The 115,343-nt window shown below is 58.1% G+C and carries 86 protein-coding genes and 2 pseudogenes (1 of these 88 running past the window's edge); 35 read left to right on the forward strand and 53 right to left on the reverse strand.

The features are described 5' to 3' along the window. Nucleotides 1-51 precede the first annotated feature (51 nt). Nucleotides 52-1,323, reverse strand: coding sequence for an MFS transporter (locus QN399_RS03470; protein WP_322177461.1), 1,272 nt, complete (start codon nucleotides 1,321-1,323; stop codon nucleotides 52-54). Between the two features lie 118 nt (nucleotides 1,324-1,441). Here QN399_RS03470 and QN399_RS03475 point away from each other — a divergent pair, with 118 nt between their 5' ends. Beyond that, entirely contained in the window at nucleotides 1,442-2,338 is an 897-nt protein-coding gene (locus tag QN399_RS03475; RefSeq protein ID WP_322177462.1) for a LysR substrate-binding domain-containing protein, read from the forward strand. Between the two features lie 195 nt (nucleotides 2,339-2,533). Here QN399_RS03475 and QN399_RS03480 read toward each other — a convergent pair whose 3' ends face one another. The 20 genes from QN399_RS03480 to QN399_RS03575 are packed head-to-tail and all read right to left on the reverse strand — an operon-like array spanning nucleotide 2,534 to nucleotide 20,526. Next, nucleotides 2,534-3,757: a beta-ketoacyl-ACP synthase gene (locus QN399_RS03480; RefSeq protein ID WP_322177463.1), complete on the reverse strand. Its 1,224-nt coding sequence runs from the start codon at nucleotides 3,755-3,757 to the stop codon at nucleotides 2,534-2,536. Beyond that, a complete protein-coding gene (fabG, locus tag QN399_RS03485) occupies nucleotides 3,757-4,485 on the reverse strand; it encodes a 3-oxoacyl-ACP reductase FabG (RefSeq protein WP_322177464.1) in 729 nt (242 codons plus the stop codon). The genes QN399_RS03480 and fabG overlap by 1 nt, the downstream gene beginning before the upstream one ends. Next, nucleotides 4,482-4,937: a hotdog family protein gene (locus QN399_RS03490; protein ID WP_322177465.1), complete on the reverse strand. Its 456-nt coding sequence runs from the start codon at nucleotides 4,935-4,937 to the stop codon at nucleotides 4,482-4,484. The genes fabG and QN399_RS03490 overlap by 4 nt, the downstream gene beginning before the upstream one ends. After that, a complete protein-coding gene (locus tag QN399_RS03495; protein ID WP_330200562.1) occupies nucleotides 4,934-6,130 on the reverse strand; it encodes a beta-ketoacyl-[acyl-carrier-protein] synthase family protein in 1,197 nt (398 codons plus the stop codon). Before QN399_RS03495 ends, QN399_RS03490 begins: the two co-directional genes overlap by 4 nt. Then, complete coding sequence (locus tag QN399_RS03500; RefSeq protein WP_322177467.1) at nucleotides 6,127-6,615, reverse strand: DUF3261 domain-containing protein; 489 nt, start codon at nucleotides 6,613-6,615, stop codon at nucleotides 6,127-6,129. Before QN399_RS03500 ends, QN399_RS03495 begins: the two co-directional genes overlap by 4 nt. Continuing rightward, nucleotides 6,612-7,361, reverse strand: coding sequence for a class I SAM-dependent methyltransferase (locus QN399_RS03505; RefSeq protein WP_322177468.1), 750 nt, complete (start codon nucleotides 7,359-7,361; stop codon nucleotides 6,612-6,614). The genes QN399_RS03500 and QN399_RS03505 overlap by 4 nt, the downstream gene beginning before the upstream one ends. Further along, complete coding sequence (locus QN399_RS03510) at nucleotides 7,358-8,605, reverse strand: NAD(P)/FAD-dependent oxidoreductase (RefSeq protein WP_322277910.1); 1,248 nt, start codon at nucleotides 8,603-8,605, stop codon at nucleotides 7,358-7,360. The genes QN399_RS03505 and QN399_RS03510 overlap by 4 nt, the downstream gene beginning before the upstream one ends. Beyond that, a complete protein-coding gene (locus tag QN399_RS03515) occupies nucleotides 8,592-9,752 on the reverse strand; it encodes a sodium:proton antiporter (protein WP_330200563.1) in 1,161 nt (386 codons plus the stop codon). Before QN399_RS03515 ends, QN399_RS03510 begins: the two co-directional genes overlap by 14 nt. After that, on the reverse strand, nucleotides 9,749-12,103 hold the full coding sequence (locus QN399_RS03520) for an MMPL family transporter (protein ID WP_323565999.1): 2,355 nt from the start codon (nucleotides 12,101-12,103) through the stop codon (nucleotides 9,749-9,751). Before QN399_RS03520 ends, QN399_RS03515 begins: the two co-directional genes overlap by 4 nt. Next, a complete protein-coding gene (locus QN399_RS03525; RefSeq protein ID WP_322177472.1) occupies nucleotides 12,087-12,689 on the reverse strand; it encodes an outer membrane lipoprotein carrier protein LolA in 603 nt (200 codons plus the stop codon). The genes QN399_RS03520 and QN399_RS03525 overlap by 17 nt, the downstream gene beginning before the upstream one ends. Beyond that, a complete protein-coding gene (locus QN399_RS03530; RefSeq protein ID WP_322177473.1) occupies nucleotides 12,686-13,111 on the reverse strand; it encodes an acyl-CoA thioesterase in 426 nt (141 codons plus the stop codon). Before QN399_RS03530 ends, QN399_RS03525 begins: the two co-directional genes overlap by 4 nt. After that, nucleotides 13,101-14,648, reverse strand: coding sequence for an aromatic amino acid ammonia-lyase (locus QN399_RS03535; protein WP_330200564.1), 1,548 nt, complete (start codon nucleotides 14,646-14,648; stop codon nucleotides 13,101-13,103). The genes QN399_RS03530 and QN399_RS03535 overlap by 11 nt, the downstream gene beginning before the upstream one ends. Continuing rightward, entirely contained in the window at nucleotides 14,629-15,579 is a 951-nt protein-coding gene (locus tag QN399_RS03540; RefSeq protein ID WP_322177475.1) for a glycosyl transferase, read from the reverse strand. Before QN399_RS03540 ends, QN399_RS03535 begins: the two co-directional genes overlap by 20 nt. Then, the gene (locus QN399_RS03545) at nucleotides 15,572-16,309 is read right to left on the reverse strand and encodes a glycosyltransferase family 2 protein (protein WP_322277913.1); all 738 of its coding nucleotides are present in this window, start codon (nucleotides 16,307-16,309) and stop codon (nucleotides 15,572-15,574) included. Before QN399_RS03545 ends, QN399_RS03540 begins: the two co-directional genes overlap by 8 nt. Further along, nucleotides 16,302-17,981, reverse strand: a complete 1,680-nt coding sequence (locus tag QN399_RS03550; protein WP_330200565.1) for an AMP-binding protein — start codon at nucleotides 17,979-17,981, stop codon at nucleotides 16,302-16,304. The genes QN399_RS03545 and QN399_RS03550 overlap by 8 nt, the downstream gene beginning before the upstream one ends. Continuing rightward, complete coding sequence (locus tag QN399_RS03555) at nucleotides 17,978-18,523, reverse strand: hypothetical protein (protein WP_322177478.1); 546 nt, start codon at nucleotides 18,521-18,523, stop codon at nucleotides 17,978-17,980. The genes QN399_RS03550 and QN399_RS03555 overlap by 4 nt, the downstream gene beginning before the upstream one ends. Continuing rightward, a complete protein-coding gene (locus tag QN399_RS03560) occupies nucleotides 18,520-18,774 on the reverse strand; it encodes an acyl carrier protein (RefSeq protein WP_322177479.1) in 255 nt (84 codons plus the stop codon). Before QN399_RS03560 ends, QN399_RS03555 begins: the two co-directional genes overlap by 4 nt. A 9-nt stretch (nucleotides 18,775-18,783) precedes the next feature. After that, the gene (locus QN399_RS03565; RefSeq protein WP_219064478.1) at nucleotides 18,784-19,044 is read right to left on the reverse strand and encodes a phosphopantetheine-binding protein; all 261 of its coding nucleotides are present in this window, start codon (nucleotides 19,042-19,044) and stop codon (nucleotides 18,784-18,786) included. Then, complete coding sequence (locus tag QN399_RS03570) at nucleotides 19,019-19,831, reverse strand: lysophospholipid acyltransferase family protein (protein ID WP_322182993.1); 813 nt, start codon at nucleotides 19,829-19,831, stop codon at nucleotides 19,019-19,021. The genes QN399_RS03565 and QN399_RS03570 overlap by 26 nt, the downstream gene beginning before the upstream one ends. Next, complete coding sequence (locus QN399_RS03575; RefSeq protein ID WP_322177480.1) at nucleotides 19,807-20,526, reverse strand: beta-ketoacyl synthase chain length factor; 720 nt, start codon at nucleotides 20,524-20,526, stop codon at nucleotides 19,807-19,809. The genes QN399_RS03570 and QN399_RS03575 overlap by 25 nt, the downstream gene beginning before the upstream one ends. A gap of 361 nt (nucleotides 20,527-20,887) precedes the next feature. On the opposite strand from QN399_RS03575, the gene QN399_RS03580 reads away from it, so the two are divergent. Then, a complete protein-coding gene (locus QN399_RS03580) occupies nucleotides 20,888-21,667 on the forward strand; it encodes a ParA family protein (RefSeq protein WP_219064476.1) in 780 nt (259 codons plus the stop codon). Between the two features lie 52 nt (nucleotides 21,668-21,719). Here the strand turns inward: QN399_RS03580 and QN399_RS03585 are convergent. Together QN399_RS03585 and trxC are read right to left on the reverse strand one after the other, a co-directional pair. After that, nucleotides 21,720-22,082, reverse strand: a pseudogene (locus QN399_RS03585) (PAAR domain-containing protein); the annotation flags it as partial. Between the two features lie 131 nt (nucleotides 22,083-22,213). Beyond that, complete coding sequence (gene trxC, locus QN399_RS03590; protein ID WP_219064475.1) at nucleotides 22,214-22,648, reverse strand: thioredoxin TrxC; 435 nt, start codon at nucleotides 22,646-22,648, stop codon at nucleotides 22,214-22,216. Between the two features lie 418 nt (nucleotides 22,649-23,066). Here trxC and QN399_RS03595 point away from each other — a divergent pair, with 418 nt between their 5' ends. Together QN399_RS03595 and QN399_RS03600 are read left to right on the forward strand one after the other, a co-directional pair. Next, complete coding sequence (locus QN399_RS03595; protein ID WP_322177481.1) at nucleotides 23,067-23,513, forward strand: hypothetical protein; 447 nt, start codon at nucleotides 23,067-23,069, stop codon at nucleotides 23,511-23,513. Between the two features lie 100 nt (nucleotides 23,514-23,613). Continuing rightward, nucleotides 23,614-24,441, forward strand: coding sequence for a hypothetical protein (locus tag QN399_RS03600; RefSeq protein ID WP_322277916.1), 828 nt, complete (start codon nucleotides 23,614-23,616; stop codon nucleotides 24,439-24,441). Here the strand turns inward: QN399_RS03600 and selO are convergent. The 5 genes from selO to putA form a co-directional block, all read right to left on the reverse strand. Beyond that, on the reverse strand, nucleotides 24,380-25,843 hold the full coding sequence (gene selO / locus QN399_RS03605) for a protein adenylyltransferase SelO (RefSeq protein ID WP_322177483.1): 1,464 nt from the start codon (nucleotides 25,841-25,843) through the stop codon (nucleotides 24,380-24,382). The two genes, QN399_RS03600 and selO, sit on opposite strands and share 62 nt — an antisense overlap. A gap of 48 nt (nucleotides 25,844-25,891) precedes the next feature. Next, on the reverse strand, nucleotides 25,892-29,254 hold the full coding sequence (mscK, locus tag QN399_RS03610) for a mechanosensitive channel MscK (protein ID WP_322177484.1): 3,363 nt from the start codon (nucleotides 29,252-29,254) through the stop codon (nucleotides 25,892-25,894). A gap of 35 nt (nucleotides 29,255-29,289) precedes the next feature. Further along, on the reverse strand, nucleotides 29,290-31,032 hold the full coding sequence (locus QN399_RS03615) for a potassium/proton antiporter (protein WP_322177485.1): 1,743 nt from the start codon (nucleotides 31,030-31,032) through the stop codon (nucleotides 29,290-29,292). A 177-nt stretch (nucleotides 31,033-31,209) separates the two neighbouring features. Then, nucleotides 31,210-33,012, reverse strand: a complete 1,803-nt coding sequence (locus tag QN399_RS03620) for an acyl-CoA dehydrogenase (RefSeq protein ID WP_322177486.1) — start codon at nucleotides 33,010-33,012, stop codon at nucleotides 31,210-31,212. Between the two features lie 199 nt (nucleotides 33,013-33,211). Continuing rightward, on the reverse strand, nucleotides 33,212-37,165 hold the full coding sequence (gene putA / locus QN399_RS03625) for a trifunctional transcriptional regulator/proline dehydrogenase/L-glutamate gamma-semialdehyde dehydrogenase (RefSeq protein WP_330200566.1): 3,954 nt from the start codon (nucleotides 37,163-37,165) through the stop codon (nucleotides 33,212-33,214). Between the two features lie 457 nt (nucleotides 37,166-37,622). Between putA and putP the strand changes: the two genes are divergently transcribed. After that, nucleotides 37,623-39,113 carry a sodium/proline symporter PutP gene (gene putP / locus QN399_RS03630; RefSeq protein ID WP_322177488.1) on the forward strand — a complete coding sequence of 497 codons (1,491 nt, stop codon included), beginning with the start codon at nucleotides 37,623-37,625 and terminating at the stop codon, nucleotides 39,111-39,113. A gap of 116 nt (nucleotides 39,114-39,229) precedes the next feature. Here putP and QN399_RS03635 read toward each other — a convergent pair whose 3' ends face one another. Further along, nucleotides 39,230-39,895 carry a polysaccharide lyase family 7 protein gene (locus QN399_RS03635; RefSeq protein ID WP_322177489.1) on the reverse strand — a complete coding sequence of 222 codons (666 nt, stop codon included), beginning with the start codon at nucleotides 39,893-39,895 and terminating at the stop codon, nucleotides 39,230-39,232. A 307-nt stretch (nucleotides 39,896-40,202) separates the two neighbouring features. Between QN399_RS03635 and QN399_RS03640 the strand changes: the two genes are divergently transcribed. Both QN399_RS03640 and QN399_RS03645 read left to right on the forward strand, forming a co-directional pair. After that, nucleotides 40,203-40,724: a M48 family metallopeptidase gene (locus QN399_RS03640; RefSeq protein WP_322177490.1), complete on the forward strand. Its 522-nt coding sequence runs from the start codon at nucleotides 40,203-40,205 to the stop codon at nucleotides 40,722-40,724. 20 nt (nucleotides 40,725-40,744) lie between these two features. Next, on the forward strand, nucleotides 40,745-41,041 hold the full coding sequence (locus tag QN399_RS03645) for a winged helix-turn-helix domain-containing protein (protein WP_322278489.1): 297 nt from the start codon (nucleotides 40,745-40,747) through the stop codon (nucleotides 41,039-41,041). A gap of 135 nt (nucleotides 41,042-41,176) precedes the next feature. Here the strand turns inward: QN399_RS03645 and QN399_RS03650 are convergent, their stop codons facing one another. Further along, a complete protein-coding gene (locus QN399_RS03650) occupies nucleotides 41,177-41,380 on the reverse strand; it encodes a hypothetical protein (protein ID WP_330200567.1) in 204 nt (67 codons plus the stop codon). A 170-nt stretch (nucleotides 41,381-41,550) separates the two neighbouring features. Further along, entirely contained in the window at nucleotides 41,551-42,009 is a 459-nt protein-coding gene (locus QN399_RS03655) for a GNAT family N-acetyltransferase (RefSeq protein WP_322177493.1), read from the reverse strand. A gap of 431 nt (nucleotides 42,010-42,440) precedes the next feature. On the opposite strand from QN399_RS03655, the gene QN399_RS03660 reads away from it, so the two are divergent. Next, nucleotides 42,441-43,178, forward strand: a complete 738-nt coding sequence (locus tag QN399_RS03660) for a transporter substrate-binding domain-containing protein (protein WP_322277922.1) — start codon at nucleotides 42,441-42,443, stop codon at nucleotides 43,176-43,178. A 19-nt stretch (nucleotides 43,179-43,197) separates the two neighbouring features. Here the strand turns inward: QN399_RS03660 and yccS are convergent, their stop codons facing one another. The 13 genes from yccS to QN399_RS03725 form a co-directional block, all read right to left on the reverse strand. Then, nucleotides 43,198-45,381, reverse strand: coding sequence for a YccS family putative transporter (gene yccS, locus QN399_RS03665; RefSeq protein ID WP_322177495.1), 2,184 nt, complete (start codon nucleotides 45,379-45,381; stop codon nucleotides 43,198-43,200). 145 nt (nucleotides 45,382-45,526) lie between these two features. Beyond that, nucleotides 45,527-46,705 (reverse strand): NAD(P)/FAD-dependent oxidoreductase, encoded by a 1,179-nt coding sequence (locus QN399_RS03670; RefSeq protein WP_322177496.1) that lies wholly within the window; start codon nucleotides 46,703-46,705, stop codon nucleotides 45,527-45,529. A gap of 129 nt (nucleotides 46,706-46,834) precedes the next feature. After that, nucleotides 46,835-48,214 (reverse strand): ATP-dependent RNA helicase DbpA, encoded by a 1,380-nt coding sequence (gene dbpA / locus QN399_RS03675; protein WP_219064461.1) that lies wholly within the window; start codon nucleotides 48,212-48,214, stop codon nucleotides 46,835-46,837. A gap of 54 nt (nucleotides 48,215-48,268) precedes the next feature. Continuing rightward, nucleotides 48,269-49,699, reverse strand: coding sequence for a multidrug transporter subunit MdtD (gene mdtD / locus QN399_RS03680; protein ID WP_330200568.1), 1,431 nt, complete (start codon nucleotides 49,697-49,699; stop codon nucleotides 48,269-48,271). A 7-nt stretch (nucleotides 49,700-49,706) separates the two neighbouring features. Beyond that, the gene (locus QN399_RS03685) at nucleotides 49,707-51,032 is read right to left on the reverse strand and encodes a metallopeptidase TldD-related protein (protein WP_330200625.1); all 1,326 of its coding nucleotides are present in this window, start codon (nucleotides 51,030-51,032) and stop codon (nucleotides 49,707-49,709) included. Nucleotides 51,033-51,040: 8 nt separating this feature from the next. Continuing rightward, complete coding sequence (locus tag QN399_RS03690; RefSeq protein WP_322177498.1) at nucleotides 51,041-52,483, reverse strand: TldD/PmbA family protein; 1,443 nt, start codon at nucleotides 52,481-52,483, stop codon at nucleotides 51,041-51,043. Between the two features lie 113 nt (nucleotides 52,484-52,596). Beyond that, the gene (locus tag QN399_RS03695) at nucleotides 52,597-53,250 is read right to left on the reverse strand and encodes an RraA family protein (protein ID WP_322177499.1); all 654 of its coding nucleotides are present in this window, start codon (nucleotides 53,248-53,250) and stop codon (nucleotides 52,597-52,599) included. Nucleotides 53,251-53,453: 203 nt separating this feature from the next. Beyond that, on the reverse strand, nucleotides 53,454-55,157 hold the full coding sequence (betA, locus tag QN399_RS03700; protein WP_322177500.1) for a choline dehydrogenase: 1,704 nt from the start codon (nucleotides 55,155-55,157) through the stop codon (nucleotides 53,454-53,456). A gap of 83 nt (nucleotides 55,158-55,240) precedes the next feature. Further along, nucleotides 55,241-56,713 (reverse strand): betaine-aldehyde dehydrogenase, encoded by a 1,473-nt coding sequence (betB, locus tag QN399_RS03705; protein ID WP_330200569.1) that lies wholly within the window; start codon nucleotides 56,711-56,713, stop codon nucleotides 55,241-55,243. Between the two features lie 108 nt (nucleotides 56,714-56,821). Beyond that, on the reverse strand, nucleotides 56,822-57,415 hold the full coding sequence (gene betI / locus QN399_RS03710; RefSeq protein WP_322177502.1) for a transcriptional regulator BetI: 594 nt from the start codon (nucleotides 57,413-57,415) through the stop codon (nucleotides 56,822-56,824). A 190-nt stretch (nucleotides 57,416-57,605) separates the two neighbouring features. Then, nucleotides 57,606-58,784, reverse strand: a complete 1,179-nt coding sequence (choV, locus tag QN399_RS03715) for a choline ABC transporter ATP-binding protein (protein WP_322177503.1) — start codon at nucleotides 58,782-58,784, stop codon at nucleotides 57,606-57,608. Continuing rightward, nucleotides 58,781-59,626, reverse strand: a complete 846-nt coding sequence (gene choW, locus QN399_RS03720) for a choline ABC transporter permease subunit (protein ID WP_322177504.1) — start codon at nucleotides 59,624-59,626, stop codon at nucleotides 58,781-58,783. Before choW ends, choV begins: the two co-directional genes overlap by 4 nt. Before the next feature lie 67 nt (nucleotides 59,627-59,693). Then, nucleotides 59,694-60,641 carry a choline ABC transporter substrate-binding protein gene (locus QN399_RS03725; RefSeq protein ID WP_322177505.1) on the reverse strand — a complete coding sequence of 316 codons (948 nt, stop codon included), beginning with the start codon at nucleotides 60,639-60,641 and terminating at the stop codon, nucleotides 59,694-59,696. Nucleotides 60,642-61,117: 476 nt separating this feature from the next. On the opposite strand from QN399_RS03725, the gene QN399_RS03730 reads away from it, so the two are divergent. Both QN399_RS03730 and QN399_RS03735 read left to right on the forward strand, forming a co-directional pair. Then, a complete protein-coding gene (locus QN399_RS03730; protein WP_322177506.1) occupies nucleotides 61,118-62,494 on the forward strand; it encodes an L-serine ammonia-lyase in 1,377 nt (458 codons plus the stop codon). Between the two features lie 464 nt (nucleotides 62,495-62,958). Next, nucleotides 62,959-64,062, forward strand: coding sequence for a GlxA family transcriptional regulator (locus QN399_RS03735; protein WP_322277924.1), 1,104 nt, complete (start codon nucleotides 62,959-62,961; stop codon nucleotides 64,060-64,062). Nucleotides 64,063-64,103: 41 nt separating this feature from the next. Here the strand turns inward: QN399_RS03735 and QN399_RS03740 are convergent, their stop codons facing one another. The 3 genes from QN399_RS03740 to QN399_RS03750 all read right to left on the reverse strand — a co-directional run bounded on the left by QN399_RS03740 (nucleotide 64,104) and on the right by QN399_RS03750 (nucleotide 69,499). Beyond that, entirely contained in the window at nucleotides 64,104-64,370 is a 267-nt protein-coding gene (locus tag QN399_RS03740) for a hypothetical protein (RefSeq protein WP_322177508.1), read from the reverse strand. A 185-nt stretch (nucleotides 64,371-64,555) separates the two neighbouring features. After that, on the reverse strand, nucleotides 64,556-66,802 hold the full coding sequence (locus QN399_RS03745; protein WP_330200570.1) for an autotransporter outer membrane beta-barrel domain-containing protein: 2,247 nt from the start codon (nucleotides 66,800-66,802) through the stop codon (nucleotides 64,556-64,558). Nucleotides 66,803-66,967: 165 nt separating this feature from the next. Beyond that, the gene (locus QN399_RS03750; protein ID WP_330200571.1) at nucleotides 66,968-69,499 is read right to left on the reverse strand and encodes an autotransporter outer membrane beta-barrel domain-containing protein; all 2,532 of its coding nucleotides are present in this window, start codon (nucleotides 69,497-69,499) and stop codon (nucleotides 66,968-66,970) included. A 328-nt stretch (nucleotides 69,500-69,827) separates the two neighbouring features. On the opposite strand from QN399_RS03750, the gene QN399_RS03755 reads away from it, so the two are divergent. The 7 genes from QN399_RS03755 to QN399_RS03785 all read left to right on the forward strand — a co-directional run bounded on the left by QN399_RS03755 (nucleotide 69,828) and on the right by QN399_RS03785 (nucleotide 80,297). After that, entirely contained in the window at nucleotides 69,828-70,577 is a 750-nt protein-coding gene (locus QN399_RS03755) for a hypothetical protein (protein WP_322177511.1), read from the forward strand. Between the two features lie 35 nt (nucleotides 70,578-70,612). Beyond that, a complete protein-coding gene (locus QN399_RS03760) occupies nucleotides 70,613-72,574 on the forward strand; it encodes a hypothetical protein (RefSeq protein ID WP_330200572.1) in 1,962 nt (653 codons plus the stop codon). A gap of 115 nt (nucleotides 72,575-72,689) precedes the next feature. Beyond that, nucleotides 72,690-73,907: a hypothetical protein gene (locus QN399_RS03765; RefSeq protein ID WP_322177513.1), complete on the forward strand. Its 1,218-nt coding sequence runs from the start codon at nucleotides 72,690-72,692 to the stop codon at nucleotides 73,905-73,907. A gap of 179 nt (nucleotides 73,908-74,086) precedes the next feature. After that, nucleotides 74,087-76,642 (forward strand): hypothetical protein, encoded by a 2,556-nt coding sequence (locus QN399_RS03770; RefSeq protein WP_330200573.1) that lies wholly within the window; start codon nucleotides 74,087-74,089, stop codon nucleotides 76,640-76,642. A gap of 120 nt (nucleotides 76,643-76,762) precedes the next feature. Further along, the gene (locus tag QN399_RS03775) at nucleotides 76,763-77,974 is read left to right on the forward strand and encodes a hypothetical protein (protein WP_330200574.1); all 1,212 of its coding nucleotides are present in this window, start codon (nucleotides 76,763-76,765) and stop codon (nucleotides 77,972-77,974) included. Between the two features lie 142 nt (nucleotides 77,975-78,116). Beyond that, nucleotides 78,117-79,334: a hypothetical protein gene (locus tag QN399_RS03780; RefSeq protein WP_330200575.1), complete on the forward strand. Its 1,218-nt coding sequence runs from the start codon at nucleotides 78,117-78,119 to the stop codon at nucleotides 79,332-79,334. A gap of 126 nt (nucleotides 79,335-79,460) precedes the next feature. Further along, the gene (locus tag QN399_RS03785) at nucleotides 79,461-80,297 is read left to right on the forward strand and encodes a 23S rRNA (adenine(2030)-N(6))-methyltransferase RlmJ (RefSeq protein WP_330200576.1); all 837 of its coding nucleotides are present in this window, start codon (nucleotides 79,461-79,463) and stop codon (nucleotides 80,295-80,297) included. A gap of 100 nt (nucleotides 80,298-80,397) precedes the next feature. Here the strand turns inward: QN399_RS03785 and msrA are convergent, their stop codons facing one another. The 5 genes from msrA to aceE form a co-directional block, all read right to left on the reverse strand. Continuing rightward, nucleotides 80,398-81,045 carry a peptide-methionine (S)-S-oxide reductase MsrA gene (msrA, locus tag QN399_RS03790; RefSeq protein ID WP_322277932.1) on the reverse strand — a complete coding sequence of 216 codons (648 nt, stop codon included), beginning with the start codon at nucleotides 81,043-81,045 and terminating at the stop codon, nucleotides 80,398-80,400. 155 nt (nucleotides 81,046-81,200) lie between these two features. Beyond that, nucleotides 81,201-83,894 carry an EAL domain-containing protein gene (locus QN399_RS03795; RefSeq protein WP_330200577.1) on the reverse strand — a complete coding sequence of 898 codons (2,694 nt, stop codon included), beginning with the start codon at nucleotides 83,892-83,894 and terminating at the stop codon, nucleotides 81,201-81,203. Between the two features lie 270 nt (nucleotides 83,895-84,164). Then, nucleotides 84,165-85,601 (reverse strand): alkaline phosphatase D family protein, encoded by a 1,437-nt coding sequence (locus QN399_RS03800; protein WP_330200578.1) that lies wholly within the window; start codon nucleotides 85,599-85,601, stop codon nucleotides 84,165-84,167. Nucleotides 85,602-85,840: 239 nt separating this feature from the next. Continuing rightward, nucleotides 85,841-87,481, reverse strand: coding sequence for a dihydrolipoyllysine-residue acetyltransferase (gene aceF, locus QN399_RS03805; RefSeq protein WP_330200579.1), 1,641 nt, complete (start codon nucleotides 87,479-87,481; stop codon nucleotides 85,841-85,843). A 154-nt stretch (nucleotides 87,482-87,635) separates the two neighbouring features. Then, complete coding sequence (gene aceE, locus QN399_RS03810) at nucleotides 87,636-90,281, reverse strand: pyruvate dehydrogenase (acetyl-transferring), homodimeric type (protein WP_322177524.1); 2,646 nt, start codon at nucleotides 90,279-90,281, stop codon at nucleotides 87,636-87,638. Nucleotides 90,282-90,663: 382 nt separating this feature from the next. Here aceE and glnE point away from each other — a divergent pair, with 382 nt between their 5' ends. The 14 genes from glnE (at nucleotide 90,664) to QN399_RS03880 (ending at nucleotide 108,470) form a co-directional block, all read left to right on the forward strand. Further along, complete coding sequence (gene glnE, locus QN399_RS03815; RefSeq protein WP_330200580.1) at nucleotides 90,664-93,609, forward strand: bifunctional [glutamate--ammonia ligase]-adenylyl-L-tyrosine phosphorylase/[glutamate--ammonia-ligase] adenylyltransferase; 2,946 nt, start codon at nucleotides 90,664-90,666, stop codon at nucleotides 93,607-93,609. 156 nt (nucleotides 93,610-93,765) lie between these two features. Next, a complete protein-coding gene (gene waaF, locus QN399_RS03820) occupies nucleotides 93,766-94,800 on the forward strand; it encodes a lipopolysaccharide heptosyltransferase II (RefSeq protein WP_322177526.1) in 1,035 nt (344 codons plus the stop codon). A gap of 1 nt (nucleotide 94,801) precedes the next feature. Next, a complete protein-coding gene (gene waaC, locus QN399_RS03825; RefSeq protein ID WP_322277936.1) occupies nucleotides 94,802-95,863 on the forward strand; it encodes a lipopolysaccharide heptosyltransferase I in 1,062 nt (353 codons plus the stop codon). Beyond that, nucleotides 95,863-96,987 (forward strand): glycosyltransferase family 4 protein, encoded by a 1,125-nt coding sequence (locus QN399_RS03830; protein ID WP_322177528.1) that lies wholly within the window; start codon nucleotides 95,863-95,865, stop codon nucleotides 96,985-96,987. Before waaC ends, QN399_RS03830 begins: the two co-directional genes overlap by 1 nt. Further along, nucleotides 96,984-97,790, forward strand: coding sequence for a lipopolysaccharide core heptose(I) kinase RfaP (gene rfaP / locus QN399_RS03835; protein WP_322277937.1), 807 nt, complete (start codon nucleotides 96,984-96,986; stop codon nucleotides 97,788-97,790). Before QN399_RS03830 ends, rfaP begins: the two co-directional genes overlap by 4 nt. Nucleotides 97,791-97,863: 73 nt before the next feature. Further along, entirely contained in the window at nucleotides 97,864-98,616 is a 753-nt protein-coding gene (locus tag QN399_RS03840; protein WP_322277938.1) for a lipopolysaccharide kinase InaA family protein, read from the forward strand. After that, entirely contained in the window at nucleotides 98,616-100,058 is a 1,443-nt protein-coding gene (locus QN399_RS03845) for a lipopolysaccharide kinase InaA family protein (protein WP_330200581.1), read from the forward strand. The genes QN399_RS03840 and QN399_RS03845 overlap by 1 nt, the downstream gene beginning before the upstream one ends. Before the next feature lie 249 nt (nucleotides 100,059-100,307). After that, a complete protein-coding gene (locus QN399_RS03850; RefSeq protein ID WP_322177532.1) occupies nucleotides 100,308-102,065 on the forward strand; it encodes a carbamoyltransferase in 1,758 nt (585 codons plus the stop codon). Further along, entirely contained in the window at nucleotides 102,049-103,179 is a 1,131-nt protein-coding gene (locus tag QN399_RS03855; protein ID WP_322278490.1) for a glycosyltransferase, read from the forward strand. Before QN399_RS03850 ends, QN399_RS03855 begins: the two co-directional genes overlap by 17 nt. Continuing rightward, nucleotides 103,179-104,075, forward strand: a complete 897-nt coding sequence (locus tag QN399_RS03860; RefSeq protein WP_322177534.1) for an antimicrobial resistance protein Mig-14 — start codon at nucleotides 103,179-103,181, stop codon at nucleotides 104,073-104,075. Before QN399_RS03855 ends, QN399_RS03860 begins: the two co-directional genes overlap by 1 nt. Beyond that, nucleotides 104,072-105,496 (forward strand): PIG-L family deacetylase, encoded by a 1,425-nt coding sequence (locus tag QN399_RS03865; protein WP_330200582.1) that lies wholly within the window; start codon nucleotides 104,072-104,074, stop codon nucleotides 105,494-105,496. Before QN399_RS03860 ends, QN399_RS03865 begins: the two co-directional genes overlap by 4 nt. 57 nt (nucleotides 105,497-105,553) lie before the next feature. Further along, nucleotides 105,554-106,438, forward strand: coding sequence for a DUF6625 family protein (locus QN399_RS03870; RefSeq protein ID WP_322277942.1), 885 nt, complete (start codon nucleotides 105,554-105,556; stop codon nucleotides 106,436-106,438). Continuing rightward, nucleotides 106,435-107,589, forward strand: coding sequence for a glycosyltransferase (locus tag QN399_RS03875; protein ID WP_322277944.1), 1,155 nt, complete (start codon nucleotides 106,435-106,437; stop codon nucleotides 107,587-107,589). Before QN399_RS03870 ends, QN399_RS03875 begins: the two co-directional genes overlap by 4 nt. Then, nucleotides 107,586-108,470: a glycosyltransferase gene (locus QN399_RS03880; protein WP_322177538.1), complete on the forward strand. Its 885-nt coding sequence runs from the start codon at nucleotides 107,586-107,588 to the stop codon at nucleotides 108,468-108,470. Before QN399_RS03875 ends, QN399_RS03880 begins: the two co-directional genes overlap by 4 nt. Nucleotides 108,471-108,759: 289 nt before the next feature. On the opposite strand, the gene QN399_RS03885 is transcribed toward QN399_RS03880, so the two are convergent. After that, nucleotides 108,760-110,616 (reverse strand): O-antigen ligase family protein, encoded by a 1,857-nt coding sequence (locus tag QN399_RS03885; protein ID WP_322177539.1) that lies wholly within the window; start codon nucleotides 110,614-110,616, stop codon nucleotides 108,760-108,762. A gap of 156 nt (nucleotides 110,617-110,772) precedes the next feature. Between QN399_RS03885 and msbA the strand changes: the two genes are divergently transcribed. The 4 genes and pseudogenes from msbA to QN399_RS03905 form a co-directional block, all read left to right on the forward strand. Next, nucleotides 110,773-112,578, forward strand: a complete 1,806-nt coding sequence (gene msbA, locus QN399_RS03890; protein ID WP_322277946.1) for a lipid A export permease/ATP-binding protein MsbA — start codon at nucleotides 110,773-110,775, stop codon at nucleotides 112,576-112,578. Between the two features lie 649 nt (nucleotides 112,579-113,227). Then, complete coding sequence (locus QN399_RS03895) at nucleotides 113,228-114,433, forward strand: capsule biosynthesis protein (protein ID WP_330200583.1); 1,206 nt, start codon at nucleotides 113,228-113,230, stop codon at nucleotides 114,431-114,433. 50 nt (nucleotides 114,434-114,483) lie between these two features. Next, nucleotides 114,484-115,218 carry a glycosyltransferase family 25 protein gene (locus QN399_RS03900; RefSeq protein ID WP_330200584.1) on the forward strand — a complete coding sequence of 245 codons (735 nt, stop codon included), beginning with the start codon at nucleotides 114,484-114,486 and terminating at the stop codon, nucleotides 115,216-115,218. A 63-nt stretch (nucleotides 115,219-115,281) separates the two neighbouring features. Continuing rightward, nucleotides 115,282-115,343: pseudogene (locus QN399_RS03905) on the forward strand (adenylyl-sulfate kinase) (its annotated part continues 241 nt past the right edge of the window); the annotation flags it as partial.

The following is a 115,343-nucleotide window of genomic DNA, read 5'->3' on the forward strand; positions in this document are numbered from 1 at the left end:
AGATGTGTATAAGAGACAGAACCTGTAGGCGCGCGCTTGCCCGCGATGCTTTCAGTTGCGAGTCACCAGCGGCGCCAACCGGGCCAGGCGCAACGCCACAGCCAGGGCGATCAGCAGCAGTACGCCGATGAACAGGCCAATGCCATTCCAGCCTGCGTAGTGCCAGAACATCCCACCTGCGGTACCGGCCACGCTGGAGCCCGCGTAGTAACTAAACAAATAGAGCGATGACGCCTGGCCTTTGGCCTTGAGGGCGCGGCGGCCGATCCAGCTGCTGGCGACCGAGTGGGCGCCGAAGAAGCCGAAGGTGAACATCAGTACGCCGACGATCACCACTGGCAGCAGGGTGAACATCGTCAGGGCGACGCCCGCCAGCATCAGCACAATCACCGACCACAAGACTTTGCGCCGTCCGAGTTTATCGGCTAACGCGCCGATTTTCGCCGAGCTGTAGATACCGGACAGGTACACCACGGAGAACAGTCCGACCAGCGACTGGCTCAGGTGGTAAGGCTCAGCCAGCAAGCGATAACCGATGTAGTTGAACAACGTGACGAACGCGCCCATCAGCAGGAAGGCTTCGAGAAACAGCCACGGCAAACCGGCATCGCGAAACTGCAGGGTAAAGCCGTTGAGCAGGCTGCGTGGGTGCAGCGAGCGTGGGCGGAAGTTGCGCGACTCGGGGAGAATCCTCCAGAACACCGCAGCGGCAATCAATGCCAGACCGCCGATGATCAGCATCGCGGTATGCCAGCTGACAAAGTCGACCAGGATCCCCGTGATAAGACGCCCGCTCATACCGCCAATGGCGTTTCCGCCGATGTACAGGCCCATGGCCAGGCCGATGTGCTGCGGATGGATCTCTTCGCTGAGGTAGGTCATGGCGACCGCTGCCAGGCCGCTGAGGGACAGGCCGACCAGTGCGCGTGTCAACAGGATGCCTTCCCAGGTCGGCATCAGTGCGCTGATCATGGTAAACAGCGCGGCGCAAAACAGCGCCGTCACCATCACAGGTTTACGCCCTAGCCGATCCGAAATGGGGCCGGTGATCAGCAAACCAATCGCGAGCATGCCCGTGGCTACCGAAAGAATCAGGCTGCTTTGCGCTGCGTTGATTGAAAACTCATGGGACAGGACCGGCATCATCGGCTGCACGCAGTACAGCAGGGCAAAGGTCGCAAAGCCGCCAGAGAACAACGCCAGCACCGTGCGCATGAACATCGGCGTGCCTTTTTCGATGTAGATCTCGCTCAACGCCATCGCGACATCGCCGGTAGGCGAAGACTCGATATCGTTAGCGTGGGGGTGAGCAGCAATTTTCACAATGGACCTCGGTGGGTCAACGGGTCGGGCAATGTGAAAAAGAATATAGCTCGCTAATGATTCTTTCCAATATATTGTTCGACCTGTTTGATATTTAAAACGACCTAATGGTGAATCCATGGAACTGCGACATCTTCGGTATTTCATTGCGGTGGCCGAAGAGCTGCATTTCGGCCGGGCCGCGCAAGCACTGGGTATCTCCCAACCGCCGTTGAGCCAGCAAATTCAGGCGCTTGAACAGGAGGTAGGGGCGCGGTTGTTCGAGCGCACCAATCGTCGCGTCGAGCTGAGTGAAGCCGGTCGGCTGTTTCTGGCCGAAGCCCGTCTGGTGTTGGCCCAGGTCGACAAAGCGGCCGACGTGGCGCGGCGTGCGCAGTTGGGGCTGTTAGGCGAGCTGAAAATCGGTTTCACCTCCTCGGCGCCTTTCAACTCAAGCATTCCGCAGGTGATTTTTGCGTTCCGTCAGGCCTTCCCGGCGGTTCACCTGGCGTTGCAGGAAATGAGCAGCAAGGAAGTGGCCGAGGCGCTGGTGGATGAGTCGGTGCAGGTCGGCATCATGCGTCCCTTGCCTTTGCCGGAATCGTTGGTCGCCGTGGAGTTGTTCCGCGAACCGCTGGTGGCGATTATACGTGCCGATCACCCGTTGGCGGTGGGCAGTGAAAAAGGCCTGCAGCTGTCGGCGTTGGCGGCTGAACCCTTTGTGTTTTTCCCGCGCTCATATGGCAGCGGCTTGTACGCGCAGTTGATCAACCTGGCGCGCCAGGCAGGGTTCAGCCCGCTGATCACCCAAGAGGCGGGCGAGGCGATGACCATTATCGGGCTGGTGGCCGCAGGGTTGGGGGTGACGGTGTTGCCGGCGTCCTACCAGCGCATGCGTATCGACGGCGTGGTCTACCGAACGTTGCTCGATGCAGAGGCCAATACGGCGGTTTGGCTAGTGCAGCGCCGGGACCAGCATTCACCGATGGCCAAGGCATTCGTCGAATTGTTGACCAAGCAGGCGGTAGCGCTGTAAGAGGCCCCACCTCGTCTTCGCCGCCGTGCTGTCGCGCAGAAAACTGGATCTCGATTCTGCCCGGAGGGCGTAGGAGCTGACTTGTCTGCGAAAAGGGCCGGAGGACCTTCATGCGGTGGTGACGTCAGTCATTTTGCGACTGCTTCGCAGCCGATTCGCAGACAAGTCAGCTCCTACAGGGTATTTGTGGGGCTACTACCAGCGTCGGAAGATCAGTGAAGTGTTCACACCACCAAACGCGAAGTTATTGTTCATCACGAATTGGTTGCTCATATGCCGCGATTCCCCGCGTAAATAATCAAGTTCGGCACAACGCGGATCGACAGCATCGAGGTTGAGGGTGTGGATGTAGCGGTCGCGGTTCATCATCTCGATGCAGAACCACGACTCCAGCGCACCGCAGGCGCCCAGGGTGTGGCCGAGAAAGCTTTTCTGCGAACTGATGGGCATCCGCGCGCCGAACAGGCTGTGGGTCGCCAGGGTCTCTGCAATGTCGCCTTGTTCGGTGGCGGTGCCGTGACCATTGACGTAACCGATGGCGTCGGCACTCAGGTGGGCGTCCTCCAGGGCCAGCTCCATGGCGCGACGCATGGTGGTCTGCTCTGGACGCGTGGCGTGTGCGCCATCGGCGTTGCTGCCGAAGCCAACGATCTCGGCGTGGATGTGCGCGCCCCGGGCCAGGGCGTGTTCCAGTTCTTCGAGGACCAGCATGCCGCCGCCTTCACCGATCACCAGGCCGTCGCGGTCGCTGTCGTAAGGGCGAGGGCTGGTGTGCGGGGCGTCGTTTTTCAGGCTGGTGGCGTACAGCGCGTCGAAGACCATGGCTTCGGTCGGACACAGCTCCTCGGCGCCACCGGCCAGCATCAGCGGCAGGCGACCGAACTTGATCGATTCGTAGGCATAGCCGATGCCCTGGCTGCCGCTGGTGCAGGCGCTGGAGGTCGGTATCAAACGCCCGGTCAGGCCGAAGAAGATGCTGATGTTCGCCGCCGTAGTGTGCGGCATCATCCGCACATAGGAGTTGGCGTTCAGGCCCTCGGCGACGGAGTTGATCAGCATGTTGCCGAACGCTTTGATTTCATCGGTGCTGCCGGTGGACGAACCACAGGAAACGCCCATGCGCCCGTCGCGAATGATCGGGTCGTTGAGCAGGCCCGCGTCGAGCAACGCCTGTTCAGCCGCGCCGACGGCGAGCCGCGACACGCGACCCATGCTGCGCAACTGTTTGCGGGACCAGTGTCCAGGCACCGCGAAATCGTCGATCGGGCCGGCGAGGCGGGTGTTGAGTTCGGTAAAACGGTCCCACTCATCCATCCGCCGAATGCCGCTGCGGTTGGCGTTGAAATTGGCTTCGATACTGGTCCAGTCACTGCCCAGCGATGTAATACCGGCCATGCCGGTAACAACTACGCGCTTCATTAGCACAGGCCTCCGTTGACCGCCAGAACCTGACGGGTGATGTAGGACGCTTCGGCCGACATCAGGAAATTCACGGCACCGGCGACTTCTTCGGGGGTGCCCATGCGTTGCGCGGGGATCATTTTCATCAGCTCATCCACGGGCACATTTTCGTCGAGCATTGCCGTATCGATCAAGCCGGGGGCGACGCAGTTGACGGTGATCTTGCGTTTGCCCAGTTCGATGGCGAGCGCTTTGGCAGCCCCAATGATACCTGCCTTGGAGGCGCTGTAATTTACCTGCCCACGATTGCCGATCAAGCCCGAAACCGATGTGATGCACACTATCCGCCCAGCGGCGCGACGCCTGATCATTGGCATCATTACCGGGTGCAGAACGTTGTAGAAACCATCGAGGTTGGTGCGCATGACCACGTCCCAGTCTTCGTCGGTCAACGCCGGAAAGGCGCCGTCACGGGTCAGACCGGCATTGCAGACAACGCCGTAATAGGCGCCGTGAGTGTCCACATCGGCTTCGAGAATCGCCTTGCACGCAGCCCGGTCGGCGACGTCGAATTGCAGTATGCGCGCTTGTCGGCCCAAGGCCTGGATTTCCCGCTGAACCGCTTCGGCCTCAGTACGGCCGCTACGACAATGCAGGATCAGATCGTAACCGGCCTGGGCCAGACGCAGGGCGATGGCACGGCCGATGCCACGGCTGGAGCCGGTGACCAGTATTGATTCAGTCATGCGCAAACTCCTTCAGCGAGATAGTCAGCGGGCAGGGGTGGGCAATACACGTTAACCCGCGCCATGGCCTTGATGCCGGGGCCGGTCAGGTGGCACTCGAAGACGCCCATGCCGTTGTCATCCTGCAGTGAGCGCAGGGCGTGGATGGTCAGTTCGCTGCCTGCGGGGAAGTGCTCGACGTTGCATTCGAACTTGCGCGTGCCCAACAAAAAGCCGAGTTGGACCTTATGGCCTTGCGCGCGCGCCTTGCAACCCGCGTAGGCGGCAATGCTCTGGGCCATGAGTTCGATCCCGACCCAGGCTGGGAGGCTACCATCGGCGCGGCTGAACAAGCCGCCAGGGCGGACTTTCAGACGGGTGTGAATTTGTTCTTCGTCGAACGTCAGGACCTGATCGATGAGGATCATGTCTCCGGCGTGGGGCACCAGTTCGGCAATCGGCCAATCGATCATGGGGCGTCTCCTATAATCAGGCTGACGTTATTGCCGCCGAAGGCGAAGGAATTGCTCATCAGTCGGCGTGGTCGGGTGTGCAGCAGGCGCTGGCCGGGCTCAACCCATTTCAAAGCGGGCAGTTGGGAATCGGCTTCGCCGTCCCAGAGGTGCGGTGGCAATGCCTGTTGCGTATTTTCCGGGGCCAGGCTCAGCCAGCAGAATGCTGCTTCCAGCGCTCCGGCAGCGCCGAGGGTGTGGCCGCTCATGGGTTTGGTTGATGAACAGGGCACGCCGTCTGGAAAAATCGCCTGCACGGCGAAGCTTTCCATCGCGTCATTGTGCTGCGTGGCGGTGCCGTGCAAGTTCAGGTAATCGATCTGCTCTGCATGCAGGCCGGCATTGTTCAGCGCTTTTTGCATGGCTTGGCGCGCGCCGCGACCACTGGGTTCCGGTGCGGAAATATGGTGGGCATCAGAGCTCGCGCCCGCACCGAGCAGGGCAATCGACGTGGCACCGCTGGCCTCGCGGGTCATGAGGTACAAGACCGCTGCCTCGCCGATGTTGATCCCGTTGCGATTGCGCGAAAATGGATTGCAGCGCTGTTCCGATACCGCTTCCAGTGCGGAAAACCCGTTCAGCGTCAGCTTGCACAGGGTGTCTACGCCACCGCACAGTACCGCGTCGCACACCCCCATGTCCAGCAAGCGCCGCGCACTGAGCAGCGCCCGCGCGCTGGAGGTGCAGGCGGTGGAAATGACGTAAGCCGGGCCGCTGAGTTGCAGCCAGGCCGCGAGGAAATTCGCCGGGGCGCTGAGTTCCTGTTGCTGATAGTCATAATCGCAGGGGAATCGCTGCTCGCGCAGATACATCGCAATGCCACGACTGGCTTCATCGATCCCCGAGGTGCTGGTGCCGAGAATCACGCCGATACGCGAGCGGCCATAGCGTTCAATGGCTTGCTGGATATCGTCTTTGATTTGCAGGGCGGCGGCCAGCAGGAGTTGATTGTTGCGGCTGCTTTGCTGGCCCAACTCGGGAGGAATCTGAGGTAATACGTCGTGTACGGCACCGACCGGCAAGCGCCGACCCGGAACCCAGTCGTTCTCGTCGACCATGCCTGAGTCATCGCCTGCGAACAACCTGCGCGCGACCTCGGTTTTGTTATTGCCCAGGGCGCAAATCAACCCCAGGGCATTGAGGTAGGCGGTCATGGCGTGGCCTCGTCATTCAACGGGCTGACGTTGTAACTCAGGCCCTGCTCCAGCCGCAGACTGAAGACCTGCGGTTGACGGTAATCGACGCGCCAGCGCGTGCCCAAGTTGCGTTGGCGGGCCTGGGATTGCGCGGCAGGATAGCGGCTGCGTAACTCAGGGGCCGGCGTCAGGGCGAACAGCAGCGCGGCGAACAGCTCGCGTGCTTCCGGATTGGGCGGCAACAGACCATCGGCCTGCCATGTGCCGTTGTTCAAGCGCTGGCGGGCGAGAGGAATGCCCAGCGGGTCGAGCAGCGACCAACGCAAACTGGCCTCTTCTTGCTGGATCACCAACAACCAATCCTGGCGTTGGCCCGCTTGCTCGCGCTGGATGTGCAATTGCAGCGGCAACGGCAGGTGCGGCAGTGTCTCGGGCAGGGGCGCCCGGCTGGCGCAGGCGCACAGCAAAAGAAGGCAAACGCTCAGCAGCAGGCCGCGAATCATCCTGCGCCACCTTGCACGGGTTTGCGCGCGACGACGTTGACCAGGGTTTCTTCGCGCTGACCGAAGGGCGCGGGGCGGCGCAGTCCAAAGCGCTCCAGCAGGCCGAAATCCTTTGAACGACTCCACCATAAATACGGGTACGAAACAGTGTGCGGGCCGAACTCAAAGCCCTGTCCGCGCAGCATGTCGAGGTATTGCCCGGCGCTCTTCTGCACCTGCATCGGATGGCGGAACAGCCAGCGGATCACCCAGGTATCGATGTAGGCCTTGGTCGATTCGGCGAACAGCAGATAACCGCCCGGCTTCAGCACCCGATAGAACTCGGCGAGGGCCTGTTCTTGCTCCACCAGATGGTGAAAAGTCTGGTGGCAGAACAGCAGGTCGACGCTGGCATCCGGCAGTTGCAAGTGCGCGCAATCGCTGCCGATCAGTTCGACATTGATGCCTTGGCGCATCGCTTCATCGCGGCTCACGGACAGGCTTTGCGGGTCGGCATCCACGCCCAGTAAACGCGCCGGGGCGAACACCTGCTGCAAGTAGCGGAAGGATTTCCCCTGGCCACAGCCCGCATCCAGGAGCACGGCGTCAGCCGGTGGCGCGATGCCGGGCGCGCCTTGATCAAAGAGCCTACGCAAATCATTGATCGCCACGCGCAGGACGTGGTGCTGCCACGTGTGGCTGCGCAGGAACCATAAGCCGAAGCGGGTTTCCTCGACGAAACTGTCGCTCAGGTAGGCGCTGCTCATTGGGCTGTGCTCGCGCAGACTTCCGAGATCACCCGCAAGCGGCGCTTGGCTTCGCTGACAAAGGGGTTGCGTTCATCCCAGGCATAACCCGCGAGGATTGCACTGATCATGCGGCGGATTTCCGGAGGACTGTCGGAATGGAAGATCACATCCTGGAAGGTGCCTTCGTACCAGCCTTCGACATAGGCACGGAACGTGTCGACGCCGCGCTTGAGCGGCACGGAGAACTCGGTGTGCCAATCGACGGTTTCGCCTTGCAACTGACGATGCAGCAGGCCGGCAGCCATGCTTGCCGAGCGCATAGCGATGGTCACGCCGGAAGAGAACACCGGGTCGAGAAACTCTGCCGCGTTACCCAGCAGAGCGAAGCCCTGGCCGTGCAGGGTTTTGACGTTGGCCGAATAACCATTGATGGCGCGCGCCGGGGTATCCCACACAGCGTTTTGCAGCAGGCCAGAGAGGCTTGGTGTTTCGTCGATAAACGCCCGCAGGCAGGCCTCCAGATCCTCTGGCTTGCGTTGAAAGTGCTCGGCCGAAGCGACCACGCCCAACGAGCAGCGGCCATCGCTGAACGGGATCAGCCAGAACCAGATGTCGCGATGCGTGGGGTGAATGCTGACGAGGATCTTCTCGCGGTCGAATTGCATGTCATCAATGCGGTCTTCGATGTGGGTAAACACCGCCTGGCGAATCGGAAAGTTCGACGGTGCTTCCAGGTCGAGCAGTCGCGGCAGTACCCGGCCATAGCCGCTGGCATCCAGCACGAAGTCCGCTTCGAGGGTGTACTCACTGCCATCTTCGCGGCGTGCGCGCAGCTGCGGTTGCGGGCCATCGAAATTGGCTGCAGTGATTTCTTCCAGATAGCGAATTTCTACGCCTTGCAGTTCAGCCTGATCGGCGAGCAACTTGTCGAAGGTGGCGCGTTGCACCTGGAACGTGGTCGGCTTGCCGTTGCTGAAGGTGTCGCCAAAGTCGAAATGGGTGTAGCGCTCGCCCCAGGCGAAGGCCGCGCCGTTTTTTACTTGAAAACCAGCGGCCTCCACGGCGTCGAGCATGCCGGCTTCTTCGACGAAATCCAGGCAGTGCGAGAGCAGGCTCTCGCCAATGGAGAAGCGTGGGAAAAGCTGGCGCTCAATGATCAGCACGTCGTGTCCCTGACGCTTGAGCAGTGCCGCAGCGATTGCGCCAGAGGGACCGGCACCAATTACTACGACCTGGCGTCTTTCCATTTCAGCTGTTGGCACAAGGGCTCCTTGCCTGTTCGGCGGGTTTGACAATCATTCGGTTCATGCCCGCGAATGCGGGCATCAGGGTCGCGATCAAGCCCATCAGCATCAGCGCGAAGTACAGCGCAGGACTGATCAGCTGTTGTTGCAGCAGCAGGTTGAGGAAGACGATCTCACTCAACCCGCGAATATTGAGCAGCAGGCTTTCACGCCAGCGGCTTGCGCCAGTAAACGACGGCGTAGCCCAGCGCAGACCGAGCCAGTTGCCGAACACTTTGCTGGCAATCGGCAGCGCCAGCAGCGCGCCGAGTTGCAGCCAACTGAGGCTGCTTACCGCGCTGTGAACGTTGATCTGGACGATCCCGAACGTCAGGATCAGGGGGATTGCCAGTGTGTTCTGCAGGCGTTTGAACCGTTCGGGGCTTAGTGGCAGTACGAAGGGTTGCTTGAGCCAGGCCATGCAAAACAGGTAGCCGATACCCAGGATCAAGGCGTTGAGTTTGTAGTGCTCGGCGACCACCAGCAGTGCGAAAAAGGTCAGGCTATAGACCCATGGCTGGCGCAGACGCAGCGCCCTGAAGAGCAACGGTACGCAGGCGCCCAGCAGCGGTAGCAACAGGCTGCTAAGGTGCAGGCTGCCTTGGGCGATGGCGAACAGACTCCAGCAGGTCAGGTCGATCAGGATCGCAGTCTGTACCAGGCGTCGGGTCGCCGCAGGTGGGTAGTCGATGTGGTGCAGGTATAAAAACAACACGGGAATCGCCGTGATTGCGAACACCAGGCCGACCGCCAGCGAACTTAGCCACGCTTGCTCCGGCAGCAGCCAGAACGCGCACGCCAGCCCGCAGCAGAAGGGCACGCAAAAGCTCGGCACGGCGATTTTCAGGCTTTGCCGGTCCATGTCCAGCTCGATCACGTCGCTGAGGATGTGCCCAAGCACGAGGGCGAAACCCAGGCCGTACAGGCTCTTCAACCAAACGGGCTCCACCAGTTGTGCGCCGCTGAGTTGCCAATGCGGCTCGATCCAGAACACCATCAGCAACGGCAGGCCGAACGTCGCCAGGAGCAATTGGCTGACGATGGGAATCAGGCCAACGTAGCGACCCAGGCGTGTCGCCAGCGCAAACATCAGCAAGGCCAGCAGCCAGAACAGCGCGATCATCATGCTGCCGACTCGGCGATGGCGGGTGTATGCGGTTGACGACCGGCCCACGGGGCGAGCATGAAGCTGAACGCCAGGCCGAGGCTTACGGACAGGCCGAAGTTGCTCACCGCAGGCGTGCTGGAAACCGCCAGCAGGCCGAACGACAGCCAGGTGGTGACGGCGGCGAGCAGGGTGCCGAGCAGGCTGACCGCCGCGCCGCCGACCTGCTCACGCATCAGGATCGCGTAATCGACGCTGATGGCTGTGACCAGGAGCAGCCCGAACAGGCTGAACAAGGTCAGCGGCTGACCCAGCCAGCCGAGGCTTGCCAGGCTGCACAGTGCCGCCAACAGTGGCAGGGCGACGATCCGCAGGGCGCCACTGAGACCGAAGGGCAGAATCAACAGCAACACGATCAGGCCACAGGACAACAGCTTGAGCTCCGCAGCGCTGATTTGGGTGGCGGCGAACACGTTGTTCAGATCGCCGAGACGGTCCACCAGTTGCACGCCCTCAAGGTCCAGCGCCTGTACGCGTAACAATGCCGGGTTGTTCAAGCCCTGCAGGCTGACCATGCCGGCCACGCCATCAGGTGTAGCCCCCAGCCACAGCCCGCGCCACGGTTCGCCCAAAGGACCGGCCAACGCCATGTCGATGTCCTCAGTCGGTAGTGCCTGCAAGCGTGCCAGCTCTGCTTGCAGCGCACTGGCCGGTACGCCCAGCTCAATCAGCGGCTGCCAATACAACGGCAGTTTGCCCAGAGCATCGCGCACGCGGCGTTGCTCTTCGGGCGGACTGAGCAATTGGTTAAGCGCCAAGTAGCCCTGCAACTTGTCGAGGCTGATCAGTTGGTCCAGCCGCTGGCTCAGCTTGGTCTGCCGTTCGAGCAATTGCTGCTGATCGGCGGCGCGCACAAGGAAGAACTGACTGGTTGGCTGATAGCCGGTGATACGGGCAATGGTTTGGGCTTCGGCCAGCAATTGCGGCGGCGCGCTGATCCATTGGCGGATGTCGTTTTTGCTGGTCAGTTGCCACAGCCCGGCGGCACAGAATGTGAGCAGCAGCCCCAGCAACACGGGCGTGCCGATGCGGCCGAGCAGGGCTTCACGCATGCTCAACAAGCACTCAGCGATACGCAGCGGCCAGGTGGCCGGACGCAGCTCCATGTTGTTGAGCATCGCTGGCAGCAGGCACACCGCAGTCAAATAGGCGCCGACCAGCCCGGCAGCGGAGAACACCGCAATTTGGGTCAGGGCCGGGAAAGGCGTCCAGGCCAAGGCCAGATAGCCGATGCAACTGGTGGCCAGACTCAGGCTCAAGCCCGAGAGTGTCAGGCGCAAGGCTGGCCAACTGCGCCAGGACTTCATGCTCCAGCTTTTCGACAGGTAATGCAGCGGGTAATCCACCGCGACCCCGATCAGGCTGGAACCCAGCACCAGGGTCATCACGTGCATGTGGCCGAACAGCGCCACGCAGGCCACCGCGCCGAATAACATGCCCACCACCACTGGCACGAATGCCAGCAGTACGCGCCAGCGCCGAAACGCCAGCAGCAGCAGCAACAAAATACCCAGCGTGGCGCCGCCGCCGACCCAGGTGATTTCCCGGGAGGCTTGGCGTTGGCCCTCGGCGGCGTATAGCAAACCGCTGGCGGCGAGCAATTGCGCGTCAGCCTGGCGGGCTTGTTCGCGCGCGGCACTGAGCAGGTCGGCGACCTGCAGGGGCAAGTGCATGTCGAATGCATTGCCTCGGGTTCGTGCGCGCAGCAACACCCAGCTTTTACCGTCGGCGTTGGCGATCAACGCGCCACTGCCGAGATCCAGCTGCACGGAACCATGCTGCGGCTGGCTGTTTTGGATACGCCCGGTCAGGCCGAGCCAGTCATCCTGGCTGGGCACCAGACTGAAGCCGGTGAAGGGGTCGAACAGACTCTGTACGCGTTGCTGAATGAACGCTTGCGGTTGCTCGATCAACTCGCTGCGGTCGGCGGGCGACAACATCGCCAGTCGCCCCTGGAGCAATTGCTGGCGCAGCCCCGGGATGTCGGTTTGCAGGTTCCATTGAACCTTCTCGAACAACCCGCTGGCCTGCCATTTTTCGCCCAGCTGTTGGGCCAGATCGATGGCGTGCTGGCGATCCGCGTGGCCAACCAGCACCAGCATCTCGCGGTTGAGGGGTTCTTGCATGCGTTCTTCGGCGCGCAGTTCCAGGGCATCCGGGGTTGAGCCGGGCACCAGCTCCATCAAGTTCGCCGACAGTGGAGGACCGTTGCGCCATTGCCAGCCAGCCAGGGCCAGCATGGCCAGCAAGAGTACCAGGAACAGGCGCGGCATCCAGCGTTCAAACGACTGGCGTCTAGTCAACAAAGTCATGGTGCTCCGCATCGCTCAAGGTGCCAGCGGCGCTGCTGTTGATCATGCGTAGCAGGGTGCTGTCACCCTGAGTTTCAAGCAGTTCGATACGCTGAACCAGTTCGCCGCCGTCAATATTGATTTGTTTGAACACCTGTTGCAGCAGCAACGAGCGCGGGGTCAGGGTCAGTTGCCACGCCTGTGCATCGCCTTTAAGTTGCAGGTCGAAATCGCGTTGCAGGCCACTGCTGTCGCCTTGCAGTACGGCGAGGAACAGCCGGTTTTGCTCGGCGCCTGCGCTCTTGTTCGGCAGCAATTGCCAACCATTGGCATCGCGGCGGGCGATCCCGACGGTACTGATTCGATAATCCTGTTTCAGCGGTGTCGCCAGCAGCCAGAGCAGGCCATAGTCCTTGGCGAGGACGAATTTACCCTTGCTGGTCAACGGCTGGGGCAGGGCGCGCAGGTGTTTTTCCTGAATGAAATCGCCATGAATCACTGAGGGTTTCCCCAGTTGCGTGCTCAGTTGTTGCAGGTCAAAGGCGTTGGCCAGCGATGACAGACCAAGCAGCGCAACGGCGAACAACAGGTGGTAAAGGCGGTTCATGGCAGCGCTCTCTGTACCGCATCGGTGAACACTTTGGGCGATGCCAGTTGCATGTCGTGGCTGGTAATCTCCACGGCCACTTGAATCGTGGTGGCGCGGGTCATGCGCTCGCCCGTGACGGCGTCGCTGATCAGGTAGTTGATCTTCAAGCGGTTCTCCCACTCCACCAGACTGGCGCGAACGTTAAGCTTCTGGCCGAAAACTGCGCCGCGTATATAACGTAATTGCAGGTCAATGACCGGCCAGGCGTAGCCGGAATCGAGCATCTGCTGGTAGTTGTGGTCCAGTTGGTCGAGCAGCGCACAGCGGGCGACTTCCAGGTACTTGATGTAATGGCCGTGCCAGACCACGTTCATCATGTCGATGTCGAAAAATGGCACCTGGATTTCGGTGTCAGTGTGGATCAGGCCCTTACTGCGCATGCAGCCTCCAGTGGCGGTCGGCGATCCGCTGCATGCACAGCCGCAGTTCGCCATCCAGCGCACGGTCTTCGATCACGGGCGGGAAGTCTTTACTCAGCTGCTCGTGCATGGCTGCCAGCGCGGGCGGCAGGGGCCGAGCATCGTCAGCCTGACTGCGCAGCCAGACACCTTGGTTGGCCGCGAGCAAGGTGGCGGCGGCTACTTGCTCGGTCAGCTCCAGTACGCGGATCGCATCACGGGCGGCGATGGTGCCCATGCTGACCTTGTCCTGGTTATGGCATTCGGTGGAACGCGAGAACACGCTGGCCGGCATGGTGTTTTTCAAGGCTTCGGCTGTCCAGGCACTGGTGCCGATCTGCACTGCCTTGAACCCGTGGTTGAGCATTGCCCGCTCAGCGCTGGCGCCTGACAGGTTGCTTGGCAGGCCGTGGCTGTAACGCACGTCCACCAGCAATGCCAGTTGCCGATCCAGCAGGTCGGCGACGTTGGCTACCAGGGTCTTGAGGCTGTCCATGGCGAACGCGATGTGGCCGCCATAGAAGTGGCCGCCATGCAGTACGCGTTCGGCTTCAGCGTCGATGATCGGGTTGTCGTTGGCGCTGTTCAGCTCGATTTCGATGAATGAACGCAGCCAGTTCAGGCTGTCGGCCAACACGCCCAGGACATGGGGGGCGCAACGCAGCGAATAGCGATCTTGCAAGCGGTGCAAGGGCGCGGTCGGTGCATCGATGGCCAGGTCCTGGCGCAACCAGGCGGCGACTTGCATCTGCCCTGGGTGTGGCTTGGTGGCAAACAGGCGTTCATCGAAATGCTCGGGATTGCCCTGCAAGGCCACCACGTTCATGGCGGTGATGCGGGTCGCCAGTTGCAGCAGGTAATCGGCGCGGGCGAAGGCGAGGCAGGCGATGCCGGTCATGACTGCGGTGCCGTTCATCAAGGCCAGCGCTTCTTTCGGGCGCAGGACCAACGGCTCCCAGCCCAACTCGCGGTGCACGTCAGCGGCCGCGCGGCGCTCGCCACGGAACATCACTTCGCGCTCACCGGACAAGGTCGCGGCCACGTAAGACAGCGGCGTCAGGTCACCGCTGGCGCCCACTGAGCCTTCTTCCGGGATCTGCGGCAGGATGTCTTGGTCGATAAAGGCCTGAAGGCGCTCCAGCAACTCCACGCGCACCCCGGAAACGCCCATGCACAGCGACTGCAACCGCGCAGCGAGTACCGCACGGGTCGCTTGTGCGTCGAGCATTTTACCGAGACCGCAGCCGTGGAACGTGTACAAGTGACGTGGCAGCGCTTCGACGTGCTGCAACGGCACCGCGACGACACAAGAGTCGCCATAACCGGTGGTTACGCCATAGATCACGCCTTCCTTGTCCAACAGGGAATCAAGAAATTGCGCGCCTTTGGCGATGCGCAGGCGAAATGCGCTGTCGTTTTGCAGCTGCGTCGGCACTTGGCGATTGGCCAGGAGCAGCACCTCTTCAATACGCAACGGCCGTTCGCCGAAGGTTACCGGTTCAAGCGCTTGGATCGTCATCGGTCTTCCAGAATGAGTAGAAGTTGAACCACTGATGTGGTGCCTCAAGGCAATAATGGGCGAGGCGTGCGGCGTAGCGCTGGACATGTCCGGCGACCACCTGCTCGCGATTACTGCGCCGCCATTTAATGCGCTCGGCGAAAGGTTCGAGAATGACGCGATAACCGCTGGCGCCCTTCAGGCAGAAAATCAGATTGATCGGGCATTGCAGCAAGCCCGCCAACAGCCATGGGCCCTGCGGGAATGCGGCGGGGTGGCCAAGGAAATCCACCCGTACATTGCGCCCGCCATGCAGGGGGACGCGGTCGCCAGCAATGGCCAGCCATTCACCGTTATCCAGGCGTTGGCTCAATTGCAGCATGATCATCGGGTTCAGCTCGCTGACCTGAATCAGGCGCAGATTAGTGGCCCCCGCTTCACCCAACAGGCGATTGAAGCGTTCGGCGTGCTTGGTGTGCACCAGCACGTTCATGGTGACCCGTTCACCCAGTTCGGCCAGCGCGCGGCAGACTTCGAGATTGCCCAGATGGGTGCCGACCAGCATTTGCCCGCGCCCACTGCGCAACTGGTTGCGCAGCAAGTCGTGATCGACAATCGTGATCTGGTCCAGCGTGAGCTTGCCGTTCCATACGTCGAGCTTGTCCAGCAGTGCATCGGCGAAGGCCATGAACTGCTTGAACACGCTCCGCCGGGTGGGGCGTAGCGCCGATTGTCTGCTCCAGCTGGCCAGGTACTGCTGGTATTGCCAGGCATTCTGTCGGGCGCCAGGGCCAAATACGAAGAAGTACAGGACGATGCCGTACAGCACGGGAGTCAGCAGGCGTCGCCCGAAATGACGCACGCCCCAGGCCATCAGTTTCATCAGCAGAAAGCTGCCACGCTCCTGATGAGCGGCCCAATGTTTTTTGGCTTCGTTCGTCGGCTCACTCATGTCGCCACCGACGCCACAGGATCAGCGGCATACGCACCAACATGCCGAAGAACAGTTTGGTGTGCATTTTCGTGATCAGTACGTTGTCGCGGAACAGCCGGAAGTGCGACACCCCGTCCAGCGGGTAATGAACACGGGTCGGCAGCCAGCGCATTGGCTGATTGCGCCAGGACAGGCGCACTAGGATGTCCGAGTCGAAGTCCATCCGCGTGCCCACCTGCACCGAGTCGATCAGCTTGATAGTCGGTGCCAGGGGGTAGAGCCGGAAGCCACACATCGAATCGCGAATCTGAAACGACAGGGTGTTGACCCAGACCCAGAAGTGGGTCAGGTAGCGTGCATACAGGCGAACCTTGGGCACGCTGGCGTCGTACTGCGGATAGCCGCAAATCACCGCCAGGGGAGCACGGCGCGAGGCGTCGAGAAACAGTGATACGTCGTTCAGGTCATGTTGACCGTCGGCATCCACTTGCAGTGCATGACTGAAACCCAGGCGCGCAGCTTCGCGGAAACCGGTCATCACCGCGCCACCTTTGCCTTGGTTGATCGGCAGGCGCACCAGATAGACGTTCTCTTCTCCGGCCAGCGCTTGCAGCACCGCCGCGCAACTCGGGCTGCTGCCGTCGTCGACCAGCACACAGGGTAGGCCTGCCTTCAGCAGTTCATGCACGACGGCGGACACCGTCCGTTCGTGGTCATAGACCGGGATCACCGCGCAAGGGCTATGCATGCTCAGCCTCCAGCACGATACGGCCACTGGAGCAGGCAGCTTCTGTGTTGCGGTAGGAGAAATACAGTTTGCTGCGCTCGGCATCGAAACGCAGGGTCAGCGCAACCTGATCGCCGGGGCGCACCAGTTGCTGGAACTTCAACACTTCCATGCCTGCAAATCGCGGTGGCAGATCCAGCAGGCGCCGGCCCAGACTCAGCGCCCAATCGACCTGCACCACGCCCGGCAGTACCGGGGTTTGCGGGAAGTGTCCGCTGAAATAAGCCAGGTCCGCGGGAATGATCAAGTCAAGGTGCCACTCGCCGCCTACTTGCTGCTGGCTGAGCAGTTCCGGCTCTTTGGGACGCGCAGCAAGCAACAGGACTTCGACCTCGGCCTGTGGCAGTTTGCCTTGGGCGTTGAGCGGTAGCTGGCGCAGCAGTCGCCAGCGCCTCGGTAGGGAGATGGCCTCGCAATACGGGCGCAAATGGCGGCGCAGTTGCTCGGTCAGCGTACGTCGGCCTTGATTGCGCAAGGCATGCAGACCGCTTTCGCTGAGAACCACCAACGCGCCGAGGGACGCCCGGTTCTCTTGAACCACGCCCAGACGCACCTCGCTGACCCACTCATGTGCCGCCAGCGCGTGTTCCAGTTGCGGCAGGGAAATACGCTTTTCTTCAAGCTTGACGATGCGGTCCAGCCGGCCGAGCAATTCAAAACGTCCGTCAGCGCTGAAGCGCGCGGCGTCGGCCGTGTGTTCGACATGGCCAACAGGCAAGTAAGGGGACTCGATCAGCAGGGCGCCGTCGCTGTCCTGGCTCAGTTGCACTCCTTCAAAACCCTGCCACAGGCTGTCGCCCTGACGCCAGGCGATGCCGCCGGTTTCCGAACTGCCGAGGATTTCGGTTGGCCATTGGCCCAAACGCTGCTGCAAGCTGCGCGCGGCTTCGGCGGGCAGCGCACCGCCCGAAGAGAATACGCGGCGCACGCTGCTCAAGGCCGGCCAATCGAGGTTGTCGCCCATGCGCTTGAGCAGTGCCGGACTGGCGACCCAGGCGAATGTCGGATGTTCGCGACTGGTTCGCTGTAAATCTTCGGGGAATGGCAGCTGCTTGCGCACAAAACTGCGTCCGGCACACAGCGGCCACAGCACCCGGAACAGCAAGCCGTAAATATGCTGGGTGGCAACGCTGCCGATGATGCAGGACGTGCCGAGGTCGGCGCCCCACAGCGCTTCCAGTGCTTTGACTTCATTGGCCAACTGGCGCAGACGCTTTTCGATCAGCTTCGGTTCGCCACTGGAGCCTGACGTGCACAGGCTCAGGCGACAAGTGTCGAGGTCCAGCGCGGCGGGCGACAGCGGCGCGGCGTGTAATTCATCCAGGTGTGTGTCGCCCACCTGATCGCTGAGCCACAGGTCGACGTCGTTCGACCAGCGCTCGCGGGTTTGTGCTTGCAGGTCTGCGGGCAATAACACGCTGACACCGGCACGCCATGCGCCGAACAAGGCCACGGCCAGCTGACCGGCGTCTTCCAGATGCAGCGCAAGGCGCTTGACGTCTCGGGCCTGGAGACCGGCGGCAACACTCAGGGCCTGCTCGCAGAAACGGGCGTGGTCCAGGGCGGGGGCCATCGTCAGTTCGCGGGCAGGCAAAGCCTCGAGCAACAGGTGCTCAAGTGGTATCCAATTCATGCGCGACCTCTTACACGTTGACGCAACAGCCATTCACCGGCAAACAGCAGGCCCATCAGGCCATAAGCGATCAAGCCGTTGTACAGCGTCCACCAACTCAATGGCGCCCACAGGGTCAACGCCGCTGCGAGCAGGCCATTACACAGAAAAAACAGGCTCCAGACCTGGGTCACCTGTCGGGTGTAGCGGATCGCGATCACGGGCAAGTCAGGCTCGCTCAGGCGTGCCAATCGCTCGATGACGGGTGGGCCATAGATCAGGCTGAGGCCGAACAGACTCAACATGAATCCGCTGACGAGCACCGGGTACCAGCGCAGTAATAACGGGCTATTGAACAGCCCCAGCAGCAGGCAAAAACCCAGGGCGACAACGGCCGTCAACACGCTGCCAGGACGGCGTTTTCCCGTCAGCGCCCGCGCCAGCCATAGCCCTCCGAGCAGCAAGGCAAACTGCCAAGGGGCGAAATGTTCAATGCCGAAATACACCGCAAAGGGGTAAAGCACGCCAGCCAACAGCAGGCCAAGGGCGATCAGCCGACTCATGCGGTCGGATTGACCAGGCGGTAAACCGCCTCGACCACATCGTTGACGGTGCGTACGGCTTTGAAGTCTTCAGCGGCGATTTTCTTCCCGGTCTTGCGTTTGATGTGGTCGATCAGGTCCACGGCATCAATGCTGTCAATTTCCAGGTCCTGGTACAGGTTGGCTTGCAGGTTGACTCGCTCAGGCTCAAGTTCGAACAGCTCAACCAGCGCACTGCGCAGGGTGTCGAAGATGTCTTCACGGGTTTGCATTGTTATTCCTCAGGCCGCTTGTCTGGCGCTGACGAACGCCGCAAGGCTGTCCACGCTGGTGAAGTGATTACGGGTATCTTTGGCGTCGGCGTCGATCTTGATGCCGTAACGTTTCTGAATCGCCAGGCCCAGCTCCAGGGCGTCTACCGAATCCAGGCCAAGGCCTTCGCCGAACAGGATCTGATCGTTGCCGATGTCATGGGTGCTGATGTCTTCGAGGCCCAGGGCGTCGATAATCAGCTGTTTAATTTCCAGGTGCAGATCGCTCATCTTTGGCGAGCTCCTTGATGAAGTACTGATGCAGATAATCGTTGAGCTTGCGCGAGGCTATGGGTGCCGGGCCAAGCACAGCAAAGGCTTGTGGATCTATATCGGCCCCAACGCGCAAACTGAAGTGCGCCCGGCGCTTTGGGATGCGATACCAGGGCTGGGCTTTAGTCAGGGTGCTGGGATTGACTTGGATCGTCACCGGGGTAATGAGTTTCGCACCTCGCAGTGCGATTGAGGCTCCGCCACGATGAAAGGCAGGCACCTGCCCCGGCGTGGTGCGCGTGCCTTCCGGGAAAATAATCAGTGTCTGCCCGCTGCGTAGAGCGTCTGCGGCAGCATCGAGCATCTCCATGCTGCCATCATTGCTGATGTAATCGGCGGAACGCACCGGCCCCCGGGTAAAGGGGTTCTGCCACAAACTCTGTTTGACCACGCAATTGGCATTGCGCACCAACCCGATCAGAAATACCACGTCGATCAGCGACGGATGGTTGGCAATGATCATCTGGCCCGGGCGGCCGAGTTTTTCCGCGCCCTGGACGTCATAGGTCAGCACGCCGGTGCGTGCCATAAATCGGATGAACCGCCAGAGCAGCCAACTGATCGTGCGTCGGGCGCGGGACCGATGGCGTTGCGCATCGCCGGGCAGGCAGCTCAACAAAGGGAAAAACACCAATCGCAGGCACAGGCCGACCACCCCGAAAAGGGCAAAGCTCAGGGCGGTAGCCAGCAGGCGCCAATAATAGGCGTCGCGGCGCTTGCTCAGCGGGTCCGTTGCCAGGTCCACAATCGGTTTTTCCATGAATGTTGGCAGGTGGTCTGCTCGCTCGTTAACGTGCGCAACAGGTTGAGGGCGTGAGGCCACTCTGTATGGGACATGTTTTCGCTGCCGGTGCTCAGGCACAACTGCCAGTCGGTGCCAGGGGTCAGCAGCAGCCCTACCGCGTAGGGAAAGGGCACGTCCTCGATCCAGTCGGCATAAGCTGCAGGTGGCTGGTCTTCCGTGACGATCAGCAGCACGGCTGGCGAGCCCTCGGCCAGCAGGGCAACGGCTTCAATAATACCGTGTTCCAGGCCGTCACCCGCTGCAGCCAGCGCCGTCATCTCACTGGTTTCACCGCGCATGATCGACCACAGGCCAATCACGGCATTGTGCACTGAGAGGCTGAACTGGGTGGGCGACAGCGGCTGATTGGCGGCCAGATCGGAGAGGATGTCGAGGGTCCGAGGGGTTTCGCCATGGCGCGAGACGAACACCAGCGGAAGCTGTTCAAGACCTTCAGCCAATGGCCAGCCAACGCTGAAAGCCATCCGCGCCAGGCGACTCAAGCGTCTGCGCTGCATAGCGGGCAAAAACGAGACGTCGGGCGCCATATCCCCACTGTCTAAAAGGGAAGGGCTCAGGCTCCATTGCTGCCAGTCCTCGACCGTTTCCAGGCCGGGGGCCCAGGCGCGCCATTGTGCGATGTTGAACGTGATCACGAGTTTTCTTCCCGCCCCTGCGGGCATGCCTTTCGCTGCGGTTTTCCGAGACAACACCCATTTGAGCACGGTTCGCCGAAACGGCACCCATTCGGGTGAGGCGCTTTAGCCGAGAGGCGCGCATTATCCCGATGGGGCTGATGAGTAGCAAATGCTGTTACGAATAGTTTATTTAGACAAATAGTTCCTTCGTTATGCATTTTTAATTTCGACTTCGCTGTGTAGGAAAATCGCTATTAATTATGTAAGCCTAAGTCCGTTATCGGCGTCTTTTCAGATGAAGCGCTCGCCCTTGTCACCCGCTTTGCTTAGACTCGGGCCCATTCATCAAGGCCATTTACAGAACCAAGGAGGTCTATTCATGCGGCGCGTGGTGTTCAATCAGAAAGGCGGAGTGGGTAAGTCCAGTATCGCCTGCAACCTGGCGGCAGTCAGCGCTCACGAAGGGTATCGGACGCTTTTGATCGATCTTGATGCCCAGGCCAACTCGACGCAGTACCTCACCGGTTTGACCGGCGACGATATTCCGATGGGCATCGCCGATTTCTTCAAGCAAACCCTGTCGTCAGGTCCGTTTGCCAAGAAGAATAAGGTCGATATCTATGAAACGCCCTTCGACAACCTGCACGTGGTAACCGCCACGGCAGAGCTGGCCGACTTGCAGCCCAAGCTTGAGGCCAAACACAAGATCAACAAGTTGCGAAAACTTCTTGATGAACTGGACGAGGATTACGACCGGATTTATCTGGATACACCGCCTGCGCTGAATTTTTACGCGGTTTCGGCGCTGATCGCTGCCGACAGGGTATTGATCCCTTTTGACTGCGATAGTTTTTCGCGTCAGGCGCTGTATGGCCTGCTCAAGGAAATCGAAGAGCTGAAGGAAGATCATAACGAGGGCCTGGAAGTGGAAGGCATTATCGTCAACCAATTCCAGTCCCGCGCCAGTCTGCCGCAGCAAATCCTCGATGAGCTGATCGCTGAAGGTTTGCCGGTGTTGCCGGTTTACCTCAACAGTTCGGTGAAAATGCGCGAGTCGCATCAGGCCAACATTCCGTTGATCCATCTCGAGCCACGGCACAAGTTGACCCAGCAGTTCGTTGATCTGCACGACCTGCTTGAATCGGGAGCTCAGCGCTGACACCTACCGCACTGGAGGGTTGTCGCAGAGGTGAAAACAACTTCTCGCGCAATGAGCCGTCGTGGATGGCGCGGGACCATTGTTCGGCGGCCATCCGCGCGGCTTCGGCGAGGTCTGCCGGGATGGGAATCGTCGCCTCCATATCGGCCTGAATGCTGTCTTGTGTCGCCAACAATCGATGGCTGCCCAGCATGCAGCCGCACTGCACCCACTGGCCGTGGGTTGCCACCGCGACATACTCGTCAACGTAAGTTGGATTGCCTTGGGCGATGTAACCGACGCTATCGCACGCCGGGCACCACACGGGGTCGCCCATCCTCGCCAGTTTGCGCAGCAACACGATTGCCTTGGCGGAAGCCGCTATGACAAAACCGTCCGTGGTAGTGAGATCACCTTCCCTGATGACAAATGTCATAGATAGTCCTTACCCATCGCTCAAGTAGAGTAAGGAAGGCTAGTAGTAAAGCGCGGCAGCAGGTGCCGGAAAACCCTGTTTCGGAATCGGCCTACAGAAAAGTCAGCACCTGTGCCGCTGCTGAAAAACGTCTAAATCCCTTGGCTTTTCAACCAGGCCAGTAGCTGCGGCAAAGGGAAGGCGCCACTTTGACGCGCGACTTCCTGGCCATTCTTGAACAGGATCAAGCTGGGGATCGAACGAATGCCTAGCTGAGCCGACAGCTGTTGGTTGGCCTCACTGTCCAGCTTGGCGAGCCGGCAGCGCCCTGACAGCTGACTGGCCGCCTGTTCGAAGACGGGAGCAAAAGACTTGCACGGGCCGCACCACGCCGCCCACACGTCCACCAACAGCGGCAGATCGCCTTTGATCTGGCTGGCGTAGTCGCCCTGAGTCAGTTCGAAAGGCTTGCTCAGCACTACCTGCGCCTTGCAGCGCCCACATTTAGGCTGATCGCCAAGGCGGTCGGCCGGGATGCGATTGAGCCCGTTGCAGTGCGGGCAGGGGATCAGGAGTGGGTCTGGCATGGGAGGCTCCGTTGGCAGTGTGTGCATTTGAGATAAATGGTGATGCTGGCGTCGAGAATCAAGTCGGCTTTTATTAGAAAAGATCCAAGTGATTAAACTATAGGCGGTGAGTTTCCGGAAATCTGTAGGGATGACCGGGGGCGCGCAGTCTTGAGTGCGAATAAGCAGTCGATCGTAGGCAAGCCTGCTCCTACAGGCCTAGGTACTTGTCCCTGTGGGATAGTCAACTACCCGTTCAGGGAGTGGTGCTCGGCAATCGAGCTCGATAGTCTCTGGCAACAGCAATCAATCTGTTGTTTTTCTTGAATAAGCGTCTATGTATAAGTGTCGAGGTCCCGTATCGCCCCCTATTAATAAATAAGCAGTGTTCGGTTTTCAATATAAAAACAATACCCTCGACTCAAGTTGGACTATCACAATGCACATTATCAATCCCATCGTTTTCTCGGTAATGCTGGCGGCTGTCACTGTTTCCTCGGCAGCGCAGGCCGGGCCGGCGGTCAGTGTTACTTTTAAAAATAACGGCACAGCGGCGGCGATCTACAGTGCCGTGGGCAAAAATGGGGCCGGCACCAAGGCGAATGCTTCGCCCACCCCAGGCGATAAGGTAGAGAAGGGAAGTTTCGACAGTTATAAAGTGCAAAGCAATCTTTCGCCGGATGTGAATTATGCCGTTGTGCATTACCAGATAGGCTCCAAGGCTTGTCAGTTCACAACGACGTATCTCAAGTCGCGTGTGCGCGGCGTGGAACTGCCGAAATGGAATAAAAATGCAGTCGCCAGTGGGGGCGCTCGGTGTGACGTAAAGATCACATCCGTTGATTTTGCTACTCACGCATGGGCTGTTGAATTTGCAATGAAATAACACGTCGGTTATCAGGTTTACAGGACGTGCTCTGCAGGTATATCTGCGTGCAGAGCAGAGTCTTGTAAGGCGTGTTTTTATCGATTAACAGGGGTGGTACATGATTAGTAATATACAGGCTTCGCCGGTAAGTTCATCCAGTACGGTAATACTCACCCAGCCTATATCAATGAGTGACAGCACGCCGGCCCAGTCTGCAATCGCTTCAACCGACACGGTGAAGGTATCAACGCTGTCTCGCCAGTTGAGTGACAGCGCGGCGCGAGCGGAGGTGCGTGATAAAAATACGAGCCGTGGCGAGCTCGGTGATATGGCTCGAAAGTTGAAAGATGATTTTTTAGGCGATAGCTACAATGCGCAAAGAGTCAGGCATGACGCGGAAAAGCCTGAAACTGACGATCCTGATTTATTAGCGAGGGCTCGGCACGCTACGGCGTATGTGAACCTTGCCAGCACGGGCGATAGGAGTACCAAGAGTCCGTTTGCTGACCTGACAACCGAGCAACTCGCCCTCATCATTTACGATGACAGCGGTTCGTATACTGTGAATGAGAGGCGAGCTGCTGCATATGACGCTAATGATATAGAACAAAAATGGCGAGTCGAGGTGATTGCCCAATCAAGGCAAGAAAGTGAGGGTAACGTCAACACACCTAAGTTCTATGCTGAAGTGCTGTCCCACTACAAATCATTACCCCCTATCGAGCAGGCTCAATACCCGGGCGATTATGAGACCCGCCTGCTGGGCAGGATCAGCGAGGGCGGGGGTGTTCAAAACACCGAGGACGACCGTCTCCTCACCCTGTTCGAAGTCCTGGCAAATATACAACTGCCTGAAAAAGAGTCTGGCCCCACCGTCCCTGGCCTCAGGATGAACAGCTTATCTCCAGATGTTTCCCCCACTCCGGCGGCCGTTCTGCGTAGTTAGCCATGCCGGGCTGTTCTTCGAAGGGGTTGCTCAGCACGGTGTGCAGGCGGCGCACTTCTTCATAGTTGCCGTCTTCGGCGGCGTCGATGGCTTTTTGTGCCAGATAGTTGCGCAGGATATAGAGCGGGTTGACCGCGTGCATGCGTGCTTGGCGTTGTTGCTCGGTGCCATTGTCTTCACGGGCGATCCGGGCTTGGTAGTCAGTGGCCCAGACATCGAAGCCTTTGATGTCGACAAAGTCATCGCGTAGGCGGGTGGAGGCCAGGGCGGCGGGCTCATCACCCAGTCGACGGAAGAACAGGGTGTAGTCGACGCCGCTGTTCTGCATCAGTTTGAGCAGGCGTTCGATCAGTTGGGTATCGCCGTCTTCGGCGCGGGTCAGGCCCAGTCTGCTGCGCATCAGGTCCAGGTAATGAGCCTGGTACAACGGCAGGAACAGACCGAGGGCTTCACGCAGGGCTTCGACACTGATGAACGGTGTCAGGGCTTGAGCGAGGGCGCTGAGGTTCCATTGGCCGATGGGCACCTGATTGCTGAAGGAGTAACGACCTTCGTGATCGGAGTGGTTGCAGATGAAGTTCTGGTCGAAATCATCGAGAAAGGCGAACGGGCCGAAGTCGAAAGTGATGCCCAGGATCGACATGTTGTCGGTGTTCATGACGCCATGGCAGAAACCGTAGGCTTGCCACTTGGCAATCAACTCGGCATTGCGCTCGACGATTGTCCGGAACATCGCCAGGTACGGCTCAGGCTGTTCCAGGCAGTCGGGAAAATGCATCGCCAGCACGTGCTCGCCCAGCTCTTTCAGGCGTTCCGGCTGCTTGGTGTAGAAGAAATACTCGAAACTGCCGAAGCGGATATGGCTCGGCGCCAGGCGCAGGACCATGGCTGCACGTTCTTGCTTCTCCCGCCACACGGGTGTGCTTGAGCCGATCACGCACGCGGCTCGACTGCTGGGGATGCCCAGTGCGTGCAAAGCTTCAGAGGCCAGAAACTCTCGGATCGATGAGCGCAATACCGCCCGGCCATCGCCCATGCGTGAATAAGGGGTCTGCCCGGCGCCCTTGAGGTGCAAGTCCCAATGTTCGCCAGCGTCGTTGTAAACCTCGCCCAACAACAGGCCGCGACCATCGCCCAGCCGTGGGTTGTAGGAGCCGAATTGGTGACCTGAATACACCATGGCCCTCGCATCGGCGTCGGCCCAGAGTTTGTGCCCACTGAAGATTTCGGCGAAGACCGGCAGTTCGGCCTGTGCCGGATCGAGATCGAGCAACGCCATGGCGGCAGCACTTGCCACCACCAGACGCGGATCAGCGATGGGCTCGGGCAGGACCGAAGTGGAGAACGCATCCCCCAGGCGGGCGAAGCGGTTGTCGAAGGTCAGTTCGTCGAGGGCTTTCAAGGGCCACCTCCAGCAGAATGTCCGACCATTCTGCTGGGATTAAGCGTATCAGTCGAGTCTGATGTCCGGTGGCTCGGGTGCGTCCTTGGCGGCAGGGGGCGCTGGCGGGACCGGTGCACTGGTTTTGTCTGCGGCTTCGATGGGCACCATCTTGTATTCCTGACCCTGCATGTTCTTGAGGTAGACCTCCACCTGGCGGAACGAGATGTTGATGTGGTGTGCCTTGAACTCGCGATTAATAAAGCGGTTGATCTCGTCGAGTACCGGGTTGCGGTCGCCGAGGTCACGCACGTGCATGCGCAGCTCGTGGTCGAGGGTGCTTTCGCCGAAGTTCAGGAAGTACACGATAGGCGGCGGGTCTTTGAGTACCCGCGGGTTTTCGTGGGCGGCCTTGAGCAGCAGGTTGCGCACCAACTCCAAGTCCGAGCCGTAATCGACCCCCAGTTTCAGGGTGACGCGGGTGATGGTGTCGGTCAGTGACCAGTTGATCAATTGCCCGGTGATGAAGGTCTTGTTCGGGACAATAATGTCCTTGCGGTCGAAGTCGGTGATGGTCGTGGCGCGGATACGGATCTTGCTGACCGTGCCTGACAGGTTGCCAATGGTGATGGTGTCGCCGATCCGCACCGGACGTTCGAACAGGATCATGATGCCGGAGATGAAGTTGGCGAAAATCTCCTGCATCCCGAAACCCAAACCTACCGACAGTGCCGCGACCAGCCATTGCAGTTTGTCCCAACTCACGCCCAGCGCCGACAGGGTGGAAACGAAACCGACCCCGGCAATCGCATACGACAGCAGGGTCGTCGTCGCGTAGGCGCTGCCCTGGGCCAGGCTCAGGCGTGACAGCACCAGCACTTCGAGCAGGCCTGGCAGGTTACCGGCCAGTACGACGGTGATGCAGATGATGATCAGTGCGCCAATCATGTCGCCGAGGCTGATTGGCACCATGCTCATGGTCGCGCCGGTGCCGCTGGTGTATTCGTAGAGGGTGATGTTGTCCAGATAGGAGAATACCGTGATCAGGTCGGACCAGACCCAATACAGCGCGCCGATAAAGCCGCCGAGCAGGGCTAGGCGAATCAAGCGCAAGGACTGTTCGTTGACCTGTTCGATATCCAGTGTCGGCTCTTCGATTACCGAGTCACCGTCACCGCTTTCCTTGGCCGCCTGACGTTTGCTCAGGGCGCGCTGGTAGGCCAGACGCCTTGCCGCTACGCCCAGGCCGCGGATGAAGGCGGCTTCGATGACCAGCCACAGCATCAGTAAGTACAGGGTGTTGATCAGTCGATCACTGAGTTTCAGCGCGGTGTAGTAGTAGCCGAAGCACACCGCGATGAACAAGGCTATTGGCAGGGCGGTGAAGATCACGCCGACCGCTTTGCGGAACAGCGACGCGCTCTCGCGAGTGGGGCTGCTGATCAGCAAACGGCTTAGCAGCCAGGTCATCATGGCGTAGCACGTCAGAACAACGGCAATCCCCAGGACGTCGTCGGCCAGCGCGGCAGGTTGATGTTCCGCCATCGCAACGACGGCGACCAACGCCAGCACCACCAGGCCCAGGCGGCGAATCCAGCCTCTGAGGAATTCAACCTGTGGTTTTTCCCAGCGGAAATGCAGTTGTGCGACGCCTCCCGGCGCGAGAATCCGGTAAGCGGTATAGAACACCAGCCAGGCCAGGGCGATTTGTAGCAAGGCCGAGCCCAGGTTGGCGTTTTGCCCGCGTGCGTCAATTTGCAAGGCATAGCCACACAACGCCAGGCCCAGCGCCACGGGCATGGCCAGCAAGATATTGATCAGGATCGCCAGCGGTGTCTGCCATTGGCTGTCGCGTTTGAAGTGGCCGATATCGGAGTGCAATTTGTTCAGCTTGCTGTAGAGCGCTTTGCGTTTCCATACCAGTGCGCCGATCAACAACAGCAGCGGCAGAAACAGCAGGGGTCTGCTTGTCAGCCCGTCTGCCAACTCGCTGACACTTGACGTCCATGGAAGGGTGGCGAGCTGTTTTGTCAGGCGCGGCTGGATGCCTTCTATCCATTCCAGGTCCAGCGGTTTGTTGCTGGGAATCCAGAACATCTGCTCGTCGAGGGTCGAACGCAGACTCAGCGCCGTGCTGGCCAGCTGTTTCTGACTGAGCTGCAGGGTAATGGACTCGTTGAGCAGCGCGCTCAGCTCACGGTTCAAACGTTCCAGCAGATCGCTGCGGGTGGTCGCAAGGTCAAGCAGGGTTTTGCGCAGCAGCGGCGTAACGTCTTCTGGCGGTTGGGTGGCGAGCAGCTTTTCGACATAAGCGCTTGGGCTGCTGATCAATTCCCGCTGTTGATTGACTTCGAATTGATACAGACGAATGTCAGCGATTTCGTCTGCCAAGCCGCTGTCGAGCGTCAGGTGCGGCAGTGCCTGTTTCTGTTTGTAGAGGATTTTGGACAGCAGCAGGCTGCCCTTGAGCACGCTGATCTGTTCATCCAGCGCCTGATCGCTTTGGGTCAGGCTATCCAGCTGTTGCTTGGTCTTGAGGTTTTGCTGGGTCAAGTCGTTGAGGCGGTCAGTGCCGCGCAACAGGTAATCCGAGAGTTTGAGATTGGCCGCGCTTTCAGTGGCCAGCAGGCTGCTGCTGCCCGCTTTTTGTGCTTCGATGGACAGTTGTGTGACGGTTTGTTGTGACTGGGCACGGCGCTTGTCGTTGATCAGGGTTTGCAGGTCTTGAATATCCTGCTCTTGCCGGCTGACGCGCTCGGTCAGCAGGTCATGCTGGCTGCTGCTCAGATCTTGCAGCAGGCTGTTGCCTGCCAGTTCCTGACGGCGCAATACCGTCAGGGCGTTGAGCGAGGCCAGTTCGGCATTGAGTTGGTTACGCTGGTCGGCGCTGAGTGGTTTGCCGCTGTCCTTGCCCGTTTTAAGGAGGTTGTTGATCTGCTGAATGCGCGTCTGATTGCTGCTGATCTCGGCCTGCGCCCGTTCCGGACGGGTCTGTGCGGTGATGGTCAGACTGTTAGCATCGTTCAGGCTTTTTTGCAGGTCGTTGAGCTGAGTGCTGCGCTCGGTGAGCATTTGCTCGAGTGGCGGCACGTCGAGGTTCGCGTAACGCTGGGTCGTCGGGACGGTTTTGCTGGCTTTGAGACGAGTCAGTTCGCGCTGGTTTTCCGCCGTCTGGCGCGGAGCCAGGCTCAGTTGCTGTTTGAGTTCGGTCAGACGCTTTTCAGCGTCTTCCTTGCTGGCGATCAGCGTCAGGGTTTGCTCAAGCACCTGTTGCAGGGCTTTTTGATCCGCATCAGCCAATTTGCGTTCGGCAATTTTATCCAGACTTTGCTGTACGGCGCTGCGGGTGGGCGGCTCGGCAGCCTGTGCCGGGATGGTAGAGAGGCAGAGCCCAAGAAGGGCGGCAACAAAAAAAGTGCGCAGGTTGAGCATAAGTACCGGTCGAACTGATCGAAGAGAGAGGGAGTTTAGAGGAACAACCCAGGACCTGGGCGGCTCCCTTCGGGAAATTTGACGCCGACTTTAAGGATCTTGTTCCCGTCCATCACCGCAACGGTCCAAATGGTACCGTTCCATTCGATCTGATCGCCGACCACAGGCTCGCCGCGATTCTTCTGAATGATGAATTGGCTAAGCGGCATCTCTGGATCCAGACCGTCGAGTTTCAAACCATACAATGCTGCGACAGGCCCGAGCTGAGCGTCTCCCTCGAGGACGAAGTCGCCGAAGAAACGCAAATCCAGACCGCGCTGCGGGGCCTGGCTGAACAGCTTGCCCAAGGCAGACAGGTCATGTTCATGGCCGATCACGCAAAGCAGATCACCGACTTCAAGGGTGGTACTACCCGACGGATGGAGCAGTTGCTGACCTCGAAACAGGGCCGCGATACGGGTGCCCTCGGGCATTTTCAGTTCACGCAGGGCGGCGCCGATGCACCATTTTTCAGCACCCAGGCGGTAAACGAACAGTTCCCACTCACTGGTGGCATGCACCTCCAGCGCGGCGCGTGAAATCGGTGCCGGTTCTGGCGGTACGGTGACTTTCAGCAGCTTGGCGACCCACGGCAGGCTGGTTCCCTGGACCAACAACGAGACAAGTACGATAAAAAACGCGAGGTTGAAATACAGCTGGGCGTGGGGCAGCCCGGCCATAAGCGGGAACACCGCGAGAATGATCGGCACCGCGCCGCGCAGACCGACCCAGGCGATAAATGCTTTTTCCCGGTCATGGAACGCCTTGAATGGCAGCAGGCCGACCAGCACCGACAGCGGCCGGGCAAACAGAATCATCCACAGTGCCAGACCCAGCGCGGGCAGGGCGATAGGCAGTAAATCATGCGGTGTGACCAGCAGGCCCAGCACCAGGAACATGCCGATCTGCGCCAGCCAGGCCATGCCGTCGAGCATGTGCAGAATGCCGTGGCGACTGCGGATCGGACGGTTGCCAAGCACCAGGCCACACAGGTACACCGCTAAAAAGCCGCTGCCGTGGATGGCGTTGGTCAGGGCAAACACCGCCAGCCCGCCGCTGATCACCAGAATGGGGTACAGGCCGTTTGCCAGATTGATCCGGTTGACCAGTTGCAGCATCAGCCAGCCGCCGCCCAGACCGATAATCCCGCCGATACCAAACTCACGAATCAGTTGCCCCAGCAGGCCCCAGTGCAGGCCGGTTTCGCCGCTGGCGAGCATGTCGATCAGGGTCACGGTCAGGAAAACCGCCATCGGGTCGTTACTGCCGGATTCGATTTCCAGGCTGGCGGTGACCCGTTCGTTCAGGCCTTTGCCGCCCAGCAGCGAGAAGACCGCCGCAGCATCGGTGGAGCCAACAATGGCGCCGATCAACAGGCCCTGAATCAAATTCAGATTAAACAACCATGCAGCCGCTACCCCGGTCAGCCCGGTGGTGATCAGTACACCGACCGTTGCCAATGACAGGGCCGGCCACAGCGCAACCCGGAAGCTGGCGACGCGTGTGCGCAAGCCGCCATCGAGCAAAATCACCGCCAGGGCGAGGTTGCCGACCAGATACGCCGTTGGGTAGTTGTCGAAAATGATCCCGCCGCCATCGACGCCCGCGGCCATGCCCACCGCGAGGATGATGACCAGAATCGGGATGCCCAGACGTGAAGAGAGGGAGCTGACCAGGATACTTGCACCCACCAGCAACGCGCCGATCAAGAACAGGCTGTTGATGGTTGTTGCATCCAAGGGCGGTACTCCAGAAAGCAAATTCAAAAGGCTGGGCGCGAACTGCCTATGCAGTCCGCGTGCCAAGCGATTCTAACCTGTTGAATTGGCTGGCTGTCAAAGCTTTGTCTGTTTGGGGCTTGGATCAGTCGGGATGATTTGCCTTATGACGTGCGCGACAGCGAGTCTGCCAGCCCGTTAAAACCAGGCGTCCTGCATTGACAGGCAGGTGTCATCCCGCGCTTCGAGAATCGCCAGCTCGTGATGGCAGCCCGGTATTTCCCACGTCAGGAAGTACCGGGCAGCTTGAAGCTTGCCTTTATAGAAGCTGACATCGGCTTCGTTGCCTTTTGCCAGGCCTTCTTCTGCGCGGATCGCCTGTTCCAGCCAGCGCCAGCCGATCACGGTATGGCCGAACGCCTTCAGGTACAGCGCCGAATTGGCCAGGCTGCTATTGACCTTGCCCTGCGCCAGGTCGGTCAACAGGCCGATGGTCACGGTTTGCAGGCGTGCCACCAATTGCTCCAGTGGTTGGCGCAGCGGGGTTAAACCTTCATGAGCCTGAGCACGTGCTGCGGTGTCGGCGATCAGGCGGATCAGTTGCTTGAGTCCGGCACCGCCGTTTTGCCCCAGTTTTCGCCCGAGCAGGTCCAGCGACTGAATGCCGTGAGTACCCTCATGAATCGGGTTCAAGCGGTTATCGCGGTAGTACTGTTCCACCGGGTATTCGCGGGTGTAGCCATGGCCGCCGAGAATCTGGATCGCCAGTTCGTTGGCCTTGAGGCAGAACTCGGAGGGCCAGGATTTGACGATAGGCGTCAGTAAGTCGAGTAACTCGTGGGCCTGCTTGCGGACCTCTTCGGTTTCCCCGGTGGTGGTGTCGTCAAATAGCCGCGCCGCATACAGACCGAGGTCGAAGGCGCCTTCGACGTAGGCTTTCTGCGTCAGCAACATGCGTTTGACGTCGGCATGCTGGATGATCGCAACCGGCGCGGTTTCCGGGTTTTTGCTGTCCGGCAGACGACCTTGCGGGCGTTCGCGGGCGTACTCCAGTGAGTACAGATACCCGGCGTAACCCAGCATCACGGCGCCCATGCCGACGCCGATCCGTGCTTCGTTCATCATCTGGAACATATAGCTCAAGCCTTGATGCGGCTTGCCCACCAGATAGCCGACACACTCGCCGTTATCACCAAAGTTCAGCGCCGTGGACGTGGTGCCGCGCCAGCCCATCTTGTGGAACAAACCGGCCAGCAGCACGTCGTTGCGTTTGCCCAGACTGCCATCATCGTTGACCAGGAACTTGGGCACGATAAACAGCGAGATGCCTTTTACCCCGGCTGGGGCGTCAGGCAGCTTGGCCAGGACCATGTGCACGATGTTTTCCGACAACGGATGATCGCCGCCAGAGATGAAAATCTTATTGCCGCGCAGGCGATAGCTGCCGTCCGCCGCAGGTTCGGCGCGGGTGCGAATATCCGACAGCGAGGAGCCGGCATGCGGTTCAGTCAGGGCCATGGTGCCGAAAAAGCGTCCGTCGATCATCGGCTGCAAAAAGCGCTGTTTCTGTTCTTCGCTGCCAAAGCTTTCGATCAGGTTGGCCGCACCCATGGTCAGGAACGGGTACGACGTCGACGCGGCATTGGCCGATTGAAAATGCGCAAAACAGGCTTGCGACAGCAGCGTAGGCAACTGCATACCGCCCGCCTCGAAGCTACGTGCGGCATTAAGAAAGCCCGCTGCAAGGAATGCATCCACCGCAGGCTTGACCTCCGGGATCAGGATCGCCTCGCCGTTTTCATAGCGCGGCTCGTTCTCGTCACCCTTGCGGTTGTGCGGGGCGAAATACTTTTCCGCAATGGTCCGCGCCGTACTAATCGCCGCATCGAAGGTCTCGCGATTGTGCTCGACGAAACGCTCGCGCTGGGTCAGGGCTTCGGCATCGAGCACTTCATACAGCTCGAAAGCCAGATTGCGGGAACTGAGCAGCGTCTCGGACATGGCGGCCTACCTTTTTTTGGAGTGCTCGGAGTCTAGGCGTTGGAGCAGGCTGCTGAATAGCAAGATTGATGCGGGTGATGGAGGGGTAAAACGTGGGGTAAGTCGAGTTAGATGACGTGCTGTTTCAAATTTGCCGGACGATTTTTTTGTGAAAAAAAGGGGAGCCTGAGCTCCCCTTTTGTACCCGCTGCGCTAACGATTAACCAATCGTCATCAAGCTGGCATTTCCTCCTGCTGCCGCAGTGTTCACGCTCAGGGCTCGCTCGATCACCAGGCGCTCCAGCGCGATGTTGGTTTCGCCGTGTGACAGGCCTTGAACCCCGACGATAGCGCCAGCGCGTTTGGCGACTTGCTGGCAGATCGCTCGCAGTTGGTCGGAGTCGCCGTGATGCAGGACTGCATCGATGACCACTTCGTCCTTGTTCCAGTCAGCGATCAACTGGATGCGTGCCTGTACTTCTTTAGGCAGGCGAGCGCGCAGTGGTTTGCTCACGTCGTTTTCCGGCACCACAGCGGTGCTACCGACGGCCAATACGGCGGCCAGCTGGATCAACAGGTCAGCTTCGATGTCCGCCAGACACAGCACATGCTCACGGGGCAGCAGGCTGTAGCTGTTGCGTTCGCCGGTCGGGCCGTTCAGCAAGCGGATGGTGCCGCTTTGCGACTGCTCGGCGAACTGTTTGCACAACGCGCCCAGCGCGTCTTGCTGGTGACTGCTGGCCCAGGCTTGCAGGGCGCCGAGCGGTTTGCTCATGGCTTCACGCATCTGGGTGTCCGGCGCAGCCAGCGCATCGCCGCGAGCGAAGGACTGCTCGATGGCATCCACCGGGCGAACCGAGAGCAGGCGATAGAGGTACAGCGGTCCACCGGCTTTAGGCCCGGTGCCCGACAACCCTTCACCTCCGAACGGCTGCACACCCACTACAGCGCCGACGATGTTGCGGTTGACGTAGACGTTACCGGCATTGACCTTGTCGACGACCTTGGCGATGGTTTCGTCGATACGCGTGTGCACACCGAGCGTCAGACCATAGCCCGAGGCGTTGATCTGGCCGATCAGCTGGTCCAGTTCCTTACGCTTGTAGCGCACCACGTGCAGCACTGGGCCGAAGATCTCCCGTTGCAGTTCGTCGAAGCTTTCCAGTTCGATCAAGGTTGGCATCACATAGGTGCCGCGCTTTATTTCTGTGCTGTCGGCAATCGCCATCTGGTACACGGTGCGGCCTTTGTCGCGCATGGCCTGGATGTGCTTCTCGATCCCGGCTTTGGCCTCGGCATCGATCACCGGCCCGATATCCACGGACAAACGCTCCGGGTTGCCAAGGCGGCATTCAGCCATGGCGCCTTTAAGCATTTCGATCACGCGGTCGGCAGAGTCTTCTTGCAGGCATAGCACACGCAGAGCCGAGCAGCGTTGACCGGCACTGTCGAAGGCCGAGGACACCACGTCGATGACCACTTGTTCGGTCAGCGCGGAGGAGTCGACGATCATCGCGTTTTGTCCGCCGGTTTCGGCGATCAGCGGAATCGGCCGACCTTGTGCGTCCAGGCGACCGGCGATATTGCGTTGCAGCAAGCGCGCGACTTCGGTCGAACCCGTGAACATCACGCCCTTGACCCGATTATCCCCCACCAGACGTGCGCCGACCGTTTCACCACGGCCCGTCAGCAGTTGCACCACGCCCTCAGGGATGCCGGCTTCAAGTAACAAGCGCACCGCTTGTGCAGCAATCAGCGGGGTTTGTTCGGCGGGTTTGGCCAGCACCGGGTTACCGGCGGCCAATGCGGCGGCGACCTGGCCACTGAAAATAGCCAGCGGGAAGTTCCACGGGCTGATACAGACCACTGGCCCTAAGGGGCGATGCGCGTCGTTGGTGAAGTCATTGCGCGCCTGCACTGCGTAGTAACGCAGGAAGTCCACGGCTTCACGTACTTCGGCGATGGCGTTGGCGAATGTCTTGCCGGCTTCACGCGCCAGCAGGCCCATCAACGGCTGGATTTCACCCTCCATCAACTCAGCGGCACGTTCCAGGATCGCAGCGCGTTCTGCGGGTGGTGTCGCTTGCCAGATGGGGGCGGCGTTGAGCGCACACTGGATGGCGTTATCGACGTCTTCCAGATTGGCTTCCTGAACGTGACCGACCACATCACGCAAATCCGACGGGTTCAGGACCGGCGCAAAAGCGCCGGTGCTCGCAGGGCTGCCGAGCATCGGAGCGGCTTTCCAGTCGTTGTGCGCGGTTGCCAGCAATGCCGAGGACAGCGACGCCAGGCGGTGTTCGTTTGCCAGGTCGATACCGCTGGAGTTGGCGCGAGCCGGGCCGTAAAGATCACGCGGCAGCGGGATACGTGGGTGTGGCAGGCCGAAGCCGCCTTCCTGCGCGGCCATCTGCTCGATGCTGCTCACTGGATCGGCCACCAGTTCCTGAATGGCGATGGAGTGGTCGGCAATGCGGTTGACGAACGAGGTGTTCGCGCCGTTTTCCAGGAGGCGACGTACCAAGTACGCCAACAATGTTTCGTGGGTGCCGACCGGTGCATAGACCCGGCATGGGCGGTTCAGCTTGCCATCGGCAACCTTGCCCACCACTTGTTCGTACAACGGTTCGCCCATGCCGTGGAGGCACTGGAACTCGTACTGGCCGGGGTAATAGTTCTGACCGGCAATATGGTAGATCGCTGCCAGGGTGTGGGCGTTGTGCGTGGCAAATTGCGGATAGATGACTTCCGGCACAGACAGCAGTTTGCGTGCGCAGGCGATGTAGGAAACGTCGGTGTATACCTTGCGGGTATAGACCGGATAGCCTTCCAGGCCGTCGACCTGGGCGCGTTTGATTTCGCTGTCCCAGTACGCGCCTTTCACCAAGCGGATCATCAGGCGATGGCGGCTGCGGCGGGCCAGATCGATCACGTAGTCAATCACATACGGGCACCGTTTCTGGTACGCCTGAATCACGAAGCCAATGCCGTTCCAGCCGGTCAGCTGCGGCTCGAAGCACAGGCGTTCCAGCAGATCCAGTGACAGCTCGAGACGGTCGGCCTCTTCGGCGTCGATGTTCAGGCCGATGTCGTATTGCTTGGCCAGCAAGGTCAGCGACAACAGGCGCGGGTACAACTCTTCCATGACGCGTTCGTACTGCGCGCGGCTGTAGCGCGGGTGCAGGGCGGAGAGTTTGATCGAGATCCCGGGGCCTTCATAAATGCCACGACCATGGGACGCTTTGCCAATGGAGTGGATCGCCTGCTCGTAGGACGCGAGGTATTTCTGTGCGTCGTGTTCGGTCAGGGCCGCTTCACCGAGCATGTCGTAGGAGTAGCGGAAGCCCTTGGCTTCGAAGCGGCTGGCATTGGCCAGGGCTTCTGCGATGGTTTCGCCGGTGACGAACTGCTCGCCCATCAGGCGCATCGCCATGTCGACGCCTTTGCGGATCATCGGCTCGCCGCTTTTGCCAATGATCCGGCTCAGCGAAGAGGTCAGGCCTGTTTCATTATGGGTAGCGACCAGTTTGCCGGTCAGTAGCAGGCCCCACGTGGCAGCGTTGACGAACAGCGACGGACTATTGCCCAAGTGCGGCTGCCAGTTTCCGGTGCTGATCTTGTCGCGAATCAGTGCGTCGCGGGTGCCCTTGTCCGGGATGCGCAGCAGCGCTTCGGCCAGGCACATCAGTGCCACGCCTTCTTGAGAGGACAACGAGAATTCTTGCAACAAACCCTGGACGATGCCGGCACGGCCTCCCGCGCTTTTCTGATTGCGCAGTTTTTCGGCGATGCTCGCGGCGAGCTTCTGGGTGGCCTCGGCCATGCTCACGGGCAGGCGCGCCTGTTCCAGCAGCATCGGTACCACTTCAGGTTCCGGGCGGCGATAGGCGGAGGTAATCGCCGCACGCAAAACTGATTGCGGCAGGATGCTCTCGGCGAACTCGAGGAAGCACTGGTGGGCGATGTCTGCTGGCAGGCCGACGTGGTCGTCGCCATCCTTGAGTGTCAGCCCGTTCAACTCTGTCAGGGTTGCACCCCCTTCGAGTTTTTCCAGGTAGTTGAAAATCGCTTGCTTGATCAACCAGTGTGGAGTGCGGTCGATTGATTGAGCAGCGGCTTTCAATCGCTCACGGGTAGGGTCGTCAAGTTTGACACCCAGGGTGGTCGTCGCCATTTCTTGTCCTCGTTATCGCCACCACGGTGTGGCATCAGCTGGCGCTCAGATTAGCCTCGCGTTTGACGGGGTGCAACCTAGTGCAACCTATTTTCATCGGAAATTTTTTGCTCATCTCGGAAAACGAGGAGCAGCCAGAACTAAGCGCGCTCTTATGGTGCTTTTAATTATGTAAAAGTGCTTTTTTGCTCCGAAAGGAAGCAAAAAACATTCCGGTACGTAAAAGACTCAATAAGGTGCAACTTAATTTCCAAAACTGGTTGCGCCTTATTTGCATAGTTGACTAGGATTCGCGGCCAAGGTGCAACCCGGTACGCATGAGGTTCATCTGCTGACATTTTCCTGGGGAAATTTCAGTCAAACGCGCGGTCAGTAGTTCATGCATGCGAGGCGAGCTCTTCGTTTCGGCGTGCCTGATAGCCGCCGCTAAATAAAAACAATGCCAGGGCTCAGCTCAATGATTGTCAGCAACCCAACCCTGATCACCTTTGTGATCTACATCGCAGCAATGGTGCTGATCGGCTTCATGGCCTATCGCTCTACCAACAACCTTTCTGATTATATTCTGGGTGGTCGTAGCCTCGGCAGTGTGGTCACCGCGCTTTCGGCTGGCGCATCGGACATGAGTGGCTGGCTGTTGATGGGGCTGCCAGGCGCCATTTACATGTCAGGTCTGTCGGAAAGCTGGATCGCCATCGGCCTGATCGTCGGTGCTTACCTGAACTGGCTGTTCGTTGCTGGGCGGCTGCGGGTGCAGACCGAACACAATGGCGACGCATTGACCCTGCCGGATTACTTCACCGGCCGTTTCGAAGACAAGAGCGGGTTGCTGCGGATTATCTCGGCCATCGTGATCCTGGTGTTTTTCACCATCTATTGTGCATCGGGCATCGTGGCCGGCGCCCGCTTGTTTGAAAGCACTTTCGGCATGTCTTACGAGACTGCGTTGTGGGCCGGCGCTGCCGCGACCATCGCCTACACCTTTGTCGGCGGTTTCCTTGCGGTGAGCTGGACCGATACCGTGCAGGCCACGCTGATGATCTTCGCGTTGATCCTTACGCCGATTATCGTATTGCTGGCCACCGGAGGCATCGATACCACATTCCTGGTGATCGAAGCGAAAGACCCGACTAACTTCGACATGCTGAAAAATACCAGCTTCATCGGCGTCATTTCGTTGATGGGTTGGGGGTTGGGCTACTTCGGCCAACCGCACATCCTTGCGCGGTTCATGGCGGCGGATTCGGTCAAGTCGATTGCCAAAGCGCGTCGGATCTCCATGACCTGGATGATCCTGTGTCTGGGCGGCACGGTAGCAGTGGGCTTCTTCGGTATCGCGTACTTCTCGGTGCACCCTGATCTCGTCGGCCCGGTTCTCGAGAACCCGGAGCGGGTATTCATCGAACTGGCGAAAATCCTGTTCAACCCATGGATTGCCGGTGTGTTGCTGTCGGCGATTCTTGCTGCGGTGATGAGTACCCTGAGCTGTCAGTTGCTGGTGTGCTCCAGCGCGCTGACCGAAGACTTCTACAAAGCTTTCTTCCGCAAACGCGCTTCGCAGGCCGAGCTGGTATGGGTAGGGCGCAGCATGGTTCTGTTGATCGCGCTGATTGCCATCGCCCTGGCCTCTAATCCGGATAACAGGGTGTTGGGTCTGGTCAGCTATGCCTGGGCAGGTTTCGGTGCTGCTTTCGGTCCTGTGGTATTGATCTCGGTGCTGTGGAAGGGCATGACGCGTAACGGCGCCCTAGCCGGTATTCTGGTCGGCGCGATCACCGTCATCGTCTGGAAGCACTTCAGCCTGCTGGGTCTGTACGAAATCATTCCTGGCTTCATCTTCGCCAGCATTGCCATCGTGGTTTTCAGCCTGATTGGCAAGGGGCCAACGGCGGGTATGTTGACGCGCTTCGATGCAGCCGAGAAAGAGTTCAACGACGCTTCTCGCTGAGTGAATGGATGGGCTGGCTTACGGCTGGCTCATGTTTCAAAAAAAACGGCCCGCATCTTCAGGATGTCGCGCCGTTTTTTGTGTGGGGTCGTTTTTAGTGAGCGGTGTGATCAGGTTTAGTTGTGGTCGATATCCAGCTTGTAGAACGTCGCCATACCTCCTTCATTGGTGTAGCCGGAGTTGTCCTGGGCATAGACGCCAGCCTTGAAGTACAGAGGCTTGTCACGCCAGGTGGCACTGATCGGGCTGCTCCAGTTCGCGTCGCGCACGCTAACGCCCAAGTCACCCCCCGGGCTCAGGTGGATGATGTATTTGAATTGTTCATTGAGCGGCACGTTCTCGGCGATGATAATCACGCGACTCTTCTGGTCATCAAACCGATTGCGCACTTTGGCGACGACAATGCCGCTCTTCGTCGCGTCCTTGTATTGGTATTCGACCTTCAGCAGCGGCTCGGTACTCTCGTAGGCATGAATCTGGCCGATGACGATTCTGCCCGATGATGGCACCTGATTGACGGCGAGGGTTGCGCGCAAAAAGTGATCGCCGCTGGGGTACAACCAATTGTGCAGCGTGCCATTGGAGTAGGTTTCTCGGAGTTCGCTGCGCGGGTATTTGGCGTTGGCGGTACGCGAGCCCGTGACCGGAGCCCAAAAAAACAGGGTTCCCGTGTCGGCGTGGAAATATTTGCCGTTGTAGCCGTCGACCAATTTGGGCGTGTCGATAGTCGCCGGGGGGGAGCCCACGGGGATGCTCAAATTCCAGGATGCCAGATCGATCATTGTTCAGTCTTCCAAATATGTCTCATTGCCAGCAGGAAAGCGTCTAGCGCAAGGGTTTGGGCGCGACCTTTATACGGGCTGAGCACGTGTTTGTTAATGCTGGCCCGGTGAATGGGTGGTGTCAAAGTGCCTCTGCAGGGGCTCAAACCCCCGTGCGTTACTCCCTGAAGCGATATACCGTTAGTCGGATCGAGCTGCGTTTCGTCGTTGGTTACCGTCGCGCAGTTTGCCCAACCGTTCGATGGGGCGGGGCTCAAAGTGAGCTGAATTCGGTACACTGGGTGCTTCCAAATCTTCGTTGCTCCTTATGACCGCGCCAGCCCTCTCTCCCTTGAAATACCTGCAAGCCTACCCGCCGGCCTTGCAAGACCAAGTGCGTCAGTTGATTGCACAGAATCGGCTGGACGCTTACCTGAAGCAACGCTACCCGGAGCGGCATGCCGTGCAGAGCGATAAAGCGCTGTACGCCTATGCTTTGGCGTTGAAGCAAGAGCATCTGCGTAATGCGCCGAATATCGACAAGGTGCTGTTCGATAATCGTCTGGACCTGACGCATCGAGCGCTGGGCCTGCATACGGCGATATCCCGTGTGCAGGGTGGCAAGCTCAAGGCCAAGAAAGAAATCCGCATCGCGTCGTTGTTCAAGGAGGCCGCTCCAGAGTTTCTGAAAATGATCGTGGTGCACGAGTTGGCGCACTTCAAGGAATCCGACCACAACAAGGCGTTTTATCAGCTTTGTGAGTACATGCAGCCCGGCTACCACCAGTTGGAGTTCGATCTACGCATTTACCTGACCTGGCGCGACCTGCAAGGCAAGGCCGCCGAATGAGCCTCGATAAGGATTTGACGATGGACGTCAGCAAGACCAAAAGCAGTTTTTATCGCCGGTTGTATGTGGCGTATTTGATAGACAGCCGGATCGCCAGCAGTGTCCCCGCTTTGATGGAGGCCACCGGCATGCCGCGTCGCACGGCGCAGGACACCATTGCCGCCCTGGCCGATCTCGATATTCTCTGTGAATTCGAACAGTTGGACGGCGCACGCAATCATGCAGGCGGTTATCAGATCCGCGAGTGGGGGGCGATCGACAAAGGCTGGATTGCGCAGCATCTGGTGCAGATCAAGACGGTGCTGGGCTACCCCTGAGGCGCGATGTGCCTGCGAGTTGGCGATGAGAGCCAACGCTATAGCGCTTAGCTCTCATCGTTGGAGCGTGTCGGCGAGCAAGCCGAATGGAGTAATGAGCATCCAGGGAAAAGTTGAATGCTCAAGGGTACCTGCTTAGCCGAAACTGAAGGCTGTGACGATGCCTGCGTCATCACCGGTTATGCCAATTCGCTGTGTATCAAACTCCCGGGTGGCAACGTCCTTCAGACCGACCACGCGAGGTCGACCGGTCAGTTCACTGATGTAGGCTTTGACAGTAGGCACGTAGCGGCTGCCGATCAAATGCTGGATCTGTTGAAGGGCTTCTTCATTAGTCATGTACATGTTCCTTATGCAGTTGAGATGTCCTTATGGACGCCCTGATGTTTACCTCTGTCGGCCCCTGCTGTGCGGTATATATTTGTCGCGTCCCCCGCTAAAGCCGCATGAGTTTTGCGGCATGTTTCCAATACGTCCTGCTTTCGCTCTTCTCATCCAGGAATGCGTTTTTATTCCAAGTCACGGCGCATGCCGATATGGGGGATGTCGTCTTCCAGATACACCTCGCCCACCGGGGTGAAGCCATAGCGTCCGTAATAGCCTTGCAGATGCGCTTGGGCCGCGAGGTAGATTGGTTGGTCAGGCCATTGCTTTTCAGCGTGCTCCAGCGCCTGAATCATCAGCGCATGGCCCATGCCTTTATTGCGCGCAGTGGGGGCTGTCACAACCCGACCGATCACTACGTCGCCGCCTTGCTGGATGGGGTCAAGCAGGCGCAGATAAGCCACCAGAAGATCGTTTTCCCATGCCATCAGGTGGCAGGTGTCGCCATCCAGGTCCTGACCGTCGACATCCTGATAACAGCATTTTTGCTCGACCACGAACACTTCGGCACGCAGCTGCAAAATGGCGTACAGCTGTTCTTTGCTGAGATCGGTATGGTGTTTGCAGACCCAATTGATAGACATATGGCGGACTCTGAATAGACATTCTGGTCGAATACTAAAGCCAGCATCGTGTGAGAGGCCAAACAAAACTGTAGCGGCTTAATGCTGAGTGCGGTGATTCAGGCCAGGAGGTCTTGATAAAGCAGTAGCTCAGCGCAAAAAACAACCTGTCCAGTGGCATGGCTACGGGGTCAGTCTTTGGCTGGCAAGCACCGCATTAGAACGATTCCTTGAGCCAGCGCTCACATCAATCACTCATATGAGTTGTGCCTGCTCCACTATGAGTATTCAATCGAGGCTAATAGCCCTCATCCGGATTGGTTGCCATGTCATATTTGTGTAATCTGCATTGAGCCCCTGGGTTCCGGGTTTTATGGACCACTGTTAATGAGAGTCCAAGCGTAACGCGCCCTTAATACGGCGGGCGATCTGCCTGCCTCAGGAACTTGAGCATGCCGCGACTGCTTCGAGCCATGGGTTTGATGGGTTTGTTGTTGCTGACGCAAGCCGCCGCAGCGGAGAAGCTACGTTTGGTGGCCGATGCCTGGCCTCCGTTCACCGACATCAATCTGGTCAATGGCGGCCTCGCCACTGATCTTGTCAGTACGGCCCTGGCGCGGGCGGGATACGCCAGCGAGTTCGAACAAGTGCCGTGGGCAAGGGCGCTGCAAGGTATTGGCGACGGGCGTTATGACGTGCTGGTCAGTGCCTGGTTCAATCATGAGCGAACGTTGATCGGTGAGTTTTCTAACGAGTACCTGATCAACCGGGTGCGCTTCCTCAAACGCAAGGACTCGTCCATCGAGTTCGACCGTCTGAAGGCGCTGCACGCTTACCCGATTGCCGTGGTACGCGGCTATGCCTATTCATCCGCTTTCGACGGTGATCCCGAACTACAAAAAGTTCCGGTGCACAGTTTCTCCGTGGCGGTGCGCATGCTGGCAGCAGGACGGGTGGCGCTGGCGGTGGAGGACGAATATGTCGCTCGCTACAACCTCAGCAGTGAAGCGCCTCGTGTCCGCGAGAGTGTTGAATTTTTGCCTAAACCACTGAGCGAGAACGGTCTGCATATTCTGGTCAGTCTGAAGAACCCCAATCATGCGCAGATTGTCGCCAACTTTGACCGAGGCATTGCAGCGATGAAAGCCGATGGCAGTTACGCCCGGATGTTTCGCCAGCACGGCCTGTAACAGGCTGTGTGAACAGGTTTCAGGCTTCTGTGGGCTCTTTGATCAAATGCGCAGCCAATGTTCGCAGCGGTCCCAATTGCCGGCCGATCAATGCGAGTTGGGTTTGCACCAATCGCTGGCTTTCGTCCATGTCATCGGGCATGTGCTCCAGATCGCTGGCCAGCGCTTCTTCGGCATCGCTCTGGATCGCTACCGGTTTTTTATTGGCCAGGCTTTGGGCGATTTCATCAATGCTCGCTGCCAGGCTTGCCGCAGCACCCTCAATCAAATGTTCGCGTACTTCGGCCGGCAACTGGGTTTCGCGGTGCGCGCCCAAGCCCGACAGGTAGCTGAGCAACGTGTGTGACAACACCAGAAAGCGAAAGCCCACGTCGGCTTCTTTGCGGAAGTGCCCCGGCTCCATCAGCATATTAGCCAAGGTGGTGGACAGTGCCGCATCGGCGTTGTGCGCGTTGCGCCGGGCCAGGCGGTACGTCAGGTCATCACTTTTGCCTTTGGCGTATTGCTGCATGATCTGGCGCAGGTAAATGCTGTTGCAGGTCAGGGTGTTCGCCAGCACTTTATTCAAGCGCCGCCCCTGCCAGTCCGGAAGGAACAGGAACACGGTCAGCCCGGCAATCAAGCTTCCAAGCAAGGTGTCGAACAACCGCGGAAGGAACAGTCCGTAACTGTCGCCTACCTGGTTGAAGCAGAACAACACCATCAAGGTGATTGCCGCCGTCGACAGGGTGTAGCGGGTGGTTCGGTTGACGAAGAACACCACACCAGCGACCACGGCGAACATTGCTTGAATCAGCGGGCTGGGGAATAGATCAAACAACGCCCATCCTGCAGTCAGGCCTATCGCCGTACCACTGATCCGTTGAACCAGTTTGCGCCGGGTTGCGCCGTAGTTGGGTTGGCAGACGAACAGCGTGGTCAGAATGATCCAGTAACCCTGGGTCGGGTGCACCAAGTGCACCATGCCGTAACCGATGCTCAACGCCAATGGCAGACGCAAGGCGTGGCGGAACAGCAGCGAGGTGGGGGTCATTTGCAGGCGCAAGCGATCCCACACGTCCTTGAATGTGTGGGGCGAACGGTCGAGCAGGCTGCTGTCTGTGGCGTCGGCCAGGCTGTCGGGATTGCTGGCATCCTTGATCAGTCGATCGAGTGTGCCCAGGTTCGCGGCCAGAGCGCGCAATGAGCGCAGGAGCCCACGCCATGCCGGGTTGTTCTGGGTGCGCAGGTACTCCAGCGAAGCGTGCAAGTCTTCCTGCGCGTGGGCAAAGCCCTCATCGTAGATGAATGGCTGACGCAACTGGATCGACTCCGACAGCAAGCGGCAGGCGACTCCCTGTTGGCGCAGCAAGCGCAAACAACGGAACAGTACATCACTGTGGAAGAACGCTTCGGCCAACGCGTTGTAGGGGTAATGCGACGAACTGGCGCGTTCGTGAATGTCCTGGGCGAGAAAGTACAGCTTCAGATAGCGACTGACCTTGGCGCCGGGCCGCCCATCGCCGACGCGGTGCAGAATGATTTCCTTGGCTGCATTCAGGGCCGCGACGACGCGACCGTTTTGCTGCGCCAGTTTCAGTCGGCGCGCTTCGATGTCGAGTTGCCGGATCGGCTCGAACAGTGTCGCCTTGAGTTCCAGATACAGCCCCAGCTCACGAAACAGTCGGGCCAGGCTTTGCTGCACAGGCTGATTGGAAAACAGCATTTGCCACAGCACCGACAGCAGCCCGTACCAGGCGGCGCCAGCGACCAGCAGCATGGGCTCGTGCCAGAAATCGTTGACCTCGCCCCCGCGCTGATCCACGCCGATCATGGTGTACACAGACAGAATCAGCGTGGCCGAAGCGATGGTGCCATACCGTTCGCCCAAGGCGCCGAGCATGGTCAGGCCAAAGGCGGCCAGCGCCAGCGCAAAGACAAAAATCAGGGGGTAGGGGAATAGCAGCTCGACGGCAAGTGACGCGACGCTGAAACACACGAGCGTCACTGCCAGCGCATTCAGGCGGCCCTGCCAGCTGTCATCGGTTTCGGCCAGGGCGCTGGCGATAATTCCCAGAAAAACCGGGGTCAGCAGGCCCATTTCATTTTGATACCAGCACAGCGCCATGCTGCCGGTTAGCGCAATAAACACCCGCATGCTGTAGCTGAACTTGTCCAGCGCCCACAAACGACGGAGCGTATGACGAAAGGAAGTCGATGACATAAGTGAGCTAACGGCCTTGTTCGCTGGTTTCTTTAAGCATTCAGCTAAATTCAGCTAAGTATGTACAGCGCCAATCGAGGGCTGTACATGAGCTTTAGCAAAATTTATTTCCTGGTCGATCTTTGCCGCTCACCGCGACACCCGGTCAGACGTATTGCGCGGCCGCATAGGCCGAGGCCCAGGCCCACTGGAAATTGAAACCGCCCAGATGCCCACTGACGTCCAGCACTTCGCCAATGAAATACAGCCCTGGCGATTTCAGCGACTCCATGGTCTTGGAAGACACTTCGCGGGTGTCTATTCCGCCGAGGGTCACTTCCGCCGTGCGATAGCCTTCGGTACCTGCGGGCACCACCTGCCAGCACGCGAGTTTTTCGGCGATATCGCTGAGTTCGCTCGGGGTGTACTGCTTCATCGGTTTGGAAACGAACCAGTGCTCGGCGAGCAGGTTGGCCATTTTCTTGGTGAAGATTTCGCCCAGCAGGGTTTTCAGTTCGCTGTTGGGCCGTTCGGCTTGTTGTTGCAGTAGCCAGCTTGGCACATCGTGGTCCGGCATCAGGTTGATGACGACCGTTTCGCCTGATTGCCAGAACGAAGATATCTGCAAAATCGCCGGCCCGCTGAGGCCGCGATGGGTGAACAGGATGTTTTCGCGAAAGCTTGTGTCGTTGCAGCTGACCAGGCAATCCACCGATGTACCGGACAACTCGGTGCACAGCGTTTTGAGTTGGTCGGTGATGGTGAACGGCACCAGCCCTGCACGGGTCGGCAGCAAGGTATGGCCGAACTGCTTGCCCACTTGATAACCGAAGCCGGTAGCCCCCAGCGTCGGGATCGACAGGCCGCCAGTGGCGACGACCAGCGACTGGCAATTCAACACGCCCGCCGTGGTGTTCAGGCTGTAACCGGTGTCGGTTTTTTCGATGTTCTGCACCGACGTGTCCAGATGCAGGCTGACGCCAGCCTGTTCGCATTCGTTGAGCAGCATGTCGAGGATGTCGCTGGATTTGTTATCACAAAATAACTGACCGAGTTTTTTCTCGTGGTACGCCACGCCATGCTTGGCCACCAGGGCGATGAAATCCCATTGGGTATAACGCGCCAGGGCGGATTTGCAGAAGTGCGGGTTTTGCGAGAGGAAGTTGTCAGGCTCGGTGTAGAGGTTGGTGAAATTGCAGCGCCCACCGCCAGACATGAGGATTTTCTTGCCAGCCTTGTTCGCGTGATCGATCAGCATCACCTTGCGCCCACGATTGGCGGCGGTCAGCGCGCACATCAAGCCTGCGGCGCCAGCGCCGATGATCACAACGTCAGTAACGGGCAAAGCAGAATCCTCAAAGAGCAGTTGAATCTTCGGTGTTTGATATGACGTCTTCGCGGATAAATCCGCTCCCACAATGTGAATGCGTTTCCCTGTGGGAGCGGATTTATCCGCGAAGCTTTTCGGCGGTTCTTACAAAATCCGCACGCGCAACGAGCGGCCTTTGATTTTGCCGTTGTTCAAGCGCTCCAGCGCTTGCATGGCCACGACGCTTTCGACGGCCACATACGCCTGGAAATCGAAAATGGCGATTTTACCGACCTGGGTGCCGGGAATGCCGGCATCGCCGGTCAAAGCGCCAAGAATATCGCCAGGGCGAACCTTATCCTTACGGCCCGCGCCGATCATCAGCGTGGTCATGGTCGGTTGCAGCGGTGCGCCGCCTTTGCTTTTCAGTTCGTCCAGTTGTTCCCACTTCAGCGGAGATCTCTGCACGTCTTCGATGGCTCGGGCACGGTGTGCTTCGGACGGTGCAACCAGGCTGATCGCCAGACCTTTCTCGCCGGCGCGACCGGTACGACCAACCCGGTGAATGTGCATTTCCGAGTCCCGTGCCAGTTCGACGTTGAGCACCATGTCCAGTGCGTCGATATCCAGACCACGCGCCGCGACATCGGTCGCAACCAGCACCGAGGTGCTGCGGTTGGCGAACATCGCCAGGACTTGATCCCGATCACGCTGTTCCAGGTCGCCGTGCAGGCCGACGGCGGAAATGCCTTTGGCGGTCAGGTGATCGACCACTTCCTGGCATTGCTGCTTGGTGAAGCAGAACGCGACGCAGGACTGAGGGCGGAAATGCCCGAGTACCTTCACCACGGCTTCAAGACGTTGCTCCGGGGTGATTTCGTAGAAGTGCTGCTCGATCTGGCTGTCCGCGTGCAAGGCTTCGACCTTGACCGTTTGCGGCGTGCGCATGAACTTCGAGGACAGCTGCTTGATACCGGTCGGGTAGGTCGCCGAAAACAGCAGGGTCTGACGCTTGGCCGGGGTCTGCTCGATGATGTTCTCGATCGAGTCGTAGAAACCCATGTCGAGCATACGGTCGGCTTCGTCGAGGATCAGCGTGTTCAGGCCGTCGAGGACCAGTGAGCCCTTGCGTAGGTGCTGCTGAATGCGTCCTGGGGTGCCGACGATGATGTGCGCGCCGTGTTCCAACGAGCCGATCTGTGGGCCGAACGGCACGCCGCCGCACAGGGTCAGGACCTTGATGTTGTCTTCGGAGCGCGCCAGACGGCGGATTTCCTTGGCCACCTGGTCGGCCAGCTCACGGGTTGGGCACAGCACCAACGCCTGGCAACCGAAGAAGCGCGGGTTGATCGGGTTGAGCAGGCCGATGCCGAACGCAGCGGTCTTGCCACTGCCGGTCTTGGCCTGGGCAATCAGGTCCATGCCCTTGAGAATCACCGGCAGGCTCTGTGCCTGAATCGGCGTCATCTCGGCATAACCAAGGGACTCCAGGTTAGCCAACATGGGTGCGGAAAGAGGCAGTGAGTTAAAAGCGGTGCTAGTCACGGGACGGGCCTGCAAAACAAAATGTCGCGCAGTGTATCAGGTCGCGGGCCAGCATTAATGCTCGATCTCTGGTTCCGGACGAGGAACACCCTGACTCCCCTTGGGCGGCAACTGCAAGAAAATCCCGGCGGCCAGCATCGACAGCACGCCAACACTGAGGAAGGTCATTTGGAACGCGCCCAACAGGCTGCTCACTTCGCCGCTGGTCACGTCGTCGGTAAAGCCGCCCAGCAACGCGGCGGCGCAGGCCACCCCAAGGCTCAAGGACAACTGCGCCACAACGGACAGCAGGCTGTTACCGCTGGCGGCGCTGGCGTCGTCGAGGTCGATCAGGGTCACGGCGTTCATCGCGGTGAACTGCAGTGAACTCACCGCGCCCATCAAGCCGAGATGGACCAGCAACACCCAATACTGAGTCTGTGCGTCGACCAGCGCCAGACTCGCCAGCAGTGCACCCAGCAGAAACGTGTTGCCGGTCAGCACCACACGGTAACCGAGGCGTTCAATCAGCGGGCGTGCCACCGGCTTGGTGAGCATGGCGGCGATGGCCAGCGGGATCATGCTCATCCCGGCCTTGGAGGGTGAATAACCGAGGGCCACTTGTAACAGTAGCGGTACCAGGAAGGGCAGGGCGCCGCTGCCCAGCCGGGAGAAAAGGTTGCCAAAAATCCCTACAGCGAAAGACCGGGTTCGGAACAGCGCTGGTGCGAACAAGGGGTAATCGATATTCCCGGCCCGCAGCCAGTAAGCCGCCAGACAGGCCATGCCGCCAAACAACAGCAGCACCACGCGCATGTGCGGCAGGTGAAGTTCGCCCAAGCCTTCCAGAGCGATGGTGATCAGCACCATCGACGCACCGAACAGCGCAAAGCCGACGCCATCGAAGCGTGTTCGGCCACCGCCTTGCAGGTCCGGCACGAGGGTTTTGACCGCGTAACAGCCGAGCAGTCCCACGGGCAGGTTGATCAGGAAAATCCAGTGCCAGCTCAGGTACTCAACGATCCAGCCACCCAGGGTAGGTCCCAGCAACGGGCCGAGCAGGCCGGGCACCGTGATGAAACTCATGATCCGCACCAGCTCTGAGCGGGGGTAGGCGCGCAACACAATCAAGCGGCCGATGGGCACCATCAACGCACCGCCCAGGCCCTGAACCACGCGTGCGGCCACCAGCATGCTCAGTGAGCTGGACAGCGCACACAGCAGTGAGCCCAGGCTGAACAACAGGATCGCGCCAAAGAAAATCCGCTTGATGCCGAACCGGTCCGCGATCCAGCCCGACGCTGGAATCAGCAAGGCCACGGTCAGCATGTACGCGATCACTACCGACTGCATGCGCAACGGGTCTTCGGCCAGGGAACGGGCCATGGCCGGCAACGCGGTGTTGAGGATCGTGCCGTCGAGGCTTTGCATGAAAAACGCAATCGCGACGACCCATGGCAGCCAGCGCAGGGTTCGAGCATCCAGAAACGGTGTGCTGTTCGGCATACGATCCTTAGAGCGTGAGGGTCAATCGGCTGATCAAGGCGCCCGGCAGCAGGCTTGAAGCTGTCTGGCGTTGATTGTAGGTGCTGGCGGACAGAATCAGTTCCCGCTCTCGGGTCAACGCTTCGAGGGCGGTACCCAGCAGGCTGTAGGCGCTGTCGTCGAAACGCATGGTGCTGACGGGCGCCTGAATCTTGCCATTCTCGACCCAGAACGTGGCGAAGCGGGTCATTCCGGTCAGGCGTGCGGCTGCCTGGTCGGAGAAGTTGAGGTACCAAAGGTTGCTGATATAGAGCCCGGTGCCGAGCTGTTCGAGTACCTGCTCCAGCTCCAGCGTACCTGCCGCCATGCTCAGTGCACTTGGCGATTCGCCTCCGCCAGCACCGTTGGCGGCCAGGCCATACTCTGCCGCGCTGCGCGAACCGACCAGTTGTTCTTGGGCGAGGCCCGCATTGATCAGCGGCAGATCCCGGCGCGGATACCCTTCTCCGGAGAACGCCGGTGACAGTGAGCCTGTCACCTGTTCGTCCAGACTCACTCGCGGGTTGAGCTGGGCGTCGCCGTTGTACAGCCGTTGCAGCGGGCTGGTCTTGCTGGCCAGCGCTTCTGCGGAAAAACCACCCCAGCACAACATGCCGATGATTTCATCGAGCGCGGCGGGGGCCAGATAGGCGCGGTATTGGCCGGGCGCCAGGGTGTGCAGGGGTTGATCGAGAAACTCAAGTTGCTCACACGTTTGCTGGAAGCGCCGGGCGAACGTCGCATCGTCCCAGTCGTGGCCCGCGTAGTTGGCTTTGACTGCCTGACCGTTGGCGTGGAACAGGCTCCAGTCGAAGTTGAAACTGTTGGCCTGATGCCAGCCCAGAGCACCCCATGAACTGGCGAAACCCCGGTACAGCGGGCCAGCGGCGTAAAAGCCCACCAGGTCCAGGCCTTCAGCCAGATCACTGATATGTTCAAGCACGCGGGCGGTGTCTGGCAGCGGCGGGTTCTGGCTGTTGCTGATCTGCCAGGCGTCGGTGTTGGGCAGCAGATAGGGATCCTGCGGTAGCAATACCAACGTTTCGCGCAATTGTTGCAGCGCCTCGGCCAAGCGTGCCTGATCGACCTGAGCATCGCCCGCCAAGGTCAGGTGCAGGTCTGCATGTCGGCCGTCATTGATCAATTTGACGTTCAGACTGGCCTGCTGCACATGCCCGGCCTGACGTACTTTGGCATGGTTGAAACGAATGAATTCCGAGGCTTCGGCGTTGTAGCCGAGGGTGAAAGCTTCCGTTCCGGTGATCGCGCTGCGCAGCCACTCGACCAGCGCTTCGAACTGCTGTTGCTGAGTCATCTGCGCCATCACGCATCCCCTCCGAAAACATCGACCTGGGAGAAGACACAGGCGGGTGAGGCATGGCCTACGCGGACCACCTGATTAGGTTCGCCTTTGCCACAGTTGGGTGTGCCCAGGACTTCAAAGGTACTGGCATCGCCAACAGCGCTGAGGTTGCGCCAGAAGTACGCGGAAATGGCTCGGTAGTTCGGGTTTTTTACCACGCCTTTGAGTTCGCCGTTTTCGATCAATTGACCCCATTCGCACCCGAACTGGAATTTATTGCGTGCGTCATCAATCGACCACGAGCGGTTGGTCGACATCAGGATGCCGTGCTCGATGCCGCCGATCAGCTGTTCCAGTGGTTGGTCTCCGGGCTCGATATTCAGATTGGCCATGCGGTCGATCGGCGGGCGGTTCCAGCTGCACGCGCGGCTGTTGGCGACCCCTTCCATGCCGGAGCGGTATTGCGACAACGCGCCGCCCAAGGGCCGAATCAGCAAGCCTTCGCGGATCAGGAACTCTTTGTTCGCTGGCGTGCCGTCGTCGTCATACGCGTAGCTGGCGAGCTGTTCGGGTATGTCCGGGTTAAAGGTCACGTTGAGCAGTTCCGAGCCGTATTGCAGGCTGCCGAAGTCACTGGCTTTGACGAAGCTGGTGCCCGCGTAATTACGCTCGTCGCCGAGAATGCGGTCCAGTTCCAGCGGATGGCCGATTGATTCATGGATTTGCAGGATCATCTGGTCCGGCGTCAGCAGCAGATCACGCGGTCCCGACGGGGTGTTGGGGGCCATGATCAGTTGCAAGGCCTGATCGGCAACCTGCGCCGCCGCGCCAATCAGCCCGCAGTTGGCGATGACTTCGGCGCCGCCTTGCTGGCCAAAGTTGTCGCGGCCGAGGCTGCGGGTCTGGCTGTCCTGGCCGTCGTAAGCGGTGACGCTCATTCCCGGGTAGACGTAACGCTGGGCCTGACGAATCTCGGCACCGGCGCTGTTCAGGTAAATTTGCTCGACGTTCTCCAGGCCAAGGCTGACCTGCCAGCTCACCAGACGTTTGTCGGCGGGCACGGCGGCAGACTCGGCGCCGAGCAATTGGTAACACTCACTCAGCGATGGGAAGGCGTCGCTGAGGTTGGGCGAAAGATAATCGGCGCGGCTGATGGACACCGGCTGATCGCGAAGATCCAGAAGGGCGTGGGGTGCGAGAGCCAGAGCATGTTGCTCGGCTTTTTCCAGCGCGGTCTGTAGCCCCCGTTGCGAGACATCGTTAGTCGCGGCGTAGGCTTCGACGCCGTTGATCCGCACCGTCAACATCGCACCTTCGTCACGGCTCAGGTGCGGGGGCTCGGCGACGTTTTTGCGTACCGACAGGTGTTGGCTGGTTTGCCGGACGTAACGCAGCGAGAAAAATTCGGCGCGACTCTGCAAGGCGGCAAACCGCTGCTTGAGCTGAGCGGAGAAATCGAACATGCAGGGAGGCTCCTTTTTGCGGGCATCGCCGATGTATGAGCGCGCTTACCCGCGATCGACCGCATAGCGGTCGCAAAATAGCTGACAGGGTTATAGGTTCAGCCTGAACAGTTTTAAACCGGGCAACCCTTGCTGCGCAGAATTGCGTCGAAGCGTGCCGGGTCCAGCGTGCCGGCCTGGATCGCTTCCAGCGTGGCTTTTTCGCGCGCCAGCAGGTCGTGGCAGCGCACCAGCAGTTCGGCCAGTTCACTGCGGGCTGCGGCGACTACTCCATCACCGTCGCCGATCATCAAGTCGCCGGGCATTACCAGCATGCCCGCGCAGGAAATCGGTACGTTGATTTCGCCGCCACCGTCGGTACTCGGGCCACGGTGTACGCCACCGATGGCATAAGCCGGAAGCTCGCCGGTCTGCCACTCATCGAGGTCACGCAGGGCGCCGTTGATGACCACGCCGACGATGCCGGCCTTGAGTGCCATGGCGCGCATGATGCCGCCGAACACCGCGCGGGTCAGGTCGGCGCTGCCGTCGATGACCAGCACATCGCCGGGACGGGCCATTTGCATGGCTTTGAGGATCATCAGGTTATCGCCAGGACGAACGCGCACGGTCAGGGCGCTGCCGAGCATGGGAGTATTACCGTGGAACGCTTTGAGCCCCAGACCGCCGACATTGCGGCCCAGGCAGTCGCTGACCGCTGCGGCGGGAATCTTGCTGAAGGCTTGCAGCCATTTCGGGTCGAGGGGTTCAGCGTTTGGGTTGATCATATAGCCCGTGGGCCATAAGCTCGAAGACACTACATCAAACATAGAAAAAGCCTCGTGGCCAGTCAGGGCTGGCGCGTCGATTGAAGCAGGGGGTTGATCGTTTGCGTGGCAATAGATTAGGCCTGCGCACAGGTCGGGATCAAGTGCGGTCAGGTGCAGGAAGGGTTTGACGCGGTGTGCGGGACACACCGCGTCAGTCAGGCTTACTGTGCCGTACGGCTGACTTCACGCAGCGGTTTGCCGCGTGCAGGCTTGTCGCCGGCCACATAGTAGACAGCCGTGCTGCGGGGCAGGGGAGACCGGCCACGGATTTTATCGGCGATTTTTTCGGCGATCATGATCGTGGGTGCGTTGAGGTTGCCGGTGGTGATCAGCGGCATGATCGACGCGTCGACCACACGCAAACCCTGCACCCCATGCACGCGACCTTCACCATCGACCACGGCCAATTCGTCGGTGCCCATCTTGCACGAGCAGGAGGGGTGGAACGCGGTTTCGGCATGTTCACGCACGAACTGATCGAGTTGCTCATCCGTCTGCACGTCGATGCCCGGGCTGATTTCACGGCCACGGTACGGGTCCAGCGCTGGCTGCTGCATGATTTCCCGGGTCAGGCGGATGCCGTCGCGGAATTCCTGCCAGTCCTGCTCGGTGGCCATGTAGTTGAAAAGGATGCTCGGGTATTCGCGCGGGTTTTTGGATTTCAACTGCACGCGACCACGGCTCGGCGAACGCATGGAACCGACGTGCGCCTGGAAGCCATGTTCTTTCACGCCGTTGCTGCCGTTGTAGTTAATCGCGACCGGCAGGAAATGGTACTGAATGTTCGGCCACTCGAATTCTTCACGCGAGCGAATGAAACCGCCGGCTTCGAACTGGTTGCTGGCGCCGATGCCGGTACCCAGGAACATCCACTCTGCGCCAATGGCCGGCTGGTTCCACCACAACAGCGAGGGGTACAGCGAAACCGGCTGGGTGCAGGCGTACTGCAGGTACATTTCCAGGTGGTCCTGGAGGTTCTGGCCCACGCCTGGCAGGTCGTGAACCACAGGGATGTCCAGGCTCTCGAGCAGTGCGGCCGGGCCGACGCCGGAGCGCTGCAGAATCTGCGGCGAACCGATGGCGCCGCTGCACAGCAACACTTCTTTGCGCGCTTTGGCTTCGATACGGGTATCGCTGTCGCCGACCATGTAAGACACGCCGACTGCGCGCTTGCCATCGAACAGAATCCGGTCGGTCAGGGCGTGGGTGACGATGGTCAGGGTCGAGCGATTTTTGGCTTGATCGAGGTAACCGCGAGCGGTGCTGGCGCGACGGCCATTGGGCGTCACGGTACGGTCCATCGGGCCGAAACCTTCCTGCTGATAACCGTTCAGGTCGTCGGTACGCGGGTAACCAGCTTGCACACCGGCTTCGACCATGGCGTGGAACAGGGGGTTGTTACCGGCTTTAGGTGTGGCCACGCTGACCGGGCCGTCGCCACCGTGGTAGTCGTTCGGGCCGATATCACGGGTTTCCGCCTTGCGGAAATACGGCAGGCAGTCGAGGTAACTCCAGTCTTCCAGGCCTGGGGTTTTCGACCAGCCGTCGTAGTCCATGGCGTTACCACGGATGTAGCACATGCCATTGATCAGCGAAGAGCCACCCAGGCCCTTGCCACGACCACATTCCATGCGGCGGTTGTCCATGTGCGGTTCTGGATCGGTTTCGTACGCCCAGTTGTAGCGACGGCCCTGAAGCGGGAAGGCCAGGGCAGCAGGCATTTGGGTACGGAAGTCGAAGCGATAGTCCGGGCCGCCCGCTTCGAGCAGCAGCACGGTGACGCCGGGGTCTTCAGTCAGACGGGCCGCCAGGGTGTTACCGGCAGAGCCGGCCCCGATGATGATGTAATCGAATGCTTGGGACATTAAATGCACCCTCTGTTAATGGGCGGGGGTGTGTCAGATGTGCCGCCTTCGCGAATGCATTCGCGAAGGCGGCCAGTGGGATGTCAGAACACCGACGCGTAATCGCCCAGTTCAACTTGTACGGACTTGATGCGGGTGTACTGCGCCAGCGAGCTGATGCCGTTTTCACGACCTACGCCCGACTGCTTGTAGCCACCGACCGGCATTTCTGCGGCTGACTCGCCCCAGGCATTGATCCAGCAGATACCGGCTTCGAGCTGGTGAATGACGCGGTGGGCGCGGTTCAGGTCTTTGGTGACGACCCCGGCGGCCAGACCGAATTCAGTATCGTTGGCGCGGCGGATTACTTCTTCCTCGGTGTCGTAGCTGAGGATGCTCATGACCGGGCCAAAGATTTCTTCGCGGACGATGGTCATCTCGTCGTTGCAATCAGTGAATACGGTGGCTGAAACGAATGCGCCTTTAGCCAATTCACCTTCAGTCAACCGTTCGCCGCCGCACAGCAGACGAGCGCCTTCTGCTTTGCCTTTGGCGATGTAGCCCAGCACGCTTTCCATGTGGGCGAAGCTCACCAGCGGGCCGAAGTTGGTGTTTTCATCCTGCGGGCTGCCGACCCGGATGCGCTTGACGCGCTCGAGGATCTTGGCTTCGAAGGCGGTTTTCAATGCGCTCGGTACGAACACCCGAGTACCGTTGGTGCACACCTGACCGGAACTGTAGAAGTTGGCCATCATCGCGATGTCGGCCGCACGGTCCAGGTCGGCATCGTCGAAAATGATCAGCGGCGACTTGCCGCCCAGTTCCATGGTCACGTCTTTGAGCGACGAACTCGACGCACTGGCCATGACTTTCTTGCCCGTGTCAGTACCCCCCGTGAACGAAATCTTTTCGATGCGCGGGTGTTCGGTCAGCCAGGTGCCCACTTCACGGCCACTGCCGGTCAGCACGTTGAATACGCCATCCGGAACACCGGCTTCGGTATAGATTTCGGCCAGCTTCAGGGTGGTCAGTGACGTGACTTCGCTGGGTTTGAAGATCATCGCGTTGCCGGCCGCCAAGGCTGGGGCGGACTTCCACAGAGCGATCTGGATTGGGTAGTTCCAGGCGCCGATACCGGCGACTACACCCAGCGGCTCGCGGCGGGTGTAGACAAACGAAGAGGTGCGCAGCGGGATTTGCTCGCCTTCGATGGCCGGGACCAGGCCTGCGTAATATTCCAGGACGTCGGCGCCGGTGACGATGTCGACGTAACGGGTTTCGGAAATCGATTTCCCGGTGTCCAGGGTTTCCAGGTCGGCCAGTTGATCATTGCGCTCACGCAAAATATCCACCGCCCGACGCAAAATGCGCGAGCGCTGCATGGCCGTCATCGCGGCCCAGATTTTCTGACCTTTTTCGGCACTTGCCACGGCGCGTTCGACGTCTTCTTTGGTCGCGCGCTGTACGGTGGCAAGGACTTCGCCGTTAGCCGGGTTGATGGATTCGAAAGTGGCATCGCCACTGGCGTCGACGTAACCGCCGTCGATGTAGAGTTTTTGCAGTTCGAAACGGGCCATAGTGTCCTCGCAAGTGCGGTGTGGTTTGGCGCTCACCACTGATCTGGTGCCATCTGGTTGTGGCAACGCGAGTCAGTGGTAGTTCAGGGGCTGATGCGGTTGTGCGTTCTAGCTCGCCTGCTTCGCCAGTTGCTGGTCCATGTATTCGTAAGCGATCTGTTGCGCCTGCTCGGTGTCGAAAGCATCTCCCGACAGCGCGCCGCGCAACCATAATCCGTCGATCAAAGCCGCCAGGCCGCGGGCTGCACTGCGCGCTTGAGGCTGTGGCAGTACCCGGCGGAACTGGCAGCACAGGTTTGAATACAGACGGTGATCGTTGATCCGCTGCAACCTGTGCAATGAAGGCTGGTGCATGCTGGCGGCCCAAAAGGCCAACCAGGTTTTCATCGCCGGGCCGTTGACCTGGCTGGCGTCGAAGTTGCCCTCGACAATCACCTGAAGGTGCGCCCGTGGGCTGTTATCGCTGAGTGCCATGCGGCGCTCGCTGACGTTCACGATCAGGGCATTCATCAGATGGCGCATGGTCGCTGCGATCAGGCCATTCTTGTCTTTGAAGTAGTGGCTGATGATGCCGTTCGACACACCGGCCAATCGTGCGATCAGCGCGATGCTGGCGTCGCCCATCCCAACCTGATCGACCGCCTCTAGCGTGGCCTGGATCAACTGTTGACGGCGGATGGGTTGCATACCGACCTTTGGCATTTCAAGCATCTCCTTAGGTCGCCAAGTGATCATGTTTTGATCGATTCGGCGGTGAAGCAGTCTATTTTGTTTTAATTGAACGTTCAATCAATAAAAAATAACGGCTACGACTATGGGGTGATGTTCTTGATGTTCGGGTTATGAAAGGAGAAAAAATGTGGGAGCCGGCTCGCCCGCTCCCACAGCGGAGTCAGCCCAAATTCTTCCCGAGTAATGCGTGGTACAACTCGCTGTCGCCGAGGATGCCGACCACGCGGTTGCCTTCTTGCAGGACCAGCTTGTTGCCAGTCTGATAGCGGATTTGCAGCGCGTCGCGCATGCCGATGTCTGAATGCACCAGCGTCGGACGACGGTGCAGCCCTTCCATGGGTTGCCCGGGCGTCCAGTTTTGCAGGTCGAGGTTGGCTGCGCCTTGGCGAGCACCCTTGATGGTGTTGCCTTCCGCGAGACCAATCCACGAGTCCCCGCTCGGGTCGAGGCAGATCTCGCCGTTGACGCGGGTGCAGTTATCCACGGTGCGCATCAAGCTACGGCCGCACAAGACGTTGAGCGGGTTGGTATGGGCGACGAACGTGCGCACATACTCATCAGCTGGATTAAGGACGATTTCTTCGGGCACGCTGTACTGGACGATCCGACCGTCTTTCATGATCGCGATCCGACTGCCGAGCTTGAGCGCTTCATCAAGGTCGTGGCTTACGAATACGATGGTTTTGTTCAGCTTGCTTTGCAGCTCCAGCAGCTCGTCCTGCAAGCCCTGGCGAATCAGTGGGTCGAGGGCCGAGAAGGGTTCGTCCATCAGCAGAATGTCGGCGTCCATCGCCAGTGCACGCGCCAGGCCGACACGCTGTTGCATGCCCCCGGAAAGCTCATCGGGTTTTTTATTGCGCCACTGGGTCAGGCCCACCAGCTCAAGTTTTTCATCCACCAGCTTGTGACGTTCTTTTTCGGGACGCCCCTGCATCTCGAGACCGAAGCTGATGTTCTCGCGCACCGTCAGCCACGGCATCAGGGCGAATTTCTGGAAGACCATGGCGATACGCTTGGTGCGCATCAGTTTCAATTCGGCCGGTGTACACGACGCGATATTGATTTGCGCGCCTTCGTGTTCGACGAACAATGCGCCACGGCTGACAGTGTTCAAACCGTTGATACACCGCAACAGACTGGATTTACCTGAACCGGAAAGGCCCATCAGCACGCAGATTTCGCCTTTCTCGACATCTAGGCTGGCTTTTTCTACACCGACGATCTGGCCGGTCTTCTTCAGGATCTGATCACGCGTGAGGCCTTGGTCCAGCAATTTCAGGGCCTCACGCGGGTCTTTGGCGAAGACAACGTCTACGTTGTCGAAGCGGATTATGCTCATGCGTCACCCCTTACCTGTGCGTCAGGCTGTTTGCAGATACGGTCGAGCATGATCGCCAGCAGTACGATCGCCAGGCCTGCTTCGAAGCCCAGGGCGATATCGGCAGTGTTCAATGCGTTGACCACGGGTTTACCCAAGCCGTCAGCGCCTACCAGTGCCGCGATCACAACCATCGATAACGACAACATGATGCATTGGGTGATACCGGCTGCGATGCTCGGCATGGCATAGGGCAATTCAATGCGCGAGAGCAATTGACGGCGCGAGCAGCCGAAGGCCTTGCCGGCGTCCATCAACTCTTGCGGTACATCGCGGATACCCAGATAAGTCAGGCGGATAGGCGCGGCAATCGCGAACACCACCGTGGAAATCAGGCCGGGTACCACACCCAGACCGAACAGAGTCAGGGTAGGAATGAGGTAAACGAAGGTCGGTACAGTCTGCATCAGATCGAGGACCGGTCGCATGATGGTATAGAACATCGGTTTGTGCGCTGCGACGATGCCTAGCGGTACGCCAATCAGCACGCAGACGAAGGTAGCGAACAGCACCTGGGCGAGGGTTTCCATGGTTTCCTGCCAGTAACCCAGGTTGAGGATCAGCAGGAAGGAGAGGATGACAAACGCGGTCAGGCCCCATTTACGCTGGATAAAGTGCGCGAGTAGAGCAATCAGGCCGATCAATGCCAGCGGATTGAACCAAGTCAGCGCGAACGTCACGCCGTGGATCATCGTTTCCAGTGTCGAAGCGATCAAATCGAAATAGTTGGCACCGTGTTTAGTCAACCATTCGACGAAGGCAGCGATGTACTGGCCTAGAGGGATTTTGTGATCAGTCAGCATGGTATTGAACGTCCGCATGCGGGGGAATATTTACAACTGCAGGCGGGCGAACCCGCCTGCACTCGGGTTACTGGGTCAGTTTGGCCTTAGCGGCCTCCAGGCCTGGTTTACCGTCAATGGTGGTCACGCCAGCGAGCCAGGTATCAAGGATCTGTGGGTTTTTCTTCAGCCAGGCTTTGGCTGCTACATCAGGCTTCATTTTGTCGTCCAGGACGTTGCCCATCAGCGAGCTTTCCATGTTCAAGGTGAACGACAGGTTTTTCAGCAACTGACCCACGTTGCTGCACTCCTGGGTGTAGCCCTTGCGGGTGTTGGTGTAGATGGTGGCCTGACCGAAGTTCGGACCGAAGTAGTCGTCGCCACCTGTCAGGTACTTCATCTTGAAGCGAGTGTTCATTGGGTGCGGTTCCCAGCCGAGGAAGACCACGTCAGTGTTGCGACGCGAGGCGCGATCCACTTGGGACAGCATGCCGGCTTCACTGGACTCGACCACTTTGAAGCCCGCGGCCTTGAGGCCGAACGCGTCCTTGTCGATCATGGACTGGATCAGGCGGTTGCCATCGTTACCCGGTTCGATGCCGTAGATCTTGCCGTCGAGTTCCTTCTTGAATTTGGCGATGTCGGCGAAGTCATGCAGGCCTTTGTCGTAAAGCGCCTGAGGAACGGCCAGGGTGTACTTGGCGTTTTCCAGGTTAGGACGAACGGTTTCCACGGTGCCGGCATCACGATAAGCCTTGATGTCGTTCTCCATGGTCGGCATCCAGTTGCCGAGGAACACGTCCATGTTCTTGCCGTCGGCCAGTGACTTGTAGGTCACGGGTACGGAAATCATGGTGGTTTTAGTTTTGTAACCGAGCGACTCAAGCACGGCGCTGGTTACTGCGGTGGTCACGGTGATGTCGGTCCAGCCGACATCGGAGAAGTTAACGGTCGCGCACTGCGCCGGTTCTGCAGCTTGCGCCAACAGCGGCAGACTCAGCGCAACGGCCAACAGCAACGTTTGGGAACCTTTCATCGATGGACTCCTGGGTGTTTTCTTCTCGTCATCAGCCGAAGGGGCTGATGCGGTTTGTGTGTTGCAGCTGAATGGCGAGGCGTGTCACGCAACAGCTCTACCGCTGCGCCTGGCAATCGAGTCGAGACTGATCATGTAACAGTGAAAAACAAACGCCTACAGGGGGCGTCGCATCCAGTACACACAGGGTCGTATCCAGTGTCGGCAACGTCGCTTACAGATTTTTTAGCCGGCAAAAAGGTACTTTCAGGTGTCGATACGGCATCTTGATGTTCAGATCAGTCGCAAACCGTCATGCCGGGATGCTCTCCATCGGCGGCGACGTTAGTGAGTATGGGTACGTCGGTGTCAGACGCCGTACGCCGCGATAAAAGCCTGATGATGCGCCCATCTCGGCGGATAGCAGCTTCAGCGTAGCAGCTCCGTCACCGGGCGCTTTTGGCGTCGGGAGTCTCGACTACAGAGGGTTTGCGGTAATGGCTATCAGTGTGTTCGACCTGTTCAAGATCGGTATCGGTCCCTCCAGTTCACACACCGTGGGGCCTATGCGCGCCGCGGCGCTTTTTGTTCAAGGGCTGCGCGAGCGTGAGCAATTGGCCCAGGTCGGCAGGGTTGAGGTGCGGCTATATGGGTCGCTGTCGGCCACCGGTATCGGCCATGGCAGCGACAATGCGGTGATCATGGGGTTGATGGGCGAATGGCCGGATGCTATCGACCCGTCGCAGATCGGGCTGCGCATCGCCACCCTGAAGGAAACCGACACGCTGCTATTGGACAGTGCCTTGCCCATCCCGTTCCAGTGGCAGCGCGACATGCGGCTCATTGATGAAAACCTGCCGTTCCATCCCAACGCCATGACCCTGATTGCCGAAGGCGCTGACGGAGAGCTGCACCGAGACACGTATTACTCGGTCGGTGGTGGTTTTGTGGTGGATGAAGCCCAGGCTGCAAGCGGCGTGCTGGACATGGACCGAACGGTGTTGCCGTACGATTTCTCCAGCGCTGCCGAGCTGCTTGGCCTGTGCCGGCAGCATGGCTTGCGCGTGTCCGAGCTGATGATGGCTAACGAAAAGGTCTGGCGCAGCGAAGAAGAAATCCGCACCGGACTGATGCGTTTATGGCGCGCCATGCAGGACTGTGTCGAAGAGGGCCTTAAGCACGAAGGCATTCTGCCCGGCGGTTTGAATGTGCGCCGTCGCGCTGCGCGTTTGCATCGCAGCCTGTTGGAGTTAGGCAAGCCTAACGTGATCGGCTCGACCCTCAGCGCCATGGAGTGGGTCAACCTGTTCGCCCTGGCCGTCAACGAAGAGAACGCCGCAGGCGGGCGCATGGTCACGGCCCCCACCAATGGCGCGGCGGGGATTATTCCGGCGGTGTTGCATTACTTCGTCAAGTTCAGCGAGGAAGTCAGCGAGGCCAATGTGGTCGACTACTTCCTGGCGGCCGCAGCGGTGGGCATTCTCTGCAAGAAGAACGCATCGATCTCGGGTGCCGAGGTCGGTTGCCAGGGCGAAGTGGGTTCGGCCTGCGCCATGGCGGCGGCGGGGTTGGCGGACATTCTCGGCGCTACCCCGGAGCAATTGTGCAACGCGGCGGAAATCGGACTGGAACATAACCTGGGGCTGACCTGCGATCCGGTCGGCGGGCTGGTGCAGGTGCCGTGCATCGAACGCAACGCCATCGCGGCGGTGAAGGCGATCAATGCTGCGCAGATGGCTTTGCGGGGCGACGGTCAGCACTTTATCTCGCTGGATCGGGTGATCCGGACCATGCGTGATACGGGCGCTGACATGCATGACAAATACAAGGAAACCTCGCGCGGCGGGTTGGCGGTCAGCGCCATTGAGTGTTGAGACACCATCTGCGGCGAGCCCAAATCCTGCAGGCGCGGGCTTGACGGGTTAGCCAGGCAGACTGCCATCGCGGCGGGACGCGTAGTTATAGGCTTGCTCCTTCAATGGGCACTGTCCGTCTGCACCGCCACCTTTTAGCGCGCGGCACTTTGAGCACCTACCGCTGGTCGGTTCGTGCACTGCAGTGACACTCCTTTAGTCTAGGTCGGTACGCACTTCACACAAGTGCTACCGAAGTGCTCAACCTCCCGAATCAGCCCGCAGCATAAGGCGTCTGCGACGTATAACCCCTCTAGTCGTGGGTCCTTATATAGACGCATCACGACGTCGTTTTCAGGTTTTATTGAATGGCCATTCAACTTTAGGCATGGCATTTGCGTTGTCATCACAAAGCCCTCATCGCATGGGCAATAACAAGAGCCTCGGCTGAGGCCATCAATCGCTTTGTGTGAGGAGATACCGTGATGACTTCGTTCAACTCCGGGGCCCAACCCCAGAACCGCGCGCCGCAATCCATCGGCTTTCTGCTGTTGGATAATTTCACGCTGATTTCCCTCGCCTCGGCGGTTGAGCCGCTGCGAATGGCCAACCAGCTGTCTGGTCGTGAGCTGTATCGCTGGACCACCCTGAGCGCCGACGGTGGGCAAGTCTGGGCCAGCGATGGTCTGCAAATCACCCCTGACGCCTCCATGCACAAAGCCCCCGTCCTGGACACCGTGATTGTGTGCGGCGGCGTGGGCATCCAGCGCACCGTGACCCGCGAGCACGTCAGTTGGCTGCAAAGCCAGGCGCGCCAATCGCGTCGTCTGGGCGCTGTCTGCACCGGTAGTTGGGCCTTGGCCTGTGCCGGCCTGCTTGACGGTTTCGATTGCAGCGTGCACTGGGAATGCCTGGCCGCGATGCAGGAAGCTTTCCCGCGTGTGGCCATGAGCACCCGCTTGTTTACCCTCGACCGTAACCGCTTCACCAGCTCTGGCGGCACTGCGCCGCTGGACATGATGCTGCACTTGATCAGCCGCGATCACGGTCGCGAACTGTCGGCAGCGATTTCCGAGATGTTCGTCTACGAGCGCATTCGCAACGAGCAGGATCACCAGCGTGTGCCGCTCAAGCACATGCTCGGCACCAATCAGCCGAAACTGCAGGAAATCGTTGCGTTGATGGAGGCCAACCTGGAAGAGCCTATCGACTTGGACGAGCTGGCAGTGTACGTCACCGTTTCCCGGCGTCAGCTAGAGCGGCTGTTCCAGAAATACCTGCACTGCTCACCGTCGCGCTATTACCTCAAGCTGCGCTTGATCCGCGCCCGGCAACTGCTCAAGCAGACGCCAATGTCGATCATCGAAGTGGCGTCGGTGTGTGGCTTCGTGTCCACGCCGCACTTCTCCAAGTGCTACCGTGAATACTTCGGCATTCCGCCGCGTGACGAACGCGTCGGCTCCAACACCGCGCAGCAAGTCGCAATGATGCCAATCCCGCAATCACTGGTACTGGCGCCGCTGTCCGGTCCGCTGTCGGCGCTGAGCCAGGCGCGTAATGAATCGACATTTGCGAGTGTGCGGTTGTAAGACGAGCTAGTACTCCCCTGTAGGAGCCAACGTGTTGGCTCCTACAGGGGATGGTTATTTTTTTTGTATACCGCCAACGCTGGCAACAATTGCTGATCAATTGCCTGGCGCACTGCTGGCAAGATCGTCGCGCTGCCGGTGAGTATTTGTTCGATCATTCTGCGTAACGCCGTGGCGCGGGCTTCGGTCAGGCCGCATACCGCTTGGGTGCAGGCTTGTTCGGCGGTGGCGCCAGGGGGCATGTCGAAACCCAAGGCCCTGAGTTGGCTGAGCAGGTCTTCTTGGTCAATCAAATCCGCATGCATCATGTCGTCCACTCCTTTTATTCGGTATGGGTTGATTCTCGTTGCGCCCGTACGTGGCGGCAAGACCCTGCGAGGGCAATGGCCGGCATTCCTATGAACAGGTCGTTTTCGGTGATCCGCCGCCTTCACCTCGCAGCAAAGGCGAGACCAAAAAAAGGGCCGTTAGGCCCCCTAAATGAAATCAATATTTACCAGCTGTAGCGCAGACCTACGTTCATGCCCCACGGCTGCTCAATGTTGTTGCCCTTCATGTAGTCGAAGTCAGCATGCACTTGCAGTACATCGGTCAGTTGCGCAGCGATACCTGCGCCCAACTCGGCACGTGAACCTGACAGATCGTTAGTAAAACGATTGCCGTTAATGCTGACTTGATTGCTGCTGAGGAACTCACGCGCCGCCGCGACCTTCACGTACGGTTGTACAAAGCCGCCATCCGTCAGCGCGAATTTACGCCCCGCATGGGTACCGACCTTGGCCATTAGCGAATCGGCCTTGTTGCTGCTCGCTTGCATACCGTTGTCCAAGTCGTAGTCCTGGCCGCTGACCCACAGACCGGAGACCTGAGCGAAGGGTTCGATGAACCAGTCTTCATTGAGCTTTATGCGTTTGCCAGCTTCCACCGACACACCGATACCGTGGTTGGTGTACGTGCCTTTGGACTTCTCGCCGTCGCGCATCACTACGTCCGAAGAGTTTTGGAAGCGGTTGGCCTTGATCAGCGCATCGACGTAGAAACCATCGTCTGCCAGCCAGGTCGTGTAAGCCCCGATGTAGTAGCTGTCGACTTCGCCGGTGGTGCCTTCTTTCAAGTCGAGATCCGACTTGCTGTACCCGCCCATCAGGCCGGCCAGCCATTGCCCGTTACTGCTTGGCAACGGTGCGTCGGCGCCGAAGGAAATACCCTGCTGGACTTGCGAGTAAGAGACGCCGCCGCCGGCTGACAGTTTGTATTTGTTGCCATAGCTGCGCATCCAGCCGCCACCCTGATCGCCACCGTTGCGCAGTTCACCCATGCGACTGCGCAGGGTTGCGGACTCACCATACCAAACGGTAGGTGCCGCGCTGAACAATCCAATCACCGAGCGCGAACCGGCGGAAACTTCGCCGGTTTGCACCAATGACCAGTCGGTGCCGCCCGTGCTGTTTTCCTGCTGTTCCAGCTCATAGGCGAAGGTGCCGAAATCGACCTTGTCACCCACCAACGAAAACTGCGCATCGCCGCTGCCGGTATGCACTATTTGCTGCGGATCAGCGCCTTCCAGCGGATCTATACCTGTGTTCTGTACGCGCAATTGATGACTGCCGGTTGCGCTGCCGGTGACATCGAGAAAATCACTCTTCTGCGCCGCCAGATCGGTGCCCAAGGCAAAGGTCCCCGAGCCATTCAGCTCGCCAACGGTCAGTGTCTGGAAGCCGTCTGAAGTACCGCGCAAGTCAACGGATCCTCCGTTCAGTTCGAGCTTGCCGACCGTGGAATTCCCTTCCATCAGCCATGTCGAGGAACCATCGATATTCAACGTCGTAGCGTTGTTGATAGCGCCAGTCAGGCTGGCATTGTTCGCCAAAGACAGGTGCGCGATCGAGTCACTGGTGACCAGAACATCGCCCACCAGTTGGCTGTCATTAATAGCGACATAGCCGGTTGCCGCATTATTAACTTCAAGGGCAATACCGTTACCACCGGACAGCGTCGAACCGTTGCGGATATCGATATGAACATCTTGATTGGCAGCCGCCGATCGGGTGATGACAATGGCGCTGCCTTCCAGGCCCACAACGGACGACTGATCGACTACCAGCGACGCAGGTCTTTCAGTTGCGCCGGTTGCATCACCCCAAATGACGACACCGTTATTATCGCCCGTGACCACACTGTTCTGATTGAATGAGGCGCTGGCACCGGCCACCACTACGCCCGCGCCACCGCTGACAAAACCAATGCCCGAAGCACCCGCGTGGCCTTCAACATGCGTATTGAACAGTTCAAGGGATGCACTGTCGGTAACGTTAATGCCTCGGTCCGTCCCCGAAACGAAGCTGTTGCTGATGTGTGCGCTGGAAGCCTGCTCAAACCCCGATAGCCGAATGCCGAAACTGCTGACGTCGGGCCGGGCGGGATCAGCCTCGGCGATGATGGTGCTGTTGTTGATAACGGCACGGCTGTTGTACAGCGCGATGGCAGGTTCACCCGTGGAAGTGACCCTGCCGCCGTCCATTTCGAGTCGGGAATCGGCGGTCGCATGGATACGTCCTGTTTCGCCCCCAGCCTTCACGATCAAATGTGAGTCCTGAAGATTGAACTCATAAACGGGGTCGCCATCTCGGATGACCACATTTTGCCCCGGCGGTACATCAATGGCGGCCTCGCACACGTTGGCCGTTATCACGCCCAATACCATCACCAGTTGCCCGGCTTGCCCTTTGAACCGCTTCATTGCCACGCCCACACCTTGAATAATCGAGGGGCGCCATTTGATAGAGAAGGACTATATAAAAAGATCAGGCATTTCAGCAGTTGCTGTAGGACTTTTCCTAAAAATATGAGCGGATATACTCAAAATCACGTAGGCAGCGTTTTGCAGATAGCGGGCCCGCCAGTATCACCAGGTATATCGCACACCCAAGTTGACTCCCCAAGGCTGTTCAATGTTATTGCCGTTGCTGTAATCAATGTCAGCGTGCAATTGCAGCACATTGGATAGTTGTGCCGCGATGCCAGCCCCCACTTCGCCTCGGCTACCGGAAAGGTCATCACTGAAGGTGGTGCGATTGACGCTGACCTCATTGCTCTTGGCAAACTCATGGGCCACCGCCAGTTTCACGTAGGGCTGAACGAAACCACCGGACCTCAACGCAATCGTTCGTCCTACATGAGTTCCTACTTTGCCAAGGAACGAGTCGGCTTTGTTACTTTTGGCTTCAAGTCCGTGGTCCAGGCCGTAATTCTCGCCCGTCACCCACAAGGCCGAACCCTGCAGATAGGGCTCGACGAACCAGCCGTCCGAGAAATCGAAGTGTCTGCCGGCCTCCACCGAGCCGCCTACGCCGTAGTTGCCGTAATCGCCCTTGGCCTTGACCCCGTCGCTCATGGTGACATCAGCTTTGTTTTGGAAGCGGTTGGCCTTGATGATCGCATCGATGTAATAGCCGTCATTCGCAAGCCAAGTGGTGTAAAGCCCGAGGTAATAACTGCTGACCCGGCCATTGGAACCCAGTTGCATGTTCAGATCAGAGTTGCTGTATCCCCCTAATACGCCAAGAAGCCAATGACCGTCGGTGGATATTGGCGTATCTGCGCCGAACGATATGCCTTGCTGAACTTGGCTGTAATGCACTTGATCAGCTGCGGAAACGTTGTACTTGTTGCCATACGTGCGGGCCCAGGCGCCGCCTTGCTCGTGGCCATTGCGTAACTCACCCATGCGGCTGCGCAGCGTGCTCAACTCGCCATACCACACCGTCGGCGCGGCACTGAATACGCCGATGACAGCCCGAGCACTTGGACTGATGATCGGGTCGCCCCCGCTGTCGCCCCCATCACCCCCATCACTGCCATCACCGCCATCGCCCGTGGTCTCCTGGACCAGATACCAATCGGTGCCACGCTGCTGTAAACGGTAAACAAAAGTACCCGCATCAACTTGGCCACCCAACACAGTGAAGCTCGCTGTTCCGCTGCCGGTATGGACAACCTGCTGAGCATGATTTTCCTGGAGGGGTTCGACCCCCGTATTCTGAATGCTAAGCGAATGACTGCCACTGGCAGCGCCGGTGATGTTGACCAGATCACTTAGATGACCTGCAAGGTCGGTAGCCAGCGCAAACGTGCCGCTTCCTGTCAGGCTCGATGCGGTCAAGGTTCGAAACGCACCCTTGCCGCCGCGCAAATTCACGGTCCCACCGTTCAAGGTCAGCGCCCCAACGGTCGAGTTGTTGACCATGTTGAATGTGGACGTAGTGTCAATCGAGAGGCTTTGCGCGCTGCTGACGGTGCCTGTCAAGCGGCCGCCATGGGTCAGCGTCAACGTGGCGGGCGTTTGAGCGTCTTGGACAATATCACCGGTCATCACACTGTTATCCAGACTCAGGCTGCTGATGTTGCTCATCGCGCCGGTAAACACAGAACCAGCAGCCATAGTGACTGATGCCGAAGATCCGGACGGCTCAACCACGTTCCCGGTAACCTGGCTGGCATTCATGTTCAGGCTGCTGATATTGCTCATGGTCCCGGTCAGCGTTGCGCCATTGCGCATCAAGACATCTGCGGTAGCGCCGGCCAACACCTGCACATCACCCACCAGTTGACTGTTATCAACGGTAAGTTGTGCCGCGGTCACCGAACCAACCGCTGATGTTGCAAGCCCAACTTCAAGCAGCACTCCATTCCCCGCCCTCATCGTGGAGCCGTTGAGCACTTCAATATTGGCACGCATCGGCGGGATGCCAATATTGCCTACAAGAATGGCACTGCCCGTACCGGATGTAAGGCTGGAACCATCGAGAACCAACGTTGGCGTCGCAGTTAAGGTTCTGTTGGAAAATAAGCCAGCCCCATGATTACTGCCCGTTGCCTGACTGCCCTGAAGGATGACTTCCCCCCCCACCAGCGAGATGCCAAGGCCGTCACCGGCAATTGATGCGCCTACAGCACCAGTGCCCGTGATTTGTGAATTAATCACCGTGGCGATACTTCCTCCCGAGACATTCAGGCCACGCCCGGCCGCAGAAATAATGCTGTTGGTGACCGTTGCGGTAGAACCCGGAACCGTGTCATCTGCTCCGCGCACAACGGACAGGCCGGTATTGCGGGTGGAAACAAGGGTCGAGTCAGTGATCGCTCCAATGCTGTTGGTTAACACCAGTGCGCTCAGTGAAGTGGCAGAAACAGTTGCACCATTGAGAACCACCGTTGACCCGGCTGTGGTGACGATGTCCAGTGTTTGCCCGCCTGGGGCTACCGTCAAACTGGCTGCGGTTAACGACCATTGTTGCGCCGGTTCCCCGTTATTCACGGTAACGGATCCACCTGGGGGCACATTGAGCCCCCACGCTTGCCCGCTTACAGTAATAACCGTTATGGCGACGATCCATTGGCCGCAGAACTGAAGATTGTAGCGATCGCTGATGTCCATTAATCCTCCCTGATCGTTAAGCAGTCAATGCCCAATGGCATGCTGCTGATCTCGTTTCCTACGTAGATCGAAATTGCGGCGCTACTCCCAAAAGCAATAACAACTTAGTAGTCCTATGGGTTTTATTCGTCAACAACTTGGTCGTCGTCTTGTTGATTTGGCTAGAGCTATTCGCAACAAATGCAATTGCTAAATAATATATGCAATAACATCAGGGGGTTAGTTGATTTTTATGATTGCTGGTCGCCCAACCTGTCATTTATGACAGGTTACAGCGCTTAGTCTTTATGAATAACCTGAGCGTGCCTTCTGACATGGAGTCACGCAAATGGCACATTCTCACTCACGCAAAAAAATTAAAACTCGCGCTAACCTCCCGAGCCTGGAAGTCCCTGCTGCTTTGGAGGACGGACGGATTCCCCTCGATCGTTATGAAGAGGATCTTTTAGTGCGGATACCTCATTTCGCGGAAATGAAAGAGTCCGACATACTTAACCTTTATGACGGTGTCACCTCGCTGATCATGACCTATACCCTTAAAAAAGGAGAGGCTGAAGACCCTGATTTCAATGCGGAATTATTTATTCCTAAAGGGCGTTTTCCACCTGCCGGAGGCTTCACTGAATTAAGTCTGGATTATGAAATTATAGATCCTGTGACGGAAGACGGCGAACGCTCAGGGAAAACAGTGACCGTTGTATTCGACAGAGAATCCCCAGGTGGCACTTCGTTGACCGCGCTTTCTTTCACCGAAGAGCAAAAAGAAGGTATCACCGAAGAGGACTTGGTCGATGGCTACTTGCCGGTGACGGCCTATGCCTGGTACGGAATGGAAAAGGGTGATTTTATCACGCCTTGGCTAAGCGAACTCCCCGCCTCTGCTGACTCACAAGAGCTGTACCTGATTAAAAATGCAGAAATAGAAATAAGTACGGCCGGAACAAGGACGTCGCTAGGATTTCCTAAAGGTAGTTTCACGGCAGCCGCCGATTACTATTTTGGGTATCAAGTACGCGACAAGTTGGGTAACACTTCAGTGATCTCTAGCACGGTAAAAATTGCGGTTAACGTGGGTTAATTAATTAAACACTACTCATCAAGCAGGGTGTAATCATGACCATTATTCAAGCGTATGCGGGTGTAAAAAAAACTGCAGTCACTCTTGCGCCGTCCGCATTGCCCGCGCTCACGGTGCCGGCTGCTGATTCCCTGAGGGGGACTATTCCAATTGCATTGCTGACAGCCGATGTCGTTGTGAAAGTACCAAAATCCCCAGAGATGAAAAATACCGACTCTATTCAGCTTCTTAGGGATGGCGTCGCTTATGGCGCTCCTGTTGACTTGTCCTTGGTTGATCTTACCGATCCGTCACTTACTGAATTTGATCTTCTGATCAAAGTAGCGGATTTTCCGGCAAACGGAACGGACACGCGGGTTGTACTGAATTACCAAATTTACGACACCGCTTCCGAAGACGGTCAAACTACGTTATTGCCACTCACGGTTCGGTTTGACCGGCTCGCGCCAGGCGGTGATCAGTTACCACCCTTGCTATTTACCGAGGCCCAGCTTTCAGGTATTACCGTTAGCGACTTGGTGGACGGGCTTCTAAATATTGTCGTAGACCCCTTTTTCGACAGCGAAGCGGACGACCTTGTAGAACTGTGGCTGGGAACCAGCCCCACAACAGGTTCTTTTCTTTCGCCAACGTTCATGGTGACAGATCCTAAACGTCAACTGCCTGTCACCATTACCGAGGCCGATCTGAAAGCCACGGCCGATGGTAAAAAATATTTTAGCTATCGGGTAACCGACTGGGCTGGAAATGTCCGGAGTAATCCGGAATCTACCGCCATTGACGTATTCCTCAATCTGCCGGAATTACTTGCACCACTGGTGCCTGAAAACGATGACGGTCTGATTACCTACAACGATGCCGTGGCCGATGTCGGGGTGGTCATTCCGCACTACGACGGTGCCGTGGCAGGTGATTTTATTTACGTCATTTGGGGTGGCCGGACCATCAGTCCCTTCTCCGTGTCCGACCCAGTTCCACCTGCCCCCGATCCGATCGCGACCATTGCCGTACCCTACGACGTCGTAGCGGAAGTCGGAAACGGTCGGGATATCAAGGTCAGCTACTGGCTGCAGAGAACCGGTTCGCCTCGTGTCGACTCCCTTGTAGCCTTGGTCAATGTCGACTTGCGTACACCTGGCGGACCAAACCCAGACCCAGACCCAGACCCAACGACGCCTGAGCATGAGAACATCAAACCCCCCAGCATCCAATGTGGGACCAGCCCGGTTAACACGATAAATCCCGGGAATTATGGGCAGAATGCAACCGCAACCATTCCCCGTGTAGGGGAAGACTTAAACGTCATCTGGACTATTGGCGATGTCATTCAATTGTACTGGGGCACAGTGTCTTTGCCTGAGATGCCATTTGTCACGGTCACCGCGCCGAACGAAGGGAGCAATATATTGATACCGGTACCTTTTGTTGCAGTTATCGGGGCCATAGGTGTCGGTGATATCAATGTCTATTTCACCGTCACAAGAAAGCTGGATGCTACTAACACCGTGACCGTTAAATCTAAAGTTCAGGTAGTCACGGTTGCGTCGAGTGCTGAACTTCCAGGTGATGGCGCTCCGCTAGCACGGGGTATTTTTCCGGAAGCAAACGCCAGCAATATTATTACCCGGGCCGCCGGCCTAAACGGCACGACTTTCCGTATTACCTTGTCGGGGGTAAGCAATATAGACATCGGTAGGTCGCCCGTCCTAAGTTATAACTTTGTGGGCGTCAGCAGCGTGGACGCAACAGATCCAGCTGCCCCGCCCATTGAAGCGTCGAGATTGAAGTCGGATGACGTGCCCATTACTCAGGCGATGCTGGCGGCCGGTTATTACGAGGTTGCGCTGCCGTACTCGTTGATCTACTTGATTTGCCGGAACGGTGCGATTCTCGACTACAGCATCAGCAATGATCGCGGCAGAACTAACGGGCTCCAGAAGTTTGTCCGGTTTGCCATGAACGAGGCCGGAGGCAGTTGTTCGATCCCCTTACTTTAGGGCTATAGCAGGGGGATGGCTTATTTCGGCTAAGCGGTAGAAATGAGTCCTCCTCCTCTGCTACTTCAGAACATGAAGCGTTAGACGATTAACGCATCCTCAAGGACGAACCACCATGAGTGCATTAACCGCAGCACAAGAAAAAACCACCGACGCGTTCGCTTCGGCAACCAAGGACTCCTCGTTGATGGCCCTCAACAGCCTCGCACCCACGCAAAATACTGATTACCCCAAACCGCATGTGCAAGAAGCCCCTTCGGATACTCTGGACCCGCTGCTGGGTAACCCGTCCGGGGTGCATGTCGAGGTGGCTTATCCATCAATGAGGTCGTCCGACATCATTGGCTTGTTCTTTAACGGCAACGACACCTTTGCGGTGCAAAACGGCAGTGTGTTTGGCACGGTGACGTTCCTGGCTCCCGTCGCCGATGTCACCCTCGCGGTGGGCAAAACCATTCAGGTCATCTATGCCGTGGTCCGTCCGGATGGGGTGATCCTGTCCGAGATTCTGAACCTGATCGTGCAACCGATCGCGGCAGACAAACTGCCCACCCCGCAGATCACTCAGGCCTCGGAGGGCGTGCTGGACTTGACGACGTTTGACGGGGATGCCGATGTGACGGTTGAGGCCTGGCCGTTGATTGCGGTGGGGCAAACGGTTTGGTTGACGGTTACAGGGCCGGGTGGGGTACCGATTTGGAAGTTGTTGGAGGGGTATGCGATTACGGCAGCGGATGTGACTAATGGGATTGGTCGGGTTATTGCGCGAGGGGAGTTGGATAGGCTTGAGGAAGGAGGGGAGTTGAGGGTGGTTTTTAAGGTTGGGTTTGAGTGGGGGAGTGATGAGTCGATAGCTGTTGGATTTCCGATTTCAATTTTTAATATAAGTCTGAACTGGCGTATAGAAATCGAAAATTTCGAAACTGCAATTCACAATGAAACTATCCCGGCCGGAGGCGTTAGGCAATTCCCGGCACTAACTGTTTTAGCCAGAACCGAAGTTAAAATCGTAAATGCGGGCTATAGCCCTTGGGCAACAAATTATATGGTTTGGATGCTTGGCGGCACAGTAGAGTTCAGACTTGCAACACCCGCCGAGCGCGTGGTTTTTGGAATCTACTCTGATTCAGTCGGTACGATAACAATCAATTATCTTGATGTGCAGGGACTGTCGTTGTCTGTGTACCAGTTTGGTGGCGTGCTTGGTAAATGGGTCGAGTATACTTGTGATTCTGGCAAGAAAATATACACTATATCTGTAATTTATAGCCGCGGTGATCGCGGTGCAATAGTCATGGATAATTTTTCCATAGCGCACCGACCCGCGCCATGAGTCAATGGGACTGATTCATCAGCGAAAGAATAAGGCAGTTTGATTTATTCATATGATTGGTTGCGGAAGTTGTGGTCAAGTTTTCAGTAGCGCGTTGAAACTAAATCAAACCCTTCCCGCTTCGTCAGAGCGTAACGTTCTGACAGTCTATCTAAAGTTAAACATTAAGGACGGCAACCATGAACATCGACGATCTCGGCCCTCTGGTCTTCAGTGACTTCAACGACTCCGACGAAAACCCCCGCCGCGGCCTGGGGTATCACCAACTCTATGACCCCAACAAGAGAATCGGACTGACCGCCAAACTCCCCGACGTCACGCGCGTGGGCGACACCATCACGCTGTACTGGAATAACAACGACGTGCAGCAGTACAACCTCGATCAGCCGACCATCGACCAGGGCTGGCTGAGTTTCAGCGTGGGCACTGTCCTTGTTCAGGACCCCGGCGCCGAAGTGTATTACACACTGTTTGACAACCAGGCCGGGGACTTGCAGACATCGCCCACGCGCACCGTCGCGGTCAGCCGCCTATCGCCGGGGGATTTGGACCCCGATACCTCGACCGCCATCAACGAAAATCTGGTGGCCTGCACGGTCAGCCCTGATCCGGTAAATAACCCAGCTGCCGCTGTCATCGTCACCGTGCCTGCATGGGCTTATCAAGAAGTAGGCGATGAACTGACTGTGATGTGGAACAACCTGCGCGTGATCCATCCGGCGCTGACAACGTTAGGGCCGCAAAACGTCGTGGTCCCCCCAGAGACGCTCGAAGCGGGCGGCAGCAGTGACATGCTGCTGGTCAATTATGAAGTCCGCGACATTGTGGATAACTACTCGTTGGTGTCACCGTCAACTTATGTGCGGGTTGAGATTGATCCAGATGCGTTGGCTTCCCCTCGGGTTAATGAGGCCGACCGCGTTACGTTGATCCTCAATCTGGAAGCGCTCGGCGATGCTGATGCGCATGTGGCGATTCCTTCTTACACCGGCAACGGAAAAGCCTACACCGTCACCCTCGACTGGGTAGGCAAAACACCGACCGCCGACATCAGCCTGACCCTTGCACCAGTGACAGTCGACGATCCCGGCTTCGATCACGCGACCTTCACCATCCCCAACGCCCACCTGAAACTCATCGCGGGCGGCTCTGCGGTGGTGCGTTACAGCCTCAGCCAAACAGGCGCTACGCCAGATAAACAATCAAAAACCACCACCATCACCCTCACTGGCTTGCCAGTTCAGCTCGCCCTGGCCGTCGTCAAAGAAGCTGGCGGCACCACCACCATCGACCTCGCCCTGATCATCGGCGACAGCGCAACGGTAACTATCGCCGCCTATTCCGGCCAAAGCGTCGGCGACAAAATCGTCGTCAACTGGAAGGGCACCAGCGCTTTAGGCGACCCGGTCAACTACAGCAGCAGTACCGTCATCGTAGAGGGAGGCGAACTGAAAGAAATCACCTTCAACGTCCCGAGGGCTTACGCCGATCAACTGGCAGGCGGCGCGCTGGAGTTGAGTTACCAAGTGGTGTTCAGCGCGACGGGCAGCACACAGAACTCGCCGATTGCAGGGTATACGGTCATCGGAACGCCCCTCCAATTGGCACCGCCTGCGGTGGATGAGGCCAATGGCGCGCTCATTGATCCCGGCACAGTGACCTTGGCGGCGACAGTACGTATCAAGCCTTACAACGGCAAGGATTTCGGCGACATCATTTACCTGCGCTGGGAGGGCACAACTCAGACCGGAACTTCGCTCGTTCACGTCGATGAGTACAGCGTAGGGAAAAATGAGAGCAACACAGACGTCACCTTTCTCGTTGATAAAAGCCATCTTGATCCACTGATCAATGGCACGCTGGCCGTGAGCTATCGCGTGCTGTCAGCGACAACTGAAAACACCCAGCCCTCAAGTGCGGCCACCTACACGGTAGGCACCAGTATCCTGCTGCTTATGCCAACGGTGGATAACGCACTAGACGATGTTTTCGACCCCGCTAAGTACCCACAGGGCACATCTGTACATGTAGACGGTCAGGCCATTTCATTGAAGCGACTGGACACCGTCACGATTTACTGGACAGGTGCCACCGCAGACGGCACAGCCTCGCGGGATTTCAGAGCCGCCACCGACAACCAAATGCTCACATGGCCCATAACGGCTGCATTGATTGGCTTTAGCCGAGACGCAAGTGTCGATGTGTTTTACGAGGTGCTTCGCAGCGCAGGCGGCCAATCCAAGTCGCTCGCCAGAACGTTGAGCATTCTGGGCGATGCGGTTCCCGGTGAGATTACCGACGACTTTTCGATCCATACCGGAGACTTGATAACCGTCGGAGGGTCGGTCACTACGCCCCACATGACCATTCGGTTTTTATCCGGGGCAGGGCAGGCGGGTTTTGCTCCCGGCTACATACTGCCTCCAGAGGCCGCCGACTATTTCGTCGGCACAGTGCTACAACTCGGTTATGCCGCCTCAGGCAACCAAACCCTTGAACTTGAACTGAATGTCGAATGCCGCGTAGTGAACTGCGATGTCCACGGCGTAGAGACCGGTAGCACGGCCATTCGGTATCTGGATGCCAATAAACTAGAGCTTCATGCAGAGGTGCTGCCCAAGGCCAGCAATCAACATTTGCACTATGAAAGCCTTGGCAAGCCTATTCGTTACATAGAAATCGTGAATCAAAACAAAGACTGGACGCTGTGGGATAACTTTGTAATGCAAGCCTGATCGCCCATTGGGGACGGATCGATTTTCGGTGCAAGTCCGAAACTGAATCATTCCCCTAACTCGGAGCAGGCCATGTCATGCGCGTGCCTGCCAGCTTCACCCACATCAAGGAAGAACGCCATGAGTGTATTAACTGCGGCACAGGAAATAGAAATCTCCGACGCGTTTGCCTCGGCAACCAAGAGCGCGTTGTCGACGGTCCTCAACAGCCTCGCGCCCACGCAAAATGCTGATTACCCCAAACCGCATGTGCAAGAAGCCCCTTCAGATTCCCTGGACCCGCTTTTGGGTAACCCTTCCGGGGTGCATGTCGAGGTGGTTTATCCATCAATGACGTCGTCCGACTTCATTGGCTTGTCCTTCAATGGCAACGACACTTTCGAGGTAAAAAATGGCAGCCTGTTTGGAAAGGTAACGTTTCTGGTTCCCGTTGCCGATGTGACTCTCGCGGTGGGCAAAACCATTCAGGTCATCTATGCCGTGGTCCGTCCGGATGGGGTGATCCTGTCCGAGATTCTGAACCTGATCGTGCAACCGATCGCGGCGGACAAACTGCCCACCCCGCAGATCACTCAGGCCTCGGAGGACGTACTGGATTTGACAACGTTTGACGGGGATGCAGATGTGACGGTTGAGGCCTGGCCGTTGATTGCGGTGGGGCAGACGGTTTGGTTGACGGTGAGTGGACCGGGTGGGGGGCCGACTATGGAGTTGCTGAAGGCTTATGTGGTAACGGCAGCGGATGTGACTAATGGGATTGGGGGGGCTATTGCGCGGGCGGAGTTGGAGAAATTGGAGGATGGGAGAGAGTTGGAGGTAAGGTGCAAGGTTGGGTTTGAGGGCGGGAGTGATGAGGCAGAGGCAGTTGAACTTCCGACTGCCGCATTCAAGTTAGCTCTGATTAGCTTCGAAGGTTTCGAGACGGCAAAGGAAGAAAACTTTCCTCCAGAACAGCTAGAAAACTTCCGAGCATTCAGTATTTCAGCAGCCCAAAGCTGGAGGATTAAATCCAATTATGAATATCCGCCGTATATGACGGGTTTAATGGCGCATTTTAATCTCGGTCGGATAACCATTACACTAAAATCCCCCGCAAAAAGCATCAGATTTGCAGCTCAATATCAATTAGGGGATGCCACTATTACATACAAAGATGAGCAAGAACTTACGATCACCACTCAGCTAGAACCCGCAGTAATTACCTATCCGGCCTCAAAATGGATAGCGTATTTCACTGCCACAAGGAAAATAAAGTCCATAATAATAGATCGCCCAACAAATGCTGGGCTCTCCGGGATCGGGCTAGATAATTTTACGTTCACATATATATGAGCTGCGGGGCAGATAAAAGTTTAAGAAAGGGGGCAGGCCGATTTTCGGTGAAGTGTTGAAAATAAATCAGTCTCTACCCGCCCGTCAGAGCATGAAGTCCTGGCGGGAAACCCAGAAGCATTAAACATCAAGGACGAACACCATGAGCGCATTAACCGAAGCACAAAAAAAAGCCTGCGACGCGTTCGCCTCAGCAACCAAGAGCGCTTTGTCGACGGTCCTCAACAGCCTCGCGCCCACGCAAAATGCTGATTACCCCAAACCGCATGTGCAAGAAGCCCCTTCGGATTCCCTGGACCCGCTTTTGGGTAACCCTTCCGGGGTGCATGTCGAGGTGGTTTATCCATCAATGACGTCGTCCGACTTCATTGGCTTGTCCTTCAATGGCAACGACACTTTCGAGGTAAAAAATGGCAGCCTGTTTGGAAAGGTGACGTTCCTGGTTCCCGTTGCCGATGTCACCCTCGCGGTGGGCAAAACCATTCAGGTCATCTATGCCGTGGTCCGTCCGGATGGGGTGATCCTGTCCGAGATTCTGAACCTGATCGTGCAACCGATCGCGGCGGACAAACTGCCCACCCCGCAGATCACTCAGGCCTCGGAGGACGTACTGGATTTGACAACGTTTGACGGGGGAGGCGATGTAACCGTTGAGGCCTGGCCGTTGATAGCGGTAGGGCAGACGGTATGGCTGACACTCATTGGTACGATGGTGGATGGCTCCAGGTTCCAACTAAATCTGCTGGATGGATATATTATTGGTCAACAAGAGATCTTGAATGGCATTGCGCTGAATATCCCTCAGGTTGATTTGGAGCGATTGAAAGACTCCAGTGAGCTTACCCTGACTATTGAAGTTGGATTTGGCAAATCTCCCTCGCAGCATGATGCAATGTCTTTCCCCGTGCTTCGATTGAAGGTAAGTGCGCTGTTAGAGACGTTTGAGTTCATTCCTGTACAAAGTACGTCCCTTGGGGGGAGTATTGACACCCCTTTCCTGGAGATCGCACTCGTCTCGGGGAGCACCAGCGCAATTGTGAGCGTTGTTTGCTATCCCACTGCGGCACCTCGGGACATTTGGTATCTCCATTACAACGACAATGAAAGCCCTTCTGCGGTATTTGCGATGGAACTCAGATTGAAGTCAACGTACGCGAAAGTTAGTTTTCGGTGGTACGGACAAGCGAGCCTCTTCGAAGCGTACGATAAAAATCGAATACTATTATCTAGTCAGCGACACCCAAGCGTAGGCCCCAAACCGATAGATATTTCTTTCTCAAATGTTGGGCTGAACGTTATCAAAATATTTCCGGACCATACCGGCGGAAGTATTATAGAAATAATAAAACTAACTAGATAATAACGACACCTTGACCGGTGACCTGCAGGAGTCACCCAAACGCACCATTTCGGGCAGCGATAATCGCCGAGCAATTTGGACCCTTCCAGCACAGCTGCTAAACTCCGCTCCCTTCCAGGAGCCGCCATGAATTACCGTCACGCCTTCCACGCAGGCAACCATGCCGACGTGTTCAAACACCTGATCCTGACTCGCTTGATCGCCCTGATGGCGCGCAAGGAGCAGCCGTTCGCCTACATCGACAGTCACGCCGGGATTGGTCTGTATGACCTCAAGGGCGATCAGGCCACCCGCACGGGCGAATGGTTCGAGGGCATTGCGCGCTTGTGGGACGCGCCGGACCTGCCTGCGCTGGCGGCCGATTATCTGCAGGTGCTGCACGACATGAACCCCGACGGCGAGCTGCGTTATTACCCAGGTTCTCCGGAAATTGCCCGTCGCCTGACCCGCGAGCGTGAGCGCATTCTGCTCAATGAGAAGCACCCCGAAGACGGGCGACTGCTTAAAGAGAACATGAAGGGTGATCGCCGCGTTGCGGTGCATTTGGGTGAGGGTTGGCACGTGCCGCGTGCGCTGCTGCCAGTGGCGGAAAAACGTGGGCTGTTGCTGATCGACCCGCCGTTCGAACAACTCGACGAAATGAAGCGTTGCGCCGTGGCCCTGAAAGAAGCCATCGGCCGCATGCGTCAGACCGTGACCGCGATCTGGTACCCGATCAAGGATCAGCGTCTGTTGAAACGCTTCTATCAAGACCTGGCCGAAACCGGTGCGCCGAAGTTGTTGCGAGTAGAATTATTCGTGCACCCGCTGGACACCCCGCAAAGCTTGAATGGCTCTGGCCTGGCCATCGCTAACCCGCCGTGGGGTCTGGAAGAGGAGCTGCGCGAGCTGATGCCATGGCTGGCCAAGACCTTGGGGCAAACCCAAGGTGATTGGCGCATGGATTGGTTGATCGCGGAGTAAGTTGGGTGCCAGATTAATCTTCGGTGATTGATCTGGCCTCTTCGCAGGCAAGCCTGCTCCCACAGGATGAACTGCGCCCACAGTTAGCTAGACACTTGACTCAAGCCGGCAAACAAACCCCCGTCCCGCCCAGTCCACAATACCCAGCCGGGTTCTTCGCCAGGTATTGCTGGTGGTACGCCTCAGCGTAGTAGAAGGTCGGTGCTTCTTCGATTTCAGTTGTGATCTGGCCCAGGCCAGCTTTGTTCAGTTCGGCCTGGAATGCTTCCTTGCTCGCTTGGGCCGCTTTGAGTTGGGCTTCGTTGGTGCAATAGATAACCGAGCGATATTGCGTGCCGATGTCGCCGCCCTGGCGCATGCCCTGAGTCGGGTTGTGCGCTTCCCAGAACACTTTCAACAGCGCGTCATAGGTGGTGTGTTCGGTGTCGTAGACTACCAGAACGACTTCGCTGTGGCCGGTCAGGCCCGAGCAGACTTCTTCGTAGGTCGGGTTGGGCGTCATGCCTCCGGCGTAACCGACTGCCGTGCTGTACACGCCCGGTTGCTGCCATAGACGGCGTTCAGCACCCCAGAAACAGCCCATCCCAAAAATCGCAAAATCCACGGTGCCAGGAAACGGGCCGAGCAACGGGTTGCCGTTGACGAAATGCTTTTCCGGCACGGTCATGTGCGTTTCACGGCCTGGCAGTGCCTGCGAGGCGGTAGGCAGTTCATTTTTGTTCACGAGTATCTCCGAGCGCAAAACCATGAGCCATATCCTCTGAGTAGATCGAGACAACGGATAAGCATTGTCAGTCAGGGCTTCTGATTAATAGAGGGTGAGTGACGATAGACCGACAGTTTGCCCGACTGTTCAGGGTCGAGGGAAGGGGCGGGACACGCGTAGGGAGAGGCGCGCTGATGTCAGACCAGAGGGCCGCGAGGGTAACGTCGGAGCTTGTCGATCAGCTCCAGCCCTGGAATCGGCCGGTCAAACAGATAGCCTTGACCGACGTCGCATCGATGGCGACGCAGGAACGCCAGTTGTTCGGCGGTTTCGACACCTTCGGCCACGACCGTGAGTTTAAGGTTGTGGGCCATGGCGATCACCGCTGAGGTGATTTCCATGTCGTCCTGATTATCCGGAATGTCGCGGATGAAGCTGCGATCGATCTTGATGACGTCAATCGGGAATTTTTTCAGGTAGCTGAGGGAAGAGTAACCGGTGCCGAAGTCATCCATGGCCAGGGTCAGCCCGAGACTTTTCAGGGAATCGAGTTGTTGTCGGGTGTCCTCGGTCGCTTCCAGCAGCAAACCTTCGGTGAGTTCAAGCTCCAGCAAGGGGGCTGGCAGACGTTCTTCCTTGAGGATGCTGGCAATCGAAGACACCAGGTCCGGGTCGGAAAACTGCTTGGGTGACAGGTTGATCGCAACGTGCAAGAGCCCCAGCCCGGCGGCGGTCAGTTGTTTGCTCATGCGGCACGCTTCACGCGCGACCCATTTACCAATGGGGATGATCAGGCCGGTTTCTTCTGCAACGCTGATGAACTGGTCCGGGCGAATCATGCCTTTTTCCGGGTGATTCCAGCGCAACAGCGCTTCCATCCCCAGCAACCTTCCGCTGCGCAGGCACAGTTTGGGTTGGTAGAACACTTCCAGCTCGTTTTGGGTCAAGGCGCGTCGCAGATTGTTCTCGACGAACAGCTTATAGCTGGCCTCGGCGTTGAGGGCCTCTGTGAACACTTGCACCTGATGTTTGCCGTTGGCCTTGGCTTTGTGCAGAGCCAAGCCGGCGTTCTTCATCAGGGTTTGCGGATCGCGGCCGTGCAGTGGCGCGCAGGCGAGGCCCACGGAGCCGGTGACGCTGATCAACTGGTTGTCGACGAACATCGGTTTATCCAGGGTCTTGAGTACCTGGATGGCGATCTGCTGGCCGGCGTCGAGGTCGGTGTCATCCAACAGCACGGCAAACTCGTTACTGGCAAATCGCGCCAGACTGCTGCTGGGGCTCAGGCTGTTCCGCAGGCGCCGGGCAAGGCTGATCAGCAGTTTGTCGCCAGTCTGATGGCCAAGGCTGTCGTTGATGCGTTTGAAGTTGTCGATGTCCACCAGCAACAGGCTGATGGGCGTGTCGCTGTCACGGGCAAAGCGCTCATCAAGGTTGCGAATGAACGCTGGCCGGTTGCCCAGGCTGGTGAGGTTGTCGGTGTAGGCCAGGCGTTCGATGCGCTGTTGTGCGAGCTTGGTCTGGGTGATGTCTTCGTAGATGCCGATGTAATGAGTCAACTCACGATTGTCGCCATACACCTTGGAGATCGAAAGCTGACCCCAATAGGGTTCCAGATTTTTGCGACGGCTCTTGAACTCGCCTTGCCAGCTGTTGCTTTTGGCGAGGCTGGAGTTGGCATCGAGCAGCAGTTCGTTGAGGTTTTCCAGCGCTGTCAGATCTGACAGCCGGTGGCCGTGGACCTCTTCGGTGGTGTATTGGGTGATCGCGGTGAAGCTCGGGTTGACGTATTCAACCACCCCGTCGCAATTGACCAGCAAGAAGGCGTTGGCGCTTTGTTCCACGGCGCGCTGGAACAAATGCAAGGCGCTGGTGGCGGTGCGTCGGTTGTGGTTGTTGAGAACCTGCGCGAATTGATCGGCCAACTCGCCGGCAAAGGTTATTTCATCGGCCTGCCAGGCGCGCGGGGTGCCGGTCTGTTCCAGGCACAGCACACCGACGACATGGCCATCGACACGGATACTGGCATCGAGCATCGCATTGATGTCCCGAGGCTTCAGGCTTTCTGCCATCTCGCGGGTGCGCGGGTCTAGTGATACGTCATTGGCATCAATGGCGCGGCCGGTGTGCAGGGCATCCAGGTAGCTCGGGAACAGGCTGGCGTCGATGGGTTGCGGTAGCAGGCAGTCGCCAGTGTCGCGATTGAATGCGGCAATCGGCTCCAGGCGCTGGTCGTTGAGGTTCCAGATACTGGCGCAGGCAATGTCGTAGATTTCGCAGGCGCTTTGGGTGATCAGTTGGGCCGCTTCCTGCACTGAGTTTTGGCTGCTGTAGCGATGACGGGCCAGGCGCAGGATCAGGCTTTGCTGAGCGCGAACACGCTCCAGATGCAGCAATTGCTCATGCTGGGCACGCTGGTTGAGCTCAAGGGCAATTTGCAGGCGGTTGTTCTGGCTTTCCAGATCCGGGTCTGACGCAGGGCCGCTGTCACCGAGCAGGCCTTCGACCACGATTATATAGCCGCGTAGCAGGTGGCGGTTATGCTGCTTAAAGCCCTCACCCATCTCCAGCAGGCTGATCGGGCCAACGGCAGTGTGCAGCGTATAGCGGATCAGATAGAACGGACTATTGGCCAATTGCAGCTGGACGTCGTCATGCATCTGATAGCGCGCTTCGGGCTCCATCAGGCTGGCATAAGGCGAGCCAATGAGGGAGCAAAGGTCTACCGCGGGCAGGCCAAATTGCTTTTCGCAATTGGGATCGAGGTACAGCAGCGCCCAGCTAGCTTCATTCAGCCGTTCGAAACGCAACATACCGAGCCGCGAGGGCACAGGTAATTGCGTGACTACCTCGACCGCGGTTCGACCGACGGCATCGGGTTGGCTTTTCATTAAGAAACTCGCTTCCAGAATGCTGATCGCGCCCGGGCTTGCGCCCTCTTTTTTGTCGCGTGCGCCAAGGTTGCATCATGCAGCTCGGGCTGACAAGGGAGGGCAGTGGCTTAGTGCTATAAATCGTACCGATTGGCGTATTGATCTGCAGTATTTCTCGGGACTTTCGGGGTGTGCCTGGCTTGGGGCTTCGCGTGCAAGCCCTTACCCACAAGCTCTGCGCAGGATTATGGGTACGAGCTGGCCTGCAAAGAGGATAGACGCAGTCTGTTAGTCCAACGTAATGACGACCGGCTGTTTTTCCAGGGTTTGGCCATTTTTGCCAAAGAATTCCACCTGAACTTCTTTTTCATTCGCGCTCACATAGGCGAAGTTGTCTTCGCTGTGAACGTTGCTGATGAGTTGGCTGTTGTAAGCACCGTCGTTCACGATGCTCACCGGCCCATCCAGTATGAAGTCCGATTCATAGGAGTAAGCATACGTCGCCAACAGCGGGATTTTGTACAGCGGCGAAGACACGATGGTGTGCACGCTAAAGTCGGGTTCGGCCGAATGGGTCAGTTTGCTGATCAGCGAACAATGAACGTCGCCTGAAACGAATACGACGTTCTGGATTTTATTGAAGCGAATGTAGTCGAGGATCTGGTTGCGTTGTTCCGGGAACGACTTCCAGCTGTCGCCATGGTCTGACTGGAGGTCCGGGTAAAACATGACCGGCGTAACCACGAACTTGACCCGCGCCTCACTGGTTTTCAACGTGTCGAGCAGGGCGGCCATTTGCACCGTGCCAATCATTTCGGGTGGTGTGGTGTGCAATTTGCGCTCGGTTCGGACGTCCATGACAAACCAGTCTGATACGCCGTTGGTGACGGTGTACCAGAACTTCTCCGGGATGACCGCGCCGGAAATGTCTCCGCTCTTCCTCGCGTCATACAGGGGACTGTGGCTGCACTGGTAGATGCTGTACGCCTCGATGGCTGCAGGGTAGAGCGTTTCTATGTCCTGAGGGGTGGCCTTGGCGGGCCAGTTGTCCTCGATCTCATGGTCGTCAAGGATCATGTAGGTGGGTACGTTGTTCATCATTTTGCCGATACCCTCCTGGCTGAACGCGACCCGGTAGCGGCCGAGGAAATCTTCCAACGCCGCTGCCGGGTTGATCAGGTTGAGGTCGTCGGCATAGATCTGATCACCCACCATGAACATGGCATCAATGGGCATTTTCTTTCGGGTGACTTTGTCGAACATCACTTTGAACATTTGGTCGCCCAGATCCGGCCATAGGCCCATTCCACCGCTGCCCCTCAAAGTATGGATATAACGGCAGGAGCCGACGATGAAGTTGCGCTCGGCTTTTGGATTGCGGGTGGCCGTTTTGAAGGCATAGGTGCTGCTGGGCCACTTCAGTTTGCCGCTGCATTGCAGGGCGACATTGTCCAGGGTTGTTTCAGCGCTGAACCAGCCTGCTTGATAGTCATAGACCGTGTTGTCATCGAGGCCATCGAGGATCATGACCGCCGTCATGTCGTTGTAAGGCATCAGTTGGTTGAACACAGGTTCCGACCAGTCAGGATTGTGACTGACTCGGTAACGTACAACGCTGAAATGAGGGGTTTGCGACTCGCTTTTTTTGCTGCGAAGAAATATCCGACATTGTTGCGAGGTGGTGTGGCCAACGACAGGGCCGATAGTGGGCTTGAGTATTTCCATGATTGAATCCGTTCAAATCAAATTGGGGGGTGTGTAGTGCCTCATTGATTTTAGGGCGGACAGGAAAAAAATCGCTTCATGAAGGGCTATAGCGTGTGCGGCTGCTGACGATGTGTCCTGTAGGAAAAGCGGTTTGGCGGGCAAAAAAAGCCCCGCCAAGGTGGCGGGGTTGAGGTACGAGCGTGGCAGCTCGGAAAACAGTGCTCGGCAGGCCTGCGGAAACGGGCCTGCCGGCTTTTCTACAGGAGCATCGTGCGGATATCCCCGAGCAGTTCGCTTAAGCGCTTGGTGAAGCGCGCAGCTGCAGCGCCGTTGATCACGCGGTGATCATAGGACAGTGAGAGTGGCAGCATCAGTTTCGGCTGGAAGGCTTTACCGTCCCAGACTGGCTGGATAGTGGCCTTGGACACGCCAAGGATCGCCACTTCCGGTGCGTTGACGATCGGCGTGAAGCCGGTGCCGCCAATGTGGCCGAGGCTGGAGATCGTGAAGCAGGCGCCTTGCATGTCATCGGCGGAGAGCTTTTTGGCGCGCGCTTTTTCTGCCAGAGCGGCAGCTTCAGCGGCCAGTTGCAGGAGGCTCTTCTGATCGACGTTCTTGATGACCGGGACCAGCAGACCTTCCGGTGTGTCCACGGCGAAGCCGATGTTCACGTACTTCTTGCGGATGATCGCTTTACCGCTTGGCGCCAACGAGCTGTTGAAGTCCGGCAGTTCCTTGAGCAAATGCGCCGCGGCCTTGAGCAGCAGTGGCAGGACGGTCAGCTTGACGCCAGCCTTCTCTGCGACGGCTTTCTGAGCGATGCGGAAAGCTTCCAGTTCGGTGATGTCGGCCTGGTCGAACTGAGTCACGTGCGGAATGTTCAGCCAGCTGCGGTGCAGGCTTGACGCGCCGAGTTGCATCAGGCGAGTCATCGGCACTTCTTCGGTTTCGCCATAACGGCTGAAATCGACTTCCGGGATCGGCGGGATACCCGCGCCCCCGGTAGCGCCGCCGGCCGGTGCTTCCTTGGCCTTCTGCATCATGGCTTTGACGTAAACCTGCACGTCTTCTTTGAGCACGCGACCGTGTGGGCCGGTTGAGCCAACCGCACTCAGTTCTACCCCGAATTCACGGGCCAGTTGGCGAACTGCCGGGCCTGCGTGAACCTTGGCGCCGTCTTTCGCGGGTGCCACGGCGGCTGGAGCAGCGGCTTCGGCTTTTGGTGCCGACGCTGCTGCCGGTACGGCCGCTTCGGTTGGAGCTGGTGCAGCCGCCTGAGCCGGTGCTGCGGCTGGAGCTGCAGCGCCCGCCACTTTCAATTTCAGGATCAGGTCGCCGGTGCCGACTTCCTGGTCCAGCTTGACGCTGATGCTTTCGACCACGCCAGCAGCGGGCGAAGGAATTTCCATGCTGGCTTTGTCGGATTCGAGCGTGATCAGCGATTGATCAGCGACGATGGTGTCCCCGACCTTGACCATCAATTCGATGATCTTGGCTTTGCCCGACGAACCGATGTCCGGAACATGGATGTCCTGGACCGTTTCGCTGGCCGCGGCAGCGGGTGCAGCAACCGGTGCCTGGGCGGCGGCAGGCGCCGCTTTTTCTGGCGTGGCAGCGGCAGGTGCGGTCGCAGCGGGAGCCGCTTGTGCAGGAGCAGCCGCGTCGCCTTCGACTTCCAGTTCGAACAACTCGTCGCCTTCTTTCAGGCGGTCGCCGAGCTTCACTTTCATGCTTTTGATGACACCGGCTTTAGGCGCAGGGATTTCCATGCTTGCCTTGTCCGACTCCAGCGTCAGGATGCTCTGATCGGCTTCGATACGATCGCCGACCTTGACCATCAACTCAATGACTTCACCTTCACCGTTGCCGATGTCGGGTACTCGAATTAGCTCACTCACAATCTCTCTCCTTCGGAGAACCTGTTCACTCTCGACTGCACTGGTTTCAGTTGAGACGAAAACAGCGTTGGGTGCTCATTTACCGATGTAAATTCCGCACCCTCTGCTGCTTCGCGCACCTCATCAGCGCTGTGTGCGATCTGAAAACAGACTCTTAACAGTCCAGTGGGTTGCGTTTCTCAGGGTCGATGCCGAACTTGACGATGGCTTCAGCCACCACCTTGGGTTCGATATCGCCGCGATCAGCCAAGGCTTCCAGAGCTGCCAGGACCACGAAGTTACGATCGACTTCAAAGAAGTGACGCAGCTTCTTGCGGCTGTCACTGCGGCCGAAACCATCAGTGCCCAGGACTTTGTATTCCTTGGTCGGTACCCACTGACGAATCTGGTCAGCGAACAGTTTCATGTAGTCGGTCGAAGCGATCACCGGACCTTTACGGCCACTGAGGCATTCTTCCACGTAGCTCAATGCAGGCTTCTGACCCGGGTGCAGGCGGTTGCTGCGCTCTACGGCCAGGCCATCGCGACGCAGTTCGTTGAAGCTGGTAACGCTCCAGACATCCGCGCCGACGTTGAACTGCTCGCGCAGGATCTTCGCCGCTTCACGCACTTCACGCAGGATAGTGCCCGACCCCATAAGCTGGACGTGGTGCGCCGCTTCCTTGGTGTCTTCTTCGAGCAGGTACATACCCTTGATGATGCCTTCCTCGACGCCAGCCGGCATGGCCGGTTGCACGTAGGATTCGTTCATCACGGTGAGGTAGTAGAAAACGTCCTGCTGCTCTTCGAACATCAGGCGCATGCCTTCGCGGATGATCACCGCCAACTCATAGCCGTAGGTCGGGTCGAACGTGCGGCAGTTCGGAATGGTCGAGGCCAGGATGTGGCTGTGACCGTCTTCGTGCTGCAAACCTTCGCCGTTGAGCGTGGTCCGACCGGCCGTGCCGCCGACCAGGAAACCCCGGGTGCGGCTGTCGCCAGCGGCCCAGGCCAGGTCGCCGATACGTTGGAACCCGAACATCGAATAGAAGATGTAGAACGGGATCATCGGTTGGTTGTGAGTGCTGTAGGACGTACCGGCAGCGATGAAGGAGGACATGGCGCCTGCTTCGTTGATACCTTCCTCGAGGATCTGACCTTTCTTGTCCTCGCGGTAGAACATCACTTGTTCTTTATCGACTGGCTCGTAGAGCTGGCCGACGGCCGAGTAGATGCCCAACTGGCGGAACATGCCTTCCATACCGAAGGTACGGGCTTCGTCGGGAATGATCGGCACGATGCGCTGGCCGATCTCTTTGTCCTTGATCAGTTGCGACAGAATCCGCACGAAGGCCATGGTGGTGGAGATTTCGCGATCGCCGGAACCGTCGAGGATAGCCTTGAGGGTTTCCAGTGGCGGAGTCGGCAGATTGAAGCTCTTGGCGCGACGCTGTGGCACGAAACCGCCCAGTGCGGCACGGCGCTCGCTCAAGTAGCGGGCTTCGGCGCTGCCTTCTTCGGGCTTGAAGAACGGCAGGGTTTCCAGTTGGTCATCTTTGATTGGAATGTCGAAGCGGTCACGGAAGCTTTTCAGGCTGTCGACGTCGACTTTCTTGGTGTTGTGCGCGGTGTTCTTCGCTTCACCCGCACCGGTGCCGTAACCCTTGATGGTCTTGGCCAGAACCACGGTCGGTTGACCCTTGTGGTTAACGGCTTCGTGGTACGCCGCGTAGACCTTGTACGGGTCGTGGCCGCCACGGTTGAGTTTCCAGATTTCATCGTCGGACAGATCAGCAACCATCGCCTTGAGTTCGGGCGAGTTGAAGAAGTGTTCACGCACGAACGCGCCGTCTTTGGCTTTGTAGTTCTGATACTCGCCGTCGACCACTTCGTCCATCCGGCGTTGCAGGATGCCGTCGACGTCTTTGGCCAGCAGTGGGTCCCAGAAACGGCCCCAGACCACTTTGGTCACGTTCCATTGAGCGCCACGGAACACACCTTCGAGTTCCTGGATGATCTTGCCGTTACCGCGAACCGGGCCGTCGAGACGTTGCAGGTTGCAGTTAACGACGAAGATCAGGTTGTCGAGGTTTTCACGACCGGCCAGGGAGATTGCACCCAGGGATTCCGGCTCGTCGGTCTCGCCATCGCCCAGGAAGCACCAGACTTTCTGCTTGCCTTCAGGGATGTAGCCACGGTGTTCCAGGTACTTCATGAAGCGTGCCTGGTAGATCGCCTGGATCGGGCCAAGGCCCATGGATACAGTCGGGAACTGCCAGAAATCTTTCATCAGCCACGGGTGTGGATAAGACGACAGGCCTTTGCCGTCGACTTCCTGACGGAAGTTGTTCATTTGGTCTTCGGTGATCCGGCCTTCCATGAACGCCCGTGCGTAAACGCCCGGCGAAGCGTGACCCTGGAAGTAGATCAGGTCGCCGCCATGTTCGTCGGTCGGGGCCTGGAAGAAGTAGTTGAAACCAATGTCATACAGCGTCGCGCTGGAGGCGAAGCTGGAGATGTGACCGCCCAGGTCAGGGTCATGCAGGTTGGTTTTGACAACCATTGCCAACGCGTTCCAACGCACCAGCGAGCGAATGCGGCGTTCCATGAACAGGTCGCCAGGCATGCGTGCTTCGTGGGTAACGGGGATCGTGTTGCGGTAGGGCGTGGTGATGGCGTAAGGCAGCTGTGAGCCACTTCTGGTGGCCAGCTCGCCCATACGGGTCATCAAATAGTGAGCACGGTCTTCGCCTTCTTTGTCGAGAACCGATTCCAGGGCGTCCAGCCATTCCTGGGTTTCGACGGGATCGAGGTCTTGCATGGCTTGCTCCAGGGCGGAAAGGCTTCCAGAATCGGTTGCCTGAGTTTGCGACTGGCCTTGTGGGCAGACGACATAAATTCTTGGATTACCGGGGGTTGTACCGGCGTTGTGTAGTTTTACTACAAATCGTCGGCCATTTCAGCCTTTCGAGTAGGTGCCTCAGTAGTAAAACTACAGAAGAGCGACTTATGGGCTCCTGTTGTGTTGTGAGATAAATCGTTAATGTAGGTGTAACGTGAACTCGGACGGGGAAAGACTTGATGTTGGCTGCCAAGAAATATGATTTTTCAGCTATTTATAACCTTTGTTCGACGATCCGCCTCACTACGTATTTCTTGTTGTCACGACAACCGGCCCTCCGTACGCCGATAAAGGATAGACCATGAGCCTCCCTTTGCTGGCCGATCTGCCAGCCATCCTGCAGCCGTTTGTCACGCGTGCGCATCAGTCGTGGGGCACCGCCGTGGCCTCCCTTTCCGACGATATCCTTGTCACGCTTGATACGTGGCCCGATGCGCGCCGCGCCGCTTTCGAACGCGTGTGCGCGGCCAGTGACTTTGTCGCCGATCAGGTGTGTCGCGACCCGCAAATGCTCCTCGACCTTGCCGCGTCCGGCCAGTTGGAGCGCAGTTTTGCCGTGGGCGAGATGCGCGAGCAGCTTGACGCCGCCGTGCAACTCGCCAGCACCGAGGATGAGTTGGGCCGCCATCTGCGCCGCCAGCGCACCCGACATCAGGTGCGCATCGTCTGGCGTGATCTGACCCGTCAGGCCGATCTGGTTGAAACCTGCCGCGACCTGTCGGACATGGCCGACGCCTGCATCGATCTGGCCTATCAATGGCTGTATCAGCGCCATTGTCAGCAGTTCGGTGTGCCGACCGGGCGTCGCAGCGGTGAGCCGCAGCAGATGGTCATCCTTGGGATGGGCAAACTGGGGGCGGTCGAACTCAACTTGTCGTCGGACATCGATCTGATCTTCGGTTACCCCGAAGGTGGCGAAACCCAAGGGGTCAAGCGCCCTCTGGACAATCAGGAATTCTTCATTCGCCTGGGGCAACGGCTGATCAAGGCGCTGGACCCGATCACCGTCGATGGTTTCGTGTTCCGCGTGGATATGCGCTTGCGGCCTTATGGCTCGTCTGGTGCGCTGGTGCTCAGTTTTAACGCGCTGGAGCAGTATTACCAGGATCAGGGTCGTGACTGGGAACGCTACGCGATGATCAAGGCGCGGGTGGTGGGCGGCGATCAAGTCGCTGGCGCGCAGTTGCTCGACATGCTGCGGCCGTTCGTCTACCGGCGTTATCTGGACTTCTCTGCGATTGAAGCGCTGCGCACCATGAAGCAGCTGATTCAGCAGGAAGTCCGGCGCAAAGGCATGGCCGAGAACATAAAGCTTGGCGCAGGCGGAATTCGCGAAGTGGAGTTCATCGCCCAGGCGTTCCAGTTGATTCACGGCGGTCGAGACCTGAGCCTACAACAACGCCCACTGCTTAAAGTGCTGAGCACCCTGGAAGGTCAGGGGTATCTGCCGCCTGCGGTGATTAGTGAGCTGCGCGATGCCTATGAGTTTTTGCGATACACCGAGCACGCGATCCAGGCCATCGCCGATCGCCAGACCCAGATGCTCCCGGACAGCCCGGAAGATCAGGCGCGCATCGCCTTCATGCTGGGCTTTGCCGACTGGACGAGTTTCCACGAACGGTTGATGCACTGGCGTGGTCGCGTGGATTGGCATTTCCGCCAAGTGATCGCTGATCCCGATGAAGAGCAGGGTGAAGAAAGCCAAATGGTGGTCGGCGGTGAATGGTTGCCACTGTGGGAAGAATCCCAGGACGAAGACGCCGCCTGCCGCCAGTTGCAGGAAGGCGGATTTACCGATGCCGCCAAGGCGCTGAGACAATTGTCAGGCCTGCGCGGCAGTCCGCAACTACGCTCCATGCAGCGCCTGAGTCGCGAACGTCTGGACGCCTTTATTCCACGGCTGATGGCGCAGACGGTGGAGCATGAAAATCCCGACTTGGTATTGGAACGCGTGTTACCACTGGTCGAAGCGGTCGCCCGACGGTCCGCCTATCTGGTGCTCCTCACGGAAAACCCCAATGCCCTGCGTCGTTTACTGACGCTGTGTGCGGCCAGCCCGTGGATCGCCGAGCAAATCGCACGCTTCCCGCTGTTGCTCGATGAATTGCTCAACGAAGGCCGTCTGTTCAGCCCGCCGTTGGCCCCGGAACTGGCAGCGGAACTGCGCGAGCGGTTGACCCGGATTCCCGAAGATGACCTCGAACAACAGATGGAGGCCCTGCGACACTTCAAGCTGGCCCACCGGCTGCGTGTGGCGGCCTCGGAAATAACCGGCAGCTTGCCCCTGATGAAAGTCAGCGATTACCTGACCTGGCTGGCTGAAGCGATTCTGGAGCAGGTGTTGGCCTTGGCCTGGCGCCACACGGTCGCCAGGCACGGCACGCCGTCGCGCCCGGATGGCACCCTGTGCGATCCCGGTTTCATCATTGTCGGGTACGGCAAAGTCGGGGGGATCGAGCTCGGTCACGGTTCGGACCTGGACTTGGTGTTCATTCATGACGGCGATCCGCAGGCTGAAACCGACGGTGCCAAGCCTATAGATGGCGCGCAGTTTTTCACCCGACTGGGCCAGCGGATCATCCATTTGCTGACCACCCAGACCAACTCCGGTCAGTTGTACGAGGTCGATATGCGCCTGCGTCCGTCTGGCGCGTCGGGGCTGCTGGTCAGTTCATTGGGCGCCTTCAGCCGCTATCAGGAAAACGAAGCCTGGACCTGGGAGCATCAGGCGCTGGTGCGTGCGCGGGTGTTGGTGGGCAGCCAAGAGGTAGGTGCCGCTTTCGAAAAAGTACGGGCCTCGGTGCTGGGTCGCAAGCGTGATTTGCCTGCGCTGCGACTGGAAGTGAGCGAGATGCGCGCCAAGATGCGGGACAATCTGGGCAGCAAGTCGACGGCCGCCGGAACGGCCGCGAATGCCTTCGAAGCCACGGCGCCGTTCGATCTCAAGCAGGACGCCGGTGGTATCGTCGATATCGAATTTATGGTGCAATACGCCGCCTTGGCGTGGTCCTGGGAGCATCCGGCACTGCTGCGTTATACCGATAACATCCGTATTCTGGAAGGTCTGGAACAGGCCGGGTTGGTTCCCGACACAGATGCCCACCTGTTACGCGAGGCTTATAAGGCCTATCGTGCAGCGGCTCACCGGCAGGCTTTGCAGAAAGAGGCCGGGGTGATCGGCGGCGATCAATTTCACGCCCAACGGCGCGAAGTGCTACGGATCTGGTCTGAGTTAGGTTTGAGTTAAGGGTGTGAATCAATGGCATCCGGCGAGCGCTCGCGGCCTTAACCGTCGTGTTGCGCAGGATTTATAACGCTATGACAGGGAGGCGTCAGGTTGTGTGGCAAGGTCGCGCAATTTGATAAGCCTCCCTGCTCGTTTCTGGTGGTTTTTGGATTAAGCATGAGAATTCTAATCGTTGGGCCAAGCTGGGTCGGTGACATGGTGATGGCGCAAACGCTGTTCCAGTGCCTGAAACAGCGTCATCCCGAGTGCGAAATCGATGTGTTGGCCCCTGAGTGGAGCCGGCCGATTCTTGAGCGCATGCCCGAAGTGCGCAAGGCCTTGAGCTTTCCGCTCGGCCACGGCGCGCTCGAACTGGCAACCCGCCGCAGGATAGGCAAGTCGCTGGCTGGCCAGTATGACCAGGCGATTCTGTTACCCAACTCGCTGAAGTCGGCGCTGGTGCCGTTTTTTGCGGGCATTCCGAAACGCACCGGCTGGCGTGGCGAGTTCCGTTACGGCCTGCTCAACGATGTGCGCACCTTGGACAAGCAGCGTTACCCGCTGATGATCGAACGTTTCATGGCATTGGCCTATGACGCGGGCGTCGAGCTGCCTCAGCCGTATCCACGGCCGAGCCTGCGAATCGATGCCGCCACCCGCGATGCCGCGCTGAGCAAGTTCGGTTTGACCCTTGATCGCCCGGTGCTGGCGCTGTGTCCTGGCGCCGAGTTCGGCGAGTCCAAGCGCTGGCCCGCTGAACATTACGCCAAGGTCGCTGAAACCCGAATTCGCCAAGGCTGGCAGGTCTGGTTGTTTGGTTCGAAAAATGATCATGCGGTGGGCGAGAGCATTCGTGATCGATTGATCCCCGGCTTGCGCGAAGAGGCCGTCAACCTCAGCGGCGACACGTCGCTGGCCGAAGCGATTGACCTGATGTCCTGCGCTGACGCAGTGGTGTCCAATGACTCGGGCTTGATGCACGTCGCCGCGGCGCTCAATCGCCCGCTGGTGGCGGTGTACGGCTCGACATCTCCGGGCTTCACCCCACCGTTGGCCGACAAGGTCGAAATCGTCCGGTTGGGCATCGAATGCAGCCCGTGTTTCGACCGTACCTGTCGCTTTGGTCATTACAACTGCATGCGTCAGCTGGAGCCAACACCTGTGGTCGAGGCGCTGGAGCGTCTGGGCGGCACACCGGTCGAGGTTATCTGAGTTGCGGGTACTGTTGATCAAAACTTCTTCGCTGGGGGATGTGATTCACACGCTGCCAGCGTTGACCGATGCTGCGCGGGCGTTGCCTGGTATTCAATTCGACTGGGTGGTCGAAGAAGGCTTCGCCGAGATCCCGACCTGGCATCCGGCGGTGGCCGGGGTGATCCCGGTGGCCATCCGGCGCTGGCGCAAGAACCTCTGGCAAACCCTCAAGAGTGGCGAGTGGCGGCGCTTTAAGCAGCGCTTGAGCGAGACTGACTACGACTTGGTCATTGATGCTCAAGGGCTGCTGAAAAGTGCGTTGCTGACGCGTTACGTCAACGCGCCGGTGGTGGGCCTTGATCGGCAATCGGCGCGTGAGCCGTTGGCCAGTCGTTTTTATGACCGACCGTATCCAGTGGCGCGCGGGCAACATGCGGTGGAGCGCTTACGCCAGTTGTTCGCTCAAGCGCTGGGCTATCAAGTGCCTGACGGTCTGGGCGATTACGGTCTGGATCGCACGCGTCTGCTGGACGCGCCCGACAGTGAGCCTTTTGTCCTGTTTCTGCACGGCACCACGTGGACGACCAAACACTGGCCGGAGCTCTATTGGCGGCAATTGGCTGAGTTGATGGGCGCACGCGGTCTTCAGGTGCGCCTGCCGTGGGGTAACCCGGCTGAGCTGGCACGTGCCGAGCGCATTGCCGACGGCCTGGATAATGCGGTGGTGCTGCCCAAGCTGAATTTGGCGGGTGTTGCCAAAGTATTGGCTGGCGCTCAAGCGTGTGTCGCGGTGGACACCGGTCTCGGTCATTTGGCTGCCGCGCTGGACGTGCCAACTCTGTCGCTGTTCGGCCCGACCAACCCTGGCCTGACGGGTGCATATGGTAAGTCGCAAGTGCACATTGCCAGCGACTTTCCATGTGCCCCGTGCCTGCAAAAGAAATGCACCTATCGCCCGACCGCTGAAGATCAGCGTCGGTTCGATCTAAAACGCGAGTGGCCATTGTGCTTCACTCGCTTGAATCCCGAGCGAGTAGCGAGCCAATTGGGCGCGCTGTTGCTGGCAAAGGAACCAAGCTGATGCAACTGGCTTTTGTGCTTTATAAATATTTCCCGTTCGGCGGCCTGCAACGCGACTTCATGCGTATTGCCCTGGAATGCCAGCAGCGCGGGCATCAAATCCGCGTCTACACCTTGATTTGGGAAGGCGACGTGCCGCCCGGCTTTGAAGTGCTGGTGGCGCCGGTCAAGGCAATGTTCAACCATCGCCGTAACGAAAAGCTCAGCGCGTGGATGGAAGCGGATCTGGCCAAGCGTCCGGTGGACCGTCTGATCGGCTTCAATAAAATGCCCGGTCTGGACGTGTACTACGCTGCTGATGGGTGCTTTGAAGACAAGGCGCAAAACCTGCGTAACGCGTTATACCGTCGCTGGGGACGCTATCGTCACTTCGCCGAGTATGAGCGAGCGGTGTTCGCCAAAGATGCGAAAACCGAAGTGTTGATGATTTCCGAAGTGCAGCAACCGTTGTTTATCAAGCACTACGACACGCCGCTGGAACGCTTCCACCTGTTACCGCCGGGCATTGCCCTGGATCGCCGTGCACCGGCCGATGCGCCGCAGATTCGCGCCGAGTTCCGGCGCGAGTTTGGCCTCGCGGACGACGACTTGCTGGTGGTGCAGATTGGCTCCGGGTTCAAGACCAAAGGTGTTGATCGCAGTCTGAAAGCGCTGGCCGGCTTGCCGTCAGCGCTGAAGAAGCGCACCCGGTTGTTTGTGATTGGCCAGGACGACCCCAAGGTATTCCAGCTGCAAAGCGCCACGCTGGGGCTGGGCGAACATGTGCAGTTCCTCAAGGGGCGTAGCGATATTCCGCGTTTTCTGCTGGGTGCTGACTTGTTGATTCACCCTGCCTACAACGAAAACACCGGCACGGTTCTGCTTGAAGCGCTGGTGGCTGGCTTACCGGTGCTGGTCAGTGCAGTGTGCGGTTATGCGCATTACATCGCCGAAGCCGATTGCGGCCGGGTGCTGGACGAGCCTTTCGAGCAGGCGCAACTCAACGACTACCTGGCAACCATGCTCAAGGATGACGCTGCACGCACGGCCTGGAGCCGTCATGGCCTGGCCTTCGCCGATACGGCGGACCTCTATAGCATGCCGCAGCATGCGGCCGATGTGATTCTGGCGGAGCACCACGGATGAAATTGATCCTTGCTGAGCCGTTCAAAAGCCTCTGGGATGGGCGCGATGCGTTCGCCGAAGTCGAGCGTTTGGACGGTCAGGTTTATCGCGAACTCGAAGGTCGGCGCACGTTGCGCACTGAGGTCGAGGGGCGCGGGTATTTCGTCAAGATTCACCGGGGTATCGGCTGGGGCGAAGTGGTCAAAAACCTGATGACCGCCAAATTGCCAGTACTGGGCGCCGGTCAGGAGTGGAAGGCGATCAATCGCCTGCATGAAATCGGTGTGCCCACCATGACCGCCGTTGCCTATGGCGAGCGCGGCAGCAATCCGGCCGCGCAGCACTCATTCATCGTCACCGAAGAATTGGCGCCGACCGTCAGCCTGGAAGATTTCAGCATCCATTGGCGTCAGCAACCGCCGCAGCCAAGGCTCAAGCGCGCATTGATCGCCGAGGTCGCGCGCATGACCGGCATGATGCACCGCGCCGGGGTCAATCATCGTGACTGCTACATCTGTCACTTTCTGTTGCATACCGACAAGCCGGTGACGGCCGATGACTTCAAACTGTCGTTGATCGACCTGCACCGCGCTCAGACACGCAAGACGATCAGCATGCGATGGCGTAACAAGGACTTGGCCGCGCTGTATTTTTCGGCGCTGGATATTGGCCTGACCCGGCGTGACAAATTGCGCTTCCTGCGCGGCTACTTCCAGCAGCCGTTGAGGCAGATCCTGGCAGAGGAAGCCGCGTTGCTCCGTTGGCTGGAAAGCAAGGCCAACAAGCTGTACGCACGCAAAGTACGCTACGGGGATGCGCTCTGATGGGGGGGCTGTAAGTTGAGCCGGCTGGACAAAAAAGCATCTGCTATATACTCGGTTTTTTCGAGGCGCGCGGATGAGTGACTTCATTGCGGCAACTGATCGGGGGTTGCTTGATCGCCATGGCCTGGCTGATTTCGATGCCTTGTGGGACATGCCACGAGACATCGTCGGCGAGCCTGGCACCCTGGGCTCCGGCTGGAGCCGCGTGGATAGCCTGGAGCTGGAAGCGTCCGGCTTTTACCTGAAGCGCCAGAGCAACTACCTGGTCCGAAGCGCGTATCGACCGTTAGGCGAGCCCTCGTTTGCTCGTGAATTTCGCATGATCAACCGCTACCAGTCATTGGGCATTCCCTCGTTGTATGCGGTGTTCTACGGCGAGCGCAAAGTAAAAGGCGAGCGTCGGGCGATTCTGATGACGCGGGCGCTGGACGGTTGGGTCGATCTGGACGCTCTGTTGCAGCAGTGGTCGACGCTCAATCCCCACCAGCATCTGGCGATCCTTCGGTCCTGTGGGCAGTTGGCGCGCACACTGCATTCTGCCGGGCAGGTTCACGGCTGCTTCTGCCCCAGGCATGTCTTCCTGCGTTCGCGATCTGATGCGTATCAGGCGCAGTTAATAGGTCTGGAGAAAACGCGGCCCGCACTGTTCGGTTGGCGTGACCGTATCAGAGACCTTGAGTCGTTGCTGCGCCAAGCGCCGATTTGGAATGAAACCGAGGTGCGTGACTTTTTGGCAACGTACCTGCAAGCGCCAGCCACCAGTACGGTGGTCAATACGTGGTGGCGACGACTGGTCAAACGCCGCAGTCATAAAGAGGTTCTCTGATGCGTTTGTCTGAACTCAAATCCGCTGGGCGTACGCCTGCGCTGCCGATAAACCTGGCACTGTCTGATGCTGCAGGCCCGGCCGAGTTGCAACTGTTGACCTTGCTGCGGGTGTTGCCGGGGCAACGCTATGTCGGCGCCGGTATCTGGCGTGGACGTGTGGTATTGGCAAAGTTGTTGGTCGGACCCAAAGCCGCGCGACATTTTCAGCGCGAGCTGGCGGGCGCTCGACTGCTTGCCGAGCAAGGCATGACCACACCCTTGCTGCTGGCCGATGGCTTGCAAAATGGCGAGGGTGGTTGGTTATTGTTCGAGTATCTGGAGCACGCACATAGCCTCGGTGAAGCCTGGGCTGAAGTTGAAAGCTTACCAGTCTTGGCTCAAGAGCAGCACGCGGTGCTGGGTGATGCGCTTTCAGCCATCGCCCGCCTGCACAGCAAAGGGCTTTGGCAGGAAGACCTGCACCTGGACAACCTACTGCGTCACAACGGTCAGTTGTATTTGATTGACGGTGCCGGGATTTGCGCAGAACAGGCTGGCAAGCCGTTGTCGCGAACACGGGTTCTGGAAAATCTCGGGGTATTTTTCGCCCAGTTGCCCAAGACCCTCGAGCCATTTACTGAAGAATTGCTGGTGCATTACCTGTTGAGCAACGGCGAACATGGTTTGCCAATGGAGGCGCTGCAAAAACAGATCGATAAGGTTCGCGTTTGGCGCCTGAAGGACTTCCTCAGCAAGGTCGGCCGCGATTGCAGTCTGTTCAGCGTCAAAGACAGCGCCTTTGGCCTGCGCGCAATTCGGCGCGAAGAAGAGGTCGCGATGACGCCGGTACTGGCCCAGGCCGACCAGTTGCTTGATCACGGTCATCTTTACAAGACTGGTGGAGCGGCCAGCGTCGGGCGTGTGGATGTGGCGGGTCGATCACTGGTGATCAAACGCTACAACATCAAGAGTTTTGCTCATTGGCTCAAGCGTTTCTGGCGTCCGAGTCGCGCTTGGCACTCCTGGCGTGAAGGCAATCGGCTGGCGTTCCTCGGTATCGCGACGCCCAAACCACTGGCGTTGCTGGAGCAGCGATTCTTCTGGCTGCGGCGCAAGGCTTACCTGGTGACCGAGTTCTTGCCGGGGCCGGACATCATTGAGCGGTTCGCGCCTTATGTAGCGACAGGCAATGCGCCGGAAGTTGAGTTGCAGGCGCTGGATCAGTTGTTCGGCCAGTTGTTGCGCGAACGCATCAGCCATGGCGATCTGAAAGGGCACAACGTGTTCTGGCATCAGGATCGCTGGGCGCTGATCGACCTTGATGCGATGTGCCAGCACACTTCAGCTGCATCCTTCGCCAAGGCGTTCGAGCGAGACCGTGCACGGTTTATGCGTAACTGGCCTGCCGACAGTGTGCTGCGTCAGTCACTGGAACAGCGCTTGCCCAAAATCGCCGAATAAGTGCGTGCCTCTTTTGTTCGCCGGGGCTTGAGCCGCAACGTAGTCTGCGCGGGTCAGGTGTCTGGCGGCCCCTTCTGCCCGCGCTGACAGGTCCATGATCATCCTTGACCGTGTGCTGTGAGCCACCCGACCACACGTAGCCTCATTGCGCTATAATCCCGCCCTTTAGCTGTTCCTCGCGCCTTTTGCGAGAGCACATTTTTCTCAGGCGCCTACCGCCTGCATGCAGACTAAAGAGGCTAGACCCCTGTGGCATTGACGATTCTTGGCCTGTCCGGCGCCCTTAGCCATGATCCTTCCGCAGCCCTGTATATCGACGGCAAGCTAATTGCGGCCGCTGAAGAAGAGCGCTTCGTTCGCGATAAGCACGCAAAGAACCGCATGCCCTACGAGTCGGCGAAGTTCTGTCTGGAGCAAGCGGGTATCAAGCCTTCGGACGTTGACGTGGTGGCGATTCCTTTCGCCCCTATCAGCCTGTTCGGCAAGGCGCGTTGGCACTATGCCAAGCGCTACTGGTACGCACCTGATCGCGCCCTTGATGCGCTGCTGATGGGCAACCGCCGCTACAAACGCTATCGCAACAAAATCGTCTTCTGCCTGGAGCAGTTGGGCTTCGATCCGAAGAAAATCAAGATCGAGCCTGTCGAACACCACTTGGCCCACGCCTCTAGCGCTTACCACTGCTCCGGTTTTCAAGAGAAAACCGCGATCATGGGCATCGATGGCAAGGGTGAGTACGCCACGACGTTCTTCGGCTATGGCGAAAACGGCAAGATCCACAAGATCAAAGAGTTCTTCGACCCGGACTCCCTCGGCGGCCTATACGGCGCGATCACCGAATTCCTCGGCTTCGAAATGCTCGACGGTGAATTCAAGGTCATGGGCATGGCGCCGTATGGCGATGCCAGCAAATACGATTTCTCACGTCTGGCGACGTTCGAAAATGGTGAGTTGGTCATCAACACCGACTACGCCAACGTGATCGGCCTGCGTCGCTATAAAGAGAAGGGCAAAGGTTTCTACTTCTCGCCTAAGCTCATCGAGTGGCTGGGTCCCAAGCGCGAAGGCGACATAGCGGACGAGCCCTACATCCACTACGCCGCAAGTATGCAAGCGCTGTTCGAGAAACTGTCGCTGCAAATGATGGACTTCTACCTGGGCGATATCCTCAAGGAGACCGGCAAGCTGGCCTTCGCAGGCGGTTGTGCACTGAACGTCAAACTGAACCAGAAGATCATCGCACGTCCGGAAGTCAAAGAGCTGTTTGTGCAACCTGCCTCCGGCGATGCCGGGACCGCTGTGGGCGCTGCGGCTTATGTGTCTCACGCGCGCGGGGTACCCGTGGAGAAGATGGAACACGTCTATCTCGGCCCGTCGTACAGCAACGAAGACGTGATCGCCGCTTGCGCTCGCCACCCGAGCAAACCGGTCTGGCGCAAGATCGACAACACTCCACAGCGCATCGCCAAAATCATGGTCGAAGGTAACCCAGTCGCCTGGTTCCAGGGTCGGATGGAATTCGGTCCGCGAGCCTTGGGCGGTCGTTCGATCATTGGTTGCCCGAGCATTGCTGGCGTGGCCAACCGTATCAACGAGCAAATCAAGTTCCGTGAACGCTGGAGGCCTTTCTGCCCGTCGATGCTCGATACCGTTGGCCCACAGATGATCAAGGTCGATCACCCGGCTCCTTTTATGACCTTCACCTTTGAAGTGTCGGACGAGTGGAAGAGCCGTGTGCCGGAAGTGGTCCATGAAGATGGAACCTCCCGCGCACAGGTGCTGGAGCGCAAATACAACCCGCGCTACTACGACATGATGAAGGCGCTGGAAGAACTGACCGGCAACGGCGTGTCGTTGAACACCTCGCTCAACCGTCGTGGCGAACCGATGATCTGCTCGCCGACGGACGCCTTGAATATGTTCTTTGGCTCCGATCTGGAGTACTTGATCATGGAAGATATCCTGGTGCTCAAAGACGGCGTGGATGCTTATGACACTTTCGGCTGAACGCCATGTGCTGCAGTTTTGTCACGGCTATGACGGGCCGTTTCTCGACTGCGCCCGGCAATACGCCAGCCTGTTTGCGGGAACGGGGTATCGGGTGACCACGGTCTTTCTGACAGGCGATGCCGATGCCGATGTCGCTGCCGACTGTGCTTCGGACGAAGTGCTGTTCATGGAGTACAGTTCCAAAGCCATCCGGGGGCTGAAACTGGGGGCGATATGCGACTTGCGCAAAATCGCCCGGTCCCGAAACTTCAGTTTCTGTATTGCCCATCGTTTCAAGCCTATTTACGTCGCGTTGCTGGCCACCACTTTGCCGGTGATCGGCGTACATCATGCGTTTGGTGATTATGCGCGCCGCAGTCGCAAGCTGTTCGCGCACCTGTTGCGCAAACGTTTGAGCCTGCTTGGCGTTTCCGATGCGGTGCGTGATGACATGCGCCAATGCCTGCCGACATGGCCGAACGGGCGTATTCGTACGTTGTACAACCGTGTTGATATCGATGCGCTGCAAGCCAGTCAATTATCCAAAGCCCAGTCGCGTGATGTGCTGGGTCTGCCTGCCGATGGCTGGATTGTCGGTAACGTGGGCCGACTTCATCCCGATAAGGACCAGGCCACTCTACTGCGAGGGTTTGCTACGGCCTTGCCCTCTTTGCCAAAAAACAGCTATTTAGTGATTGTGGGTGTCGGTCGTCTTGAGCAGGCGCTTAAACAACTGGCAGAGGAACTTGGGGTAAGTGATCGAGTTCTGTTTCTGGGGCAGATCCCAGAGGCGCGCCGTTATTTTCGTGCGTTCGATGTCTTTGCTTTGAGTTCTGATCATGAGCCGTTCGGCATGGTACTGCTCGAAGCCATGGCTGCCGGTGTCCCTCTGTTGGCTACGGCGTGTGGCGGGGCCAAGGAAGTGGTCGAGGGCGTGGGTATTTTGTTTGCGCAAGGTAGTGCCGAGCAGTTGGCCCAAGGGCTTGAACACCTTGCCGCGCTTAATGATGAACAGCGTCAGGACTGTGCTCGTTTGATGCTTGAGCGCCTTCGTGAGCGTTTCTCTGACCAGGCGGTACGTGACGCATTCTGGCGTTTGCCACAGGTGACTGACCTGACTGCGGAGGTTTGATGCTCAACCGATTTCAAGGCTGGCGTGAGCGCGGTTGGTCGGCAGTTGATGCGTGTACCTATGCCGCCGCCTGGCAGCAGTTTGGCGGCAGTGTGGCGACTCATCCGTTGGTGGTCGAGCGCTTGGCGCACCTGGCGCAGATTCCGGTTCGGTACCTGGCCTGGGAGCAAAAGGGTGAGTTGAAGGCATCTATTGCGACTTGGGGCCGCGATTTGGCGCTGTCCAAGGATGTGCTTAAGCGTTGTGGCAAGAAAGGCCTGTTCGACCTGGGTAATGCCGAGTTGATTTTGCCTGTGGCGGCGGATGCACAGGTTGCTTTGCGCCACCGTGGCCGTTATTTGTCGTCATTGCATGACGGGCAGATCACCACTCTGCAACCGCAGGCTGAACAGTTGGCGATGGCGCGTACCCCTGAAACGTTATCGAAGAAGTTTCGCTATAACCAGCGACGCGAGTTACGGTTGCTGGAGGAGGCAGGCGGTGTGGTGCGGCCCGTCAGCGAGTTTGGCAGTCGGGAGTTGGCGGCGATTTACTGCGACCTGTTTCAGCGGCGCTGGGGCTTCCCTGCGACGGGTGCCGAGCGCATGGCCGAGGTCGTCGAGCTATTGCGCGAACTGCTGATCGGGTCGGTTATTTTCCTCAATGATGCTCCTATCGCCATTCAACTGGTGTATAGGGTTGAGGCGCCGCAGTGGGTCAGTGTGGAGTACATCAACGGCGGCGTAGACCCCGAGACACGTGAGTTCAGTCCGGGGAGCGTGTTGAGCTTTCTTAATACCCAAAGTGCCTGGGAGCATGCCAGGACCTTGGGGAAGCCCTTGCGCTTTTCGTTTGGTCGAGCGGATCGAGAATATAAAGAGCGTTGGTGCAACCCTGTGCCGGTATTCAAGGTATGAGTCAGGACGTCAGTCGAAAGCAGCAGTTGCTCAAGCGTCATCGGCGGCATAAACGCATTGTTTTATTGGTGGGGCTTGTGCTGTTAGGGGCCCTTGGGGTCCTAGTTGCCTGGTGGTTGCCGCTCCTGCTCGGTGTGCTGGTGTGGATTGCCCATGAGGCTTGGTTCGCCGACCATCTGTTCTATTCGCCCAAGGATGATTATCAGTACACCTTCCCATCGGACAGTCGTGTGCTTGAGGTTCGCCTTGAGGGACAGCACTTGTTGATGGACACGCCGCTGGATCCCGCCGCCGATCAAACGCTGGTGCTGGCGTTGCAGGTCAAGAGTACGTGGCTGGGGCGTTTCTTTGATCCTGTGGTGATGGTGCTCGATGGTGATCAACAGGACCGTCAGACATTTGAGCGCGGGGTCAACGGCTTGCGTTATCTGAACCTCAGTACGGTTGCACAACCCTTGGCGCGTGGTGAGGTGCGCTTGCGAGGCCGTTTCTGTCGCCTGAAGGGGCTGCCGAAGTTGTGGTCTTTTCAGTATCCGGATTACAGACGTCAGCGGGTCATGGTGATTGCTCCCCATGCTGATGATGCCGAGTTGGCAGCGTTTGGTTTGTACAGTCAGGCTGATGAGGCTTGGATCGTGACCCTGACGGCAGGTGAAATTGAAGCGCAGCATTACCAGAAAATGGGACTCGACCCTGTTGAAGCGGCTCGAATCAAGGGCCGCTTGCGGGCTTGGGACAGCATTGCGGTGCCGCGTTGGGCTGGCGTGCCGCAGGAACATTGTGTGCAGCTCGGGTATTTCTGCCTGCAGCTTCCCGCGATGCAAGCGGCACCCGATAAGCCTGTTGGTTCACGCGAAGCAGCGTTGAGTGATACCCGCTTGTTTCGCCAGTTCAACGCGTTTGTGTTGCCCGGCGACACAGATGGTGCTCCGACTTGGAATAACCTGCTGGCGGATTTGCGAGCGCTCCTTATCCGGGCCCGGCCGCAGGTGATTGTGATGCCCCATCCGACACTGGACCCGCACCCTGACCATATTTGTGCCCAGGCTGCGGTTCTGGAAGCGTTAAAAGGGTTGGAGTGGCAGCCGCAGGCATTGCTCGGTTATGCCAACCACCTCCATGACAATGATCGCTGGCCAATGGGGGATTCGGGAGCCGGTATTGCGCTTGCGCCTGCGTTCGATCCAGATCAGGTTTTGCAGCCTTGTGTTTACTCTCTGACACTGGAGCAGCAGCGGGACAAGGCGATGGCGCTGGGAATGATGCATGATCTGCAAACGGCCGTGCCTTTCAAGCGACGACTACGACGTTTGATACAACGGCTATTGGTCGGCAGGGCATCGTCACCCTACGGGGAGAATGAGTTTTTTCGCAAAGCGGTCAGACGTCACGAGTTGTTCTGGTTTCTGCCACGCAAATAATGAAGCAGCCTAGGGCGGAACATGGCCTAAATAAAAACAATGTACAGTGAGTATTTTGTGAGCAAGCCAAATCCGCGGATTCTTTTTATCATTCCTTACTTTGGCCGTTGGCCGTTCTGGATGCCTTTCTTTCTTGAAAGCTGTCGGCATAACGCAGATATCGACTGGCTACTGTTTAGTGATTGCGGTATTCCAGAGAACCTTCCAGATAATGTCAGGGTTGAAATCATTGATTTTAAGAGCTATTGCCAGTTGGTCTCGGATCGTTTGGGTATTCACTTCTCGCCCGTAGCAGCTTATAAATTGTGCGATATCAAACCAGCCTTGGGTTTTATTCATGCCGATCGCCTTGACGGTTACGACTTTTGGGCATTCGGCGATACTGATCTAGTCTACGGTGATCTGCGGCGCTGCTTTGCGCGAGAGCGTTTGGCTCGCTACGACCTGTTTTCGACCCATGAACGGCGTGTGGCCGGGCATTTGTGTTTGATGCGCAACTCAGTGCGCAGCCGTGAACTATTCATGCGGATTAAAAACTGGCGTAAGCGTTTTGCCGATCAACAGCAGCATGCTTTGGATGAAGGTGCATTCAGTCGTATTTTTCTGTGGCGTAAAAATTTCCCGAGGCCGCTGTTCAATCTGGTGGGGAAATTTAATCCGTGGCGGCGACGCAGTGAATTTACAGAAGCATTCAGTACACCGGGCGGCTGCATCAAGTGGCATGATGGCTCTCATGGTTTCCCCTCTCGCTGGCTATGGCACAAGGGGCAGTTGACCAATGAGCAGGATGGGAGTCGACCTTTCCCGTATTTTCATTTTATGTTTTGGAAGCGGCATGAGTGGTCGAGTTTGCCAGCGCCCGACCCTGAAACGGTAAAACACTTGGCGGCGCAGTCGGCTTGGGTTATTGATGCGTCAGGCTTTCAGCGGGGAGCGGTATGAGTCAGCGCTTAAAAGTGCTGCAGTTGCAGCCGGATTACAACGTTAAGGCTTACGATTTCGCTGATTTGGCGGAACAGATTGTCAAAGCTCTGCCCGCAGATCGCTATGACGTGACGGCGGCGTTTATGCGTGGCAAGCCGGACTCTGGAGGCGCGGTGAGTCGCGCTGACCGCTCAGTGTATTTTGAGTTTCCCGAAAAATCGCTCAAGGGCTTGCGCCTGCGCGCTATGTGGCGGCTTTTTTGGTTTTGCCGCAAAGAACAGTTCGATGTGGTGATCTGTAATCGCTTCAAACCGGTCAATATGATGCTCCAGCTTAATCGTTGGCTGAAGATCCCTTTGTGTATCGGCATTTCCCATGGGTTTGGCGAGTACGATCGATTTTATCGCCGGCGCCAAGCTCAGGGCCGGATTGATAAGCACTGGCGGTTTGTCGGCGTCTCCCCGGCAGTCAAGCAGTACCTGATTGACTGCGACTGTGGCTTTACCGATGAGAATACCTACGCCATCACCAATGCTATCGACATTGAGCAAGCTGAAGGCCTGCAGTACGCTCGAGAGCAGGCTCGGCAGTTGCTGGGGCTTGATCCCTCCGTACGGCTGGTTGGCGCATTGGGGAGGCTGGTGCCGGTCAAGGGGCACACGTACCTCTTGCAGGCTTTTGCCGCTCTGAAAGACAAGTACCCGAATGCTCAATTGGCAATCATCGGAGCGGGGCGTGAGGAGTCGCGACTGCGTTGTGAAATTGAACAATTGGGGCTGATCGGCCGCGCTCATTTACTGGGTTTTCGCGAAAATGCACTGCAGTACGTCAGGGCTTTCGATATTTGGACCATGCCCTCCCTGGCTGAGGGCTTGGGGTTGGCGCTGCTTGAAGGCATGAGCGGGCATCTGCCGGTTATTGCTTCCAGTGTTCCAGCCATGCTCCCGCTCATTCACGGTGCCGGTGGGCTTGCCGTAGAGCCGGCTAATGTTCCCGCGCTTAAGGCGGCCCTGGATGAGTACTTGAGCCTCTCGGATGAAGTGCTTCAGGCTAAGGGTGAGCAAGCCTATCGTTATTTGCTGGCTCAGCACGATATCGATGTATTTCGTCAGGAGTATCTGGCGTTGATTGAGACAGGTCTGGGCCTGGCGCAGAAGGGGGTTTTGTGACAGGCGATCAACCACGGGTGACGGTGATTATCGCCTCCTATAACCATGGCCCCTATATCGAACAAAGCATTCTGAGCGTCCTGAACCAGACGTACCCGCATATTGAGTTGCTGGTCATCGATGATGGTTCTAAGGATGACAGTGTCGAGCGTATTCGCCGCCTGCAAACCCGCTATGGTTTTGATTTTAGGGTCCAGCAAAACCAGGGTTTGACCCATACCCTCAATGACGCTATCGCGCGTTCAACCGGCAGCTTGATCGCCCCTTTCGGGTCGGATGACATCATGTTGCCGGAGCGTATTGCGACTCAAGTGGCATACATGCAGGACAAGCCGGAAGTCGGTATTTGCGCGGGCAATATCGAATTGATTGATGCTGAGGGCAACCTGTTTCCCGAGAAGCGTCAGCGCCGGGAGGTACCATTTCGTCGCCTTGATTTCGATGATATGTTCTTGGAGCGAAAGCCCTATCCACCAGCCCCTACGTTATTGATCCGGCGTGAAGCGCTGGAAAAAGTCGGCGGTTTCGACCCTGATATTCGTTTGGAAGACCTGTTGATTGAATTGAAAATCACCCACGCCGGGTATTTTATCGATGGCCTGAGTGTATTGATGGCGCGCTATCGTAAGCACGCTACCAACTCGTATAAAAACCACCGATTCATGATTGATAACATTCTGCGCTCGTATGCGCTATTCAGTGACCATCCGCGTTATGAGGAAGTGCGTTACAAATTCCTCAACTCCATGTTCCTGAAAACATCCAATCGTGACCGCCCACTGGCTCGTGAGCTTTTGGCGCAGTTGCCCTTCAAGGCTTGGACGGGCAAAACCTGGCGCGCACTAGGGCGTTTGTACTTTTCGCGCTTGGAAAAAAACTGAGCGAGTATTCTTACGGGTTGGATTCAGCGGTTTTTGAACAAGCGCATGGCGCGTCCTGAAATCCGAAAGTTACCAAAAACAGAACGTGGCACGGCTCGTTTCAGAGAGCGCTATCCCGGCTATCACATCGGTCGTGGTAGCTGCGGTTTGCCTCAGGTCCACGACTGGCCAGAGGTTGAGTTGCAGAGCGTTTTGAGTAAGCTCTGCAGTTCTGATATGGATGATTTCCTGACGTATACCCGAGAGCGTCGACCGCGCTGCCCCCTCTATTTACGCTGGCCGTGTCGACTCACCCCGCCTTTACTGCAAAAGCCAGCACATGTTTGTGCATGTTATCCACTGCTCGTTTCGGCGCCACTTTACCGTACCCTTGGAGTAGAGCCTGTAATTGCTCTTCAAACAGCCAGCGCCTGTCTTCGGGGTAACGCTGTATATGCCGTAGATTTCGCTGGCGTAGCGACAAATTGAGCGGCGAGGGCAGGATTCGCATGTCGGCCAGGTCGATTAAGCCAAACTCGCCGGTGTCGAGCAGCAGGACATTGCCCAGGTGAACCGAGCGAAAGTAGATGCCTCGGTCATGCAGTTGAGCCAGAAATTTGCCAAAGCGCTCGACCAATGCCTCGCGAACGGCAGGCGCGCCCGTCGACTGCAGAATTTGGCGCAGGGTTTGGCCTGACAGCGGTTGGTAGAGTACGGCACTGCTTCCATCATCCAGTTGATACAACTTGAGGATGTCCGGGCTTGGGATATCCAGGCTGCGCAGGTGCTCACTGTTCGAAGCGAAGCGTTCAGAGTAGGGGGTGAAGTGCCCCGATGTGTACCAGCGCCGAGGGCGGAACAGTTTTAGGAAGTGGCCGTTGCTGAGCCGTAATACTTTGGGTCCCAGCCCATCCTTCTCGACGACATGAGCGCCGTCTGCCAATTGCGTCATAGCGCTGGTGGTTAGAGGCTCGACGTGTATGCCTGGGAGTCGGCCGCTACGCCGGCTGATGTTAAGGGCGGCAATCAGGGCCAGCGGGATAACCAACAGGTACCAGTGTTCTTTAGGGCGACTCAAAATGCCGCCACCTTCTGTCAGCCCTGCACCCATACCGAAAACCAGCCATGTGGAGGCGATGATAAACAATGGGTGCGCCCGTTGCCGCCAAGCGCTCAGCAGTGCCCATGCCTGCATGAACAGCCAGGGTATGAAGCCAATGATGCCGACATAGTAGAGGACGCCAAGTGCAAAACTGTGGGGTTCTTCCAGAAGATAGCCGACCCCGACATCAAGGCTCAGTGACGCGTTTAGACCTTTGCCTATCCAGGGGTGATGGGCAATCTGTTCGAGGGCCAGTTTCCATAATTCGAAACGATAGGACCCTCCCCGAGCGGTAATAATCCCAGAGAACTCAAACACCACAATGGCAGCACAGATGGCCGTGCCGATCAGTACGAATAAGGAGCGGCGATTCCAGCAGACAAAGCAGAGCCACAGTGTTGCAAGGGCCAATGCGACCAGCGGAGTTCGGGAGCCCGTCGCCATCACCGCCGTGAACATTACGATCAATGCGGGGATGCTTAGCCAAAGTACCGCTCGTCGCTTACAGGTCATGCTCAGGCTCAGCCAATAAATGCAGAAAAAGCCAAAGACGTGGGAACTCAGCAGTGGATTGTCGAAAGCGCCGGCTCCGATCATCCGTAGGTCGGGAGAGTAGGCTTTGGCGAACGCATACAAATTGAAGAGTGAGGCAATCAGCGCAACCACGGCGGCCCCAAAAAACAAGGGTTGCAGGTATTCGCTACGGTAGCGCACCAGTAATACGCAGCCGATGAACAGCATGAGCGTGTGCAGTGGCGGCTTTATCAGTCCTCCGATGCTTTCGTCGAGGGGGCTCCAGAATAGGCTGATCAGTGACCAGGCTAAAAAGGCCAGAAAGCTCAAAATGAGAGGCTCGTGTAGCAGGTCACGCAGTTCTCGGGGGCGCAGGCAAATGGCGATCAGCGTTGGAATGCTGAACAGTGCGTAATAAAGCTTGTGATGCTGCGGACGTCCGGGAAGAAAAAACAGGTCGCATAGCAATAGGAAAAAGCCGATGGGAATGATCCACAGGCAAATAAACTCGAAGGCTCGATTGGAGGCATGACGCAGACCGCTGTAGTGCATACGAGAAGCTCGCTCCAGAAGGTGATTAGCTATCATAAGTTGATGGCAATTTGATGTTGTTGCGTGGGCTGAGCAGGCTTGTATTCTAAACCGCTGCCAGTACATCAGAGAAGCTGTGCTAAAGTCAGCCTCCTTTTTCAATTACCGCCGCGTGATATGACCGAATCCAGTCCCTCCGGTAGCCCTTCGAGCATGAAGATCTACTTCCGCTTGCTCGGCTACGTCCGACCCTATGCCGGGATTTTTCTGATTAGCATTGTCGGGTTTGTGATTTTTGCTTCGACGCAGCCAATGCTGGGGTACATCCTAAAGTACTTTGTTGATGGTCTGTCCAACCCGGAAGCCGTGTTGTTCCCCAGTGTTCCTTACCTGCGCGATTTGCAGCTGCTGCAGGCTGTGCCATTGTTGATTGTCCTGATCGCGGCCTGGCAGGGGTTGGGATCCTATCTGGGTAACTACTTTCTGGCAAAGGTATCGCTAGGGCTGGTCCATGACCTGCGAATGGAGTTGTTCAATAACTTGCTGGTCTTGCCGAATCGTTATTTCGACCAGAATAACTCGGGGCATCTGATCTCGCGTATCACCTTTAACGTCACCATGGTCACCGGGGCGGCAACGGATGCGATCAAGGTCGTAATCCGTGAGGGAATGAGCGTTGTCTTCCTGTTTGCCTCGCTGCTTTTTATGAACTGGCGTTTGACGCTGGTGATGATTGCCATTCTTCCAATGATTGCATTCATGGTCGGTACGGCCAGTAAAAAGTTTCGCAAGCAAAGCAAGAAAATACAGGCCGCGATGGGCGACGTCACCCATGTGGCGTCTGAAACTATCCAGGGTTATCGCGTGGTCCGCAGCTTTGGCGGCGAGGCCTACGAGAAACAGCGGTTTCTCAACGCGAGCGAAAGCAATACCAACCGGCAATTACGCATGACTCGCACCGGGGCTATTTACACCCCGATGTTGCAGTTGGTGATTTACACGGCCATGGCGGTCTTGATGTTCCTGGTGCTGTACCTGCGTGGTGATGCTTCTGCGGGCGATATGATTGCCTACATCACCCTGGCGGGTTTTTTACCCAAGCCGATTCGTCAATTGTCTGAGGTCAGTTCAACCATCCAGAAGGGCGTTGCGGGTGCTGAGAGCATTTTCGAACAGTTGGATGTCGAGCCTGAAATGGACGGCGGTACCCTTGAACGCAGTTCGCTGACAGGGCGGTTGGAGGTGCGGAATCTGAGTTTTACCTATCCGGGAACTGATCGTCTGGTCCTGGATAATATTTCCTTTACCGTTGAACCGGGACAGGTCGTGGCGCTGGTAGGGCGTTCTGGCAGCGGGAAGTCGACGCTGGCCAGCTTGATTCCGCGCTTTTATCACCATACGGACGGTCAAATCCTATTGGACGGTATTGAGGTTGAGCATTACCGCTTGCTCAATCTACGTCGGCACATCGCCCAGGTCACCCAACACGTCACGCTGTTCAGCGATACCGTGGCTAACAACATTGCGTATGGCGATTTAGCAGGCGCGCCGCGTGCGGCCATCGAGAAAGCTGCGGAAGATGCCTATGCCAAGGATTTTATCGAGCAGTTGCCTAAAGGCCTGGACACCTTGGTGGGCGAGAACGGTGTCTTGTTGTCGGGTGGGCAGCGTCAGCGTTTGGCGATTGCTCGGGCACTGTTGAAAAATGCTCCGTTGCTGATTCTTGATGAAGCAACATCTGCTTTGGATACCGAGTCTGAACGGCATATTCAGGCCGCACTGGATCAGGCGATGAAGGGACGCACCACGCTGGTCATTGCTCACCGCCTTTCGACCATTGAGAAAGCCGACCTGATTTTGGTCATGGACAAAGGACAGATTGTCGAGCGAGGCACTCACGCCCAGTTGCTGGCCCAGAATGGCTACTATGCCAGGCTGAACTCAATGGGTTTGGATGAGCCGACGACCTCCGGGATAGCCTGACGCTTGACCAGAGGGTGGGCTCCCGCCCTCTGGCGCATTGTCCTGCGATGTAGAGTGAATCATGTGTTTTGTATCGTGAAGCTTGCGATCTTGATCAACTCTACATACGGACAGTGAGTACGCTTGGTATTGTCTCCAGCCACCAGTTGGTCCACGTCGACGAATACGTCTATTGGCAAAAAGCGCTCCTTGCGGCATTGTCGACTAAAGACTGGCGCTGATTCGTAGCACGTAGGCAGGATTTTAGTGAGGCTCTTGGGTATCATTGGACCGTTAGGTGCCTAAGGGCTTCGAGGGTGTCGTGCTGAAACAGCAACAGCTCCCACGGAAGATGGGCGATTTATTTTTAAACCGTAGCGGTGTTTAGGGAGGGGGATGATAGTTGTCGTTGTTGTTGATGGTCTTTTCCATCTTCCCATCATGTCTCCCGCGTAAGCCTTTATCGCCGCCTCGTCATCGACGCATTCTCAGCCGGGGCGCTGATGTTATCGCCATCTTATCTAATCGACTGTTTTGGGGGCGCCGTGTCGGCCAGTATTCGCTCATCAGTTAGCCTGCGGGACGGAGCCTCCCTGCCTCTCTGTCTTGGGCCTGTCTCTCTATGACTGACGAGATATCCAATAGTTCGTGGGCGGATAAAGCTCGAGCCATGGATCGTTATCGCTGGCGGTTGTTGCGTGAGCGCCATAGCTGGCTTGGCAGCGTGCTTCGATTTGCGCGCGACGCCCTGAGTGGCTGTCTATTTGGCTGGAGAGCGCAGGCCAGGTTGAGTGCTGAAGTCGTGGCTGAGCCCTGTGATTTTCTGTTGCTGCAATCAGCCACCAAGGTCATTGCTTTTCAGCGCAAGAAACTGTTGATCACCGCTTTACGCGATCATCACTACCTTTTGGTTGAAACCGCTCTGCAAGACCAGCCGACAATCCTCGCGCGGCGCCTGCTCAAGCGTCCACCGCAAGCTGTGCCGTTGCGCTATTTTGGCTATGCCGCTTATGCGGAGTGGCTGGTTGCACATCACCAGCCGAGAATTTTGCTCAATGACCGTAATGGCAGCCTGTATGCGCCGTTTTTGCGTTTGGCATTGAACCAGCGGCAATGTTTGTTGGTGCATCTGGCGCACGCCACGACGGTCGAGTCATCCAGCCGTCTGAGTATGAATGACTACGACTACTATTTTATGTTCGGTCACAGTTCTCTGGAGGCTCTGCAGTCACGGCCGCTACGGTTTGGCAACTCCAACGCCGTGTTGTCGGGTTCGCACATGATTGACCTGTCTTACGATTTGCTGCCGGCGACGCCCGAGCGTCGAGTCCTGTTGGTACTCGGTGTGGGGCCGGATAAAGAGAAGGAACCGGGTTACCAGAGAACCTATGCCTTACTTTACGAATGGGTGTCTCAACATCCGGAGTTCCAAGTGTTGATCAAGGCGCACCCTCGCAGTCAGATACCGTTCTGGCAGAAAGCGGCGCTGGACTTGCCCCATGTTCAGGTGTTGCCCCCTGAGTGCAGTTTGGCGGCCGCATTGGATAAGGCCTCTATCGTGATCAATATCATGTCCAACGCTGTCATTGAGGCCGCACTGGCACGACGACCGATTATTTATGTCAATGCCAGTGAACATCACGATATTTTTTCCCAGGAGCGTTTTCTGGGCCGTCGAGTGGCCACGGTTGCGGCATTGTCGGAGCGTATTGTTTGGATTCAGACGCACTATCGGCAGTGCCTTGAAGAGGCTGAGCGTTTTGCCGAGTTTCATTTGGTTAATGGGGCTGGGGCGCTGGACAGAACCGTCAACCTGTTGGTTGACCTATTGAACGCCAAGCCTGTGCCTAGCCAAGTGCTTGATGGCACGGTTTAGTCGCCAATGTGAGTAAATTCATTCGGATGAAGGGTGTGAGTCGCGGTGGTATGAAAAGCATAATTTGGCCGTTTGAGCACGCTTGCGTCATCAATCTCGACAGCCGAAATGATCGCTGGTCACGGCTGCAGAACCACTTACAGGGTTTGGGCTTGGAGGCCGAGCGCTTTTCTGCGGTCTCTCTGCATGAGCTTGGCGATGACCAGCCTTCGCAGTCGCTACGCGAGTTCCTTTTGCGTACTGACGGGCCGAGTGATAAGTCAGAGCATAAGCTGCTGGCCACTTGGGCGTGCATGCGCAGCCATTTGGCGGTGATCGCCAAGGCGAGAGCTAGCGGTTGGCCTTACGTGCTGGTGCTTGAGGATGACTGTGAGTTTGAAACCTTTACTCCGACGGTTCTGCGGCGCGTACAGGCCCAATTGCAGGGGCGTGATTGGACCCTGCTCTATTTGGGGGGCACCCTGAAGAAGGGCGGCCAGGCCCGCAAAGTCTCACCTAACTTGACGGCCGTGACTCGCGTGCGCCTGGCGCATGCCTATGTGGTCAGGGCTGAGCTTTATGACAGAATTTTGCAGGAGGCTCCCGTTTCTGGCCTGCCACTGGACTGGTATTACTCGGAAATGCTGTTGTCCACGACTCGGGCTTTTATCGTGCAGCCAATCCTGGCTCGACAGAGCTTGATGGTAATGAGTGATATTGAGCAGGTGGTTCGAAAACCGAAGCTTAAGACTCGACAGTGGGTCAGTCGCTTGGCCGCACGGTTGCGTTATGGGGTCTTTGGCTAAAGGCCTGCGCGACGTTCGCTTTGTGTGCACATGCAGGTCGGTTCGTCAGGTTTGCCAAGGTGATTATGCAATGCCTTGGAGATACGGCTCAACGAGCAGGGTGTGCATACCTTTGTGCTCGATGG

The sequence above is a fragment of the Pseudomonas sp. 10C3 genome (assembly GCF_036346185.1).
Taxonomy (GTDB): domain Bacteria; phylum Pseudomonadota; class Gammaproteobacteria; order Pseudomonadales; family Pseudomonadaceae; genus Aquipseudomonas.

Bases quoted from the DNA above. Each gene is read 5' to 3' on its own strand.
- QN399_RS03475 (WP_322177462.1), top strand. From the start codon at position 1,442: ATGGAACTGCGACATCTTCGGTATTTCATTGCGGTGGCCGAAGAGCTG.
- QN399_RS03480 (WP_322177463.1), bottom strand. From the start codon at position 3,757: ATGAAGCGCGTAGTTGTTACCGGCATGGCCGGTATTACATCGCTGGGC.
- fabG (WP_322177464.1), bottom strand. From the start codon at position 4,485: ATGACTGAATCAATACTGGTCACCGGCTCCAGCCGTGGCATCGGCCGT.
- QN399_RS03490 (WP_322177465.1), bottom strand. From the start codon at position 4,937: ATGATCGATTGGCCGATTGCCGAACTGGTGCCCCACGCCGGAGACATG.
- QN399_RS03495 (WP_330200562.1), bottom strand. From the start codon at position 6,130: ATGACCGCCTACCTCAATGCCCTGGGGTTGATTTGCGCCCTGGGCAAT.
- QN399_RS03500 (WP_322177467.1), bottom strand. From the start codon at position 6,615: ATGATTCGCGGCCTGCTGCTGAGCGTTTGCCTTCTTTTGCTGTGCGCC.
- QN399_RS03505 (WP_322177468.1), bottom strand. From the start codon at position 7,361: ATGAGCAGCGCCTACCTGAGCGACAGTTTCGTCGAGGAAACCCGCTTC.
- QN399_RS03515 (WP_330200563.1), bottom strand. From the start codon at position 9,752: ATGATGATCGCGCTGTTCTGGCTGCTGGCCTTGCTGATGTTTGCGCTG.
- QN399_RS03520 (WP_323565999.1), bottom strand. From the start codon at position 12,103: ATGACTTTGTTGACTAGACGCCAGTCGTTTGAACGCTGGATGCCGCGC.
- QN399_RS03525 (WP_322177472.1), bottom strand. From the start codon at position 12,689: ATGAACCGCCTTTACCACCTGTTGTTCGCCGTTGCGCTGCTTGGTCTG.
- QN399_RS03530 (WP_322177473.1), bottom strand. From the start codon at position 13,111: ATGCGCAGTAAGGGCCTGATCCACACTGACACCGAAATCCAGGTGCCA.
- QN399_RS03535 (WP_330200564.1), bottom strand. From the start codon at position 14,648: ATGACGATCCAAGCGCTTGAACCGGTAACCTTCGGCGAACGGCCGTTG.
- QN399_RS03540 (WP_322177475.1), bottom strand. From the start codon at position 15,579: ATGAGTGAGCCGACGAACGAAGCCAAAAAACATTGGGCCGCTCATCAG.
- QN399_RS03545 (WP_322277913.1), bottom strand. From the start codon at position 16,309: ATGCATAGCCCTTGCGCGGTGATCCCGGTCTATGACCACGAACGGACG.
- QN399_RS03550 (WP_330200565.1), bottom strand. From the start codon at position 17,981: ATGAATTGGATACCACTTGAGCACCTGTTGCTCGAGGCTTTGCCTGCC.
- QN399_RS03555 (WP_322177478.1), bottom strand. From the start codon at position 18,523: ATGAGTCGGCTGATCGCCCTTGGCCTGCTGTTGGCTGGCGTGCTTTAC.
- QN399_RS03560 (WP_322177479.1), bottom strand. From the start codon at position 18,774: ATGCAAACCCGTGAAGACATCTTCGACACCCTGCGCAGTGCGCTGGTT.
- QN399_RS03565 (WP_219064478.1), bottom strand. From the start codon at position 19,044: ATGAGCGATCTGCACCTGGAAATTAAACAGCTGATTATCGACGCCCTG.
- QN399_RS03580 (WP_219064476.1), top strand. From the start codon at position 20,888: ATGCGGCGCGTGGTGTTCAATCAGAAAGGCGGAGTGGGTAAGTCCAGT.
- trxC (WP_219064475.1), bottom strand. From the start codon at position 22,648: ATGCCAGACCCACTCCTGATCCCCTGCCCGCACTGCAACGGGCTCAAT.
- QN399_RS03595 (WP_322177481.1), top strand. From the start codon at position 23,067: ATGCACATTATCAATCCCATCGTTTTCTCGGTAATGCTGGCGGCTGTC.
- QN399_RS03600 (WP_322277916.1), top strand. From the start codon at position 23,614: ATGATTAGTAATATACAGGCTTCGCCGGTAAGTTCATCCAGTACGGTA.
- mscK (WP_322177484.1), bottom strand. From the start codon at position 29,254: ATGCTCAACCTGCGCACTTTTTTTGTTGCCGCCCTTCTTGGGCTCTGC.
- QN399_RS03620 (WP_322177486.1), bottom strand. From the start codon at position 33,012: ATGTCCGAGACGCTGCTCAGTTCCCGCAATCTGGCTTTCGAGCTGTAT.
- putA (WP_330200566.1), bottom strand. From the start codon at position 37,165: ATGGCGACGACCACCCTGGGTGTCAAACTTGACGACCCTACCCGTGAG.
- putP (WP_322177488.1), top strand. From the start codon at position 37,623: ATGATTGTCAGCAACCCAACCCTGATCACCTTTGTGATCTACATCGCA.
- QN399_RS03635 (WP_322177489.1), bottom strand. From the start codon at position 39,895: ATGATCGATCTGGCATCCTGGAATTTGAGCATCCCCGTGGGCTCCCCC.
- QN399_RS03640 (WP_322177490.1), top strand. From the start codon at position 40,203: ATGACCGCGCCAGCCCTCTCTCCCTTGAAATACCTGCAAGCCTACCCG.
- QN399_RS03645 (WP_322278489.1), top strand. From the start codon at position 40,745: ATGGACGTCAGCAAGACCAAAAGCAGTTTTTATCGCCGGTTGTATGTG.
- QN399_RS03650 (WP_330200567.1), bottom strand. From the start codon at position 41,380: ATGACTAATGAAGAAGCCCTTCAACAGATCCAGCATTTGATCGGCAGC.
- QN399_RS03655 (WP_322177493.1), bottom strand. From the start codon at position 42,009: ATGTCTATCAATTGGGTCTGCAAACACCATACCGATCTCAGCAAAGAA.
- QN399_RS03660 (WP_322277922.1), top strand. From the start codon at position 42,441: ATGCCGCGACTGCTTCGAGCCATGGGTTTGATGGGTTTGTTGTTGCTG.
- yccS (WP_322177495.1), bottom strand. From the start codon at position 45,381: ATGTCATCGACTTCCTTTCGTCATACGCTCCGTCGTTTGTGGGCGCTG.
- mdtD (WP_330200568.1), bottom strand. From the start codon at position 49,699: ATGCCGAACAGCACACCGTTTCTGGATGCTCGAACCCTGCGCTGGCTG.
- QN399_RS03685 (WP_330200625.1), bottom strand. From the start codon at position 51,032: ATGACTCAGCAACAGCAGTTCGAAGCGCTGGTCGAGTGGCTGCGCAGC.
- QN399_RS03690 (WP_322177498.1), bottom strand. From the start codon at position 52,483: ATGTTCGATTTCTCCGCTCAGCTCAAGCAGCGGTTTGCCGCCTTGCAG.
- QN399_RS03695 (WP_322177499.1), bottom strand. From the start codon at position 53,250: ATGATCAACCCAAACGCTGAACCCCTCGACCCGAAATGGCTGCAAGCC.
- betA (WP_322177500.1), bottom strand. From the start codon at position 55,157: ATGTCCCAAGCATTCGATTACATCATCATCGGGGCCGGCTCTGCCGGT.
- betB (WP_330200569.1), bottom strand. From the start codon at position 56,713: ATGGCCCGTTTCGAACTGCAAAAACTCTACATCGACGGCGGTTACGTC.
- betI (WP_322177502.1), bottom strand. From the start codon at position 57,415: ATGCCAAAGGTCGGTATGCAACCCATCCGCCGTCAACAGTTGATCCAG.
- choV (WP_322177503.1), bottom strand. From the start codon at position 58,784: ATGAGCATAATCCGCTTCGACAACGTAGACGTTGTCTTCGCCAAAGAC.
- choW (WP_322177504.1), bottom strand. From the start codon at position 59,626: ATGCTGACTGATCACAAAATCCCTCTAGGCCAGTACATCGCTGCCTTC.
- QN399_RS03725 (WP_322177505.1), bottom strand. From the start codon at position 60,641: ATGAAAGGTTCCCAAACGTTGCTGTTGGCCGTTGCGCTGAGTCTGCCG.
- QN399_RS03730 (WP_322177506.1), top strand. From the start codon at position 61,118: ATGGCTATCAGTGTGTTCGACCTGTTCAAGATCGGTATCGGTCCCTCC.
- QN399_RS03735 (WP_322277924.1), top strand. From the start codon at position 62,959: ATGACTTCGTTCAACTCCGGGGCCCAACCCCAGAACCGCGCGCCGCAA.
- QN399_RS03740 (WP_322177508.1), bottom strand. From the start codon at position 64,370: ATGATGCATGCGGATTTGATTGACCAAGAAGACCTGCTCAGCCAACTC.
- QN399_RS03745 (WP_330200570.1), bottom strand. From the start codon at position 66,802: ATGAAGCGGTTCAAAGGGCAAGCCGGGCAACTGGTGATGGTATTGGGC.
- QN399_RS03750 (WP_330200571.1), bottom strand. From the start codon at position 69,499: ATGGACATCAGCGATCGCTACAATCTTCAGTTCTGCGGCCAATGGATC.
- QN399_RS03755 (WP_322177511.1), top strand. From the start codon at position 69,828: ATGGCACATTCTCACTCACGCAAAAAAATTAAAACTCGCGCTAACCTC.
- QN399_RS03760 (WP_330200572.1), top strand. From the start codon at position 70,613: ATGACCATTATTCAAGCGTATGCGGGTGTAAAAAAAACTGCAGTCACT.
- QN399_RS03765 (WP_322177513.1), top strand. From the start codon at position 72,690: ATGAGTGCATTAACCGCAGCACAAGAAAAAACCACCGACGCGTTCGCT.
- QN399_RS03770 (WP_330200573.1), top strand. From the start codon at position 74,087: ATGAACATCGACGATCTCGGCCCTCTGGTCTTCAGTGACTTCAACGAC.
- QN399_RS03775 (WP_330200574.1), top strand. From the start codon at position 76,763: ATGAGTGTATTAACTGCGGCACAGGAAATAGAAATCTCCGACGCGTTT.
- QN399_RS03780 (WP_330200575.1), top strand. From the start codon at position 78,117: ATGAGCGCATTAACCGAAGCACAAAAAAAAGCCTGCGACGCGTTCGCC.
- QN399_RS03785 (WP_330200576.1), top strand. From the start codon at position 79,461: ATGAATTACCGTCACGCCTTCCACGCAGGCAACCATGCCGACGTGTTC.
- msrA (WP_322277932.1), bottom strand. From the start codon at position 81,045: ATGGTTTTGCGCTCGGAGATACTCGTGAACAAAAATGAACTGCCTACC.
- QN399_RS03795 (WP_330200577.1), bottom strand. From the start codon at position 83,894: ATGAAAAGCCAACCCGATGCCGTCGGTCGAACCGCGGTCGAGGTAGTC.
- QN399_RS03800 (WP_330200578.1), bottom strand. From the start codon at position 85,601: ATGGAAATACTCAAGCCCACTATCGGCCCTGTCGTTGGCCACACCACC.
- aceE (WP_322177524.1), bottom strand. From the start codon at position 90,281: ATGCAAGACCTCGATCCCGTCGAAACCCAGGAATGGCTGGACGCCCTG.
- glnE (WP_330200580.1), top strand. From the start codon at position 90,664: ATGAGCCTCCCTTTGCTGGCCGATCTGCCAGCCATCCTGCAGCCGTTT.
- waaF (WP_322177526.1), top strand. From the start codon at position 93,766: ATGAGAATTCTAATCGTTGGGCCAAGCTGGGTCGGTGACATGGTGATG.
- QN399_RS03830 (WP_322177528.1), top strand. From the start codon at position 95,863: ATGCAACTGGCTTTTGTGCTTTATAAATATTTCCCGTTCGGCGGCCTG.
- rfaP (WP_322277937.1), top strand. From the start codon at position 96,984: ATGAAATTGATCCTTGCTGAGCCGTTCAAAAGCCTCTGGGATGGGCGC.
- QN399_RS03840 (WP_322277938.1), top strand. From the start codon at position 97,864: ATGAGTGACTTCATTGCGGCAACTGATCGGGGGTTGCTTGATCGCCAT.
- QN399_RS03845 (WP_330200581.1), top strand. From the start codon at position 98,616: ATGCGTTTGTCTGAACTCAAATCCGCTGGGCGTACGCCTGCGCTGCCG.
- QN399_RS03855 (WP_322278490.1), top strand. From the start codon at position 102,049: ATGACACTTTCGGCTGAACGCCATGTGCTGCAGTTTTGTCACGGCTAT.
- QN399_RS03860 (WP_322177534.1), top strand. From the start codon at position 103,179: ATGCTCAACCGATTTCAAGGCTGGCGTGAGCGCGGTTGGTCGGCAGTT.
- QN399_RS03865 (WP_330200582.1), top strand. From the start codon at position 104,072: ATGAGTCAGGACGTCAGTCGAAAGCAGCAGTTGCTCAAGCGTCATCGG.
- QN399_RS03875 (WP_322277944.1), top strand. From the start codon at position 106,435: ATGAGTCAGCGCTTAAAAGTGCTGCAGTTGCAGCCGGATTACAACGTT.
- QN399_RS03885 (WP_322177539.1), bottom strand. From the start codon at position 110,616: ATGCACTACAGCGGTCTGCGTCATGCCTCCAATCGAGCCTTCGAGTTT.
- msbA (WP_322277946.1), top strand. From the start codon at position 110,773: ATGACCGAATCCAGTCCCTCCGGTAGCCCTTCGAGCATGAAGATCTAC.
- QN399_RS03895 (WP_330200583.1), top strand. From the start codon at position 113,228: ATGGATCGTTATCGCTGGCGGTTGTTGCGTGAGCGCCATAGCTGGCTT.
- QN399_RS03900 (WP_330200584.1), top strand. From the start codon at position 114,484: ATGAAAAGCATAATTTGGCCGTTTGAGCACGCTTGCGTCATCAATCTC.